Raw genomic sequence first — 115,343 nt, forward strand, 5'->3', positions numbered from 1 at the left:
TCGGATCCACAACCAATGATTTGGCTCAATAAAAATGAAGTTAATATGATTTTAGTTTTATTCATCAACATCTCCCTCCACCACAACTTGCACACTCATGCCTGGCAATAACTCAGCACTGGGTTGCTGTTTAAATTCTAAATACATACGGTGATAGGAACTATTACTCCAATTTTCTCTTTTTTCAGACTGACTAGCGACAGACACAACTTGCCCTTCGAGCTTTTGATTTGGATAGGCATCTAAACGAAGCGAGGCAACATTTCCCGCCTGTACCTTATTTACATCAATTTCGTGCACCCAAGCCTGAACTTGATACCCACCTTTACCTTGAACCAGCATGGCTTTCATTGATTGCTGTAACATGGTTCCTGCAGTAATTTTTTCACCATGCCAAGGGTGCATTGCATGCGTAACCTGACCAGTTATTTCAGCTTTTACTGACGTTCTATCTAACGTCTGGTACTGATACGCAAGTCTCTCTTCTATTTTTGTTATTGAAATATTCTGTTTTGATATTTCAACATCTTGCTCTTTTTTTCTTACCAGCAGTAACTGTTGTGCTTTAATCTTATTTAACAAAGCTCGTTCAAGCGCTATTTGATAACGGCCCTTGTCATACTTACTTACATCTGTCGACGTTATGCCAGCTTCAATTCTTGCCTTTTCCACCTCTAACTCAGCAACAACTAATGCACTTTGAGCATCTGTGACGGCTTGCTCTAAATCTAACTTTTTCTTCTTTAACAGGAGTTTTTCTGATGAAAGTTGTTCTTCACTTTGTTTAATCTGAGACTTTAAAGAACCAGAATCAAACACGGCAATTAAGTCACCTTTATTCGCTATTTTGCCCTCTTCAAACATCCACTGAATTTGTACCTGCCAACGGTCAGTTCTTGGCGCAGATACGATTTGTTTATCCAACGAAGCTATTTCCCCAGTAATCAATACTGATTCTGCATTTGCAAATGGAAAAAATAAGAAGGCACTAGATATTAAGGTGATACGAACAGATTGATGAAGTTGCGTAACTTTTCGTTTATTAAACATTATTACTCTCCATGCTAATAACTTGACCATCTTTCATTCTCACAACTCGTTCTGCAAATTCAGCAATGTCATCTTCGTGAGTAACCATAACTATGGTTTGCCCTTGTTTGTGCAAGTCCGTTAATAACGCCATGATTTCTTCTGACGTTCTACTGTCGAGGTTACCGGTTGGCTCATCTGCTAGTACAACAGCCGGGTTATTAATTAACGCTCGTGCAATAGCGACACGTTGACGTTGTCCGCCTGACATTTCAAAAGGTTTATGATGCATACGGTGTTCAAGGCCTACTTTTTTTAAAAGGTGAACCGCTCGCTCTGTTGCTTCTTCATCTGATATGTTGGAATACCTAAGCGGTAATTTTACATTACCGATGGCGTCTAATTTAGGCAGTAAGTGGAAGGTTTGGAAAATGAAACCAATATGTTCATTTCTTACTTTGGACAAAGCTTCGTCTGACATTGACGCAACATTTGCACCGTTTAAAAAATACTCTCCATGTGTAGGTGTATCTAAACAACCTAAAATATTCATTAACGTTGATTTACCTGAACCTGAGCTACCCATAAAGGCAACAAACTCGTTTTCTGATATTTCTAAAGACACACCATTTAATGCCTTTACAACTTCATCCCCATTTCTGAATGACTTTTCTATTTCTTTTATTTTAAGCATGACTTCCCGCTGTCAAATAAGCTCTACTATTTAACCACGTACCTTAATATTATCACCTGGTAAAGTCTATGCTGATGGTCCTGCATTTCCGTCGATTAATTGTAACAGTGCGTCAATATCATCACGGAGTGAGTCTGCTAAGCGACTGTTTATTAATTTAGGTGATATAGAACCTGAGAAGTCTGTGTGCATATAAATATTCAACTGCGTTTTATTGTCCGAACTTGCAGTGAGTTCATAAACAATATTTGAGGTTGCTCTAACGAGCTTTGATTTTTCTTTGTTATATTGCTCTGGGTTCGGATGCGGCGCTAAACTAATAACAACCTTTTTAGTTAGACCTTGAGCAGAAGCCGTACTATGTTCGGAAACTTTAGCCTCAAAAACAAAGTCTCTATCAGTAATAGGCCACGGCATATTAACAACGGTATAAACCACTTGATGATGCTCATTTATCTTTTTTAGGATCACCGACGACTTACATTTCAACTGCCACTGCCAACACCCATTCTCACCATGAAAATAAGGCAAAACAGAATTTAGTGGTGCATTTATCTTAACCTCTGATTTTACTTCTAAAAAACCTGAAGTTTTTGGTATTTTATTAGACGTGGTATTATCTATTGCGCTGATTGTTAACTGCGCCCTGTCAACAATATATGGCCTAGTATAAATAACCGTTTGAGGATTTTTGTATTCTAGCGTCCAATCACTTTGCTTATCTGTTGCAGCATTTGCATCAATAACACAGCTGAAGCTTACCAGTGCCATTATGAACTTTGTTAATAGCGCTTTGGTTATTCTTTTCTTGGTTAAGAGTGTCTTGGTTAAGAGTGCTTTCGTTAAAACAGTTTTAGTGCTCATTGCTAAACCGCCCTTTGTCGTAATTAGATACTAAAAAGCCAGTCACGTTAGGTAAACTGGCTTTTGACTTTGACTTAACATAAATAACCAAGCTGATAATTGAAGATGAACGTCTACTTAACCTTCACGTTTATCTTCAATTTAAACAAGCTATTTAACGGTGATGCGACTATTAGCTTTTATTCATTTCAGCTATTTTGCCTTTCCACATCGCAGGGCCAGTTTCATGTACATTATTACCCGTGCTGTCTACTGCAACAGATACCGGCATGTCTTCAACTTCAAACTCATAGATAGCTTCCATACCTAAATCTTCAAAAGCGACAACTCTAGATTTCTTAATCGCTTTAGATACTAAGTATGCAGCGCCGCCTACAGCCATTAGATAAACTGAGCCATATTTAGCAATTGATTCTACCGTTGCTGGTCCACGTTCTGCCTTACCAATCATACCCATAAGGCCAGTTTCACCTAACATCAAGTCAGTAAACTTATCCATACGAGTTGCCGTTGTTGGTCCTGCAGGGCCAACGACTTCATCACCAACAGCGTCTACTGGACCAACGTAATAAATAAAGCGTCCGTTAAAGTCTACGCCTTCAGGAAGACCTTCACCTTTATCTAACATGTCTTTAATGCGTTTATGAGCAGCATCACGACCTGTTAGAATTTTACCGCTTAGTAATACTGTATCACCGGCTTTCCAAGTCGCTACTTCTTCTTTGGTGATAGTATCAATGTTAACTCGACGAACATTGTCACCCATTTCCCACGTCACTTCTGGCCAATCTTCTAATTTAGGTGGCGTTAATTGCGCCGGACCTGACCCGTCTAAATGAAAGTGAACATGACGAGTTGCTGCACAATTTGGGATCATCACTACAGGTTTTGACGCTGCGTGTGTTGGACAAGACTTAACTTTAATATCAACAACTGTTGTTAAACCACCAAGGCCTTGTGCACCAATACCTAAGTCATTCACTGCTTTAAGTAAGTCTAAACGTAGTTGTTCATCCGACGTTTCTGCACCTTTATCCATAAGATCTTGAATATCAACGGGATCCATCAATGACTCTTTTGCCATAACCGCTGCTTTTTCTGCCGTACCGCCAATACCTATGCCTAGCATGCCTGGTGGACACCAACCCGCGCCCATTGTCGGTAATGTTTTTGTTACCCATTCAACAATGTCGTCTGACGGGTTTAACATCGCCATTTTAGATTTATTCTCAGAACCACCGCCTTTAGCAGCAATCATGACTTCGATGCCTGTTCCAGGCACCATTTCAACATGAACAACCGACGGTGTATTGTCTTTGGTGTTTTTTCTCGCACCGTTTGGATCTGCAACAATTGAAGCTCTTAATGGGTTGTCTGGGTTTAAGTAGGCTCTGCGCGTACCTTCATCCACCATTTGTTGAACTGTCATGTCCGTTTTGTCCCACTGAACACCCATGCCTATTTTCACAAAACAGGTCACAATTCCAGTATCTTGGCAAATTGGACGACGCCCCTCAGCAGACATTCTAGAGTTAATAAGAATTTGTGCCATAGCGTCTTTAGCCGCTGGGTTTTGCTCTTTATGGTAAGCCTTTTCAACAGCTTGAACATAATCTAATGGGTGGTAGTAAGACATGTATTGTAGCGAGTCTGCAATACTTTCAATTAAGTCTTGTTGGCGAATAACCGTCATAGCGACCTCTGTATTTTTGATATTATTTTGAAAACAAAACGTATGTTTATTGTCGTCGAGTTTTGTAAAGTTTCAATAAATGATCATGATTACTGAAAATTAATATTGATAATGATACTCTTCTGCTCAATTGAAACCAACATATAAACCTGCAAAATTTAAGTTAACCTTATAATTTTGTTGAATTGTTAAACAAGTTAATCAATCAAAATGTCCCAATCTGTATTTCGTAAAGCCTTATCTTTATCAAACGCTGAATTTCAGCGCGTTTTAATGTGTTTGCAAGAAAATCCTTCTTTTGTTTTCCTAGACAGTGCAAATAGTTCTTCAGAGAACAAAGGGTTTTCACTGTGTGTTTGGAGTCCTGCTGTATTACTTAAAACCTTTGGTGATGTTACTCAAATAACCAAACCTGACGGCAATGTAACAACATCTAATGAAGATCCACTGACTCTTATTGAGCAATCGTTACAAGCCCATAATTTAAAATTTGATAGTAGTTTGCCCTTTAGTGGTGGTGCGGTAGGCTTTTGGGGTTATGAATTAGGTGGTCATTTTGAGCCATTGCCAAAACCAAAACCTCATGACATTACTATCCCAGACATGGCCGTTGGCATTTACCTTTCAGGCCTAGTAATTAATCACGAAAACGGAAAAATTAACTACTTTAGTCAGTCCCTACAACCAGAAGATGATTATCAAACGCTGCTAACGATTATAGACAACAGACAGTTCGAACAAATACCTTCGCAGTCACCAAATAAAGTTTTTGCGCTTACCAATGCATGGCAATCAAACATGACGTTTTTAGATTACCAAACCAAATTTAATGCGATTCAAGCTTATTTGCAGTCTGGCGATTGTTATCAAGTAAACTTAGCACAACGCTTTTGTGCTGATTATACTGGTTCAGAGTGGCAGGCTTATTTGAAGCTAAGAGAGCAGAATAAAGCCCCCTTCTCTAGCTTTATGCGATTGGAAGAAGGCGCTATTTTAAGTGTATCGCCAGAGCGCTTTTTACAAGTAACGAACAAGCTTGTTGAAACAAAGCCAATTAAAGGTACGCGGCCTCGTGGCAAATCTATCAGTGAAGATAAGTCACTCGCCAATGAGTTATTTAATGCGACAAAAGATCGTGCTGAAAATTTAATGATTGTCGATCTTTTGAGAAACGATATTGCTAAAGTGTCTAAAGCTGGCTCTGTAAAAGTGCCTAAGTTATTTGATATAGAGAGTTATCCAGCCGTTCATCACTTAGTAAGTACGGTTACTTCGGAGCTTAAGCATAATGCCAGTTCTATTGACTTACTTCGTGGCGCGTTTCCTGGCGGTTCTATTACAGGCGCGCCAAAAATTAGGGCTATGGAAGTCATTCATGAATTGGAGCCACACCCGAGAAGTGCATATTGCGGTTCAATAGGTTATATAAAACCCAATGGCGACATGGATACAAACATCACAATTAGAACGTTAGTATGTAGTAATAATAGAATTTACTGTTGGGCTGGCGGCGGATTAGTGGCCGACTCAAAATGTGAAGACGAATATCAAGAAACCTTAGACAAGGTGAACAAAATTTTACCTACTTTAACTGAAATGACTGGATAGTAGATTTATAATGACGCCTACTGAATTTGCCTCAAGACTGTGTTTACGGCCATTTTCTGATGAAAATGAATCTGACTATGGTCGATTCGGTCCAGCGACACCGTTAAAAAGAGCTGCAGTGTTGATCCCTGTTATCAATAGGGAGAGTGGTCTACACATATTGTTAACTCAACGGGCCAATCATTTAAGAAATCACCCAGGTCAAATTAGCTTTCCAGGCGGCAAACATGACGAGGTTGACGATACACTCACTGATACGGCAATAAGAGAAAGTGAAGAAGAAATAGGCCTAAATACAAGAAAAATACAGCCACTTGGTTGGTTACCTGAACTGCATACTGTCAGTCATTTTACCATGTCACCACTTGTTGCACTTGTAGATGGCAACCAAACCTTTGTTGCTAATGAAGATGAAGTTAGCGATATCTTTGAAGTACCATTAGCTTATTTAATGGCTAGAAAGCATCAATTTTATTTAACCCCTGAATGGCAAGGTAAACCTTCTAAAATCCACTTCATCCGCTTTGAAAACAAACTCATCTGGGGTGCTACAGCGGCTATCTTACAAAAGCTCATCCGACATATCGAATAAGATTTTCTCATGCGTAGTATGATGTGAATATTTACAAACTACGTTACAATCTATCTATCGTTTTCTAAAGATAGAAAAATTAAATGTTAAGTGTTTTTGATATGTTCAGTATCGGCATTGGGCCGAGTAGTTCTCATACTGTTGGGCCAATGCGCGCAGCAAAACAGTTTGGTGACTTGTTAGAGTCTAAAGGATTGTTGTCTCAAGTAACGTCTGTACAGACGGAACTGTTTGGCTCATTAGGGCAAACAGGTATTGGTCATGGCTCAGGCAAAGCCGTCATTTTAGGTTTATTAGGTGATGAGCCAGAAACAATAGACCCTGACTCCGTTGCAAAAAAACTTGCTGATATTGACTCTACAGAAAAGCTAAATTTGTTAGGTCTTCAGCTAATAGACTTCCCAAGTAAAAACGCCATTGTTTTTCATCGCCGTAAAACGCTGCCATTACATTCAAATGGTATGACACTAACCGCTAAATCGGGTGACGAAATACTTTTAAGCCAAACCTATTACTCAATCGGTGGCGGTTTTATTGTTAAGCATGAAGATTTTGAAATTCAAAAAGAAACGGCGGTTCAGCAAGTTGAAGAAACGCCTGTTCCATATCCATTCTCAACAGGCGCAGATTTGTTAGCTATGTGCCAACAAGACGGTCTGAGCATTCCTGGCCTGATGATGGCAAATGAGAAAGTTTGGCTAGATGAAAAAGTAGTGAGGAAACAACTCGTAGAGCTTTGGCATGTGATGGAAGCCTGCATCGACCGTGGAATTAGAACGGAAGGTATTTTACCTGGTGGCCTGAAAGTTAAACGTCGTGCACCTGCGTTGCATCGCAAACTGTCCAGTGAGCAATCTAGCGACCCGTTAACGGTTATGGATTGGGTTAACCTATTCGCCTTATCTGTAAATGAAGAGAATGCCGATGGTGGTCGTGTTGTTACAGCACCTACCAATGGTGCGGCCGGTATTATCCCTGCAGTATTGATGTACTACCATAAATTTGTAAAACCACTAAATGACGACCTTATCGTTCGTTACCTGTTAACAGCAGGTGCCATTGGTATCTTATACAAAAAGAACGCGTCTATTTCAGGTGCTGAAGTTGGTTGCCAAGGTGAAGTTGGTGTAGCTTGCTCAATGGCTGCTGGCGCACTAGCAGAAATTCAAGGTGCTAGCGTTGAGCAAGTAGAAAACGCAGCAGAAATAGGCATGGAGCACAACCTAGGTTTGACCTGCGATCCTGTTGGTGGTTTGGTTCAAGTTCCTTGTATTGAACGAAATGCAATGGGCTCAATAAAAGCAATTAACGCTGCTAGACTCGCACTTCGCGGTAGTGGCGGACAAAAAGTATCGTTAGACAAGGTTATAAAAACCATGTGGGATACTGGTAACGACATGAAGTCTAAATACAAAGAAACAGCTCGTGGTGGTTTAGCAGTAAATATTATTGAATGTTAATTTTTACCCCCACAATGAAATCGGGTAAACTAGCGCCACGTTAGTTTGCCCTTTTTTATGCGTAATTATGAGCCTCAAACAATTATTCCCATTTTTTAGTAATAACCCTGACCTTGTCTATCTTGATAGCGCGGCAACTACTCAAAAGCCTAAACAGGTAATTGATGCCATTAGGCAGTTTTATCAAGCTAACAATGTAAACGTGCACAGAGGCTCATATCAAGCAGCCCAGCATGTCACCGCTCAATATGAACAAAGCCGCACTTGCGTCGCTAAATTTATTGGTGCAGGCAGTTCTAGCAACATTGTTTGGACAAAAGGCACTACTGACTCAATAAACTTAGTCGCTCAAAGCTGGGCAAACCACAATCTTAAAGCAGGTGATGAAGTTGTAGTGTTAGCCTCTGAACACCACGCCAACTTTGTTCCTTGGCAGCAACTCGCCATTAACAAGCAGTTAAAGCTGACAATTATTGAATTATTAAAGAATGGCCAAGTAGATTTAGAACAATACGCCCACGTTATAGCAAACAAACCTAAATTAATTGCGATTCAACATGTATCGAATGCTTTAGGGACTATATACCCTATAGCAGACATGACGCGCATGGCAAAAGAGTCAGGAGCGACCGTTTTAATTGATGGCGCACAGGCTGTTGCTCACCTTCCAGTAAATGTAGAAGCGCTAAATTGTGATTTTTACGTTTTTTCTGGTCACAAACTATATGGCCCAACGGGCATAGGTGTTCTGTATATTCACAACAGGGCCAAAAGTGGGATGCAAGCAGTAAACTTTGGCGGTGAGATGATCACTAAGGTGACGAGAACAAACACCCAATTTAGAGAAATTCCAGCCTTATTAGAAACAGGTACTCCTAACATTGCTGGTGTTATTGGGCTAAAGGCGGCTATTGAATTTATTAGTAGTCCAAATTATCAAACACAGCATAATCAAATTACCCTAATACATTCACAACTTGTTAGTGAGCTAAAAAAGAACCGCAACATTCAGCTTTATGGTGATATGGACAATAATGTAGGCGTAGTATCTTTTACTATTACCGGTGAATCGGTGGCTGATATAGGTATGTTATTGGATCAACAAGGGATTGCCGTTCGTTGTGGACACCACTGCGCAATGCCGCTCATGGCCGCATTAGGTGTTGATGGCACCGTTCGTGTGTCTCTTGGTGTTTATAATGACAGCAACGATGTTACAGCCTTTATTAAAGCACTTAACAACACCATCAGTTTATTAGATATATAAGTAGGCGAAAATGCAGAAAGATATTATTGAGTTCTCCAATCAGTTTCATTTTACGTCTTCTGACGTAGTGGAAATACTGCTAAAAGAAAAAGGTTGGCAAAATCAATATCGACGTATCATGTTATTAGGTAAAGAACTGCCCGAACTGTCTGCTTCATTAAAGCTAGATGACAAGTTAGTTGCGGGTTGTGAAAGCAGTGTGTGGTTAAACTATCAATGGGTAAATGGCCAATTAAAGCTTGCGGCGTCGTCTGACTCAAAAGTGGTAAAAGGCTTAATAACTATTATTCTTGCTGCTTATAACAACAAAGAGCAAAACCAAATATTAGACTTTAAGATAGAAAGTTATCTTGATGAACTTGGCTTATTACAACAGCTAAGTCCATCAAGAGGCAATGGTATTAAAGCCATCGTCAATAAAATATTATTGGTTGCCGAACAAGGTTCCAATCGATCTTGAAACAGCTGCCGTACGATTTGGATCTCGCAATAGGCCAAGCAAACTAGCACGTGTTGCAGGAACGGCTACTAAGTCTGCAAAAATCCCGGCAAATAACTGTTGGTTACTATGCTGCGCTACTTTATCAAAATAAAGATTTAATAACTCAGGGTCGTTTAAATAATCCCAAAAGCGACCTGCAATTATTAAATATAAACTCTCTTCATTTAAATCTGGTTGCGCCAACAAATGACTAAGCTGTTCCTTTACCAAACCTTTTGCTTCACTGCCCGCCATACATCTTAATAAATGAAATACTTCTTCATGATCTGAAGAGTCTAATGCGATGTTCTGTTGCTCTATTAGTTTAGTGGTTAGCAATGTTGAAATTGTTGAATGCTCCAACGTGCCACCTAATACACTTAATATCTGTACCGTTAGTTCATCTAACTTTGCTATTAGGTTACTTTCGTTGTTCGTATCTTCAATTCTAGCGGCAAAATCAGCTATACCCTGAACCGTAAGCTCCTGCCACTTATCCGTACTAATTTCATTGTTAAAGTACGACTGAACATGTTCATAATACATAGACGCAGGTTGTTTTAACGCGACTTTTACCTTTGCATTAAAAGACGCCTGCTTATTTTGATCTGGCGTAAATGAATATGGATGATTGTCTAATTTTTCAGATGAACTATCGTTATTGCCAACAATAGCTGACCCTAACTCTTTAATAACAATTGATATAAAGTGATCACGTTGCTGCAAATTTAATAAGCCAAGCTCGTCAACATCAAATTGTAAAAACCAAATAAATGGGTTGTTTACTTTCGCTTGTTTACTTTCTTTTTGATCCCAAAATAAAACCGCAAATCTAGCTTTTTGTTGCAATGGATAAGGGTAAGGCTTTTCACCTCGTTCCATGACGGCAAAGTCATTTTTATTAATCGATTGAATCCTTCTGCCCATATCAAAAACGCGCCAATTAGCGTCAGCTTTCGCCATTAAGTCTGCAATAGTTGGAACTGGGTTATTTGGAGTTGCCGTCGTCATTATTTATCCTTTGAATTATTTTGCCTGGCAATTATAGGGGCTCTCGCCTTTAAGTGGTATCCTTTCTGCTAAATATTCATTGAATAAACGAACAATGCGAAACATAATTTTTGATCAAGCGCCTGAATTATCAATTTTATATCAAGATGAGTTTTTAGTGGCAATAAACAAACCATCGGGTTTGTTAGTTCACCGAAGTGAAATTGATAAGCGTGAAACGCTATTTGCGCTTCAATTAACCAGAGATCTTGTTGGCCAACATGTATTTCCGGTGCATCGTCTAGACCGACCAACTTCTGGTGTTCTTCTATTTGCATTAAGCAGTGAAGTTGCCCATGAAATAAACCAGGCGTTTATAGAAGGCTCCATTGAAAAAACTTACTTAGCCGTGGTGCGAGGACATACACCAGACTCTTTAAAAATTGATTACGCATTGAGTTACATTCACGATAAATTTGCCGACAAAGACCGCGATAAAGACTTGCCACCACAAGAAGCACAAACTCTACTTAAAACACTAGCAAAGGTTGAGCTTCCATTTCCATCGGGTCGTTATGAGTCAAGCCGTTACTCTTTAGTTGAGTTAACGCCTAAAACAGGTCGAAAGCATCAACTTAGGCGCCATATGGCACACATCAGGCATCCAATTATTGGCGATACAAATCATGGTGACGGCAAACAGAATAAATCAGCCCGAGCAAACCTTGATTTAACAAGACTGGCATTGCATGCTAAATCACTGAGTTTTAATCATCCTATTTCGAAACAAAACATAACCATTACGGCCCCCTTAGATGACGCTTTAAATCATTTAATAAATACGTGTGGTTGGGAAACAGATTTACAAGGAAAATAAATATGGCAACTGTAGCAATTATAATGGGTAGCGTTTTTGGCGCGGCTCAAACCCTGTCAGCCACGGTTCAAAATGAATTGCATGCTGCTGGTCATACAACAATATATAATAACTCTGCATTAGTTGGCGACATTCACGACGTTGATGCGTGTTTAGTTATCACTTCTACAACAGGTCAAGGTGATCTGCCTAATAATATTGAAGGTTTTTACTTTGGCGCAAGGGATACAATGCCAATGCAAAATCAAAAACCTTTTGGGGTAATTGCTCTGGGCGACTCAAGTTACCAGACATTTTGTGGCGCTGGTGAAAAAATGGAAGAGTTATTTTATGAGCTTCAAGGCATAGCTCCAATTCCTATGCTAAAAATTGATGCATGTGAAACATTAGAAACCAGAAACAAAAGCGCTACCTTGGCTTAAAGAATGGATGACACACATCCCTGCCTAAGGCACCAACAAAAAAGCCGAAAGATTAACGTCTTTCGGCTTTTACTTATGTTTTAGTGAATCAAAAACTCACACTAATTAACAGACGTTTCCAATATTAAGCGTTATTTTTTCGCTTTTGCTTTAGGCTTCGCCTTTGCTTTAGCTTTTGGTTTTTTGCGTTTGTCTTCCGCTGTCCATTCACCTTCAGTAAACCAAGCAGACCAACCTGTTGCCTTACCATTATCATCTTCAGTCATAACGTATTGCTGTTTGGTTTTACGACTAAATCTAACTTTGGTTTTATTACCATCTGGATCTTGCGCTGGCGCGTCAGCTAGGTAATAGAACTTAGGACTAATCCTATCTCTAAACCTTTGAAGCTCTTCTACAAATGGAGCTCTCGTTTCTCTAGATTTAGGGAAAGTTGAAGCAGCCATAAATAAACCAGCGGCACCATCACGTAACACAAAGTAACCATCAGATTTTTCACATGGCAACTCAGGCAAGTGAGTTGGATCTTCTTTTGGAGGCGCAGCTTCACCGTTTTTAAGTAATTTACGCGTGTTCTTACATTCAGAGTTAGTACAACCAAAGTATTTACCAAAGCGACCAGATTTTAATTCCATATCTGATTGGCACTTATCACACTCGATAAGTGGGCCGTCATAACCCTTTAACTTGAACTCACCATTCTCAATAACAAACCCTTCACAAACGGGGTTGTTACCACAGATATGAATTTTGCGTTTTTCGTCAATTAAATAACTATCCATTGCCGTTGAGCAAACTGGACAACGTTTCATATGACGCAATGCTTCCGCTTCTTGCTCCTCATTGGTCACGCTTTCTGCTTCGTCACCTGAGGTTAAGTTCATGGTATTTGTGCAACGCTCTTTTGGAGGCAGTGCATAACCTGAACAACCTAAGAATACACCTGTACTTGCTGTACGGATATTCATGTTACGACCACATTTACCGCACTCAATATCCGTTTCAATTGGCGTATTTTGGCGCATGCCGCCTTCATCAGACTCTTGCGACGCCACTTCTAGGTTCTCTTTGAACTCTTTATAGAATTCGTCAAGAAGCGCTTTCCATTTCAAATCACCATGCGCAACTTCATCTAATCGACCTTCCATTCTTGCTGTAAAGTCGTAGTTTAGTAAGTCTGTAAAGTTTTCAACTAGGCGATCTGTAACAATCTCGCCCATTTTTTCCGCATAAAAGCGTCGGCTTTCTAATCTTACATAACCTCTATCTTGTATTGTGCCGATAATTGACGCATACGTTGAAGGTCGGCCAATGCCTCTTTTTTCTAACTCTTTAACTAAACTGGCTTCTGAAAAACGAGCAACAGGTTTAGTAAAGTGTTGTTTCGGCATCAACTCTTTTAATGCTAACTCTTCACCCACTTTAACATCAGGTAATTCAAGGTTTTCGTCGTTTGCTTTTTTAACAGCAGGTTGAACACGAGTCCAACCATCAAACTTAAGCACACGGCCTTTCGCTCGTAATTCAAAGTCTCCAGCGGTAACCGTTACGTTTGTAACATCATATTCTGCTGGCACCATCTGACAGGCAACAAATTGGTTCCAGATAAGCTCATACAAACGTACAGCATCTCGTTCCATGCCGTCTAACTTATCTGACGTTAAACCAACATTTGACGGTCTAATCGCTTCGTGGGCCTCTTGAGCGCCATCTTTGCTGCCGTACATCATTGGTGATTTAGGTAAATACTTTTCACCAAATTCACTTTGAATAAACATACGACAAGCACCAACCGCCTCAGAACTAAGGTTCGTTGAGTCAGTACGCATATAAGTAATATGACCAGCTTCATAAAGTCGCTGCGCCATCATCATAGTTTTCTTAACACCAAAACTTAAACGCGTACTCGCTGCTTGTTGCAAAGTTGATGTGATAAATGGTGCTGACGGTTTGCTCTTCGAAGGTTTGTCTTCACGGTTGCTAACGGTAAATGCTTGAGACTTAATGTCTTCTAAAACGGCATCCATTTGGCCTTTATTCACCGGCTTAAATGTTTTACCTTGCTGTTTAGCAACTTCTAATAAAATCGCCTGTTTGGCAACCGTCGTGGTATCCGCATGCAAACGCCAAAACTCTTCTGGAATAAACGCTTTAATTTCACGCTCTCGTTCAACAACAAGACGTACTGCTACCGATTGAACTCGACCAGCTGATAACCCTCGAGCAATCTTTTTCCAAAGCAGTGGCGACACCATAAAGCCAACAACTCTGTCTAAAAAACGACGCGCTTGTTGAGCATTTACACGGTCAATGTTTAATTCACCCGGCTTTGAGAACGCCTGTTGTATTGCACTTTTAGTAATCTCATTAAATACAACACGTTTAAATTTATCGTCACTTCCGCCAATAATTTCCCGCAGGTGCCATGCAATAGCTTCCCCTTCGCGGTCCAAATCCGTTGCGAGATAAACTTGGTCAGCATCTTTGGCGAGCTTTTTAAGTTCGGTTACTACCTTTTCTTTGCCTGGTAGTATTTGGTATTTAGCCGCCCAACCTTTATCAGGGTTGATGCCCATGCGTCCAACTAATGCTTCTTTGTCTTTTTTTGCTTTTAAGGCTGCCTTTTCTTCGACAGACATGCCTTTAGTTGATGTTCTTTCCGCGGCCTTCTTAGGTCCACCGGACGTGGGTAAATCACGAATATGACCAACACTAGACTTAACAACAAAATCCTTTCCGAGGTACTTGTTGATAGTTTTGGCTTTTGCTGGTGATTCTACTATTACCAGAGATTTTCCCATAATTCCTCAATCACTTATAAAACTGTTTCGCCGCTTAACTTTTAAGCCACGTGAGTGTTTTTGGTTTATTTGCGTAGTTATACTAACTTATAAGATATATATGCGATTCTATTCGACTTCAAGCATAAATCGCTATCAATTTCTTTCTTTAACTTAGATTTTTCTGCTTAACTGCGTATAATATAAACGTTTTACAGCCTCTGACAGGCAATGTTTACAAGTGTTACAGGGATTTTTGTTAGTTGCAAAATTATTTAGTTTTAATTTTGAATTTTATTTTCAATCATTCTGGAACACTGAAAAGTTGAAAAATCAGCTTTCACTATAAAAATAATAATTTTTTTTCTGAATAAAAATCTATTTGGAAATGAATATAGAGGAGTTATCAATAAATGAAGTATTTTGAAGCCAATTTCGATGGTTTAGTTGGGCCGACTCATAATTATGCTGGTCTTTCTGTTGGTAATGTAGCCTCCTTATCAAACGCAAAAGACGTATCTAATCCTAAATCTGCGGCCAAACAAGGTCTGCAAAAAATGAAAGCATTGCACGACATGGGATTAAAACAAGGCGTACTTGCTCCTCAAGAGCGCCCTGACATGAATGCATTGCGTCGCTTAGGTTTTACTGGCTCTGATGCAAATATCTTACAGCAAGCTAAACAGCATGCGCCTCAAATATTACGAGCAGTGTATTCAGCGTCGAGTATGTGGACCGCTAATGCAGCGACTGTTTCACCGAGTTCAGATACTGCCGACAAAAAAGTTCATTTTACACCTGCAAACCTGACCAATAAGTTTCACCGCTCTTTAGAGCCAGAAACAAGTGGCCGAATTTTACAAGCCATGTTTGCAAACGATGAACATTTTGCTCATCACCGCCACTTGCCTGACAATGATCATTTTGGTGATGAAGGCGCTGCAAACCATACAAGATTTTGTGATGACTACGGACAAGGTGGTATCGAAATGTTTGTGTACGGACGTTATGCGTTTGATCACAACAAGCCTGCACCGGTTAAGTATCCTGCTCGTCACACATTTGAAGCCTGTACCGCAGTATCTAGGTTACATCAGTTAAACGATTCAGGCGTTGTTTACGTTCAGCAAAATCCAGATGTTATTGACCAAGGTGTATTCCATAACGATGTAATTGCCGTAGGTAATCAAAATGTGCTGTTTTACCATGAGCAAGCGTTTTTAAATACTGAGGAAAAACTAACTGAGCTTAACCGCAAATATGCAGCGCAAAACAATAAAGAGATGCACTTTGTTAAAGTAGCTTCGAATCAAGTTAGCGTTGAAGAAGCGGTTAAAACTTACCTTTTCAATACTCAGTTAGTTGATATCGGTAATAATGAAATGGCTATCATTGCACCAATGGAGTGTAAAGAAAGTGCGTCTGTATCGGCATACCTAGATCAACTTGTTAGCCAGAATACACCAATTAAGAAAGTACACTTTTTTGACGTTAAGCAAAGCATGAGAAACGGTGGCGGCCCAGCCTGCTTGCGTTTACGCGTTGCGTTAAGCGAGCAAGAGCTAGCAGCTACTAATCAGCACGTGCTAATGTCAGATCAGTTATTTGGCACATTAAACAATTGGGTAGACAAACATTATCGCGATGAGTTGTCTGAAAACGACCTAATTGACCCTAGCCTAGTAATGGAATCTCGTACGGCCTTAGATGAGCTAACTCAAATATTAAACCTTGGTTCTGTTTACGACTTCCAACGTTAATTTTTTACGAGCCTTAAAGAAAAAGCGACTTCTACGTCGCTTTTTTATATAAAAAAAGGAGCCAACTGGCTCCTTTTCACTTTATCTAGTATTCATTAAAAGCTTTAAGGTAATAAAAAGTAAAAGCTCTAATGGCAATACAAAGGTTAGTCTGTAGTCAAACAGCTATTGTCGGTTCCATAATCATGTCGAGTTGGAGCAAACTTCTCATCGGTTACGTCATCCTGTAAAACTGGCAAGGTAATCTTCAATGTACGAGAATGCTCTGTACCGGCCATCTTTGCCGAAACAACAAAATCTAAATCAACCCAAGCCGCATATGATTGCGGGTAAACAATCGAAATCATTGTTGAGCCGTTCTCATCTGTAACAAAGTTACCTTCTGTTCTAACAATATTGCCCGGGTCTAAAACACCATTACCGTTAATGTCTTCATCAAAACCATCGCCGTTAACAGTAGCGTCTAATACACCATCACGGTCTATGTCTTCATTTGTACATGTAACTGAGCGTTGAGAAATCCATTTTATAAATGAATCATCTTCAGCATCAATTTGCTGAACCCAAATGCCCTTAGCGTAATGAGTAGGTACTGCTGATATGCTAAGTTCAACACCTGATATAGGATTACTATTTACGTCGGTAACGTAAACTGGAATATCGTATTGGTATTCTTGTGGTGTCGGTTCTGCTAGAGCATTACCAAGCCCCGCTGTAATGAACAACTCTCGTTCTGCTACAGTGATCCCAACACTATCCGATACACACTGTTTACCATTAACGGTGCAACTATATGTATCGTCTAAACTATTGTTATTGGTATTTGATCCTGTATCTCTAGAAATTGAACAATTACTTTCATCTCCGCTAACATCTGTACAGGCTGCTATAGCTACACCACTTAAAGACGACACAGTATTTGACGTATAAACCGTAGTGGCTAATCCATTGCTATCGGTAATATTTGTTGCTGGAAAAATTTCCCCACCACTTACGTCAAACAATTGGAAATTAACCGGTCTATTTTTGACTAGGTTCCCGTCTTGATCTCTTACAACCGCACTTACAGTCGACTGTTGGCCATTAGGGCCAATGGAGAATGGTGACGCTTGTAATGTAATTTGATGTGCTTCTTCTGCTACAAATTCAAACTCAAACGTTGCAGACAACCCAGGTGCCTTTGCTGTCAAAATTGCTGGACCTGCATTAGAAGAAACTAACATTACCTCTACAGAACCATCGGTTGTTTCAACTTCAGTGGTTAAAGGCATATCAGTGTCTGGATCTGATCCATTCGCAAATATCTGACCTCGAGTTGTCGAAAATAAGACGTCACCTTCAAACGGTGCATCATCTTTTTGCCATGTTAGCTTAAAAGTACCACCTTGCTTCATAGGCACTTCACTAGTAGTCACAACTTCATCATCAACAGTAAGTTCATCAATTATGAAAGTGTCTGGTGAAACTGAAATCACAAAACTAGTGGTTTCCCCAAGTGCCGTAGCAACAATCGTATCAGAGCCACTAGCCGTAGCGTCATATTTAAACTGTGCGCTTCCAGAGGTTCCTGTTTCGACATAAGAAAGGCCATTAGCACCATCGACAGCTAAAGCTCCACCATTTTTACTTAGTAGTGCATTATTGTTTTCACTAGAAAGGTAGACTCGTTTTTGAGTAATACCAGAACCATCTGAGTCTAATACCTCAACAGTAAAGTCTGCAGCATTTCCTGTAACAATAGAATCATTGCCGTTAATCTTTATAGTTGTACCCGTTACGATAACCTTCACTGTATCAAGCTTGTCTCCAACAAAAGCATCAACTTCAATATCTCTGCTTTCAGGTGCGTTGATGGTATTTAATGTCGCCGTTGCTTTACCGTCTGCTCCAGTAGTTGCTTGAGTTACTGCAACACCTCCAGAAGTAGAACGAAACGAGACAGTAACCCCTTCCATTAGGTTATTGTTGTCGTCTTTAATAAGACTAACTAAGTTAACTAGTTGAGCACCTGAAGAGGCCATTTGAAAGGAGTCAGATAACAGTTCAATACTACCTATAGATTTTGCGGCTTCAACGTCTCCGTCACCCGCAGATTCAAATATTACTTTTTGTATTATTTCTTCGTTATAAATTACATTAATAATCCCGGCACCACTTTGGTTAGATGCCTCTAACGTTAAGCTAGCAAAACCATTTTTATCTGTCGCTATTCCACCGTTATCCACACTTAAATTAACTAAACCTGTCGCTCTTTCGTCTAACTCAACGTAAACGATATCGCTTGAAATTGGCTCGCGGTTGTCATCGTTAAGCTGAACCACAATAAGACCAGGTTCAGAAGAAGAAATAGTTGTCAGTGTTGAACCTGTGAGAGAGTCGAAAGTTTCCGGTAAAGTGCTAGTCGGTACTAAAAAGGCTTTATGATTATTATTTGCTACTTGGTCTCCAACTGAGGTGTAGTCAATGACAACAGTACTTACAGAACCAACACTGGTGCTCACTGTTATCGAACCTGCCCCCGCTTGCGACGCTCCTGTTGCGGTAACTTGAGCTTGTCCACTTGAGTCTGTTACGGCTTGCGTACTACCAAGGTTAACAAATGCACTGTTTGAGTTCGCAAAATTGATTGTTGCATCTTCGACAACTTCGCCATCTAAGCTTAGAGTAGCGGTTAACGTCCATACTTCACCAAAATCAATACTAGATATAGTTGAGCCATCTGAAGATACATAATTTACCGACAATTCATATACATTCGAATCCCCCGAACCTGAATCATCTGTGGAACTGCCATCTGACAGACTACCGTCGCCACTACAAGCAACGATTAAAAATGTAAATAAACCAACTATAAAGCTTTTCATTGAGCTTTTAAGAAGCGCTGGTGACATGTAACTTCTCCCTATTAAAATATGCATCTGCAGCAATCTCTGATGCTAAGTTAATAAATATCAATTTATTACACAATGCTTTTCTATTATTTTTTGTATTTTGAACAATGATTAATCGCCCAAAGGTGAAATTAATTCAATTTTATGATTATATTGCGCCTATAAATTAATTCATAAAATAAGAATAAATAAACATGACGCCTCAACAGGAAAATAAAAAGATGGGTTTAACCGCTCGAATTTTAGTAGGGATGATAGCCGGCATCAGCATCGGTATATTTTTTCAAGCGCTATTTGGAAGCAACGGAGACTTCGTAATACCTTTAGGGTTTGCTGAACTCTCTATAAAAGACTTTTTTGTCGACGGGTTATTTAATGTCGGTGGCGCCATATTTGTAGCTAGTTTAAAAATGATTGTAGTGCCACTTGTGTTTGTATCTTTGGTGGTGGGCACATGTAGCCTTAATGACACATCAAAACTTGCTCGACTTGGTGGTAAATCTATCGCCTTATATTTGTTAACCACTGCAATCGCCATTACTTTAGCAATTGTTGCTGCATTAATTATTGCACCAGGCGAAGGCGTTAACATGGCAACCGAAGCCAATTATGCAGCTAAAGAAGCGCCCGGTTTTGCACAAGTATTAATTAACATGTTCCCTACTAACCCTATAGCTTCTATGGCAAACGGCAATATGTTACAGGTTATTGTCTTTGCATTGCTATTTGGTATTGCAATGGCATTAGCAGGCAAGCCAGGTGAAAGACTTGCTGCTATTTTTGTTGATATCAATGCCGTGATTATGCGTTTAGTTGTAATTTTGATGAACCTAGCACCTTACGGCGTCTTTTGTTTACTTGCTAAGTTAATGACAACAATGGACTTTGCAATCATTGCCAACCTAGGTAAATACTTCCTACTAGTAGTTGCAGTTTTACTGTTCCATGGTTTGGTTGTTTATGCCCTGCTATTAAAGTCATTTACAGGATTAAATCCTATTACATTCTACAAAAAAATGCGTGACGCTGCCCTTTTTGCATTTAGTACATCAAGCTCAGGCGCTACATTGCCCGTTACAATGGAAACAGCGACTAAAAAACTAGGTGTAAACAACTCTATTGCGTCGTTTACTTTGCCAATGGGTGCAACTTTAAACATGGATGGCACTGCGATTATGCAGGGTGTAGCTACAGTATTTATCGCACAGATATTTGCCGTTGATTTAACAATAGGCGACTACCTTATGGTTGTGCTTACAGCAACATTAGCTTCTATCGGGACTGCGGCCGTGCCGGGTGTAGGACTCGTTATGCTAGCAATGGTATTGCAGCAGGTAGGCTTGCCAGTTGAAGGCATAGCATTAATCTTAGGTGTTGATAGATTATTAGATATGACACGCACAGCTGTGAACGTAACTGGTGACTGTATGGTGAGTTGTGTTGTTGCGGCATCTGAAAAAGAATTCGACTACGAACGTTTTAACAATCCTGATGCAGGTCTATCTAGTGAAAAAGTAGACTTCCACAAATTAGGCGAAGAAAATAAAGTTTAACTTCTTCTATTTAAAGCAAAAAGGCCTGTATTTACAGGCCTTTTTTATGACTGGTTTTAACCCGTATCGAATATTTAAGTTAGTCGAATCTGGTTTTTATCATTTGCCAGATTAAAGTCGGGAGTAAGCCTTATCGCCAAAACCAACTAATTCCCCACCGTTAAAAATCAAAGCCGTGCATTCATCTTTTGTCGTTTCACCATCTGAATGTTTGTGCATAGTACGATAAAAAATAACTTGAACCGCCTTACCTTCTTTTTCAAACGCTTCATTAAACCTAGGCGTTCCCATTAGGCTTCTTACTTTCTCAAAACTGTCGCCTAGTTGTAAATCGGCAATTTTTTGGTTATTGACTCTTTGCTCTTCCTTCCAAGCAGAATCAGAGTTTGAGCTCATCCAATTGGCATCTGGACCGTCATCGGTTCCGACAATGATACAGCCAGTAAGCGAGGCTGCTAAAGGTAATGCAATTAGTAACTTATACAAGTTTGAGTTTTTCACTTTATAGTCCTTTCTAAAAATAAGAAGTTATTGTTATACTTTAAAAACTATTATACAAAAACAATTCCAACTTTTAAGTAGCTGATATAAAAGAAAATTATTAAACCAGCGCAAAGCACTTTTGTTAAAAACATAACTTTATGGTCAAAAACACTAAATAATGAATACAAATGAAGTACTAGCTATATGCAAACAACTTGCCTTAGAAGGCAAACAACCCTCCGTCGCTTTGGTTAAAACAAGAATGACGGGACCTAAAGTGTTACCGCTAATAATTGAAGGAATTAAACAGTACTCTGCAAACCCAAACATAGCGCTAGAGAAACACGAGACCCATGTTGAATCTGAACTAACTGATAAACTGCGTATTATGCAGCTAGAGCGAGATGCAATGGAGTTAAAGAAGCAAGTTGAAGAACTTAAAGTGATTATAAAAAAGCTCACTAGTTAAGTGAGCTTTCAAAATGAAGCGAATTAATTGCGAACTTTGCTTTAGAACACTAACTCACTTTTTTCTAAAAACTCAGTTAGATTGTTAGCTATTGTTTCATGCGGCTCTTTTCCAACATACTCTAAACAAACTTCACCCGAAGTATTGTCAACAACCAAATTTAGATCATCTTGCTCTGTTAAAGCAAAAAACAAGGTTGGTTTTTGCTTTAATTTCTGTTTCATCAAAAGGTGTCCAACTAAGTTTTGTTGAAACCTTTCAAAATCATCGTCTGACCAAACCTGCAGCAGTTGAAAATCCCCTTTTTCATGCTTCATGTTTAAATTATCTGAAAAATAAAGCGTGAACAAGTCACTGTATTGCTGATTTATCTCTAATTCAAAAGCCTCGCCGACATTATCAAAGCTCTTCTTTGAGTTAGTGTTACCCGACTGCAATACAGGTTGCCAAAACGCTCCATCAGAGTTTGACTGCGCGCATGGCGATGGCCAATCATCATCTAACTCTAATGCAGGATAACCTCGCTCCTTTGCCATTTCGTGCCAGTTGATAATTATTTCCGTTAAAACCGGCGTTAAATTCGAATTTTTAGACATTAAACCTTCACTTTTAATGGTTGGCATTTACAATATACAGCACACTAATATATAGATTTTTAACTATGACAGCAAAATATAATGACGATGCAGCGCTTGCTAATCTATCCCTTGGCAAGGCAACTGAATATGCTACCGAATACCAGCCTGAGTTACTTCAAGGAGTACCGCGAAGCCTAAATCGCAACGATCTAAACTTAGGAGCTGAATTACCTTTCAAAGGTATCGATCTTTGGACTGGATACGAAGTAAGTTGGTTAAATGCTAAAGGTAAACCTATTGTTGCCATTGCTGAGTTTTATGTACCCATTACCAGCCCAAACTTAATTGAAAGTAAGTCATTTAAACTATACTTAAACAGCTTTAATCAAACAAAGTTCGCTGATTGGTCCTTAGTCCATACATCAATGACTACTGATTTAGCAAATTGTGCTGGCCAACCTGTTAGTGTACGTTTACACGACATTAGTGAAGTTAACCATTTTCAGGTTAAGGCGTTACCTGGTGAAAACATTGACGGCTTGGATGTCGAGATAGATAACTATCAGTTTGATACTTCATTGCTTAAAACCAGTAAAGCCGGCGTGCCAGTGCATGAAACCCTAAATAGTCACCTATTAAAATCCAACTGTCTAATTACCAACCAACCAGACTGGGCTAGTGTAATTATTGAATACAAAGGAACTCAAATTGATCGAGAGGCACTATTACGGTATTTAATATCTTTTAGGATGCACAACGAGTTCCATGAACAGTGTGTAGAACGAATTTATACCGACTTAATGGAACACTGTAATCCTACAGAATTAAGTGTCTATGCTCGTTACACAAGGCGTGGTGGATTAGATATAAACCCGTTTCGTTCTAACATACATGATACTATTCCGTTTAATATTAGAATCAACAGACAGTAAGAAGAGTTAAAATGAACTTCCCAAAAGACGAAACTGGCCAAATTTTACAAGAAATGGCCGATGCTGGTTTTGATTTCGAACCCGACTACGTTATCGACTTTTTTGCACTATTTCATAAAGAGGAAGATGCAGACAAAGTTGCAAAAATATTTATGCGCCGCATAGAAGAAGACGAGCCAATTGTAAAAGTAGAAACTCGTAACTATGACCATGGCGGTGAAGCAAGTGATGCCATAGAGTTGCAAGTATCAAAAGTACTGAAACCGACTTATGAGCTGATCAGTGAGTTTGAGAAAGACTACAAGCGCATAGCAGAAAAGCACAGTGGCTACTCAGATGGCTGGGGTGTATTCATGGGTGATGATGACTACGACGATGAAGAAGATTCATATACTGAATAATTCGTTGGGTTTAAATAAAAAAAGCCGCTTTTCATAAGCGGCTTTTTTATATCTTAAATTTCGTTTTTATTCGTTATTTTTAATAGCAACATTTTGATTTAGTTGCTTTTAAAAACTCGAATTAAATTTAAACACTAAATAAATTTAAAACACTAGGTTGAGACCAAAGAACTTTCTCGCAACTGTATCAATGAATATAAGCGTCAACAAAATTGGAATAATAGTTGATAGCGCAAAGTCACTGTATTTAAGCAAAAACTTATGTTTACCTGGCGCAGCCCCTTCCATTAATTCATTATTGAAGTTGGCTTTTTTCCAACGAATTGAAACAAATAAACAAATTAACAAGCCGTTTAGTGGCAAAATAGTATCGTAGAACACATCATAAATTACGTCGAATAAAGACTTATCTGCACCCGCATAATTGACGAAACTAGTAAAGAAGTCAGACATACCAAATGACATAGTCGCTGCAACTGATAACAATACAACCATTACGGCCAATGTCGATAAAGACTTCTTACGAGATAAGTTTTTCTCACCCATGATTGCAGAGTTAGGAACTTCTATAATAGAAACTAAAGAAGTAATCGCGGCAAAAAATACTAATAAGAAGAAAATCGAAGCTACTGCACTTGCGCCAACGTAACCAATGTCTGTTTGCAATGATAAGAAAATCTTAGGTAGCAATACAAAAATAAGAGATATAGAGGACTCAGAAAGCTCAGACGTATTTACATTTGGGTCAAAACTGAAAATTGCAGGAAGAATTAATAGTCCTGCAAAAAACGCAACACCCGTATCAGTTAATGCAACCAATTTTGAAGAGTCTGCAATGTCTTGTTTTTTGCTCATATACGAGCCATACGTTACTAAGATACCCATACCTAACGATAATGAGAAAAACGCTTGAGACAAAGCACCACTTACCACACTGCCAGTAATTTTACTGAAGTCAGGTAATACGTAAAATGAGACACCAGCCAGTGCGTTATCAAGTGTTAAAACATAAATAACAAGTAATACTAGCAACAAAAATAATGCTGGCATTAAGATTTTTGCAGCCTTTTCGATGCCCTCTTTTACGCCACTCATTAAAATAAAGCCCGTAATCGCCGATACAATTGCCATATATATAAATAACTTAGAGCTAGTAACAAACTGGCCAAATGTATTTGGATCCGCTAGCAATGCTAAGTCGCCAGTCACGGCAGAGAACAAATAACCGAAAATCCAAACGGTAATGACTAGATAAAATACCCCAATCATAAATGGCGTAATAACACCTAACCATCCGGCTAGTTTCCACTTACTGTCGTTTTCAGAAATTTTTGAATAGGCCCCAAGAGGGTCTTTATTGGTGTGTCTTCCAACGGCCATTTCGGCCATCATGACTGGTAAACAAATGATAATGACAAACAGAGCATAAATGAATAAAAATGCTCCCCCGCCGTTTTTAGCTGCTGCTACTGGAAAGCCAACCAGATTGCCGATGCCAACTGCTGATCCTGCTGCTGCCAATATAAAACCAAGCTTTGATGAAAAATGCTCTCTTTCCGCACTCATACAAACTACCTTTATTATAATTATTTTTAATTGTGTACTGAGCCATGCTACCAAGTAATTTGAACACTGTCTTCCCATTCAACTTGATTTTTCCTGCAATTAAAGCAAGATCCGCTGAAAATATAATTTACAACCCAATTTAAGGAAACAAAATGTATTACATGATCTATTCTGAAGATGTGGCAAATTCATTATCAAACCGATTGGCAACTCGAGAAAAGCACTTAGCTAGATTAATTGAATTAAAAGAACAGGGCCGATTACTCGTTGCTGGTCCGTTACCAGCCATTGATAGTGAAAATCCTGGTGAAGCAGGTTTTACTGGCTCTTTAGTTGTTGCAGAGTTTAATTCTTTAGAACAAGCAAAAACTTGGGCAAACAGTGACCCGTACTTGGCCGCTGGTGTTTATGCGCAATCTATAGTTAAGCCTTATAAAGTTGTATTGCCTTAATAAAAAATGTTCCACAACCTTAAATAAAAGTACCCGAGGTGTAAGTTTGTTAATCCGTTTATTTATCTTTTGTTTCTCGCTTAGCCTTTCAATGCTGGTATCAGCAGAGGAAAGCTTCTTTTATAGCTCAAAAGAAATCACTGACTGTAAACAAAAACATAAAAGGCCCATGGACTATACGCTGTGTCTTGATGCAGCGTTTGTACAGGTTGAACGGGAACTGATGACCTGGGAAACCAATGTAGAGATTATCTTACGAGACCTAAACAAGGAAGAAACGGGAAACAACCCTCTCCTACTTTATAAATCTTCTATTCGCTACTTTAATAAATATAAAAAAGCCACCTGCAAGTGGCAATATATAGCTATGTTGCCAGACGTATCCTCATCGATATCAATGGCTAAAGAGTGTGAGATTTATATGACTAAAGACCGCATAAGCAAGTTAAAAGAACTTAGTAAACTCAATTTTTAGGTTGTTCATCACTATCTATAATAAGGTCAGCCTCAGACCTTAACTTAGACTTGTTACGAATATTAGAAAATGGGTCTTCATTATTACTTTTAGTGTGAGGACCTTTTTTTGATTTCAACTCTTCATTATCAAAAGTCGTTGACGTGTTATTAGAGGTTTTTGCAAACTTTTTCAAAAAGCTTAGATTTTGATGCCCTTGCTTTTTGGTTTTAGAAAAGCTCGAAAATATATAAATATAGAAACCCGTTAGCGCTAAATAGGCAATCCACTTTATAAAAAATGAACTGGCGATAAAACTTTGGCCTTCATTTGCAGTTGCAACATAATCTAAATAGTCTTTATGGACCAAAGACACCAATAAAAGTGCAAATAAATACGCTAAAGTTGAGAGCAGTTGGCCTTTGTACTTCTTCCAAACCGTAATTAAAAACGTCCATCTAGCAATATGTTGAAACATCACCTAACTCCAAAGTGACAAACCCAATAGAGAAGCCAGCACTAACAAGCCCTTCTCCTTTGCGCTGCCATAAATTTTATCTTCTTCTTCTTTTACAAGAATTTCCAATTGCGCTTCATTAAAATCGCTCGGAGTTTTACCCGCAAGCATGATTCGAGTTTCGGCTTTTTTAATCGCCTTCTCTCTAACTCGAATCTCTACTTTACGTTTTAGGTTTAATGACTCTTTAATTTTCATTTTTTACTCTAGGCCAAACTCATTAAGTAATACTGCTTTTAGAGACGCTGGTACACCCTTAATAGTTAGTTCGTCTGATTGAGGATTATAATTAACTCTATCACCTAACAAAATTCGGTCAAATGAAACGGACACACCTTGGCCACTACCTGACAATTTTACCAATTTACGAACTGTACTTTTATCAAGTGTTACATTGTCATCAAATGAATAGTCCTGCTGGCTAATAAAGTCTTTAAACTCATTGTCGGAAGAAATAGAAAGCGTATCATTAAGCTCACTTAACCTAGCATCTTCGCCACTGGCAATACGTTCATTACAATATTCATAAACTTTTTCACGTGTTTCGGACTTTTCATTTGGATCCATGGTTTCAACAGACATAAAGTCATCTATCGCCGTTAAAAGCTCTTTGCTTTGTGACTTCGCATTAATGGTTTCAGTGCAACCTAACAAGTCCATAAAAAAGTCATTTACTTGCCTACCAGCACGGCCTTTTATAAAAGAAATAGTTTTTAAATCATCACTACTGTGTAATAAACTACTCACGTCTATACGAGCGGCTAGTTGAATTTTATTTATATCTAAATGGCGTTCACGTTTAATACCAAATTCATTATCAACTGAAAAGTGGTCTGTTAAATTTACTACACCAACCATCACATAACGAGTTGCCACATATTCATAATCAATCAGCAGCAAATAACCTGTCTCTTCAAACTCGTACTTTTCTAGTTCAGCTTGAAATATCTTTAGCACTTCTTTAGAAAGATGATCAAAAGGGACCTCTTGACCTAAATAGCTATGCAGTCTGTGTGAAAACGCTGTATTTTTCTCTTCCGAAAATGCCGCGTAGCTTTTACTTGGTTTAGCGTTATAAATATTATGCAATTGCTCTACAAAAGTTAAAGACTTGGTCAAACTTTCGTCGGCCATTACTGCCCACTTTGTTGAAAATTCAGTTTCAGCCTGCTTTTCGTAAAAAGCGATAGAAAATTGATTTACTGCTAATGACATATGTTTTCCTAGCCCGCTATTGTGTTAAGATCCGCATCACGAACCATTAATAAGATTTCTTTATGCCAATCATATCAAAATACTCAAACGATGAGATTAATAATTTAGTAGAACAATTACTAGATGTTGTAGAAAACAACAAAGTTTCTGTCGATTTAGCGCTTATTGCTTTAGGTAATACCGTTAGTAATATTATTGACGATAATATTAAACCTGATATAAAAGAACAAATAGCAAAAAGTTTTGCAGATGCCCTGTTGAACTCTTTAAGTGCATCTAAGCGCTAACAGTACTTTTTAGGACTGACAAGTATAAATGGTAATTAAACTAAAAGATCAATGGGAAACAGAACAACCTTTTAACTTATTGTCTTGGGGACACTGGTTCACATTTGCCAATTTGCTTTTAGCGCTTTGCTTTTCATTTTTCTATATTAACGAGCATAGTTTACCCGTCTCTGTTTCGGGTTGGCTTTACTTTTTGACAACGTGGCTGGGTCACTTTGCTTTTTGTCAATGAGTTGCTTTATAATTACCATATTTCCCGTCATCATTTTATTTCCATATAAGCGTCATATACGTGGCGTTTCTGCCGTCATGGCGTCTTTTTTCCAGTTGTATTTATTCCTAGATGTATTAGCTTATCGAGGACTAGGTTACCACTTAAGTTCAAGTTCCATTGACCAACTTAGTGAAGTTGAAGATGTTTACCTTGGCCTAATGGGTGATAGCTACTTTGTCATGTTAATCGCCGTCTTCATTTTTATTTTAGCGTATCTGTTTTTAGCCAGTAATTACACTTGGAAAAGAATTCATAGGTTACAGCAGTTCTCCAAGCGTTATGTTGTTGCAGGAACTTTAGTGGCAAGTTTTTTCTTCAGCCACTTTATGCATATTTGGGCCGACGCAACGTTAAATACAGACATTGCTAAACAAGGCTCTATGTTCCCAGGACACTACCCACTGACTGCTAAAACGTTATTGGCTCGCTACGACCTATTAGATTTAGATAAATACAATGACTATAAGTCCAACAGAGCTTTGGTTAACAACAGTTTGTACTCTATTTCTAAAACTCAAGAAGTAAGTTGCGATATTGCTGATAAACCTAAACTCAATATAGTCATATTACCTAGTCAAAACCAGAAATCGGTAGAAGGTTGGTTAACTGAAAACAATATTAATTATCAACGAACCAACCAACTCAGTATTCCAAGCGATTTAAAAACACTACTATTTAACTTCACAAGTGGGCTACCAGGATTATATCAGTCAAGTACGGTTGATCTTGCGGTGAATACTCACTTGAAACAAAGCAAAGTTTCCGTAGAACTCACTAGCACTGATTTCAACTCTGATTCAACTTATTCAGACTTAACAAACAAGCGTATTTATGTTTTTCATGACGCTAGTAACACTAACGTTTTTTACCGAACGACAGCATTATTAATTGGTTTCGACAAATTACCAGACATGGCATTTAGTCCGCAAAACATAATTGCGAGTTATATTAGTAATACTCTATCTTGCCCCAAATACGTTGAAACAAACTTAATAGACGTACCATTGTCCAAGGTAGATATACAACACATCACCACCAACTTTTCTAATGATCACTTTTACTTTGTAAGTAAAGACAATGCACTGTTGTTTAAAAAAGGTCAGTTAATTAGCAATACAGCCTACTCCACTAACAAAAAAGTAAATGATTCTGTGGATATTTCATTGCTTAAAGAGGCGGCAAACAACCTCACAAAACGCAGAGTTAAATCGGAAATTAGTAAATAAAAACAGTAACAAAACAGTCGTTGTCTTTTTCATAATTTACGAGTTTCGCTATAGCCGCTTCCGTTAGTGTTGTATCTTTAGTCAACATTATTCCGCCAGTTTTGTTTTTGACGTCATCTGATACAATCATCCCAGGCTCTAGGCGATTAGTAGCGACACAATAGTCCGCATCAAGCTCTTCAATGTCAGGAATACGAGTCAGCAAGTCTAGATACTGATCTGCAATTTTGTAGTCATATAATTTGCCCCGCTGCTCTTTTATTTGAAAAGCAGCTCTGTCTGGCGAAAGCTTATTCCCATCTTTATGGCCTAGTAATAAGTAGTCATAGTCACTAACGACCTTCAATAGTCTTGACCCGAATGGGATTTCCTCTTTTTTAAGATTATCCGGATAACCTGAGCCATCATAATTTTCATATTGATGTCTAATATTTTCCGCTACTTCTCGTAAGTTTGGCAACTTACTCAAAATTTTGGCACCTTCCACTGCATGACTCTTAAAGGCAATATTCTCTTCTGTGGTACGTTCATACTCCACCGTTTGTAAAAGTATGTCACTAATTGCAACCTTACCAACCTCATGCATTAGGCCGGTTAAATAAATATTGATTGCTTCTGCTCTACTTAGCCCTAATTCCTCTGCCAATACTTTACTATGTGCGGCAACTCTTTTGCTGTGACCATTTTCATGACCAGCCCTGTCTTCAATAATTAGACCAACCATGTCTAAGATTTGTCTAAAGAACTTTCTTTGTTTTATCGTCGAACGTTTCAGCATGGCGGCTTTATGATTCAATTCTTTTGTTCTTGCTGCTACTTTCTCTTCTAGAAGGCGGTTTGCTTCTGTTAACTGCGTATTCGCCGCCACTAACTTTCCAGATAGCTCATTATTTTGGGATTTAAGCGAGTAGCGACTAATAGCATTTGCCATTAGCGCTTTTAGACTATCGTTATTCCAAGGCTTGCAGACATAGTTAAATATGTCGCCCTCATTAATCGCTTTAATCGTACTATCCATATCAGCATAGCCGCTCAGCAAGATCCTTACTGATTCAGGGGCAACTTCTTTTGCCTTTGCTAAAAACGTAGCACCATCCATACCAGGCATTTTCATGTCTGATATAACAATGGCATAGTCAGTTTCAGCTAACGCGGCCAGCGCATCTTCACCCTCACTAAACGTATCAACGGCATAATCTTTGCGAAAGACACGTTTTAAGGAGTTAAGAATTTCAACTTCATCGTCTAAAACTAATATTTTGTACTTTTCTGACATAAAAGGCCTATAGTTAATCAATAAACTCTTAAAAAACGTACTATCTTTAAACTATAGCTCAATTTTCAATGAACTACATTTAACAGACTATGACAGAAGAATTACAAAAGCGGGTTGATACACTTGAAAAGTCGTTAGATCGAGAGAAAGCTGCTAGAAAAATGGCTGAAACACTCTTAGAACAAAGATCTAGGGAAATTTACGAGTCAAATCAGAGTCTTATAAATCAAGCTAGTGAAGCGAAGCTGCAACAATTACAGCTTTCTTTTTTAACTGGCTTATCTGCTGACATCTGGAATGCAGATTCGGTAAATGCAACGGTGCAAGTTTATTTGCGTCGAGCAAGTGAGTTTTTGAATAATGCACAATGTATCTTTTTTCAACTCAAGCAAGCTAATTCGAATGCTGAATGGAAATTAGCATCGGTAATGGAGTTAGAACAGCAAAAAGCAGCCCAAAAGAGTCGAATTGATGTGCTAGAGCAAGATGATATTGATGCTTTAGTAATTAGAGACATAGTACAAGCATTTGACTTTAAGACTATTTTAGAGGCAGTTGAAGACTCCGCTGGTGAGAGTACTTTATTACCTATGAATTCAATTTCACCTGCTAAAACTAAATTTGAGTATGCCTATTTAGTACCGCTATTTAGCATAAACAACAATCGTGGTTTTGCTTGTTTTGTTTATTCAGATTCCACCAAAATAGATATTCTAAAACTACAGTCCGTCGAATCTTCACGATCAATGTTGGCCGTTGCAGTTCAACGACAAATGGCTACAGTTAACCTGGGTAACCGATTTAAAGAGCTAGAAAAAACGCATAAAAAACTCGATGATGCGCAACGTCAATTAATTCAATCCGAACGAATGGCTTCCGTTGGTCAACTTGCGGCTGGCGTAGCACATGAAATAAACAACCCAATTGGTTTTGTGATTAGTAACTATGAAACCCTAACTGAATACGTTGAGGTGTTAAATCGTTTATTAGACAAGGTTCCTAAGGTTGAAAAAGACAGTAGCGTAATGAAGGAAATTACCGACATTTGGCAAGAAGAAGATGTCGATTTTATCATGTCTGATGTAAATAGTTTGTTAACCGCCTCAAAAGGTGGACTAAAACGGGTCCAAGATATTGTGGCCGGACTTAAATCGTTCTCTCATAGTGATGCTTCAAGTTACACACCTATAAGCTTAAACGATTGTATAGAGGACTCCATACAATTAGTTTGGAATGAGCTTAAATATAATTGTGAGCTGGTAAAAAACTTAGCAGAAATAAGTACTATCAAGGCAAACTTTGGTCAAATAGAACAAGTTATCGTTAACATGCTTATCAATGCCAAGCACGCAATGGAGGAAGGCGGAACTATTACTATTAGTACCGTTAACGCTGAAAACAAAGTTACATTAACGATTAGCGATACAGGCTCAGGTATCAGCGAAAAAAACCAAGAGAAACTTTTTACTCCATTTTTTACGACTAAACCTGTGGGCGTAGGAACTGGCCTTGGACTATCCATTTCATATGGAATACTCCAAGACCATGGCGCTGAGATTTCAGTTGAAAGTCAGCTTGGTGTAGGTACGACTTTTAAGATAGTGTTCCCAGCATATTCCGAATAACGTAAGATAATATGCCTCCATTAGAAAAGTAATCAAACTCATTCGCCGTATCAATTCTGATATCAAAAGTAATTTCCTTTGTTTCTTTATCACTTTTAACACGAACTACTAACTCTTTTTGGGACGCTTCTACCGCGGGAATATCAAAACGTTCTTTACCCGTTAAACCGTGAACGTCGGCGCTTTCGCCTGGCTTAAACTGCAAAGGCAAAATACCCATGCCGATTAAGTTTGATCTATGAATTCTCTCATAGCTTTCTGCCATCACCACTTTTATACCTAAAAGAGATGGGCCTTTTGCTGCCCAATCTCGACTAGAGCCTGTACCGTATTCTTTGCCGGCAAGAACAACTGTGTCCACTTGTTCTTCCTGATAAAGCATCGCAGCGTCAAAAATAGACATTGGTTTGTTTGATGGGTAGTGGGTTGTTGCGCTCCCTGTTGTGCCTGGTGCCAATTGATTTTGTAATCGTACGTTGGCAAACGTTCCACGCATCATAACCTCATGGTTGCCTCTACGAGAGCCATATGAGTTAAAGTCTTTATTCGTGATCCCTTGCTCTTTTAAGTATTTAGCCGCCGGGCTATCATCAGCGATAGTACCAGCTGGGGATATATGATCTGTAGTGATACTGTCGCCTACTTTCACTAAACATGCAGCATCACTGATGGGTTCTACCGGTTTTGCAGATTTAGACATGTCAGTAAAAAAAGGTGGCTGTTTTATATAGGTTGAGTCTGGCCATTGATAAATGCTTTGGGACCCACCATCAAGCTCATTCCAACTGTCATCACCATTAAACACATCTGAGTATTTATCGGTAAATATTGAGCGGGATATAGACTTCTCTACTACTTCTTTGATCTCTTTGTCAGTTGGCCATAAGTCTTTCAGGTAGATATCATTACCGTCAGCGTCTTTGCAAATTGCATCTTTAGTAATATCAATATTCATATTACCTGCTATTGCATAAGCAACCACTAGTGGTGGTGAGGCTAAATAATTAGCCGCTATATCGGCGTGAATTCGCCCTTCAAAATTCCGGTTACCAGATAATACTGATGTCACTGACAAGTCATTTTTACGTATGGTGTCACCAATTTCCGTTGGTAAAGGCCCAGAATTACCGATACATGTTGTACAACCATAACCCACTAAATTAAAACCTAGTGCTTCTAAGTCATCCATTAAACCAGCGTTTTCTAAATATTCAGTTACTACCTGCGAGCCAGGAGCGAGTGAGGTTTTAACCCATGGTTTAGACTTAATTCCTAACTTAGCTGCGTTTCTAGCTAATAAGCCGGCTGCAACTAATACAGAAGGGTTTGAAGTATTAGTACAGCTCGTAATAGCGGCGATAACAACAGAGCCGTTTTTAAGATCGAATTCTTTACCGTCTTTAGTTACTTTGGCCTTTTTATCGATAGAATCGGCTCCGTTGAGCGCAGACCAGTCTTTATAAGCTGTGGCTGCTTCATCTAATGCAATTCTATCCTGCGGGCGTTTAGGGCCAGCAATACTCGGGACAACACTCGCTAAATCAAACTCAAGTTGCTCATGATATTCTGCTTCTGGTGTTGCATGGTCGTGCCAAATACCCAGTTGTTTAGCATATGCTTCTACTCGGTCTATATCAGCACTGTCTCTACCAGTCAGGTTTAAATAATTTAACGACTCTTTGTCTAAAGGGAATATACCACAGGTCGCACCATACTCAGGTGCCATATTCGCAATTGTGGCTCTATCAGCCAGCGATAATTGAGATAAACCTTTACCATAAAATTCTACAAACTTACCAACCACGCCATGGCTGCGAAGCTGTTCTGTAATTGTTAACACTAAATCTGTCGCCGTTACGCCAGGATTTAGTTTACCGCTAAGTTTAAAGCCGACAACTTTGGGTATGAGCATAGTGACTGGCTGGCCAAGCATGGCAGCTTCGGCTTCAATTCCACCTACGCCCCATCCTAAAACACCTAGGCCATTAATCATTGTGGTGTGTGAATCGGTGCCTACCAATGTATCTGGATAAGCCCACTTTTCACCGTCAAAGTCCCCTTCAAATACACATCTTGCCAAATATTCTAAATTCACTTGGTGAACAATACCGCGTCCTGGGGGCACTACTTTAAAGTTATCAAACGCAGACTGTCCCCACTTTAAAAACTGGTAACGCTCTTTGTTTCGTTCTACTTCAATATCTGTATTTTTTTTCAGAGCATCTTCCGTTGCAAAATGGTCCACCATGACAGAGTGGTCGATCACAAGTTCAACAGGATTAAATGGGTTAATTTTTTGTGCATCGCCACCTAAAGAGGAAATAGCGTCACGCATCGCCGCTAAATCTACAATCGCCGGCACACCGGTAAAGTCTTGTAAAACGACTCTAGCTGGAACAAATGATATTTCCTGATCTTGATCAGAAGAAGTATCCCATTTAGCTAAGGTAAGAATATCGTCTTCTTGCACAAAAGGTCGGTCTTCATGGCGCAGAAGGTTTTCAAGTAAAATTTTTGCGGCGTAAGGTAATCGAGATAGGTTAAATTGAGATTCGAGCTTGTCAAAGCTAATGCTGTTAAGTGTTTTATCTTTAAGTTGCAGTTTTGCAATGGACTTCCACTGTGTAGACATAGTTGCTCCTGTTTTATAAATATATGAATTTATACAGCTTGTTTTTCTAGCTACTTATACCTTACTAAGGGTAGAAGTGTTTCAGATCAACCACAACTTGAAAATATTTTTACTTTAATTTTTTGCAAATCCCTTCTTAAACGCTCTATATGTCCTTTAAAAATGGTGGTTCTTACATAGTGTAAGTCGGCTCAGGTAGATTCAGCATTGTGCCTAATAGCTTTTCAATTTTTACCTGAAGTCTATTTTCTGTGTTATTCAGTAGAACGCCAACGCCCGGAGGATTCACATTTTGAGCGCCTTGCGGGGTAACCCAAATAACTTCAGATTCAAACATTTCTGGTTCTAGCGCATCGGGCAGTGTCAATGTTATCGCTACTGTGTCACCTATTTTTGCTGGCAAGTTCGTTTTAATAAAAAGCCCACCACCTTTAACAAAAGGCATATAACATCTAAACAATTCCTTTGTATCTTCTAATTCTGAAGTAAGTCGATTCATTATTTTACCCAAGACTCCAAGTTTTGAATGAATGCCGATAAGGCAAGTTCCTTATTCTGCCCTTTTATATTTTTTTGAGCAAAATTAAATTTTGATAAAACCGACAATGCCGCTTCTGCATTGCTTAAATAATTATTTAATATCATTTGCTTACAGCGACGCTCAATTAAATAAACAAAAAATGGTGTTAATTCAGCATGTTTTTGCATGGTATTATTTAACTGATTATTACTAACTTGGTTTTTCAGCCAAGCTACAAAAAGCTCATAAAGCGCCTTGTAATGAGCTTGGTTTGCTTCATCTTGCCAAGCTTTAATCTGTGTTTCATTGCCATTTGCATAACCAACAAGATAGTCTGGCACGTTAGGGTACTCTTGCTTTAATTGCGCAGTTAATTTTATAGGCTGCTTTAATAATTGGCAGCGACTGCTAATTGTTGGTAAAAGCTTTTCACCGCCATTATTAACTAAAAATAGGAAGCTATTTGATGTTGGCTCTTCCAATGTTTTTAAGAGAGCATTAGCGGCATTTTCTGTCATGTTACCAACCGCTAAAATAGACACGACTTGATTTTTAGCTATCTGCGGTGTTTTATTTAACCAGTCACTCACGGCTCTTATGTCATCAACGCCCACAGACTGAGTGCGGCCATCTAACAACTTAAAGTCTGGATGAGATCCAGCTTGATATAGTAAACAGCTTTTACATTTTCCACAGGCTGTAAAGTTATCAGGCGTTGCTGTGTCACATAAAAAACTTTGATAAATTGGGGTTAATGACGCTTCAGTGGCTTCTCGATCGTTTGTTTCAATAACATAGGCATGTGCAAGTTTCAGCGATTTAGCTAATCGCTCTAATTGTTGCTGTAACGAATTAGTAACCAATGAGTCAGCCACTATTTGTTCTTCTCAAGCCAATTAGAAATTGTTGTGCTTAAGTCTTTTTGAACCTGCACCAACTCATTTTCTGCATTGATAGTGATCACTTTAGGGTTATTATTCGCAAGCTCCAAATAAACATTTCGAGTACGGTCAAAAAAGCCCATATCCATTCGTTCAATTCTGTCTAGCTCACCACGCGCAGCAGCTCTAGAAAGGCCAACCCTTGGATCGAGGTCCATTAATATTGTTAAGTCTGGTGCAAAATCTTTTAAAACCGCATTTCTTATGGGTAACAACAAAGAATCTGGTAACTGTCTACCACCTCCTTGGTAGGCTAACGAAGACATATCATGTCTGTCTCCAACAACCCATTTACCTTCAGCCAGCGCTGGTTTAATAACGTTATCAATCAGCTGAATACGACTTGCATACATAAGTAACAGCTCGGCTTCTGCCGTCAGATGTTCTTCGGTTTCTGCTTTTACAATCTCTCTCATTTTCTCAGCTAGCGGTGTGCCGCCGGGCTCACGAGTGGTTATAAAACTAATCCCTTGTTCAGAAAGTATTTGCTGTATTTGTGACATCGCTGTTGATTTACCTGCGCCTTCGAGGCCTTCAACAACGATAAATTTACCAGTTTTCATTTATTTCCTATGTTCTATCTATTTTGGCTAGGTGCATTGGTTTCTTGCTCGGCTTTTTGTTTTGCCTTTTGTTTTGCTAGGTATGCTCGAAGCGCTTTATTGTGCTCAGCTAGTGTTTTGCTAAAAACATGACCTCCATCACCTGATGCAACAAAATAAAAGTAATCAGTGCTCTCTGGGTGTGCCACGGCTAATAAAGATCCCAAGCTAGGGTTGGCTATGGGTGTTGGAGGCAAGCCGTTTATTCTATAGGTATTATAAGGTGTTTTTTGCTTTATATGAACGCGTTTTATATCACCTTTATATTCTTTCCAGATCCCATAAATTATTGTTGGATCCGTTTGTAACCTCATCTTTTCATCTAATCGATTAAAAAATACCGACGCTATCGTATTTCGCTCGCTTGCTAAGGCTGACTCTTTTTCCACTATTGACGCTAATTTTAGCAATTCATAAGGCGTTTTCAGCCTAGAAGGCTGTCTTTCCGACCATACTTTTTCTAAACGTATTTTTTGTTTTTCTACCGCACGAAGAAGAACCGCTGTCGCTGACGTTTCAGCTTCAACAAAATAAGTATCCGGCGCTAAATATCCTTCTGGTGTATCAGCTCTTAAATTCAACGCCTTAGATAATTCTATAAAACTCTTGTCATTTACATCGTCTATTAAATACGGTGATTTTGAAACTTTATCCAGTACTTGATAAATATTTTCACCATCAATAATAGTGAAAGGAAACTGGTGTGTTTTTCCGCTAACAAATAGAGCAATTGCAGACTTAAGCGTTTGCTCTGGTTGAAGCTGATAGGTTCCTGATTGAATTTGACTAGAAACAGCGTTTAATTTACTGCTGACTTTTAACGTTAAACACTCGCTTAACCAATCGTTCTTCATAAATTGACGGCACACAGCGTTAACGGAAGCGCCTTTTTCAACTTTAAACAACGTAGGTTCATTAATGCGCAGTGGTGTCTCAACGCCTTGCTTTAAATAAAGTCCCCCACCAATCGCGAACAATAAAACAATAAATAGTAATATTGATAAGCTCTTTTTCAGCGAGAGTTGTACGATTGATTTACTCATTAAATACCTTTAGATGTAATTCCTTTACATAAGCTATGTCTAAGCTTTTACCATTTAGTTTAGCAACTGGAATTATGCCCGTAATGGAATTGCATAGAAACATTGATTTTGCTTTTTCAGCAATTGTTTCATAATCAGTATCGCTGACTTTTAGCATTGGCAAGCTTTTTTCTATCACGCTTTTGCCAACTCCATCTATTCCGCTGTGAGATAAACTTGGGGTGTTCCAATGAGTGCCATCATGCCAAAAGACATTTGCTTTTGAGGACTCAATTACATGACTGTTGATGTTCGTTACGAGTCCATCGTTCAACTTGCGTTCTTTAAGTTCGCACGCAATCATCGCTTGTTCTAAACGGTTACAGTGTTTAATTCCGGCTAATTGTGGATTTAGCCCTAATTGGGTTGCCAATAATTGTAATTCAATAGGTTGCTTTAAGTCACGAACAGCAGGCATTTTCTGCGTCAATTCAAATATAAATACACTAGGTCGCATTTCTTCCGATATTTGATAGCCGCGGACACTCTTCCCTCTGCTTATTTGAACTTTTATTATGCCGTCGACAATCCCTCGTGCTTTTGACTCAACAACATCAAAAAGTGCGTTCCAATTTATAGGCGCAAACTTAAGCTTCTCATTGGCAAACTTTAGCCTGTTTATGTGCTCAGGTAACCAGACCACCTTGCCCTGCTCAACCTTGGCCGTTGTAAAGTGGCCGTCACCAAATAAAAAGCTTCTTTGTTGCTGCCACTCAGCTTCAAGGTCGATAGGTGACAAGTTATTGTCGTAGCTACTAAATATCATAAAAAAAGCCCAATAGAATCATTGAGCTTTTGTATCAAATTTTTGGTGTAAATTCACCTGCTACTAGTGCAAATCTATACTTTTTTGAATATTAGCGTTCCATTTGTGCCACCAAAACCAAATGAGTTACAAAGTGCATAATCCATCTCTACGGCTCTTTCACCATCAGCAACATAATCTAAATCACAACCTTCGTCTGGGTTATCTAAATTAATGGTCGGGTGAACTTTTTGGTCAATTAAACTCATAACAGTAATAATAGACTCTACTGCGCCAGCTGCGCCTAGTAAGTGGCCTATCATAGACTTAGATGAAGAAACGAGTACAGAGTGTGCAGATTCTCCAAAAACAGTTTTAACAGCTTGAGTTTCAGCTTTGTCACCGGCTGGAGTAGAAGTACCGTGCGCATTGATATAACCCACCTGGGCGGCTTTAATCCCTGCGTCATCTAATGCATTTTGCATTGCGCGTGCTGCACCGTTGCCGTCTTCTGGAGGTGATGTCATATGGTAAGCATCGCCACTCATTCCAAAACCAACAAGCTCTGAATAGATGGTTGCGCCTCGAGCTACTGCATGATCATAGTCTTCAAGAACCATCATGCCTGCACCATCACCTAGTAAAAATCCATCTCGCTCTTTATCCCAAGGTCTGCTTGCTTTAGTTGGGTCTTCATTTCGTGTTGATAACGCTCGTGCAGCACCAAAACCACCGATACCTAGCTCAGTGGAAGCCTTTTCAGCACCACCGGCCACCATAACGTCAGCATCACCATACGCAATCATTCGCGCTGCGTGGCCAATATTATGCACGCCTGATGTACATGCAGTGGTAATTGAGATGTTTGGACCTTTGAGGCCGTACATAATAGACAGCTGCCCAGCAATCATATTAATGATGGTAGAAGGTACGAAAAACGGTGATAACTTTCTTGGGCCATTGTGAACAAGTTTTGAGTGGTTTTCTTCTATAAGACCTAAGCCGCCAATACCTGAACCTATCGCAGCGCCAATACGATGAGCATTGTCGTCAGTTATTTCAATGCCAGAGTTTTTTATCGCTTGGATTGCCGCTACTACGCCGTATTGAATAAACAGGTCCATTTTTTTTGCGTCTTTGCGAGGGATATACTCTGAAAGGTCAATATCTTTGACCATAGCCGCAAACTTGGTACCAAACTGCTCAGTATCAAAATGAGTGATGAACTCCGCACCACTTTTGCCTGCTAACAAATTTTTCCACGTGCTATCAACATCATTTCCGACTGGCGATAACATTCCCATCCCTGTCACTACTACTCTGCGCTTTGTCACTTGTACTCTCCGAAAGCTTTTATTACGGTACTAAATTTTCATTTTTTTGATAAAAAAAAAGGCAGCTTAGGCTGCCCTTCTTTCTACAAACTATTCTTATTCAGCGTGAGCTTTGATGTAATCAATTGCTGATTGAACTGTTGTGATTTTTTCAGCTTCTTCGTCAGGAATTTCAGTATCAAATTCTTCTTCAAGTGCCATTACTAATTCAACAGTGTCAAGAGAATCTGCACCAAGATCATCTACGAAAGAAGATTCAGATTTTACTTCTTCTTCTTTAACGCCTAGTTGCTCTACTACGATCTTAGCTACGCGATCTTCTATGCTCATGTTATTTTCCTTTTTTCTTTTTAAGTAATTTTTTAATGTGTCGTAGTGTAAATACACTCTTCGACGTGTTCAAGTTATTATTTAATATCTGGCGGTGGTCGAACCTCATAGAGAAATTCGTGTAAGTTAACGTCAACTTGGCTACAAGATCGACGTTTATACCATATACATGCCGCCATTTACGTGAATCGTTTCGCCTGAAATATATCCTGCCTCATTACTGGCTAAAAAAGCAACTGTCGCTGCAATCTCTTTTGGGTCGCCTAAGCGCTCTGCTGGCACTTGATCTGAAATCGCTTTTCTTTGAGCGTCGTCTAACGCTTTAGTCATGTCAGTATCAATAAAACCTGGCGCTACGACATTTACTGTAATGCCACGAGAAGCAATTTCCTTCGCTAACGATTTAGAAAAACCAATAACACCAGCTTTAGCTGCGGCATAGTTTGCTTGTCCAGCGTTCCCCATAGTGCCCACAACCGAGCCGATATTGATAATACGGCCATGGCGCTTTTTCATCATAGGACGCATTACTGCCTTACTTAACCTAAATATTGACGTTAAGTTTGTATCGATAATGTCGGCCCACTCATCGTCTTTCATACGCATTAATAAATTATCACGAGTAATACCCGCATTATTAACTAGTACGTCAACGTCACCAAAGTCAGCCTTAATTGCTTCTAACGTTTCTTTAATTGAGTCAGGGTTTGTCACATTAAGCGCATAACCCTTGCCGTTTTCACCTAAATATTCAGAAATATTTGATGCACCACTTTCAGAAGTTGCCGTACCTGCCACTTTAGCACCTTGTGACACTAACGTTTCCGCTACTGCCTTACCAATACCGCGCGATGCGCCGGTTACAAGCACAACCTTGCCTTCTAAACTAAATAAAGACATTTCTTTTCCTTTTATTCTCCCGCAACTAGTGCGGCTACTGTTGCTGTATCATTCGCAACTTTATAATTAATTTCTTTTACAATTCTTTTGCCTAACCCAGTTAATACTTTGCCAGGTCCAAATTCATACACATCTGTAACGCCATTAGTATGAACTTGCTGAATTGTTTCAGTCCATCTAACTGGGCTGTATAACTGTTTTACCAAAGCTTGCTTAATTTCGTCAGCGCTTGTTGGCGCGGCTACATCAACATTATTTATAACCGGTATTACAGGCGTATTAAAATCAAGTTGCTGTAAATCTATTGCTAGCTTATCTGCAGCAGGCTTCATCAGCGCACAGTGCGAAGGTACAGAGACTGGCAAAGGTAATGCTCTTTTTGCACCTAACTCTTTTGCTAATACCATGGCACGTTCAACCGCCGCTTTTTCACCGGCTATAACAATTTGGCCTGGAGAATTAAAATTAACAGGCGCAACAACGTCACCATTAGCAGCATCAGTACAAGCTTTACTTACCAGTTCATCTTCCAAACCGATAATAGCAGCCATTGCTCCTGTACCCGCGGGCACTGCTTGTTGCATATATTGACCACGTTTTTGAACTAATATTACGGCTTCTGCTAGTGTTAATACTTCTGCACATACTAACGCTGAGTATTCACCAAGGCTATGACCCGCTAAGTAGGCAGGAAGTTCCCCACCTTTAGCAACATAATCACGCCATATAGCTACTGAGCTAGTTAATAACGCAGGTTGAGTAAATTCAGTTTGATTTAATTGCTCATTTTCATCTTTAGAAACTACAGCCCACATATCATAACCAAGTGCGCTTGATGCTTCGTTAAACGAATCCCTTACAACCTCAGATGTTTCATATAATTCGGCTAACATGCCTACGGCCTGAGAACCCTGGCCAGGAAATACTATTGCTTTTGTCATTGTGAATTTGTCTCTTATATGTGTTTTTTTAGTACTTAATTAACGCTGAGGCCCAAGTAAAACCAGCGCCAAATGCATTTAATAATAAAGTTTGACCTCGTTGAATTCTGCCATCTCTAATGGCTTCGTCAAGCGCAGTTGGAACGGTAGCTGCTGACGTATTGCCATACTTATCTAGGTTAATAACGACTTGATCCATACTCATATCTAATTTTTTAGCTACGGCAGAAATAATTCGCATGTTCGCCTGATGTGGAATTAACCAATCAATGTCAGACTTTTCAGCGTTATTCAGTTTTAATGTCGTTTCAACAACTTCTGATAACTTTGTGACTGCGACCTTAAATACTTGGTTACCTTCCATATGTCCCCAAGCGTCGTGTACTGACTCTTCGTTGCCACGAGTTGGCATTTCCGCTTTCAGCAACTCTGACGCATTGCCGTCGGCATGAATATGTGTTGATAAGATCCCTGGCGTTTCGGTAGCTTCTATAATTACCGCACCAGCACCATCACCAAATAAAACAATGGTTTTACGGTCAGTTGGATTCATTAAGTGACTTAAGCAGTCGGCACCGATAATAAGTGCCTTTTTAGCTGTGCCAGCTTTTATGAAGGTATCGCCAATGCTCAGAGCATAACAAAAACCTGAGCATGCTGCTGCGACATCAAAAGCGGGTACACCTGAAGGTATTCCTAAATCTCTTTGAACTTCACAGCCTGCTGAAGGGAATGCGCGCGCATGGCTAGTCGTTCCGACAATGACCAAGTCAATTTCTGAGGCATCAATACCCGCCATTTCCAATGCTTTTTTAGCAGCTTTAGTGGACATACTAGAAACAGTGTCATTTTCGTCCATGATACGGCGCTCTTTGATACCTGTACGTTCGGTAATCCAATCGTCCGTAGTCTCAACCATTTTTTCTAAATCTTTATTAGAACGAATTTGCGGCGGGAAATAACTACCAGTACCGATAATTTTTGAAAACATGCAACCTCTCTGTTTGCCTTTAAGACTAATTCATTTAGTCAACAGCGTTTAACATGACCTCAACTTTGTCCTTTATTTTTTCCGGAACCTGGCGCTGAGCTTCTGTTATCGCTTCTTTTATAGCACTGTAAAAGGCTTTTGAAGAAGCATTGCCGTGACTTTTGACAACAATTCCGCGCAATCCTACCAGACTCGCACCGTTATAGTGGTCGGGGTTCATCTTTGAAAAGAGTTTTCTTATACCTGGCATGAGTATGCCAATCATGATTTTGCTGAAAAATGAGGTTTCGCTCATTGCTCGCAACTTAGAGATAATAAGCTTCGCAACGCCTTCTATTGTTTTAAGCGCAACGTTTCCTACAAAACCGTCACACACAATAACATCGGCTTTTCCGGCAAATATATCGTTGCCTTCTGCAAATCCTATATAGTTGATATGCTCACACTGCATTAATTTATCTGCTGTGCGTTTTAGATGCTCCGCTCCCTTAATGTCTTCTTCACCTACATTAAGCAGTGCAATACGGGGGTTTTCTATACCTTCAACTTCTTTTGCCATCACAGCGCCCATTACGGCAAACTGAAACAAGGTATCGGAGCAGTGGTGAATATTGGCACCTAAGTCTAGTAATAAGACTTTGTCGTCTTCATAAGTTGGCAAAGCGCTAATTAGTGCAGGTCGTTTTATTGAAGGTAAGGTTTTTAATACATATCGAGCAATGGCTAATAGCGCTCCGGTATTACCGGCGGAAACACACGCATCAGCTTGCTTGTCTTTCACTAACTCGAGTGCTTTTCGCATAGACGAATGCGGTTTTCTACGTAGAGCAAGATCTGGACGCTCATCTTGGTTAACAACTTGTTCGGCATGAACAACGGTTAATCGAGGGTGACCTAATGCATTGTTTTTATTTAAAGCAGTATGAATACTTTGTGAGTGACCACAAAGGTAAAGGTGCAGATATGGGAAATCAGCTACAGCTTTGATCGCTGCAGGAATAGTAGATCGGGGGCCATAATCGCCCCCCATCATATCAAGCGCGATGTGGATATCACGCATATTAAGTCTAGGCTAGGCCTTACTTAATTTTACGACCTTTATAATAGCCGTCAGCTGTCATGTGGTGACGACGGTGAGTTTCACCAGTCGTTTGATCTACAGACAAGTTTTCGATTGTTAATGCATCATGTGAACGACGCATGCCACGTCTAGCTCGGGATTTCTTACTTTTTGAACCGCCATTGCCGTCTCCTAAGTTTTAAGTTTTTTTAATACTTCAAACGGATTAGGTTTTTCCTGCACCGTCGCTTCTGGCGCTAACTCACCAAAGCTCATATTCTTGTTACCAAGTTCACAATCTTTTGGTTCATGCATTGCTACAATAGGCAGCGCCAACATTAATTCGTCTTCAACCAAATGAACAAGGCTAATAGAGCCATATTCGTCTAGTTCAATTTCATCATATGCTTCCGGTATTGGATCTTCACTTTCCTTAGCCGCGTTACGTATAGGCGTATAAACGAAGTCAGCTGTTACCTCTGCCTTCAGTCCTTTGCCACAACGTTGACAAGTTAGTTCTAAACTAGCTGTCGCCGTGCCCTGAATCACAACCAAATCCTGTGGATCAACTCCACATTCAATAGATACGTTCACGTGATCTGTTAATACTTCAGCCACTTCATTTAGACGTGACAGATTTCCCTTGACGATAATACCGTCATAGGTCATACGTTTTAACGCAGCTTTCGCTGGCTCGATCGAGAGAGGAATTTTTACCGTTTGCATAGGGCGCGCATATTATAGTGAAGGAAACTGAGAGTCAAAAGAAAATGACCTTATTCCCTTAAAAAATAGAAATTAGCCATGTAAAATAGCGTATATTCCTTTTATCATCGTTAAATAGATTAAAAAAGAATCATTATGACTAATCGCGAAAATCGAACCATCATTTTAGGCTCAACTTCACCATTTAGAAAGGCCTTATTAGAAAAATTAAATATATCCTTTAAAACTGACAAGCCTGAAGTCGACGAAACCCCTCTTCAAAACGAAACGCCTGATAAACTAGTTGCAAGACTCGCTTTATTAAAAGCACAAGCCGTGTCTGAACGACATTCTAACTCTATAGTCATTGGCTCAGACCAGGTCGCCGTTTTTGATGGTGAAATACTTGGTAAGCCACATACTCACGAAAACGCCGTTAAGCAATTAAGTAAGTTTTCAGGTAATACTGTGACCTTTTTAACCGGCTTAACAGTGATTGATACTAATAGTGGCTTAACAAAGACACTTGTTGAACCCTTTGACGTGGTATTTAAAACACTAACGTTAGAAATGATTAATCAATATCTTTTTGCGGAAAAACCTTATAAATGCGCAGGAAGCTTCAAGAGCGAAGCATTAGGTATTTGTTTATTTGAAAAACTAGCTGGTGACGATCCTAATACTTTAATAGGGTTACCATTAATAAAGCTAGTTGGTATTTTAGGCGAAATGGATTATTCCGTTTTGGCACAACAAAAATAATTGAAGTTACCTTCATAAGACTTAATGCAAGGAAGTTTCGATGATAACTGATTTACATAGGCAAAGTTTTGAACGGGATGGGTTCCTACAGCTAGATTTGGAACTTCCTGTTGAGCTTATAGATTCTGCTAGAAATGACTTCTTAGCACTATATGAAGCCGGTGATAAAGATAACCGTTTGTTTAACGGTTGGAAGTCCAGCAAGAACATTGAGTCCCTAGCATTGAATAACACAATTATTCAGGTACTTAGTGAACTCTATGGCATGAAACCAAGGCCATTTCAAACACTAAACTTTTTGAAAGGGACAGAACAAAAAGCCCACTCAGATAGTATTCACTTTAATACTCAGCCATTTGGCCGTATGTGTGGAGTCTGGATAGCACTTGAAGATATAAATGAAAAACAAGGCCCTTTGATCTATTACCCTGGCAGTCATTTGTTAGCGGAATTTAATATGCCAGACATAGGCCTAAGAGGAAATAGAGATGATTACCCTAAATATGAAGATTATGTAGAATCATTAATTGAAAACAATCGTTATCCCAAAAAACTGGGGGTCTTAAAGAAAGGTGAAATAATCATTTGGGCGGCTAACTTAATTCATGGTGGTAGTCCGCATCAAAACAAAAGTCTGACTCGACTTTCTCAAGTAAATCATTACTTTTTCCCGAGCAAGTATTATTGGCAACCGTTGTCTAGTAAAAGGGCAAGATCAATCGTCGAACCACCTTGGTTAGATGGCAAGTATGGTAACCCTTTAGTTAGAGTCTTTAAGAAGGCATATTTACATTATAGAAATAAATATTTGGCTAGGTGAAACAGTTATTTGACGTGCGCTTTACTCACAAATAAAGCGCACAGTACCTCAATATTAAGTTAATTTTTATTCTTGAGACATAGCCTGCTCACCAAGCTTTTGTAACACAACTTCTAACTCAGGTTGAAGCGGCGCCTCAAAACGCATTGTAGTTTCAGATAACGGATGAAAAAATGAAATTTCCTTAGCGTGAAGGAATAATCTATTTAACCCAACTTTTTTAACAACTTTATCAAATTCACGATCACCATACTTATCATCACATGCAATTGGATGCCCTTGGCAAGCCGTGTGGACTCGAATTTGGTGCGTTCGACCAGTCTGGGGTCGAGCTTCAACTAAGCTACAATCTTTGAAATTACTCAATACCGAAAACAGCGTACAAGACTTTTTGCCTTCCTCTCTATCTGTAATAACTAGACGTTCGCCAGACTTAGTGGTGATTTTCTTAAGTGGTTCCTGTACTGACTTTTGTTTTTCCGACCATTGTCCTCTAACTAAAGCCCAATAAACCTTGTTCATAGTCTTAATTCTTAATTGCTCATGTAACGAAACTAAAACGGAACGTTTTTTGCAATTAGTAAAATACCTGAAGTATCTCGGTCAAGGCGGTGTACAAGTTCCATCATTTTTTCTTTTGGTCTTAACGCTCTTAAGCCTTCAATCACACCAAAACTTACGCCGCTACCACCATGAACCGCGATGCCCGAAGGCTTGTTCATTACAATTAGGGACTTGTCTTCAAAGATAATCGCTTTTTCCAACGCTTGCACTGAGCTTAAACCGGCAGAAATACCTTCGCTTTCTTCTTTTACGCGGACCGGCGGAACTCGAACAATATCGCCTAGTTGCAGCTTGTAAGTTTGCTTTATTCTTCCTTTATTAACCCTAACTTCACCTTTGCGGAGAATCTTATAAATTACGCTCTTTGGGCACCCTTTTAATAAGGTGATCAAAAAGTTATCTATGCGTTGACCCTCATGAACATCGTCTATTTCTATTTGTTGTACTTTTGGGAAATTTATCGCTTTTTCTGACATAGTTTTTGATTCACTCACAAATTTAAATAATTTTATTCAATTTTACGCTTAATTTCTGTTGCTATAATCCACTTTCACGTCGATAATAGCACGGCTTATAAAGCAACTGATTGAACTGCCTCACGTAATGAACGTAAGAGTCATGTAACGGAGCAGGGTTTGAGGCCGCGATGATATCAGAATTAACCGAGTATGTTTATCTTTCATTTTTAACAAACATACCGAATAAAGAACACCAGACCTCAAACCTCCACGCCACTTAAGTAAGGTAATGCGAGTAACATATTACCCTCTTCTTTAACCGTTCAGACCAGTCAAATCGAGGCGTCTATTTAACCAGTGCCACCATTCCCGTTTTGTTTACGATAATGGCACAGACAGAATTCTAAAAATTTGGAATTGATAAACCTTTAATTACAGTCGAGATGATTGAAATTTGACAGATAACTAGTTGAGAAACTACACAGTGTCGAGGTGTATTCAAGTGCATCGAACATTAATGGAATGTGGCCTACTACTAAAAGAAGAGCTACATACATGAAACGCATGTTAATTAATGCCACGCAACAAGAAGAAATGCGTGTTGCGTTGGTTGATGGTCAAAAACTGTACGACCTGGACATAGAAAGCCCAGGCCATGAACAGAAAAAGGCCAACATCTATAAAGGAACCATCACTCGAGTAGAGCCTAGCTTAGAAGCGGCTTTTGTTGATTATGGTGCCGACCGCCACGGCTTTTTGCCACTTAAAGAAATTGCACGTAATTACTTCCCATCAGATTATAAATTCAGTGGTCGCCCTAACATCAAAGAAGTGGTGAAAGAAGGCCAAGAAGTTATTATTCAAATTGATAAAGAAGAGCGTGGCCAAAAAGGTGCCGCACTTACTACTTTCATCAGTGTTGCTGGCAGTTACCTTGTATTAATGCCTAACAACCCAAGAGCCGGCGGTATTTCACGTCGAATCGAAGGTGACGAGCGCACTCAACTTAAATCTGCATTAAGCAAGCTTGAGTTACCAAAAGGTATGGGCTTAATCGTACGTACTGCTGGTGTTGGTAAATCTTACGAAGAATTGGAATACGATTTACGTGCCCTACTTCTTCACTGGGATGCCATTCAACAAGCAGCTGACAGCCGACCTGCGCCGTTCTTAATTCATCAAGAAAGTAACGTTGTATTTCGTGCTATTCGTGACTATTTAAAACGTGATGTTGGTGAAATTATTATCGACAGCCAGAACGTATTTAATGAAGCCAAAAGCCACATTGAATTATTCCGTCCTGACTTTTTAGACCGCGTTAAGCTTTACCAAGGTGAAGTTCCGTTATTTACTCATTACCAAATTGAGTCGCAAATCGAATCTGCGTTCCAACGTGAAGTTCGATTGCCATCTGGTGGTTCAATTGTTATTGATCCTACAGAAGCACTTGTTTCAATTGACATTAACTCGTCAAAGGCAACAAAAGGCAGCGACATTGAAGAAACGGCGCTTAATACTAACCTAGAAGCTGCTGAAGAAATTGCTCGTCAACTTCGTTTGCGTGATTTAGGTGGTTTATTAGTTATCGATTTCATCGATATGACACCGCCAAAGCATCAACGTGATGTAGAAAACAGATTAAAAGACAGCGTTAAACAAGACCGTGCACGTGTTCAAATTGGCAAAATCAGCCGCTTTGGACTACTTGAAATGTCACGCCAGCGTTTACGTCCATCATTAGGCGACGCGAGCCAACATACTTGTCCTCGTTGTGATGGCCAAGGTACAATTCGTTCTAACGAATCTTTAGCACTTTCTATTCTTCGTTTAATCGAAGAGGAAGCGATTAAAGAGAACACAGCTCAAATTCAAGCTCAAGTTCCAGTTGTTGTTTCATCTTACTTACTAAATGAAAAGCGTGATGCGGTTCGTCACATTGAGAAAAATAATAACGTCAGCGTTGTTATTATTCCTAATATTCATTTAGAAACTCCGCACTATGAAGTATTACGTGTTCGTGTTGATGAAGAATTAGCTGATACTAGTTTTAAAATGGTGAAGCAGCCAGAGCAGAATGATTTTGTTAAAGAAATTGTTGTGCCAATGAAAAAAGAAATTGAGCAGCCTGTACTAAAAGGTTTTGCAGCTCCAGTAGCTCCAGCTCCCTCTCAACCAGCACCAACTCCAGCGGCGACAACAAAACAAGCTGAAGTTAAAGGCCCTGGTTTATTTGAAAAAATTGGTAAGTTTATCTCAGACCTATTTTCATCTGATGACTCAGCAAAGAAAACAAGCAAGAGTAATTCAAGTGGTAAAGGTAAGAATGAACGTGGCGACAAAAACGATCGTAACTCAAATCGTCGCAACAACAATAAAAACAAAAACCGCAATAATAGAAACCGCCCTCAAGATAAAGACAAGAGTAAAGAAGCAGACTCTCGTAACGAGCGTGTAGAAAATACGGATGAAAAACGCAGCGAAAATAAGCGTAACAAGCCTAAAAACCCGCGTAATCAAAATAGAAGAAAACCTGAAACTACTGAGAAAGTAGGTTCTGAGCAAGTAAGTCAAGCGCCGGCGGCGAAAGAAGAAAAGGTTCAAGAGCGTCGTAAACGCAGAAATAATCGTAAAAAAGTACGCATTGAGAAAACTGAAAACAATGCGACGGATGCAGCGATTAATAACGTTAGCGAAGCTGAAGTACCTAAGGTAGAGGCTGTAAATACGCAACCTACTGTTAGCGCTAAAACTGAAGAGCAAATAGTTGAAACCACTACGAGTGAATCAAATAGTGCACCGACAGAAGCTGTAAAAGTTGAAGCAATTGAGGCAATAAGCACTCAAGAAACTGAAAGCAAAAAGGCTCCGGTAAAATCGCGTAATAAACCTTTGTCTAAGTCTAGTACTAAGAATGAAGAACGTAGAGGCTCTATTAAATCTAAAGTGCAAACTGAAGATAAAGCTGAGACTAATTCAGACTTGTCGAACGATGAGCCTGTAGCTGTAGACTCAACTTCAGAGGCTGTTGAAGCTAAGCCAGTTGTTGAAACTAAACCTGATGTTGAAGCTAAACCAACGACAGAAGCTCCAGTTGAACAAAAACGGCAGAAGTACAACCTACTTCAGAGCCAGCACCAAAAGCCGATGTAGAAACTCCAGCAGAAGTTAAAGTAGATGCTGAAGTAAAAGCAGATTCTGAGGTTGTAGAAAGTCGCTATCCAGAGAACGATGCTGAGTTCGAAAAGAACCACAAGCACCCGACTCCAGTTGCAGAAACTATTGAGAAGGTGTTACACGAACCTAGTGTTGCTAAACCAAGCTACAAAGGAACGTCTAGCGCGCCAATGACAAAGCCTGCTCCTGCTGAGAAAACTGAAGGCCCTATGCCAACAGTAATGGCTGCAGAAGACCGTACTAAGGTTGTTGTATCAGCAAGAACCGGCGGAGCGTCACAAGCTACAGGCTCTGCAACATCTGAAACAAAAAAAACGTTGTAAGGCTACCAAACTTTAAAACGTAAACAATAAGGTCTGTAAAACAGACCTTATTAAAAACAAAAAAAACGAGGCAATTGCCTCGTTTTTTTATGCTTACTCAAGTGCTATAGCTTACATTACACTTTAGTCCATTAGATTTAACTTAGTCATCCTTTTGGATACCGTCCACAGTTACACCTTGTAAGAATCCAGAGCCAGTCTGCTCATTGTTTCTTAGTTTAATCATTAACCTTAAATCATTTGGTGAATCCGCGTGATGCAGAGCATCTGCATAACTGATCCTAGACTCTTGGTAAAGGTCAAATAAAGCTTGGTCGAAGGTTTGCATACCAAACTCTTTAGATTTACCCATCACCTCTTTAATGCCTGAAATATCACCTTTTTTGATTAACTCTCCTACCATAGGAGAATTAAGTAATACTTCAATAGCTGCTACTCGACCAATACCATCGCTAGTTTGGATAAGCTGTTGGGCAACAATAGCTTTTAAATTTAGAGCCAAATCATACTTAAGCTTGTCGTGTTTTTCTTTTGGAACTAAGTGCATTATTCGGTCTATTGCTTGGTTAGCATTATTTGCGTGCAATGTAGCTACACACAAGTGGCCTGTTTCAGCAAACGACAATGCATATTCCATAATCTCTTGAGAGCGTATTTCACCAATTAAAATAACATCCGGGGCTTGTCTTAATGAGCTTTTTAACGCTGACTCAAAAGACGGCGTATCAATACCAACTTCCCTTTGCGTTACCATGCAACGTTTATGCTCGTGTACAAACTCGATTGGATCTTCAATTGTAAGAATATGACCTTTAGAATTACGGTTTCGGTAACCAAGCAAAGCCGCTAAACTTGTCGACTTACCCGTACCTGTGCCACCTACAAATAAAACTAGTCCACGCTTTGCCATAATAACGTCTTTAAGTGCAGCCGGCAGGCCTAACTCATCAACATCAGGAATATTGGTGACGATACGCCTAACCACCATACCAACGTTATCTCGCTGCCAAAAAGCAGACACACGGAATCTTCCAGAATCATTAGCAACGGCAAAGTTACACTCTTTTTCTGAGTCAAATTCATTTTGCTGTTTATCTGACATGCAGCTACGAACTAATCGTTCAGCCTCCATGTCAGAAAGAGGTTCATGATCTAGAGGTGTTAGCTCGCCATTAATTTTGGCGCTGATGGGTAACCCTGCAGTTATAAATAGGTCAGAGGCTTTTTCAGCCACCATTTTTAAAAATATTTGTTCCATTGAGTCCATTACATACTCCAATATTGACTCTTAGAATCCGCCGCCGAAACCCTGACTGAATAGGTTTTTATCATGGGCTTTGGCCTGTGCGTTTTCTTTACTAATTAAACCTTTATTCATCAAGTTTAATAAGCATTGATCCATCGTTTGCATTCCATGCGCCGCGCCGGTTTGAATTGACGAGTACATTTGCGCAACTTTATCTTCTCTAATTAAATTTCTGATTGCTGGTATGCCCATCATGATTTCATGGGCCGCAACTCGGCCACCGCCGGTTTTTTTACACAACGTTTGTGATATTACTGCGCGAAGTGATTCAGATAGCATGGAGCGAACCATGTCTTTTTCATCGCCAGGGAATACGTCAACAATACGGTCAATCGTTTTAGGCGCAGAGGTTGTATGTAAGGTACCAAAAACCAAATGTCCGGTTTCCGCAGCCGTCATCGCTAAACGAATGGTTTCTAAATCTCGTAGCTCACCAACTAATATAACGTCAGGATCTTCACGAAGAGCAGATCGCAATGCATTACTAAAGCTTAAAGTATCTCTATGCACTTCCCTTTGACTGATTAGGCTTTGTTTATTTTGATGTACAAATTCTATTGGATCTTCAATTGTTAAGATGTGGTCGTGACGTTGTGCGTTAATGTAATCAATCATTGCCGCTAATGTAGTGGATTTACCAGAACCCGTTGGCCCGGTAACCAAAACAAGGCCACGAGGGTTTTCAGCGATATCCTTAAAAATATCTGGCGCTCCAATATCTTCTAAACTTAACACTTCTGATGGGATGGTACGGAATACAGCCGCAGCTCCGCGATCAATATTAAAAGCATTCACACGGAAACGAGCTAAATCGGGTACTGAGAAAGAAAAATCCGTTTCTAAGTTTTCTTCGTATTCTTTACGTTGCTTATCATTCATAATATCGTAGATAAGTGCTTGAACTTCGCGTGCATCTAATGCCGGAATGTTGACTCGTCTCACATCACCATCAACGCGGATCATTGGTGGAGTTCCAGCAGAAAGGTGTAAATCTGATGCTTTATGTTGCACACTAAAAGCAAGTAATTCAGTAATATCCATATGGCTAACCTATTAAATAACTAAGACACTGTATATGTCAGAAAATAACGTTAACATTACCATAGCAAATCGACTGGCAACTGCCCACGACAAAATAAGCGATGCCTCAAAAAAAGCAGGCCGACTTCCCGAACATGTCAGCTTAATTGCCGTTAGCAAAACAAAACCGCCGTCTGATATCGAAGCTGCCTTCCGAGCTGGGCAGTTAGAGTTTGGCGAAAACTATGTACAAGAGCTTGCTGATAAAGCCCAGCAGCTTTCTAAATTAGAAAACCTTTGTTGGCACTTTATCGGTCCTATTCAGAGTAACAAAACAGCGTTAATCGCTGAACATGCCAATTGGGTCGACAGTTTAGATCGCATTAAAATTGCCCGACGACTAAACAAACATTGTGAAGAGTTAAACAAACAAATGAATGTTCTAATTCAAGTTAATATCTCTGACTCAAATACAAAATCAGGCATTGCCCTTCTCGATGTAGCAAATTTTGCTGAAGAGATTCAAGAATTTAAATATTTAACCCTTAGAGGCTTGATGGCTATTCCCGATGAATATTTAGATAAAAACAAACAAAAAGCAGAGTTTGAACAACTAAACACTTGTTTTTTGGCACTTAAGCATCAATATCAAACGGTAGATACCTTGTCATTAGGCATGACTAACGACATGGAAGCCGCTATATTAAGTGGTAGTACTATGATTAGGCTTGGTACCGCCATATTTGGCCCTCGTACTAATTAAATAAACAACATCACGGGATTTTAATGACACAAAATAACAACACTTCGTATGCATTTATTGGCGCGGGAAACATGTCTGGCGCTATTATTGGTGGAATGGTTAATAGTGGTGTAGAGCCATCTCGAATTATTGCAACCAATCGTACAAAGGAAAAACAACAAGCTTTAAAAGCTAAATTTGGCATTACTACTGATTTAGATAATCAGGAAGCTATTAAACAGGCTGACGTTGTAATCCTAGGTGTTAAGCCACAAATGATGGCTGATGTGTTAACTGACTTAGTTTCAAACGGTGCAGACTTTTCTGACAAACTTGTGGTAACTGTGGCTGCTGGTTTATTGGTGAAACGTTATACTGACATAATTGGCGATGTACGATTTGTTCGCTGTATGCCAAATACGCCATCATTAGTTGGTCATGGCGTGTCTGGGTTATATGTTGGCTCTAGCCAAGCTCGTTTCGACAAATCAGTAATCGAACAAGATATACAAATAACAACTGAATTATTTAGCCACGTTGGCGCTACTGTTTGGTTGAAATCGGAATCAGAGATTGATCAACTTGCCGCAGTTTCTGGTTCGGGTCCCGCATACTTCTTTGCCTTTATGGAAGCGATGGCTAATAAGGCTAAAGAATTTGGGTTTAGCGAAGGTGTTGCCAATGTAATGGTTCAAGAAACCGCAATTGGCGCTGCAAAAATGACATTTAACAAAGACAAAAGTTTTGCCGAGCTGCGTGAAAATGTAACCTCCCCTGGAGGCTCTACGGCCGCTGCTTTAAACGTATTTAATAATAACAACCTTCAAGCTACCGTAAATGAAGCACTCGATGCTGCGGTAACTAGAGCTCAAGAGATGAGTAAACTTTAATTATGCAAGCTACCCAATTTTTAGTTAATACTTTATTCGACCTCTATCTAATGGTCGCCATTTTGAGAGTCTGGTTACAATTGGCTCGTGCTGACTTTTATAACCCTGTTAGTCAGTTTGTTGTTAAAGCGACAAACCCTTTGCTCATTCCATTGCGCAAGGTCGTACCGGGACTAGGAGGAATAGACTGGGCCGGTGTGCTATTAGTTATCTTTGTTGCATTTGCAAAAGTCGCTACGTTGCAACTCATGTTTGGCGGTGCTTTTCCTTGGGTTAGTATTTTAGTAGCCAGTTTGATAACAGTTGTGCAAGAGGTGTTCACGTTGGTTTTTTGGGTGACCATAATTCGAGCTATTTTGAGCTGGATTAGTCAAGGTTACAATCCGATTGAGGCATTGTTGCATCAACTCACAGACCCCTTGCTTGCACCAGTTCGAAAGGTTATTCCACCTCTAGGCGGTCTAGATTTAAGCTTACTAGTATTTTTGATTGCCCTACAGTTTGTACAATTATTATTTAATGACTTTTTAAGTCGTTTACTATAAAAGCAATGAACGGAAAACTCATTATGAATAAATTAATATTAGCCATTACCTTGTTCGTTTCAATGTTGCTGTTATCTCCTAGTGCGAGTGCGGAACAAAAAATTACTAAAGGTGATTGGGACATCCATTACATTGCCTTTCCAAGTTCGTTTATTAAACCAGAAACTGCACGCGAGTATAACTTGGAGCGCAGTCGTTATATGGCTATTGTCAATATATCGGTTTTGGATAGCAGCACACAGAAAGCGCAAAATGTGAGTTTAACTGGCAATGCAAAAAATCTCTTAGGCCAAACTAAGCAGCTTAGCTTCAAAAAAGTAAAGGAAGGCGACGCAATTTATTATTTGGCGCAGCTCAAGCACAGAGACGAAGAAAACCTTAACTTTACGATTGAAGTTCAACGAGGAAATCGTACAGAAACAATTAAATTCAAGAAAAAGCTCTACGTTGATTAACATCAGACAGCTTAGTTAAAAACAATAGTTAGGGCGTACAACCGCCCTATTTATTATACGACTGAACCTATAAACCTATAAACCTATGAACGTCTTTGCCATCACTTAGCTTCATCATTCTAAGTTGTATTCTATGCGTTATTTTCGCAGCATCGCATCTAACTGATCTACTATTTCACTCCAATCACCATCTGATTCTAGAGAATCTCGTAAAAATGAAGATTGAGACGCACTCCAAAAAGACGCTTCATCTATTGTTACGTCATCCGGAATATTATGTTCTTTAACAAAGTGATATATACCAGAACGCGTGCCATCTAGACCTAATTGTTCAAATAGCCCAGATATTGAATGTATTGACGTATCCATAAAACCCCCTAAGTTTTTAAAACTCTCTTATATAAAATAGCTTGTTTATTTAGGTACTGAAAAAAATATTCTTGGATATTTTAATAGTTATTGCTAACTTGGTTAAAATAACAACAAAAATGCAGGTGTTCAAATATATGACTGTCACAACCCAACTAGCTGAAGATAATGGTATAAAAGCAATTCTTTTAACCGCAGAAGACGTTAATTTAGCGGCCTCACTATTATATGTTGCTTACCACGACGATCCCATTTTCAAAGAGATATTTGATGGCACCAAAGAAGGTTATGATACTCGCTTGCGCGGTGCAATAAGAGAGGAGTTATCAGCATTTTGGCAAACTCAACAGCCTATGATTGGGTTGTTTTCGGGTCCTCATTTACTAGGGGTGGCTTGTCTTATAGAACCACAGAAAGGCCTAGAGCCAGAACGGTTTTGGCATTGGCGATTAAAAATGATGCTTCATGCTGGCTTTCTAAGTACCCAAAACATGATTGAAAAAGAAAAAAAGGTAGCAGCTGCGATCCCACACGAGCACTACCACCTTCTTACTTTTATCGCCATTCATCCAGATCATCAGCACCATGGCTTAGGTCAATACTTAGTAAAGGCCGTAGACTCAATTGTTTCAGAAAATCAAATTAGCGAGGGTGTCGCTGTTTTTGTTACAAAAGAAAATAATAAGCCATTGTTTGACGGCGATAATTATGAAACATTAACGAATATAACGATAGGTGACGTTGCCGGCACTTTAATGTTCCGCAATAAATAGAGATATAACTGGATTATTATGGCTAAACCCAAAAAGCTAAACTCTTTTAAAGCATTTTATCCTTACTATTTGTCTGAGCATCTGCATCCTATTTGCAGAGGCTTGCATTATGCCGGAAGTACTTTTGTTATTTTAGTTGCACTTTATGCCATCACGTCTAATCAATATATGTACTTTTGGTTGCTTCCCTTCATTGGGTATGGCTTTGCTTGGGTTGGCCATTTTTTTATAGAAAAGAACCGCCCAGCAACCTTTACCTACCCGTTTTACAGCTTTTTAGGCGACTGGGTAATGTTTAAAGACTTTTTAACAGGTCAGTTAGACAAAAAATTAAAACTTCACAACCTCGATTAAACGCGTAATGGCTGTACTATAAAAGCGTAGAAAGGTAGAATGGTTGTCCAAAAATTTCTTCTGAGAGTAACAAACGTTTTGCAAAATAAACAAATATTAGATTTCGTACTAGACAAAATTGATGATCTTAAAGCAAAAGACGTGCTTACATTTGATGTAGCAGAGACGTCTTCAATTACAGACTACATGGTAGTTTGCTCGGGTACATCAAAAAAACACGTCCAATCAATTGCAGATCACGTTTTAATGGAAGCAAAACAAACTGAAGACCCAGCATTAGGCTATGAAGGCATGGAAGAAGGCGAATGGGTTTTAGTTGACATGGGTCCAGTGGTTTTACACGTAATGCAAGATGCAACAAGAGACTTCTATCAACTTGAAAAACTTTGGCAGGAATCTAGCAAGTAATCGCTTATGAAGATTCAATTAGTCGCCGTTGGTAACAAAATGCCAGGCTGGGTAACATCAGGATTTCAAGAATACCAACGCCGCTTCCCTAGAGATTGTGCGTTTGAGCTTATTGAGATCACCCCTGGCAAACGAGGTAAAAATGCTGATATAGCAAGGATCCTTGAGCAGGAAGGTGAACGGATGTTAGCGGCGGTGCCTAAGTCAAATAGAGTTGTAACGCTTGAAGTCACCGGAAAGCCTTGGACTACACACGACCTTTCAAAACAACTTTCAAGTTGGCAAATGGATGGCCGCGACGTTAGTCTACTGGTTGGTGGACCAGAAGGGTTGGCACCCGCTTGCATTGCACGCTCTGAGCAAAAGTGGTCGCTATCACCTTTAACGCTGCCTCACCCAATGGTTCGCGTTGTTGTAGCAGAGAGCTTATATCGAGCTTGGAGTCTCAATAACAATCACCCTTATCATCGCGAATAACGTATGCGTAGAAACTCCTATCAAATGCAAGATCACACCGCCGAAGCGCATCTATTTGCTAGGCGCGCCATAACGGCTTTGATAGCGGTGGCCGCTCTGATGGGAGTGCTAATAGCAAATCTGTATTATTTACAGATAGAAAAATATCAAACATATCAAACCCGTTCTAATGAAAACCGGATCAAAGTCCAGCCTGTCCCGCCAAACCGAGGGATAATACGTGACATTAATGGCAACATACTCGCTGCCAATGAGCCAAGCTTTTCTTTAGAGATCATCCCCGAAGCCGTCACTGATATGGAATGGACGCTGTCAGAGTTACAGTTAATTATTGATATCCCGGACGAGCAAGTAGAACAGTTTAAACGAATTATAAAATACCAGCGCCGTTTTAAGAGCATCCCCATAAAAACAAAGCTAACCGAAAACGAAGTCGCCGCATTTTCAGTCAAACAACACTTATTTCCTGGCGTCGCTATTGAAGCTCGACTTAATCGCCACTATCCATATACAGACACCATGACTCATGTAATAGGTTATGTGGGTAAAATTAACAAACGTGACTTAAATAGGTTAGAACGAGAAGAACGAATTAAGAACTACGCAGCCACTCGTAGTATCGGGAAGTTAGGGCTCGAACGATTTTATGAAGAGCAACTTCACGGCACTACGGGCAGTGAAGAAGTAGAAGTAAACCATCGAAGCCGAGTATTAAGACAGCTGAGCATTGAAGCGCCCAAACCAGGTACAGACCTTCACTTAGCAATTGCCGTGGAAATGCAAGAACAAGCCAAAAAGTCGCTAAGACAAAACCGGGGAGCTATTGTTGCAATGGACCCTCGTGATGGCGCCATTTTAGCTATGTATTCCAACCCCAGTTACGACCCAAACCTTTTTGTAACAGGCATATCTCAAAAAGATTATTCATTGATATTGAATTCCAAAGATAAACCAATGCTCAATCGTACTACGCAAGGCCAATACCCGCCTGCGTCAACTATCAAGCCACAATTAGCATTGTTGGGCTTACACAAAAAGCTAGTTACTCCTGAAACTACCGTTTGGGATCCAGGATATTGGCGATTCCCTAATGTTGAAACCCAACGGAATTTTAGAGACTGGAAAGTTGGCGGCCATGGTTGGGTAGACCTAGTTACCGCGATTAAACAGTCTTGCGACATTTATTTTTACGACCTAGCCTACCGCCTAGGTATTGACGAAATAAGTCCATTCATCTCTAAATTTGGATTTGGAGATTATACCGGCATAGATATTCATGAAGAATATAAAGCGACGATGCCGTCAAGAGAATGGAAAAAAGAAAAGAAGCGTCAACCTTGGTATCAAGGAGATACTATCTCAATTGGAATTGGCCAGGGATATTGGACAGCAACGCCAATGCAACTTGCGATGGCGACGTCTGTATTAGTTAATAAAGGCGATGTGATTGAACCCAAAGTAGTATCAGCAACCAGTGTAGATGAATCTATTTCATTAACACCTATCAAAAAGCGAAATCCAGTTGTGGTCAACAACCCAAAACATTGGGACACTATTTTAGATTCAATGTATCAAACGGTAAATGCAATTGACGGTACAGCTCGCGCAGCTTTTGTCGACGCTGTTTATACCGCTGCTGGTAAAACAGGGACCGCGCAACTGTTCAGCCTTGGCGAAGATGAAGAATACGACGCTTCCAAAATCAATGAACGCCGACGTGATAATGCAATGTTCGTTGGTTATGCCCCTTATGATAATCCTAGTATTGTTATTGTTGTAGCGGTAGAAAATGCCGGAGGCGGCAGTGCTAATGCGGCTCCAGTTGCGAGAGAAATGATGGATTTATATTTTTCGATGGGATTAGCTAACAAACGAAACATCTCGACTGAAATCATAAATGTTGAAGAGACAGAATTAGCCGAGGAGAATAACGGTGGCTAAAACCGAAAATGAACGCCGACGCAGTTCTCTATTTTTTAGATTCCATATTGATTTGCCTTTATTGGCCGGTATTTTAACTCTAATGCTTATAAGCCTATTTGTGGTTTATAGTGCTGGTAGTCAAAATATGGATATGGTTGTAAGACAAATGGTTAGGATGGGTCTTGGTTTGTTTGTCATGTTGCTGGTCGCCCAAATTTCACCTTTCACCTATCAAAAATGGGCCCCTCATATATTTGTCACTGGTATATTATTACTCGTTGCTGTTCTGTTGTTTGGCGATATGGGAAAAGGCGCTCAGCGCTGGTTGAACCTCGGTATAATAAAGTTTCAACCTTCTGAAATAATGAAACTGTCTTTACCTATGATGATGGCTTGGTTTTTAAGTAAATACACGTTACCGCCGTCCCTAAAGAATACCTTCTTAGGGTTTATCATTATTGCAACACCTACACTTCTGATAGCTAAACAGCCAGATTTAGGTACTTCATTACTAGTAGCAAGTAGCGGCTTTTTTGTTATGTTTTTAGCCGGTTTAAGCCTGAGAGTATTATTTGGTTTAGTTATTTCTGTTGGCGCATTTTTACCAATCCTTTGGTTTTATTTAATGCATGGTTACCAAAAACAACGCGTACTTACCTTCTTAAATCCAGAAAGTGATCCGCTTGGCTCCGGTTACCACATCATTCAATCAAAAATAGCCATTGGCTCTGGTGGCACCGAAGGTAAAGGCTGGCTGCAAGGCACACAATCACAATTAGAGTTTTTACCTGAACGCCATACTGACTTTATTTTTTCTGTTTTTAGTGAAGAGTTTGGTTTTGTAGGTGTTCTTTTGCTGTTATCTATATACGCCTTTATTATCGTTAGAGGCATGCAAATAGCGTCGCGAGCGCAAGAAGCTTTCACCAAGTTATTAGCTGGCAGTTTAACGCTAACCTTTTTTGTCTATCTTTTTGTTAATATTGGTATGGTTTCGGGATTATTGCCGGTTGTGGGTGTTCCTTTACCTTTAGTGAGTTACGGTGGAACATCAATAGTGACTTTAATGGCAAGCTTCGGTATTTTAATGGCTATTGGAACTAATAAACGACTATTGGCTAGTACTTAAAATGGACAAAAATAAATCATCAATTCTACTTACTGCGCTATGTATTGCTTTAATGCTTGTACAAGGCTGCGCACCTACAGGGCGTTATAAAGATAAGTATGATAGTGCGCCAGTTCGTCCGCCAACATTAACAGAACAACAAGACCCTCGAATAGTTCACGAGCCAGTAGGACGTGGCAACCTGCCATATAAAGTATTTGGTAAACATTACACACCAATGAAAGAACGTAGTCCTTTTTCACAAAAAGGCACTGCATCTTGGTATGGGAAAAAGTTTCATGGCCATCTAACATCAAACGGCGAAGTTTATAATATGTTTGGTATGTCCGCTGCTCACAAAACACTGCCACTACCTAGCTATGTACGAGTTACCAATTTAGCTAACAATAAATCAGCCATAGTGCGTGTAAACGACAGAGGCCCTTTCCATCAAGACAGAGTTATTGATCTCTCTTATGCGGCGGCGTTTAAAATTGGCGTATACGACACTGGCACTGCAAACGTTAACATTGAGTTAATTTTACCCGGAGAGGAACCTTTACCTACTGAGAGTAGTCTATATCAGGTTGCCCTAACCGGTTTCAAAAATAAATTGGAAGCTGACGAGTCGCTTAAAGGCTTAACGATAATGTTAAACCATGATGCAGCAGTACATGAAAAAGACGAACAACATAAAGTTGTGTTTGGTCCTTTTAAAAATAAAGTGCAAGCAACCGATTTAATTCTAAAAATAAAACAGTTTGGTTATCAATCTGTAAATCTAGAGAGTGTATTAGCGCCATAAACTGGACACGTAGCTTTGGTACATGGATAATACCGCTCTCAATTTTCTTTCTTTTAGCAAAAAACATGAATGGAACACAATGAATAAATTTTTACTCTCTCTGGTTAGTCTTTCGTCCCTAGCGTTTTCATATTTTGCAGAGGCAAAAGTACTAGTACCAAATCCACCTTCAGTAAATGCCAAAGCCTATATCTTAATGGACTTTGATACTGGAAAAGTATTAGCCGAAAAGAATGCGGATGAATTGCTGAACCCAGCTAGCTTAACAAAAATGATGACGAGCTACGTCATTGGTAAAGAAGTTCAAAAAGGTAACATCGCACTAACAGATATGGTGACGGTGAGCCGCAATGCTTGGGCAAAAAACTTTCCTGAATCTTCAAAAATGTTTATTGAGGTGGGTAAAGAAGTTTCTGTCGCTGATTTAAATAGAGGCATCATCATCCAGTCTGGTAATGACGCTTGTGTTGCAATGGCTGAACACATTGCAGGTAGTGAAGAACAGTTTGCTCAACTTATGAATTTGTATGGTGCAGACATTGGCTTATCTGACTCAAACTTTGTAAACAGCCACGGTTTAACCGCGGAAGGTCACCTTTCAACGGCTCGTGACATGGCAAAAATTGGTATCGCTTTGATTAGAGATGTACCAGAAGAATATGCTATCTATAAAGAAAAAGACTTCACTTACAACAATATTTCTCAAATAAACCGAAACAGCCTGTTATGGGACAAAAGCTTAAATGTTGATGGTATTAAAACCGGTCATACAGACGCTGCGGGTTATTCTTTAGTTGCTTCAGCAATGGAAGGTGAGATGCGCTTGATTTCAGTGGTAATGGGCGCTGAAAGCCAACGTGGTCGTAAAGTAGAAAGCAAAAAGCTGTTAAATTACGGTTTCCGTTTCTTCGAAACATTAACGGCATATGAAGCGGGTACTGAGTTTGCAAAACAAAGAATTTACATGGGCGATAAAGATCAAGTTCGTTTAGGTATAAATCAAAGTACACCTTTAACTATACCTCGTGGCTACCGTGAAAAACTAAAAGCGTCTTTCACCCTTGATAAACCATTAGAAGCCCCTATTAACAAGGGCGAAGTGGTTGGAACGTTAACAATCAAAATCGAAGACGATGTAGTTACTACTTACCCTCTTGTTGCACTTGACCAAGTCAATGAAGGTGGTTTGTTTAAGAAGGTAACTGATTACTTTAAAAAGAAATTTGAACTATAAAGTAAATTACGAGTAATGAGTCTAGGGAAGGCTTTTAAAAGGTATAAAAGATGACAGTTAAAGACACTAAATTTGATGAACTATTAGACTTCCCTTGCCACCAAACTTTTAAAGTTATGGGTGTGGCGCATGAAGAGCTGACAATTAAAATTGTAGAAGTATTACAAGACGTAGCGCCTGGCGACTTTTCTCCAAAAGAAAAGCCTAGCAGCAAAGGTAAATACAAGTCAGTTTCAATCAGTGTAAAAGTGACAAGTAAAGAACACATGGAACTGGTTTATAACCGATTAGGTGCCATCGACCTCGTTCGTGTTGTTCTGTAGATTACGGTTATTGAATGTCAGATATAAATAATAATATAGTCATCAGAAACATTGATACTGGAGACTACCAAGATATTTGGCAGTCAATGCAGTTGTTTACCGATACCCGTGACGATAACGTTACGGATGAGCTTTGGGTGGTTGAGCACAACCCAGTGTTTACTCAAGGTCAAGCAGGTAAAGAAGAGCACTTACTAGATACCGGTGACATTCCCGTAGTTAAAGTTGATAGAGGTGGGCAAGTTACCTATCACGGCCCTGGCCAGTTGGTGGTTTATTTGCTCATTAATCTACGAAGAAAAAAAATAGGCGTTCGAGACCTAGTGACATTAATCGAAAATGCGATTGTGGACATGCTAAAAAGTTTTGAAATTAGTGCCTATGCTAAAAAAGACGCACCTGGTGTGTATGTAGATGAGAAAAAAGTCGCATCACTTGGATTGAGAGTACGTAAAGGTTGTAGTTTTCATGGATTAGCGTTGAACGTTGACATGGACCTAGAACCTTTTTTGCGAATTAATCCGTGTGGTTATGCCGGCTTAGAAATGGTGCAAACCAGCCAAATAAATGGTCCAAAAACTATTCAAGAAGCAGCCAAACCGCTAACCGAATTGTTAGCTTCTGCCCTTGGCGCCTCTAACATTGACTATCAGCAAGGGTTACCAAACCTAGCGCTGACAGAAAAGAGAGCTGTATGACAACCGTTAAAACTTCTAAATTAGCCGCTGGCGTAAAACTACGTGACGCGGAAAAAATGGCCTTAATTCCCGTTAAAATCATGCCTTCTGAGCGTGATACTATGCTTAGAAAGCCAGATTGGTTAAAAATCCGCCTGCCAAAATCAAGTGAAAAAATCGACAACATCAAAAAGGCGATGCGCAGTCAAGGTTTAAGCTCAGTATGTGAAGAAGCATCCTGCCCTAACCTACCTGAATGTTTTAATCACGGCACAGCAACATTTATGATTTTAGGCGATATTTGTACACGCCGTTGTCCGTTTTGTGATGTTGCTCACGGTCGTCCTTTACCACCAAGTGCACAAGAACCTGAAAAACTAGCTCTAACCATTAAGGAAATGGGCTTAACCTACGTTGTTATTACCTCTGTTGACCGAGACGATCTTCGTGACGGTGGTGCTCAACACTTCGCTGATTGTGTTAAAGCAATTCGAGCGCATAACCCTGGAATTAAAGTAGAAATTTTGGTTCCTGACTTTCGTGGTCGTATGGATAAAGCACTTGAGATTTTATCTACTGCACCGCCTGATGTGTTCAACCACAATTTAGAAACTGCACCACGCCTTTATCGCTTAGCTCGACCTGGTGCTAACTACAAATGGTCACTAGACTTACTTAAACGTTTTAAAGAAATGCACCCTGAAGTTGATACCAAATCAGGCTTGATGGTTGGCTTAGGTGAAACAAACGAAGAGATTGTTGAAGTTCTTAGAGACTTAAGAGAACACAACGTAGATATGCTGACTATTGGTCAATACCTACAACCAAGCAAGCACCATTTGCCGGTTGAGCGATATGTACCGCCAGCTGAGTTTGACATCTTTAAACAAGAAGCTGATGACTTAGGCTTTAAGCACGCAGCATCAGGTCCATTTGTTCGTTCAAGCTATCACGCTGATAAACAAGCCGCTGGAGAGGAAGTTAAGTAACATGACTGAGCAAAGTTATTCAATTGGCACACCAGGAAAAAAATGGGGTGATGCAGAAAAGCATCAATGGCTGGCAAAACAGCTGGTGAAACGTTCTTATCAAGAACAAGTCGTCGCTAAACTGGCAAATTTGTCAGCGCAATTTGAAACGCAGGAATATGGCTATTTAAAATATGCTGACCTTCCTGTTGTTAAAGATGCCGATAACTACCCATTATTTATTATCAAAAGTGTAAATTGGAATGATGAGCTCCCTACTGTATTGATTACAGGCGGTGTTCACGGTTATGAAACTAGTGGTGTTCAAGGCGCGTTAAGATTTGCCTTAGAACATGCAGGTAGTTATGGAAATAAGTTTAACTTTGTTATTGCGCCGTGTGTAAGCCCTTGGGGTTACGAAACAATTAACCGCTGGAACCCGCTTGCAGTGGATCCAAACCGTAGTTTTTTTGAAGGCTCAAAAGCGCAAGAAGCTACGTTGTTGATGCAATATCTAAAGCACAATGAAATTAAGCCTATTTGCCACATCGACCTACACGAAACCACTGATACGGATAACTCAGAGTTTCGTCCGGCGCTGGCCTCTCGTGATGCAATTGAGCAAAAGAACTGGAATATTCCAGATGGTTTTTATCTTGTAGCTGATTCGCAAAACCCACAAGTAGAATTCCAGTCGGCCATAATTGAGTCTGTTAAAAAAGTAACTCATATAGCGCCTGCTGATGAAAATGATTGCTTAATTGGCGCACCACTTCAGCAGTTTGGCGTTATTGAATATGATGCTAGACCACTTGGGTTGTGCATGGGTATGACTGATGCAGAATACAAAACAACAACGGAAGTTTATCCAGACAGCCAACTTGTTGATGATGAAAACTGCATAATGGCGCAAGTTGCTGTTATAACGGGCGCTTTGAATCACTTATTGTCGCGTTAGCTTTGTAAACTTGTAACTTGATAAGTTGTTAGCTGTTAGTTTAGTTTAGTAATTTGCTAGCTTGGTAATTCAATCGAGTTAACCTTACAAATAAAAAAGGTCTGCATAAGCAGACCTTTTTGTTATCTAAAAACCAATTCTTTATGCGCTAACACGCTTATAAGGACGATATTCTGGAGTCCAGAAATTCTTTTCAATTCGGTTTTGTATCTCATCATCCGATATTAACAGTGCATGACCTTGTTCAATCGCTACTTTTGCTACGTTAAAGGCGATCTCTCTGCTCAACCTAGGTAAGTCCACTAGTTCAGGTAATAACGCTCCCTCACCTTTATTAACTAACGGTGAGTTTTGAGCCAATGTTTCGCTGGATGCCATGATCATTTCGTCAGATATAATCTTAGCACCTACCGCAAGTACACCAAGACCAATACCAGGGAAGATATAGGCATTATTACACTGAGCAATTTCAAAGGATTTGCCTTCAAACTCAATCACATCAAATGGACTACCAGTAGCTAGAATTGCATTACCATCTGTCCAACTAATTACATCTTTAGGATGCGCTTCAATTTGTTTAATTGGGTTACTAAGTGGGAAGATAATTGGTTGATTATCATTGCTGTACATAGTTTTTATGGCTTGCTCAGAAAACAGGCCCGGCACACCAGATACCCCTATTAGAATGCCTGGTTTTGCATTTTCCATTACTTCTACAAGTGATGGATATTGACCTTCAATTTCCCAGCTTTCATAGTCACGAGACTCTTGCGCTAACGCTTGTTGGAAGTCACGTAAATCATTCATGCCGTTTGTCACTAAGCCAAATCGGTCAATCATAAAGACTTTCTTACGTGCCTCTGCGTCTGTAAGCCCTTCTGCCACCATTTGCATAATAACTTGCTCAGCAATACCACAGCCTGCAGAACCAGCACCAACAAAGGTAACATTCTGTTCAGACAGCTTTTTGTCTTTTTTACGACAGGCCGCTAATAAAGTTCCAACAGTCACCGCCGCAGTGCCTTGAATATCATCGTTAAAGCAGCAAACCTGGTTTCTGTATCGTTTTAATAGTGGCATTGCATTAGGTTGAGCAAAGTCTTCAAACTGAATCATGACGCCCGGCCAACGTTTTTGAGCCGCGGTAATAAACTTATCTACAAAAGCATCATATTCATATTGGCTAACACGTTTATGGCGCTCACCCATATACATAGGATCGTTTAGTAACTTGGGGTTGTTAGTACCTACATCAAGCGTAATAGGCATAGTATACGCAGGGCTAATACCACCGCAGGCGGTATACAAAGAAAGCTTACCAATAGGAATGCCCATACCACCAATGCCTTGGTCACCTAAACCTAATATTCTTTCGCCATCGGTCACCACAATTACTTTTACTTTTTGCTTAGTCGCATTTCGTAAAATATCGTCCATTTGGTCACGTTCTGTGTAGGAAATAAACAAGCCACGGTTGCTGCGATAGATATCAGAAAACTTCTCACAAGCATCACCGACAGTAGGTGTGTAAATGATTGGCATCATTTCGGCGATATGTTGATTAACCAACTTAAAAAACAAGGTTTCGTTGCTGTCTTGAATTGCACGCAGATAAATATGTTTATTAATCGGCTCTTGGAAACTTGAGTACTGTAAATAAGCGCGTTCTACCTGCTCTTCTATAGATTCATATCGAGGTGGTAATAGCCCCATTAGGTTAAAGTTGGTACGTTCTAATTTAGAAAATGCAGTGCCTTTATTGAGAAGTGGCGTTTCAATTAATGCAGGGCCTGCATAATGAATGTATAACGGACTTTTTTCAGCTTTTGGTTCATATAGATCCCGAAAGAATGTGGGTCGGATGTTTTTGATTTACACCATAATTTACACGCAATTATAGTCAATTGTTAAAGCATAGTAGAGGATTTAATAAAAGTTAAGGCACTGGTAATACCTGTTAAATCAAGTTTTTAACTAAATATGGTTGTGTTTTAGGCTAAAGCGCGGAAAAACCGCACTTTGCCTATTATTAATAGTGTTAAATTATTTGCTTTTAAAATAACAAAACTTAGCGGAGCAAGTTCAAATTGATTTTCAGTGGCTGTCGCTTCACCTAACACAAATTCAACATCGCCTGCCTTGTTGTGTTTATAAACCTGGCTTGTTGTTGACGAGTTATACACGACAACATACTTAGGCTGGCCTGCAATTTCACGTGAAAGCGCTAAAACACCAGGTTCAGAATTGTGTTCAATAACTTGCTGCTTACCTTTTCTTAGCACTTCATGGTTATGGTAAACCGCAGCATACTCAGCTAAAGACTGGTAAATAGGATGCGTTACATCAAAGTTATCATCTGCTGTTGTTTTATCTGTGCCATATAAGTTGTTGTCATTATAGTCAGGTGTTAATGACGGCATCATGTCTTCACGAGCACCTCGATCGCCGCCATCTCCAGTAAACCCTTGCTCATCTCCGTAATATAAAACGGGAATGCCTCTAGCAAAATACATAAGAGAATTGGACAGTAAAAAGCGTTTAATTTTTTCTTCTTCCGACGCCTCTGGCAAAGACTGGTCAAGCGTATAAGCAAGACGGCCAACATCATGATTACTCACAAAATTCATTAAATAGTCAGCTGAACTGTTGTGGTCGTTGTACAGGTGATCGTTGCTAAATAGGTCTTGTAAATTATCAGTGCCTTTGTCATAAGCAAATACGTCTTTTGTACGATACTGGAACGCGAAGTCTAGTACCGATGGAATATCGCCTTCCGTTGTAAACTTACTCAGCTCTTTTGGATCGCCAGAATAAACTTCTCCAAAAACAAAAAACTTAGGAATGCCTAACGATTTTGCATGCTCGATAATGGCCGGAGTAAATTGTTGCCAAAATTCCATATTAACGTGTTTAACGGTATCGATACGGAAGCCGTCTGGTTTAAATTCAGTGATTAAGTTATTAAAGATATCCGTCATGCCTTTTACAACTTCTGGGTTATCAGTATCTACGTCATCTAGTCCCATGAAGTCACCATAAACTGAGTTCTCGCCCTGCCAGGTACTATCACCTTGATTATGATAAAACTTAGGATCGTTTAACCAAGCGGGGGTTTTTAGGTCCTCATGCCCTTTGGGAATAAACGGTGTGTAACCTTTTCCCGCAGCTTTATCGGCTAAGCTGACGTATTCACACAACTGCGAAGAGGTACTAAATTGAGGTTTGTTTTCGCCATGACATTCTTCATATTTAATAACGTCGGCCGTGTGGTTAGTAATGATGTCAAAAAACACTTTCATATTTTTAGCGTGCGCAGCGTCTATAAACTCTTTTAAATCGGCATTCGTCCCTAAGTGAGGGTCAATTTCTGTGAAATCTAGTGGCCAATAGCCGTGGTAACCAGACGAATCCCCTTGCACCGCTTGGTTTCTTAAAATAGGTGTTAACCAAATAGCAGATATGCCTAAACCTTTTAGATAATCTAAACGTTTTGTGAGGCCTTTAATGTCGCCGCCATGGTAATGACCATTACTTGTTTTATCAAAACCACCAGCACTTTCAGCGATGGTTTTAGAACCATTGTCATTGGACATATCGCCATTATCAAATCGGTCTGGCATAACAAAATAAAACACGTCATCACGAACATCACGAGTTAGGTAGTGTTCGCTAAATTCACCATTAAACTGAATATTTTCAGACAGCTGTGCGTTATCGCTATCTGAGTTTTTAATTTGTACCGAACTGACACTTTTAGCCGCTGTGTTTTTTGTACTTTCGTTAGCTGAGTCATTTGGATTATTACAACCAGTGATAACTAAACTTGCGAGAAGAGATAAGGAGATCATTGACGATTTACTGAAGCGCTGCTTTATTTTCATTATTATTGAGTTCCGAATTAAGTTCCGACAATCTAAATATTAGATATAACATAACGAATCGAAGGCCTTATGAAAATTAAAAACGTAACCACACTGCATGACTACGTATGTAATTCTTTGTTATTGGCGCCACGTAAGGTTAAATTGCGCTAATTGAACATAAATTCATTATGGATAGATCTACAATCGCCCCAACAATGTAGATATACTCTCACTCCAAAATTTTAAATAGCACCCACGAGTACTCAATATGTTAGCAAAACGCATTATTCCTTGTTTAGACGTAAAAGACGGAAAAGTTGTTAAAGGCGTTCAATTTAGAAACCATGAAACCATTGGTGATATTGTGCCATTAGCTGAGCGTTATGCGTTGGAAGGTGCTGATGAATTGGTATTTTATGATATCACCGCGTCAAGTGACGTGCGTGTTGTAGATAAAAGCTGGGTGAGTCGTATTGCTAAAGTGATTGATATACCTTTTTGTGTCGCCGGTGGAATTAAAACCGTTGAACAAGCCGGTGAAATACTGTCTATGGGCGCCGATAAAATTTCGATTAACAGCCCTGCATTATTAAATCCAGAATTGATCACAGAGCTACACGATACCTACGGACAACAGTGCGTTGTTGTTGGCATAGACTCGTATTTTAATGCTGAGTCTGGCGAATACGAAGTGTATCAATTTACTGGCGATGAAAGACGTACTCAAAATTCGGGCCGCAAAACGATTGATTGGGTAAAAGAAGTACAAGAACGTGGTGCCGGTGAGATAGTTTTAAACTGTATGAATCAAGATGGTGTGCGTCAGGGATACGATTTAAAACAACTTGAACTAGTTCGCGCCCACTGCAATGTGCCACTAATTGCGTCAGGCGGAGCGGGTGAAATGGTTCACTTTAAAGACGCTTATGAAATTGCAAACGTAGATGGAGCCTTAGCTGCCTCTGTGTTTCATAAAAAGATCATCGATATAAATGAACTTAAAGAATATCTACATGAAGAAGGTATTGCCGTTCGACGTTAATACCCTATTATTTTTAACGCTAAGTATGGGGCAAAAGCAAAAACAAAGATTAAAATTTTGTATTGTCCCAAAATCTTTAAGTACATCGGCTTTAGTTCTGCTTTCTCTAATCCAAATATGGCTTGATGAATTGAAAATACCAGGCCTTCAAATAATGTTATGAATAAAAAGGCGATCGTAATTGCCGCAAAATGAATAACGGACATCCAGCCAAATAACGTTGTGAGTTCTTGAATTGTCATCGCCACTTCCTTTTAAAATTAATCTTGCTACTATTAACTATTAACTATTAACTATTAACTATTAACTATTAACTATTAACTATTAACTATTAACTATTAACTATTAACTATTAACTATTAACTATTAACTATTAACTATTAACTATTAACTATTAACTATTAACTATTAACTATTAAAAATAATAGTCCTTATCGCATGATAGTTAAATATTAATCGCCTTTCGAAAGCCTAATTAACTTTCCAGAGTCAGTAAGCAACAATAATCGGCCTTGCTTATCTTCCGTTATGTCGCGTAAACGCTCGTCAAATGACTTCAAAAAAGTTTGTTCCGAATCCAACATCAAACCGCTGTGACTTTTAGAAACAAGTTCACCCGACTTACCAACGTTCTCTGCAATGCCTTTTGAGTTTTCAGAAGGTTTTAATGACACCACCCGCATTTCACGATATTTCAAAGCTGTATTGACCAGCTGACCTTTAAATTCAGGAAACTCTTCGCCGCTGTAAACCAACATAGAGCCTGGCGCTATTGAAGGTGTCCAGTTCACTAGTGGTGACTCCAACCCTTGCATTTGATGATGTGGAGTAATTTCAAACCCGGTGTAATCAATGCCGTAGGTAATTTTTGGCCAACCATAGTTTAACTTAGGTTTGATAATATTAATTTCATCGCCGCCTTTAGGACCATGCTCATTTGAAAACAACAACTTGCGTTGATTATCATAAAACAAACCTTGAGGGTTTCGGTGTCCGTATGAGTATATTTCTGGAAGCGCGCCTTTGGTATTTATAAAAGGATTATCTGCAGGAACAGAGCCGTCATCGTTTAGGCGGATAATTTTACCTAAGTGTGAGTCTAACTTCTGTGCATCATCCATGTAAGAGTATCCATCGCCAACCCCAAACACTAACGTTTGATCAGGTAAAAACGCCATACGCCCTGCAAAATGATACGTCGCTGCTTTTTGAGGTGAAGCTCTAAATAGGAATTTTATGTCGGTAAGTTCAAAACCAAATGGTTTACTGCTTTTGTTATTTGAAGGTTGAGACTGATTAAAAACGATCTTCGCCCTTACCAACGTTGTCCCGTTAGAAAACTTATGGCCTGATGCAAATGTGACATAAACCCAATGATTTTCTGCGAACTTAGGATGCGCGATGACGTCAAGCATACCGCCTTGACCGCTTTCATAAACACTTTCTTCTAACTGTTTGTTTGCGTTCGACATTGTCGATGTCTGGTTATCCCAAATACGAAGTGCGCCGTTGCGTTCCGTAATGATAAAACGCTCATTAGGCAAAGCCGCAATGCCCCAGGGCTTATGTAAACCATCAAACAAAATCGAGACTTTAGGAGCACTATTTTCCTTGTCACTTGTCTTGCTACTATCCTTGCCACTTGCCTCGTCATTTGTCTCGCCACTAGCTAAAGAAGACGTTAACAGTGGTGCGGATGAAATTTCAGCGGCTTGGAATTCAGCTGAACAGACAGCTGACGTCACTAATAACGCGAAGCTACTAACTAATTGAAAACTAAAACTGCCGCCAACTCGATGTGGCTTTTTAGCCTTTTTTATGGAATTTGTTAGTGCATTCAGCCTGTTATTTTTAGAAAAAAAGAACATTCGCATTCCCTATTTAGTTTTAGTTTTAGTTTTAGTTTTAGTTTTTTAGATTATTAACATTAACTGCTTTTAGGTCTAAAGTAATCGGTATTGTCGTAAAAGTCTGCCGCCTCATTTCCATCATACCAAGTTGGTACTCCTAGCAAAGGTAGCGGTGAAAGCTCAGAGTTATCTTTCAGTGCTCCAGACTTGATTTTAGCGGCCAAGCGCTCATCAAGCAGCCTATATTGAACATTCTTTGGTAAACCTAAAATTTCTGCACTGCTGTCAATTACTAACCATTTGCCAGTAAGGCCAATAAAGGGTTTTGTTAACATCTCATAATTTGCATGACCAAATTGATAAGCCGCGACTCCATCGCCCTCGGCTGATTGCCAGTGGGCCTTCATCTCTACAAAAGCCTTTTTCCAATCATGACTTTTTAACGCGTCTAACAAGGTTTGATTTTTTGTTACCAATACAACACCACACTCGTCAAATAACGTAAGAGCATTTCGTTGTTTAGAACGCTCTTGTGAATCAGAGGACTTGATATCGAGATAATGTAATTCATTAATTAACGCTTTGGTTCTTGGGTACAAACTCCAAACAATGGCACCAAAAACGTCGTGCCAGCTTTCCTTTCTGGTTGGAACTTGGCCCGTTTCGTAAATAAACGTTTCATACTCTACGGCGTTGTAATCTTTACTTGCTGCTTGCTCTACAAAACGAATAGTTTTGCCATTGTTGTTTTCTACTTCGTAGGGAAGCAACGAATCTAAAGCAGCGCAAGAAGGCCACTGCACCCAATCATCAAAGGCAGCGACGTGATTAATATCATTAAAACAGCCTTGGTCAGCAAACTCTGTGGTCCAATGGGTAAAACTGGAAAACTTCTTCATTTCGTCTCAAATCCCTACAAACAGATAATAAAAACGACTCGAATTACAAATCGTTCTGGAATATAGTCTTAATATAGCTGTAATGATAACGCAGCTAAGCGTATGTTTTAATTTAAAAGGGAAATAATAATGATAAAAAAACTAGCCGCCCTCTCCTTCTTGGCTATTCAACCCGCTATGGCGGCAGATAACGACTTCGATACAGCGTATCAATCTATTAGCGAAGCCGATTTAAAAGTGCACGTAAAAGAAATTGCTGCTGATAAATACATGGGCCGCTTACCAACTGGTCCAGGCGAAAAGCTTCTACTGGATTATCTAACCAAACAGTTTACTTCTTATGGTTTTGTTCCTGGTAATGGCGATAGCTTTTTACAACCGGTAGACCTAGTAGAAATAACTGCCGCTGATGATCAAGTGCTGACTATTGGTGGCAAAGATTATCAATATCGCAAAGACATGGTTATGGGCACGAGCCGCACCAGTGAGTTTGAAGAAATAAAAGACTCGGAACTGGTTTTTGTTGGTTACGGCATCAATGCGCCTGAATACGACTGGAATGACTATGCTGGTATAGACATGAAGGGCAAAACCGCCGTTATTTTAGTAAACGATCCTGGTTTTGAGTCTGGAGACGCTTCTAAATTCCAAGGCAAAACAATGACCTATTATGGTCGTTGGACTTATAAATATGAAGAAGCTAGCCGTCAAGGTGCTGCTGGCGCCATTATTATTCATGAAGACGCACCGGCTTCGTATCCTTGGAGCGTTGTAGAAAACTCTTGGACAGGCCCACAATATGGCTTATTTAAAGCCGATGGCAATAAAGCGCGCGTTAATGTAGAAGGCTGGGTTCAAGCTTCTGTGGCACGAGAACTATTTAGCAAGGCTGGTTTAAACTTTGCCAAACTAAAACAGCAAGCCATGAGCAAACCAACTAATGTTGACTTAGGTGACCTAACGGCAACAGTTAAAGTTAAATCAACGGTCAAACCGTCAAAAAGCTATAACTTTATTGCAACATTACCAGGAACTAAACGTCCTGATGAGCATGTGATCTATACCGCGCATTGGGATCATATTGGCGTAGATAAAAACAAAAAAGGCGACCAGATATATAACGGCGCCCATGACAACGCGACCGGTATTGGTGGCGTACTAGAAATTGCACAAGCTTTTTCAACGCTAAAAAACAAACCAGAACGTTCAGTCTCAATATTAGCGGTAACGGCGGAAGAGCAAGGTTTACTAGGCTCTAAGTATTACGCGCAAAACCCAATCATTCCGCTGACTAAAACCGTTGCTAACATTAATATGGATAGCTTAAACGTATTAGGTAAAGTGAAAGAGATCAGTGTTCAGGGTAAAGGTAAATCAGAAATGGACAACTACCTTGCAACAGCTGTCAAAAAACAAGACCGAACATTAATTGAAGGCGATAACCCATCTGCTGGATATTATTACCGTTCTGACCACTTTAACTTTGCCAAAGTAGGTATTCCTGCACTTTATGCCGGCGGTGGCGCTACACCGATTGATGCTAAAACTGCAGAATATCGCAAAAAAATGAGCTTGATTGTACGCGGCTGTTATCACCAACCATGTGACAAATACAGAGAGAGCTGGGACTTATCAGGTGCGCAACAAGACGTGCAATTGTTCTTTGATGTTGGCTATCAAATTGCAAATGACGATAAGTGGCCTGCGTGGTCAAAAGGCGCTGAGTTTAAACGTCCGAGCAAATAAGCTTTATCTTAACCACTTGCGTTAAGTAATCACGTTAACTGCTTGCGTTCATAGACATACGTAATCTTTCAAAATTTAATCAGGGCAGCAACCGCTGCCCTTTTTGTTACCCGTTCAACAGAATTTTTGTTATACAACTATCGGTTAATTTAAAACAAAATTGCTCAATAAAACAGCACCCAGCCTCCTGAACCATAAAATAACGAACTTCCCATTAATCTTTGCTTGTCTTCACATTTTACCCATGGCAGTCTGAATTCAGAGCAAAATTTAAAGTAGATGCTCTAAATATAAAACAAGTAACGAACGTTGTTTTGTCGCGCCGACTCACAAACTTCGTCCGTGTGAATTTCGATAACTAAGAATAAAATGGAGTGAACTCACTTATGTGTTCAATTTTCGGTATTTTAGACATCACTACTGATGTCGCTGAATTACGCCCAAAGGCGTTAGAATTATCTGGTCTGTTAAGACACCGTGGCCCTGATTGGTCTGGTATCTGGAGTAATAACAACGCGATTTTAGCCCACGAACGTTTGGCTATTGTCGATTTAGAGAATGGCGCGCAACCTCTAATAAATAACAATCGAAATCACATCTTGGCCGTTAACGGTGAAATATATAATCACAAGCAGTTAGAAGCTGCGTTGACAACTGACTATGCCTTTCAAACACAATCTGACTGTGAAGTTATTTTGGCGTTATACCAACAGCAAGGCATTTCATTTATTGACCAGCTTGAAGGCATGTTTGCCTTTATCCTTTTTGACGAAAGTGACGGCAGCTACTTAATAGCACGCGATCATTTAGGGATCATTCCACTTTATTATGGTTATGACGTACATGGACAACTTTACGTCGCGTCTGAAATGAAAGCCCTAGTACCGGCTTGTAAATCTGTATTTGAGTTTCCTCCTGGGCATTACCTTTCGTCAAATGAGCAAAACGGCGAGTCATCTCTTAAATTCACTCGTTATTACCAACGCGAATGGACGGATTTTGACAATGTTAAGTCAGCCGGTGGCGACGCTAAACTGGTTCACGATGCATTAACCGACGCAGTGCGTTCACACATGATGTCCGACGTACCTTATGGCGTATTACTTTCTGGTGGTCTTGATTCATCAGTGATCGCTGCTGTTGCACAAAAATTTGCACAAAAACGAATTGAAGATGAAGGTCAAAGTAAAGCGTGGTGGCCTCAACTTCATAGTTTTGCTGTAGGCCTAAAAGGGGCTCCCGATTTAATTGCCGCCCAAAAAGTGGCGGATCACATTGGCACAATTCATCACGAACTTAACTACACAGTTCAAGAAGGGATTGACGCCATACGTGATGTCATTTACTTCTTAGAAACCTATGACGTCACCACTATTCGTGCCTCTACACCAATGTATTTAATGTCTAGAAAAATCAAAGCCATGGGCATTAAAATGGTGTTATCTGGAGAAGGCGCAGATGAAGTATTTGGCGGTTACCTATATTTCCATAAAGCGCCAAACGCAAAAGAGTTTCATGAAGAAACCGTTCGCAAGCTAGACCGATTACATATGTTTGACTGTGCTCGAGCAAACAAATCCATGTCTGCTTGGGGCGTTGAAGCAAGAGTGCCATTCCTAGATAAAACCTTTTTAGACAAAGCCATGTCAATTAACCCTGAGTTAAAAATGTGTGGCGAGCATGCCCCTCGTTTAAATGAAGGCGAAGCCGGCTATGGTAAAAACGGCGTGAAAATGGAAAAGCATATCGTTCGTGAAGCATTTAAAGACTATTTACCTGCTGAGGTTTTATGGCGCCAAAAAGAACAGTTCTCCGATGGTGTCGGTTACAACTGGATAGATTCTTTGGTTGAACAGGCAGAAGCCCAAGTAACAGATCAAATGATGGCAAGTGCTGAGTTTAGGTTCCCTCACAATACGCCTCAAACTAAAGAAGCGTATTTTTATCGAACTATCTTTGAGCAACACTTCCCGTTAGATTCTGCGGCAGAATGTGTACCTGGCGGAAAGTCAGTGGCATGTTCCACTCCAGAGGCATTGGCGTGGGATAAAAAGTTTAGCGAAAATGCTGACCCTTCTGGTCGTGCTATGTTTGATATCCACCAGCAAGGCTACGACGACAAATCAGCCTAACGGATAGTGAATTTAACGCCCAATTATTTGGGCGTTTTTATTTTGAAGTTTTTGTTTGAGTTAGAAATTCAAACCTCCAGTATTTAACCTTTAATTTCAAACTTTTCCTGTTTGCCCATTAATATTTACCTATTACTTTACTCGTGTTAATTTTTGGCCGTTAAAGTTAACCAACATCTAGCCTACATTACATTAACTGTGTAAACGTTTATTCGCACCTGGCGTCATTAACTGATGCTGAACTAAAAAGTCATAACCCGCTTTTAAACCTTGTTTGTAATCGGAAATCAGTGCCGCTTTTGTGCTGCCAAGTACTTTGCTTTGAAGCGGTCTACTTGGAGTTACTTCTAATACATCAACTCCCGTAGGTGGGTTTTGAATAAACGACTGAGCTTCAGCGTATGAAGACTCATGAACGTCTAATATTTTATATACTTGAGGCGTCCTATTTCTTGAGCAAAATATCGGCTTTGCTCTTTTTAATACTTCACCAATCGCCGTTTCAGCAGTTTTTGACGTTCTAATTACAACCGCTTTATTCGCGCCTAAATTCACAGCTTCTTTAATAGGAATAGGCGCACTCACTCCGCCATCAACTAATGCTTCTTGATTAAGTGTTACCCCTCGGCGATATAAAAACGGAATCGCACTAGATGCTTTTAATGCCGGGATCCAACCTATTTTGTTAGGATCTAACAATGCTGTTTCCATGCTAGTTGCTTTGGTTGAAGAAAAATAAAGTTTTCTGTTTTTGGCCTTAAGCGTCGCAGCTTTTGTATCTAACTGATAAGCAGAGGCTTCAACTTGGCTGAAATACCAATCTAAGTCCATCATGTGTTTGCCTTTGAAGGCACTCCACACATTAAAAAACTCATCACTATTGGTTAGATCAGAAATCGCACTGTAAGCATAACCAAACTGCTCACTCATAAAACTAGCAATATTCTGCGCCCCTGCAGACGTGCCAACCAAAATTTCAAACGGGTTAAAATTAGATAATAACCAACTATCTAGTACGCCAGCCGTAAATACGCCGCGCTGCCCACCACCTTCAGCAACCAGTGCCAAACCTTGCTGTGGTTCTGTTAAATTAGTTTTAGAATAGTCGGTACTGCCAATCATTTTTCGCCCCTTAATGTAGAGTCTCTATACTAAGGCATGGGGATGATTCTTAAAATTTCAAACTTTTGATGTTTATGATTCAAAAAACTGAACATTAATAGTTATATTAAGTTAGCCAGTTTCGTCATTCTCAATTCGTATTTCACCGCAAAAATAAAATCTTTAGTCGATTTATTAAAACCCATTTGGTAAAACTAAATGACTAAAATCAACAACTAGGCTTTTTATGCGCTTATCTGCTTTAAAAAACAAACTAATTTCAGATAAAACTTTAGTTAGTATCGCCCTTGTTACAGCCCTTTCCGCCTGCTCTTCAACAGGCGATAAGCTAGTTGATAACGTAGCTAATAGTGACATGGCTTATGTTGACGCTAGCCAACAACTGACAAGTAGCGACTATTCTAAAAAAAGTGGCGGCGTTGCTCCGATTCGTCAGCATGGCTTGATAATGCAATATGCCGACCTGCACTTTACGGTACTGCCTGACACAAAATCTTTAGTGGTTAAATCAAAATTAAAGTTAACCAGCGCCAAGCCGACAACAGCTGTCTCTGTGGATTTAGACCGCGTATTTCAAATAGATAGAGTCATGGTCAACGGGTCAGTATTGCCTGCTTCAAATTATTCAAACCCAAATGGCGAACTTCAATTAAACCTATTGTCAGAAGTGAGTGGTGAATTTGAGGTTCAAATAGACTATCAAGGTAAACCAAGAGAAGCCATCAGAGCGCCATGGGATGGAGGTTTTGATTGGAAAAAGACCAAATCTGGAGAGTATTGGATTGCAACCGCTGTTCATGGTGAAGGGTGTGACTTATTCTGGCCTTGCATAGACCAGCCTTACGGTGAAGTGCAAAACATGGACATTAAGATCACTGTACCTGATAACTTAGTTGCGGCTTCAAACGGTGTGCTCATGAACGTTAGTAGTAATAACGGACAAAAAACCTTCCACTGGCAAACCTCGTCACTTCATAATACTTACGCAATTGCACTTAATATAGGTCCTTACGACGTTCTAGAGTCCACCTACAAAAGTGTTTTTGGTAATGATATTCCCGTTTCTTTTTATCATTTAAAAGAGAATACCGATAAATCGAAAGTGCTTTTTGAAGAAATTCCTCCTATGTTGGACTTTTTTGAAACCGTAATTGGCCCTTATCCATTTGGTACTGAAAAAATGGGCGTGGCTGAAACGCCTCACTTAGGCATGGAACACCAAACTATCAATGCCTATGGCAATAACTACCGTAAAGACGAGTTTGGTTACGACTGGTTGTTACACCACGAGTTTGCGCACGAATGGTTTGGTAACCAACTGACCAACAATAATTGGGATCACATGTGGCTTCACGAAGGATTTGGTTCTTACATGCAGCCTTTATACACCCAATATTTACATGGTGACATGGCTTATAAAGCCCACTTATTTAAGCAACGTATTGGGTTAATAAACAAGTTCCCAATTGTCTCCAATAAACCACTGGCCGTTGAAGAGGTTTATAACCGAAAGGTTGGCCCAGGAAATGACATTTATGCCAAAGGGTCTCTTATTTTACATTCGTTAAGAGAATTAATTGGCGACGAGGCGTTTTTTGATGCAACTCGTCAATTAGTGTACGGCACTACAAAACCAGTACCAGGAAATTTTGCACCAAGATTTAGCGATACCAATGAATTTATCAGCATTGTAAACAACATCACGGGTGAAAACTTACAATGGTTTTTTGATGTTTATATTTATCAGGCAATGCTTCCAGAGCTAATAATGGAGCGAACCGAACAAAGTTTAACCTTACGTTGGCAAATAGAGAACAATCGCCCATTTCCTATACCGCTTGATGTGAGTATTAATGGTAAGGTGCAGACACTCATTTTAGATGAGCCAAAAACCATTGAGGTTAGCCGCAAGGACGTTGTTATTGTTGACCCACTATCTAAAGTTTTACGTCATCAAGAAAACATTGAACGTTATAAAGCGTATTTAAAAGCGCAACGTGAAATGAAAATGGCTGAATTTAATAAAAAAATCAAAAAGGCGGAGAAGTAATGTTTTATCCTATGTTTGCCATGTTTATGTTAATTTTTGTAGTAGGTGTGGTGACAGCACGAGCCAGATTTAGCAACATTAAAAGCCGAGACGTGAGTCCTAAATACTTTTTGTTGATGCAAGGCGATAACGTGCCTGAGTCTGTTTTAAAAACAGGTCGTTGCTTCAGCAATCAATTTGAGTTCCCAATGCTCTTTTTTGTGGTTTGTTTGGCTTATATGGTTTTAGGTTTTGAGACCTTAACAGGTTGTATTGCGGCATGGACTTTTGTCGTATTTCGTTTTATCCATGCCTTCATATTCTTAACAAGTAATAACCTGATTAAACGTATGCTAACGTTTTGGGCGGGTGTATTAGCGGTTATCGTTATGTGGATTGATCTATTTATCCTTGTCAGCGCTAACGGCGGGCTCAATAACTAGGTTTTCATCGGCATTTAAGTCAGGGTCTATTAAAGGCTCTGACTCTCCTTTTACACTCTCTTTATCAACCTCAGCACTATTATCTTTTTCATCAAATATATGAACCTGCAATAAGGCTTCTAATAAGTCTTCAAGCGTCACAATGCCTCTTACTTCGCCATATTCATCAATGATCAAACTCATATGAATGTGTTTAGTTAACATATTAGTAAACAGGCTTGGCAGGCTCATGCTTTCAGACACCACATACAATGGCTTGGTCAGTTTACCTATTTTATAGTTTGGCTTAACACGTACATTGGCAAGAATCGCATCGCTTTTAAATACATACCCAATAATGTCGTCTGGGTCTTTATCAAATACTAAAATGCGAGAAAACTGGTTTGAACCATGCTGTTTACAAAAATCTTCAACGGACATTTCTTTTGAGATACGAAACAACTTGTTCCTTGGCGTTAAAATGTTGCGAATAGCCGTGTGCCTGAACTTCATTAAACCTTTAATAATTTCAGACTCTTGCTGATGCAAAGCACCCACTTGAGAACCAAACATCGCCATGGCTTCAATCTCAGCTCGCACGTGTTTCCCGTCATCTTCTTTTTTGCTAAACAAGGTAGTTATTTGATCTGAAAGCCAAACAAAAGGAGCCAATATTCGTACCATAAAGACTAAAATTAATGACACCGACGGTGCCAATGTTCGCCAGTGGTTTGCCCCTAGTGTTTTAGGGATAATTTCAGATAATACTAAAACTAATAAAGTCATTACCGCCGACGCAATACCAATCGCTGCATCACCATAAATAGCAGCGGCTTGTGCACCAACACCTGCAGCACCAGCTGTATGCGCTACGGTATTTAATGTAAGGATGGCAGCCAAAGGCTGGTCTACACGCGCTTTTAACTTATCAATTCGTTCTGCAACTGTGGCATTTTTTTCTGTTAATGCTTGAATATAGCTTGGCGTAATACTGAGTAATACGGCTTCCAAAACACTGCATATAAACGAAATCCCAATCGCTAAAACGCCATAAATTAACAATAAAGTCACTAACCTGTACTTCCCTTTTAAATAAAAAAAATTTAAACAATAAAAAAGGCTACCTAAGCAGCCTCTTTAGTAAAACCTTATGCCCTTCTCTATACGAGCATAGTTGAAACTTAGAGCATTTCTACTGTAATTGCAGTTGCTTCACCACCACCAATACATAGTGATGCTAAACCTTTTTTCAAGCCTTTGTTTTGTAAGGCGTGCAATAATGTAACAATAATTCGCGCACCAGACGCTCCCAACGGGTGACCTAAAGCACACGCACCGCCATGTACATTCACTTTTTCAGCTGGAAGAGACATCTCTCTCATCGCCGCCATTGTCACCATTGCGAAGGCTTCATTAATTTCAAATAAATCAACGTCAGATGTGCTCCAACCAGCCTTCTCTAGCGCACTTTCCATGGCACCAATTGGCGCAGTTGTGAACTTCTCAGGCTCAATAGAATTTGTTGCATGACTCACCATTTTTGCCAATGGTTTTAAACCACGACGTTCTGCCTCAGACAGCTTCATCATAACTAAAGCCGCAGCACCGTCACTGATAGACGATGAATTAGCAGCAGTGATAGTGCCATCTTTTGCAAACGCAGGACGAAGTGTAGGAATTTTGTCAATTCGAGCAGCGCCAGGCTGTTCATCAACAGAAACCGTAACGTCACCTTTGCGAGTTGAATAAGTCACTGGCGCAATTTCATTATCAAAACGACCGCTTGCAATCGCTTCTTGAGCTCTTGTTAGTGAACGGATTGCGTACTCATCTAAAGATTCACGAGTAAACTTAAATTCGTCGGCTGTATCTTGCGCAAAACAACCCATGGCTTTACCTTGATATGCATCTTCAAGGCCATCTAAAAACATATGGTCCATTGCTTTACCATGACCCATTCGCATGCCACCGCGTGCATTTGGTAACATATAAGGCGCATTTGTCATGCTTTCTAAACCACCCACTACCGCAATATTAATTGAGCCAGCTTGAATAAAGTCATTGGCCATCATGGCTGCTTTCATGCCAGAGCCACATACTTTGTTGATTGTGGTTGCACCTGCCGATAATTGTACGCCAGCTTTAATGGCTGCTTGACGCGCTGGTGCTTGACCTAAGCCCGCAGGTAACACACAACCCATAATGACTTCGTCAATATCAGTCCCTGTAATACCGGCACTTTCAATGGCTGATTTAATTGCTGTCGCGCCCAAGTCTGGAGCAGATACTGAAGACAAAGAACCTTGGAAACCACCTAACGGCGTACGTTTAGCGGATACGATTACTACTGGATCATGATTTGACATTTTAATACCTCTTAATATTTTTATGCGGGCATAGTACGACTTAACAAATCGTTTCACAAACTCCGCTTACGCGAATAAAAATTAGCAAATGGCAGAAAAAATTTACATTTTAGCGAAATACCATCATTTACGACGTTGGTAGGACACTTTATTAGGTTTACGTTAACGTAAACTTACCCTAAACTGATCGTAGAAAAAAAACTCTAGGTAACATAATGACGGCTAACTCAACTCAACAATCGAATAATACAAGTATCACCTACACCATTGGTGAGCTTGCAAAAGAGTTTGATATTACAACTCGAAGTATTCGTTTTTATGAAGATGCGCAGTTGTTATCGCCAACACGAAATGGCCAAACTCGGGTTTATAGCCCAAAAGACAGAACGCGTTTGAAGCTGGTATTAAGAGGCAAACGCCTTGGGTTTTCATTGCAGGAAACTAAAACCATTTTTGAGCTTTATGACAACGAAGATACCGAAGAGAAACAATTGCACATAATGTTGGAATTAATTGAAGACAAAAAGCAGAAATTAATCCAGCAACAACAAGACATTGCCGATGTTCTAAAAGATTTATCAGAATTAGAAAGCGGCTGTAAAGATTCATTAGCTAAACTGTAAGCGTTCATATAGCTAACTACTTTGGCAAAATAATAAAAATACTAATTTAAATATCAAATTCAACAGATAAAGAGACCTATTATGATCAGTTCATTTTCATCACTAAACTTCAACCTTGGCGAAACCGTAGACATGATCCGCGACACAGTAAACGCCTTTGCTCGCGACGAAATTGCGCCTCGTGCTGAACAAATAGATCACGACAACGAATTCCCAAGAGACTTATGGCGTAAATTTGGTGAGCTAGGCTTACTAGGCATGACGGTAGAAGAGCAATATGGCGGTTCGGACTTAGGTTACTTAGAACACGTTGTTGCAATGCAAGAAATTAGTCGTGCCTCTGCATCTGTTGGCCTTAGCTACGGCGCTATGTCTAACCTGTGCTTAAACCAATTAAGCAAAAACGGTTCACATGAACAAAAATTAAAATATCTTCCAAAACTTTGTTCTGGCGAGCACGTAGGTGCATTAGCAATGTCTGAGCCTAATGCTGGTTCTGACGTGGTAAGCATGAAACTTAAAGCTGAGAAAAAAGGCGATAAGTACATTCTTAACGGTAACAAAATGTGGATCACAAACGGTCCAGACGCTGATGTTTACGTTATTTACGCAAAAACAGACCTTAATGCCGGTTCTAAAGGTATTACCGCGTTTATTGTAGAGCGTGATTATCCTGGTTTCTCTCGTCACCAGAAACTAGATAAGTTGGGTATGCGTGGTTCTAATACTTGTGAATTAGTATTTGAAGACTGTGAAGTACCTGCAGAAAATATTTTAGGTCATGAAAACAAAGGCGTTCGCGTACTTATGTCTGGTTTAGATTATGAGCGCGTGGTTTTATCTGGTGGCCCACTAGGTATTATGGATGCGTGTATGGACATCGTAGTTCCTTACATTCACGACCGCAAACAGTTTGGTCAATCTATTGGTGAATTCCAGCTAGTACAAGGCAAAGTTGCTGACATGTATACCGGTATGCAAGCGGCTAAGTCTTATGTATACGCAGTGGCACAAGCCTGTGACCGCGGTGAAACAACTCGTAAAGATGCAGCAGCGGTTATTTTATACTCTGCTGAATTAGCCACCAAAATGGCGCTTGATGCGATTCAACTACTAGGTGGTAACGGTTACATCAACGAATTCCCAACAGGACGTTTATTGCGTGACGCTAAGTTGTATGAGATTGGTGCTGGCACGTCAGAAATTCGTCGTATGCTTATTGGTCGCGAATTATTCAACGAATCTAACTAAGTTTAATTTTTGAAAATGACAAAGACTAAGAGGTTATGTTTTTTAAACAGACCTCTTTGTTTTATTCCAGTTAACCTGAATACGAAGATAAAATTATGGCTAAGATCACAAGTAAGGTAAATCCTCGCTCGCAAGAATTTTTGGATAAGCAAAATGCCATGCAGGCTGTTGTTGATGATGTTCAACAAAACGTAAATAAAATTAAATTAGGTGGTGGTGAGAAGTCTAAAGCTCGCCATGAATCACGCGGAAAACTTTTTGTTCGTGACCGCATTGAAAAGCTAATCGACCCTGGCTCAGCCTTTTTAGAAGTTGGTCAATTTGCTGGTTTTGACGTATACGATGACTATACACCTTGTGCTGGCGTTGTTGCGGGTGTTGGCCGAGTATCTGGCGTTGAATGCATGATCATTGGTAACGACGCTACTGTTAAAGGCGGCACTTACTATCCGCTTACCGTTAAAAAACATTTACGCGCTCAAGAAATAGCTGAGCGTTGTCACCTACCCTGTATTTACTTAGTTGATTCAGGTGGCGCTAACCTTCCTCAGCAAGACGATGTATTCCCGGACAAAAATCACTTTGGTCGTATTTTCTTTAATCAAGCCAATATGTCAGCCAAAGGCATTCCACAAATAGCCGTGGTTATGGGCCTTTGTACCGCAGGTGGTGCCTATGTACCGGCTATGGCTGATGAAAGTATTATCGTAAAAGAACAAGGCACTATATTCTTAGCGGGTCCTCCACTTGTTAAAGCGGCAACGGGCGAAGAAGTGTCTGCTGAAGAGCTGGGCGGCGCAGACGTACATTGTAAAATTTCAGGTGTGGCAGATCATTACGCACAAAATGACGAGCACGCGTTGCAAATTGCTCGAAGCTGTATTGCCAGAACCAACCGCAATAAAAACCTTCAAGTCCTGGATACAAGACCTTCAGAAGAGCCACTTTACGATGCCAAAGAGCTTTATGGCATTGTAGGTACCGACTTGAAAAAACCATTTGATGTTAAAGAGGTTATCGCTCGTATCGTTGACGGCTCTGACTTTGATGAATTTAAACAGCATTACGGCGCGACGTTAGTATGTGGTTTTGCCCGTATTTTTGGTAACCCGGTTGGTATTGTTGCGAACAACGGCATCCTGTTTTCTGAATCTGCTGAAAAAGGCGCTCACTTTATTGAATTGTGTTCACAGCGCAAAATACCTTTATTGTTCTTACAAAACATTACTGGCTTTATGGTTGGTAAAAAATATGAACATCAAGGTATCGCAAAACACGGTGCAAAAATGGTTATGGCGGTGTCTTGTGCAAAAGTGCCTAAATTCACCGTATTGATTGGTGGCTCTTATGGCGCTGGTAACTACGGCATGTGTGGTCGCGCTTATGACCCAACGATGATGTGGATGTGGCCAAATTCTCGTATTTCAGTGATGGGTGGCGAACAAGCTGCGGGCGTAATGGCACAGGTAACCAAAGATGGTATGGCGCGTCGTGGTGAATCTTGGACTGACGAGCAGGAAGCGGAATTTAAAAAGCCAATTGCAGATCAGTACGAAAAACAAGGTCATCCTTATTATGCCTCTGGTCGATTATGGGACGATGGCATTATTGACCCTGCACAAACTCGTATGACCGTTGGTTTAGCTTTATCAGCGTCGTTAAATGCACCAATTGAGGACACCAAATTTGGTGTCTTCAGAATGTAATTGGAGCCTAATTATGAGTTCAAATAAAGTAGACAACGTAGCTTTAAATACAGAACAGTCTGGATCTGCAGTGCTTGTTCATATGGATGAGCGCGGCGTAGCAACCGTGACCTTAAATCGCCCGACAAAACATAATGCCTTTGACGATGCAATAATCAGTGATTTAACCGCTGCCTTTCAAGCCATTGAGCAAAACCCAGAAGCAAGAGTATTAGTGCTTGCTTCTAACGGTAAAAGCTTTAGTGCCGGCGCAGATTTATCATGGATGAAACGCATGGCGGGTTATTCATATGAAGAGAACCTGCAAGACGCAAAAGCCTTAGCTGAAATGTTACGTGTGCTTAATTTTATGTCCATTCCAACCATTGCAAAAGTGCAAGGTGCCGCCTTTGGTGGTGCAGTTGGTTTAGTGGCCTGTTGTGACATAGCCGTTGCGTCCGACCGAGCTAGCTTTTGTTTAAGTGAAGTCAAACTAGGATTAATTCCAGCAACAATTAGTCCGTATGTGGTTGATGCTATTGGTGCTCGCGCGTCACGTCGGTATTTTCAAACGGCGGAACGTTTTTCGGCAGAAGCAGCAAAACAACTTAATTTAGTAAGCGAAGTTACCTCATTAGAGCAATTAGACGACCAAGTAGAAGCTATGATTGGCGCCTTAATATCCAATGGTCCTGTAGCAATGAAAGCCGCAAAACAGTTAGTTTTTGATGTGCAAAACTTTGATGCATCTACCAAAGGACTAGAGCAAGGCTCAGCGTTGATTAACGATACCAGCGAGCGTATTGCCGCTATAAGAGTATCGGAAGAAGGCCAAGAAGGCTTAACCGCTTTCTTTGATAAACGCAGTGCCAACTGGACACAATCGACTCCGTCAGATAAGGGTTAATGGAATTTCTTATGTTTAATAAAATTTTAATAGCAAACCGAGGCGAAATCGCCTGTCGCGTTATCGAAACGGCCCATAAAATGGGTATTCGTTGTGTGGCTGTTTACTCTGAAGCTGACGCGGATTCTCGTCATGTCAGTATGGCAGACGAAGCGTTCTTAATTGGTCCAGCACCGAGCAAAGACTCATACTTAAAATACGAAACCATTATAGACGTTGCCAAAAAAGCGGGCGCGCAAGCTATTCATCCTGGTTATGGATTTTTGTCTGAAAACTCTTTATTTGCCCAAGCCTGTGCAGACAATGATATTGTTTTTATTGGACCTCCAATTGGTGCCATCGAAGCGATGGGATCAAAAAGTGCCGCTAAGATCATCATGGAAAAAGCCAATGTACCATTAGTACCTGGTTACCATGGCGACAATCAAGACCCAGCATTCCTAAAAGCTGAATCTGCAAAAATTGGCTACCCGCAACTATTAAAAGCAGCGTACGGCGGCGGTGGTAAAGGGATGCGTATTGTTGAAAATGAAAAAGAATTTGACGATGCCCTCGCCTCAGCTAAACGTGAAGCCATTAATGGTTTTGGCAACGATAAAATGCTTATTGAGCGTTATTTAACAAAACCTCGCCACGTTGAAATACAAGTATTCTGTGACCAACATGGCAATGGTGTTTATTTGGCAGAGCGCGACTGCTCTGTTCAGCGTCGTCACCAAAAAGTGATTGAAGAAGCGCCAGCACCTGGTTTACCAACAGAAATACGCATCGCCATGGGTGAAGCTGCTGTTAGAGCCGCGCAAGCAATTGATTACGAAGGGGCCGGTACCGTTGAATTTCTATATGACGTAGACGGGTCTTTCTACTTCATGGAAATGAATACACGTCTGCAAGTTGAACACCCTGTAACTGAAATGATCACAGGTCAAGATTTAGTGCAGTGGCAATTACAAATAGCATCAGGCGAATCACTGCCGATATCGCAACAAGACGTCGCGGTTAATGGACACGCTTTTGAAGTACGTATTTATGCTGAAGATCCAGACAACGACTTTTTACCGGCCACGGGTCATCTTCATTATTTACGTCAACCTGAGCAAAATCGTCACGTTCGAGTTGATACGGGCGTTCGTGAGAACGACGAAGTGTCGACTTTTTACGACCCAATGATCGCTAAGCTAATTGTGTGGGATGAAAATCGTGAACGTGCCTTACAACGAATGTTGCGCGCTTTAGATGACTATCGTATTGCCGGTGTTACCACCAACTTAGCGTTTTTAGCCAGCCTACTTGAGCATAAGTCATTTCAAGCTGCAGACTTAGACACCAACTTTATTACTAAACATAACGATGACTTGTTTGTTTCTAAAACAAAAAACCAAGAACAGTCCTTAGCGTTAGCAGCCTTGTATCAATTGTTAAAACAAGCCAACGATAATGCGACTCTTGCTGAGACATCGAGTGATCCATTCTCTCCTTGGCATGGATTTACCGGTTGGAAAGTCAACGAAGCCCAGCAATTTACCGTGAAGTTAACCGATGAATCTGGTGAAGCGCATGTGATATCAGCGGAACAAGTTGATAATGCTTATACGATGGCGGTAGCTGGTAATGATAGCGTTACCGATAGTAAATTGCTTGTCACTGGTACACTAAATAACGATGAATTATTGGCCTCTATTGATGGTCATCAAATTAACGTCACCGTTGCTGACTTTGACAATAAACTAACGGTATTTAACAACAACGATATAACAACATTCACTAAAGACATTCCTGTTGACTATGCCAATGCCGAGCTAGAACAAGGTGGCGGTTTAACGGCCCCAATGAACGGCACATTAGTTGACGTTATGGTGAGTGCGGGTGACAAGGTTACTGCAGAGCAAAATCTGATCATCATGGAAGCCATGAAAATGGAATACACAATTAAAGCGCCAAAAGACGGCGTGGTGAAAGAAGTATTTTTTGCTCCGGGTGATTTAGTAGCAGACGGCGCGGAGCTTATTGCAATTGAATACGAAGAGGAATAGTTATGACCATAGTGATGAGTAATAGTTTTCCTGAGTCAGTAAAAATTGTAGAAGTTGGCCCTCGAGATGGTTTGCAAAACGAAGTGCCAGTGAGTATCGAAGATAAAGTCGCATTAATTAATGACTTATCTGAGACTGGTCTAAGCGTTATTGAAGCAGGTTCATTTGTGTCACCTAAATGGGTGCCGCAAATGGCGGGCTCTGCAGAAATATATAGCATGATCAATCAAGTTGATGGAATCAACTACCCTGCTCTCACGCCTAACATGAAAGGTTATGAGGCTGCGGTAGCCGCAGGTGTTAAAGAAGTGGCTATTTTTGGTGCGGCAAGCGAAGCGTTTAGTCAAAAGAATATCAACTGTTCTATTGAAGAGAGCTTAGCCCGTTTTCAACCAATAATGGAACGCGCTGAACAAGATGGTATTCGCGTTCGTGGTTACGTTTCCTGTGTGCTTGGCTGTCCTTATGAAGGTGAAGTGGACGTAACAAAAGTGGTAGAGGTTGCTCGTACACTTTATGAAATGGGGTGTTATGAAATTTCACTAGGCGATACCATTGGTGTCGGTACCCCAGAGAAAGCAAAAGCAATGCTTGCGGCTGTAGCTCAAGCGGTTCCAATGGAATGCCTTGCTGTTCATTTTCATGATACTTTTGGACAAGCATTGGCAAACATATACGCGTGTTTAGAGTTAGGCGTTAGCGTCATAGACTCTGCCGTGGCAGGATTGGGCGGTTGTCCTTATGCTAAAGGTGCATCTGGCAACGTAGCGTCTGAAGACGTGGTATATATGCTTAATGGTCTCAACATAAAACACGGTGTAGACCTTCAGAAGCTTGCGGAAACTGGCGCTAAGATTTGCACAGCGCTCGGTAAAAGCGGCAACTCTAAGGTTGCAACAGCTCTGTTAACCAAGTAATAAGTGCTACGAGATTTAGTTTAGTTAATTGGTTGGTTCAATTAATTATTTGGTTTAGTTAGTTAGCAGGTTTAGTTAGTTAAGAAAAGCGGGCGCCAAGTCCGCTTTTTCATTTTCAGCTGTTTATTCACCTTTTATGATCTTACTTTCAACATAACCCGCTATTAATTCCCCATAAAAGCGTTATTATTTATCACCTAATAAATATAACTAAAGAAGCGTACAACAAATGATTTTCACCACTGAGCGGCTAGTAGTACGCGAATTAACTATTCAGGACGCCCCTTTTATATTCAATCTTTTAAATACCGAAGGTTTTAAGAAAAACATTGGTGATAGAGGTATTGATACCCTCGAAAAAGCTAAAATTGAGATTGAAACCCGATATACGACTAGTTACCCCAACTTTGGCTTTTTTGTTGTGGAAGATGCAGTTACTGGACAAGCCTATGGTGGTGTTACGTTAATAGATAGAGACTCTCTAGAATATCCAGATTTGGGATATGCCTTTCTACCGAAATTTAACGGTCAAGGTTTTGCATTTGAAGCCAGTCTGGGCCTAGCAAAATGGGCAAATAAAAAAGGGGTTACGACCTTGTGTGCAATCGTCCAGTCAGACAATTTGCCATCAATATCATTGCTTAAAAAGCTAGGCTTTACTTTTAGTGGTACTAAAAAAATGGAAAACCCAGAAGAGATCCTCGATTATTACCTTCGAATAACGGACTAAAAAAGAATGCAGTCAGATATTTCAATTCAGCGCCTAAAGCAGTTTCCGCCGTTAATGTGGATTCTCTTGTTTGGCTCATTCATTACACGCGGTAGTTTTTATATGGTGTGGCCATTTTTGGCTGTGATCCTATACGAGCGCTTTGGTTTATCCGCTACTGAAGTGGGATTAATATTATCTTCGGCTGCTTTTGTTTCCGTAGGCGTTAGTTTTATTGGCAGTGCCCTTTCAGATAAGTTTGGCCGACATTTAATGATGTATGGAACCGGGCTTTTATACATTGTCTCCTTTGCCTTACTCGCTGAAGCTGATTCCGTTATTAGTTTTATCGTGGTAATTACACTCTGCTCAGTGGCATCTTCACTTTGGCGTCCTCTTACCTCTGCGTTAACTGGAGACATAATTGAAAACAGCCAGACTAGAGAATTGGCTATGCAATCGCTCTATTTTATAGTGAACGTAGGTTGTGCCATTGGCCCTATTGCTGGCGTTTCGTTGGGTTTAACTGGCGAACAGTCGGGTTTTTACATCACCACCTACGCATTTGTAATCTTGCTCGTTTTACTATTTTGGGGTTTTGGAAACCAAAAAAAGAAAAAGCTATCTCGCGACGTGAATATAGAAGTGAATAGCGAGTTTACAACGCCACCATTAACTCCCCTTTCTCAAAATGTTGATGGGGGCTATGCACCGGAACCGAAACAGAAAAAAGAGCAAGAGCAAGAGCAAGAGCAAGAGCAAGAGCAAGAGCAAGAGCAAGAAAAGCTTCCTAGTTCGGGAGAAGATTCGGAAAAGCCAACATTTAAGCAAACGTTAAATGTACTTAAAAACGATAAATTATTTCAATGTCTTATATTTGCTAATGTCATTTGCATGTTCATCTACGGACAAATGGATAGTTCTTTAGTGCAGTATCTCACTCGTGCTGAAGTACCTAATTTGCTCGAGCTTATATCTTCCATTATTTTTACCAACGCTATCATTATTATTAGCTTTCAGTTCATCTTACTAAGGTTGATGCGTCGCCAAAGTTTAATCACAAGAGTTAAGATAGGGCTATTGTTACTCTCCGCTTCGCAGTTTTGGATCGCGGTCAATCCATTGACTTTATTTTGGGGCTTCATAGGCGCAACAATTGTCATGAGTTTGGCTGAAGCTATTCTGTTTCCAACAATGAACGTGCATATTGACCGAATTGCTCCTGCCCACCTGAGAGGTGCTTACTTTGGAGCCGCTTCCTTTTATGAGTTTGGATTTGCATTAGCGCCATTAGGCGGCGGTTTGATACTAGATTACCTTAACGGATTCTGGTTATTTACTTTTGCTGGAGCTCTAACATTTATCGTTATTTATCTTTATCATATCTTAGAAAAATTACCTCGCGGTTTCACCCCAAGAGCATAAGGGACCTAAAAACAAAGCGAGAACGCACTTGTTAACAATAACAACCAAGCGTATTTTTAAAGCATTGAATTAAAGAGATTTTCCAGACACCCAAAAATAAAACCGAGACTCTCATTCGCATGTATAACTTCCCTTAGGGTCGGTTTGAATTTTAAACAACTGGCTAGCTTCGATGCCAAAACTATTGTAGAGTCTTGATATTAGTAAATTTAAAAAAAGTACAGTGTTTACCGACCTCCCAATCCCCTCGGACTTATACGGAGTTACCGATAATACGCTGTTATAACGACGGTAGGAATGAAGCTCAACAGCCAATTGTTAAACTGGACTCAGTTCGGCAAAATACTGGACTTGAGGTACGTTGTTTTACGAAATATTTCATGGTATTTCTAAGCGCAGTGAATACTGATTAGAAGCTAGCTTCGATAAGGTATTCGCCTCGATTAGAAATAGTAGGTAAAAGGAGCACTCAGTGTCATTTTTATTCTGAGCTGACGAGTGTATTAAATGCCGGTATTCCTGACAGACCGAAGTGTACCGTCGAAATAACAAGCGCATAAAGCTGACTCACCTTGTGTGCCAGATTTTTGCATAAGAGAAACGGCGCAAAAATGCGTCCCACATTGCTCGCTGCTTATACGGGCGTTAACTTCACGTAGAATTCTGCAATATAATTAATCTGTCGCAATATAAGAGTTTCACGGATTTGAACGTCCCCTTTTCTCTTTATCCTGAATTTTTGAGCCTGCTTTAAAAAGCTATTGGCCAGTATCACGAAACGCCAAGCCTAGCTGCTTGGCTATTGAAAGTTCAAATCAATAAGAACGTTCAGCAAGGTTTAAATTAGTTTCAACTTCTGTTGCTTAATGTTGCTAAGAATTTTGGAGCTTTTTTTCTTTTAGTACTTACCATCGCCGCGCTCATGGCTTGGCTTCCGAACTATTTGAGTAGTAGGCCTTTGGTTTTCTGAATAATTAGCGAGTTGATTTAGAAAGGAATTTAGGTAAAGTGGTTTTCTGAATATTAAACGTTGGCTAGTGATAGTTAACAAGTGGTTCAAGAGGGTCTCGTCAAAGCTTGCACGAGCCTTCGGCAAACAGTCTAGCAAGCTAAAACTCGCCTCTTAACCAGGCGTTATATACCAAAACGGAGTTCGTAGCATAAATATGGAATTAACTACCCCTCTCCCACCTCAAGATAATGAATTTGAAGCCCTGAAAGCTGGCTTAACGAAATATAACGAATCTCACACAGGGGATGTATTTAGGGAAAAAGTATCTTCATTTGTAAAAGATGAGTCAGGTGTCATTGTTGGTGGGATTTTAGGTGAAATAAATTGGGACTGGTTGCATATTCAAGGTTTATGGATTGATGAAAGTATCCGAAACCATGGATGGGGAGCTAAGCTACTATCTAGTATGGAAGAATATGCTTTATCTAAAAACACCACTAATATTCGCCTGGAAACAACTACTTTCCAAGCATTGGGGTTCTATGTCAAGGCTGGTTACTCTGTGTTTGGTGAATTGGATGATATGCCTAAAGGGCACACTAGTTATTTTTTACAGAAACAATTGGGTATATAACAAGTGCCTCAATTCGCTCTCAGGCTCGCTCGGACAATTAACAATGGGCTATTGTCGCTGCGCTTAATTATTTTAGCCCATTAGTAATTGCCGCTTAGGCAAGCGTTAACTTCACGTAAAATTCTGCAATATAATTAATCTGTCGCAATATATTGATGTCATTAAATTAAAGTCCCCTTTTCTCTTTATTCTGAATTTTTGAATCTGCTTTAAAAGGCTATTGGCCAGTATCTCAAAACGCCAAGCCTAGCCGCTTGGCTATTGAAAGTTCAAATCAATAAGAACGTTCAGCAAGGCTTGAATTAGTTTCAACAAATTGTGTTTAAAATTGCTAACGGTTTTGGAGTTTTTATCTTTAAGTACTTACTATCGCCGCGCTCATGGCTTGGCTTCTCAACTATTTGAGTAATAGGCCTTCGGTTTTTCTGAGTAAATAGACGTTTGATTTAGAAAGGTATTTAGGTAAAGTAGTTTTCTGAATGTTCAGCGTTAGCTAGTGATAGTTAACAAGTGGTTCAAGAGGGTCTCGTAAAAGCTTGCACGAGCCTTCGGCAAACAGTTTAGCAAGCTAAAACTCGCCTCTTAACCAGGCGTTAGCTACCCACAAGGATGATCAGCATAAAATGAAATATTTGTTTCTCTTAACTCTAGCTTTCTTCTGCTTTGGTAATAATGCTTCGATTAAACGGCATGACATCCCTTCTGAAAATTATATTGTAAAAAACGTTCCGGGTTATTTAGTTGATATGCCGCATGAAGGTCATGGCGTTTTAATCAACTCAAGATGGGTTCTGACAGTGGCACACACTATTTTTTATGATTATGTTGGGGAGGAGTTGAGTATTAACTCAAAAAACTATCAGATTGAAAGTGTCCATATTCACCCTGGTTATCGAGAGCCAGATAAAGGGTTACTTCAAGGGGACTTAAAGCCTTTAATGTCATTTTTTAAATCTAGACACGACATTGCTTTAATTAAACTTAAAACTCATGTTATTAATGCTGAACCAATCGAAATTTACACAGGTCATTCAGAACAAAAGAAAACAATTACCGTATTTGGACGAGGTGCAACAGGAGACGGCATTAAAGGCGAAGACTTAAGCACTAAGCCACTTCGTGTGCTTAACAAGTTTCAAAACATTGTAGACAGTGCAGAAGGTAATTGGATAACGTACACATTTGATGAGCCTAAAAACGCATTACCACTTGAAGGAATGCATGCCTCTGGTGATAGTGGTGGACCATCCGTAATATTAGACGGTAAAAACTCTTATCTTGTAGGTTTATCTAGTTGGCAATTAGCATTTGGAGATATATCCAATTTCAAAGGTGGCTTATACGGAACAACTGCCTATCAGGTTAGGATATCAAGCTATCAGAATTGGATATTCAGTGTGGTTGGTAGCTAACAAGTCATTAAAGAAAGACTCGTCACGGCTTGCTCGAGTTCCTTCGTCACAAAAGTTTAGCAAGCCTAAACTCGCTTCTTAATGAAGCGTTAGCCTGTTTCGATAAATTGGCGTCATTTAAAGGGATTTTATATGTTAAACAGATGTTTAGTTATTTTCTCAATTTGTATGTTATTACTCTCAGCCACAGTGAAAGCTGATAATAAGGTAGTCCCTAAAAATAGTTTTAAAGCTTTATTAGAGTGCATGAAAACAGTCCCTATTGATGTTAATAAACTCAAAGGTGTGAACTCATCACAAGTTGTTTTATTAAGTGTTCTCGAAAAAGTCAATCAAAGTAAGGCTTCTGAAAAAGACTTGGGTATAGATTATTCTGAAGTTTATAAATTGGTTGAAAAAAACTGCCCTAAAGAATTAGAAGTAATTAAAAAGCTGAATGCGAGTAAACCAGGCTAACAAGTGGTTTAAGAAGGTCTCGTAAAAGCTTGCTCGAGCCTTCGGCAAACATTTTAGCAAGCTAAAACTCGCCTCTTAACCAGGCGTTAGGTGTACATGCAGATGCAACCCAGATTGGAGATCGAATTTTTACGCGATGACCCTGCGAAAATATGGGTAAAGGCATGCAATGAATCCTTCGCTGGTGAGACGGAGCAATATATAAATGCTCAAGTATTGGAAAAACTAGCTGAACAATTATCTTCCTTTCCTCAATCTAACTCAGATGAAGTTACCTTTAAAGTTGGTGACGTTGGCTCTCCAAATGGGCATTGTGAGTTTAAATTTCATTGCTTCGATTCTGCTGGTCATACGGCTGTATTAGTTTCTCTGTCAAATGACTGCGCAAGTATTGCAAAATTTACCGTTCAATTTGAAGCTTTATCATTGGATGTCTTTATATCGGCTATTAAACTAGCTTTAAAATCTGGATCAGGTGTTTCCGATTTAATTGGTATAAAACCATATACACAAAACGTGTAGGTACACCTAACAAGAGCCTCAATTCGCTCTCAAGTTCGCTCGGACAATTAACAATGGGCTATTGTCGCTGCGCTCAATATTTTAGCCCATTATTAATCGCCGCTTAGGCAGGCGTTATATTTTTCTCAGGAGGCGGTGAGCAATGGAAGCATTAATAAGATTCGGCTATGGTGAATTAGGCAGTCCCAAAATGGGAGCTCTAATAGTATTACTATTTGTGTTTTTGTTTAAAGTAATTAAGAGTCGAATAGATCGCGGTAGAGAAGAAAAAACTACTAGAATTTCGGAAATGATTGCGGAAATAGAAAAAAAAGGTTCGCCTAAATATCATTTTACCGTTGAACAAATTTTTCAAAATAGGTTTGGCGTACTAATTGATTATCCGGTAATTAATTTCTTTTTAAAATCCAAGACTCCAACATCTGATATTTTGTCTTATATACAGGGAAGACGTTATATCGAGTTTTGTGGTGACTATAAAGAAATACGTTATAAAAATAAGATAACCACCAGAAGGTTAACATTTAAAAAATGGTCATTATATTGTTCGTATTGTGTATCGTTTTTTATTGCTATTGGTCTTATTGTTATAATTCCTCAAGTTCCATTCGATGATACTTCAAGCTTCCCAATTTATCTTATTTTCGTATTATCAGCTTTCCTATGGGGCTACTTAAGTCTAGATGAGGCTCTCAAGCCCGAAAGTGCAGCATTGTTGTATAAAAAATATAACAAGTCATTACAGCAGGACAAATAACAGTTGGCTTTGCTCCAACGTCGCTATTTTAGCCAACAATTATTTGCCTCTGAATGAGGCGTTATACGTCAAAATGGAGTTTTTAATATGGAAGTAACCGCAAAATCAATAACTAAAAAGTCTCTTTTCAAACTGTATCTAAACACCTTTGGCTTTGGACTATTTATCTTTTCTTTTGCAATGGGTATTTTTGCTCTTTTTGGTGGTGAAACTGTTACATGGAATGATGAGCATTATACCGGTATCGCTGGATTGCTTATTTCTATCCCTCTTGGTATGTTTTTAGCAATTTGGTTTACTTTTTTTATGTGGTTACTCGGTATTCTAGGCATGTGGATAAACTCAAAAATATACGGTTTAAGTATTACTTTTAGAGACCCAGAACAGCCTGATAGTTCAGTGGAAGATGATAATTAAAACGTGCAGTAGCTCACGTATAACAAGCGCCTAAACTCCGTCAATGTTAAGTTGTCATGGTTTTGGCAAACATCGCAAAAAGCCATGCCAACACATTGCGTGTTAGGCGGGCGTTAGGCTTTTAAAAAGGAAGTATTCAGATGGCTATTAGTTTTTCGCAAATGTTAGATAATTTGCAAAAGAGGTTAGAAACAGAAGCTATTGATGAATTTAAAGTTCACCTTGAGTCATCATTAAATAAAAGTGAAAGAAAGCTTACGGAAGAATATGAGTCAATATCAGAGGAACAATTTGAAAGTCCTTATGATATGGAAAGCTATAAATCGATGCTCGAAGATCAGTTTTATATGCAGGGAGAAGTTCGAAAATTAGCTAATGAGTTAAGTATTTCTGCGCTATATAAACAAATTGAGCTTCACACTAAACGCGTTACTAAACGTCACTTGCCTTCAATACCTGATAGTAAATTTTTTAATGTTGGTTCACTTAATAATGCTCTTCCATTTAACTTATCGGATATTGATCAATATGATGCTTTTAATGAGCTTCGACTAATAAATAACTCAATTAAACATCAAGGCTGTGTTTATAAAGATCTCTCTAATGCATTCCCTAATTGGAAAGAAGGAGATGAATTTAAGGACTTAGATATTGTTTATGATCGCCTTTACCCTAAGATTAAAATATATATCACAGCATTGGTTTCTAATCTTGCGTTACACACCGAGTAGTAAAAGCCTAACAAGTCGTTTAAAAGGACAAAAAACAGTTGGCTGTTTTCGTTCCTCAACATTATAGCCAACAATTTTCGGCCTCTTAACGAGGCGTTATATTCCTCTAGACACCTGTTGCGCAACGCGCTACACTTCCGGTTATGATTAAATCATTTAAACATAAAGGACTGAAAAAGTTCTTTGAGTCCGGCAGTAAAGCTGGCATTCAAGCCAAGCATGAGCGTCGACTTAGAATGCAACTTGCCGCTATTGATACTGCGACTGTTTTAGACGACATCGACTTACCTGGGTTTAAGTTACATGCCTTAAAAGGGAAAAGAGATGGAATTTGGTCTATTACTGTAAATGGTAATTGGCGAGTCACATTCGAATTTAAAGATGGCAATGCTTTTATTTTAAATTATGAGGATTATCACTAATGAATATGCATAATCCACCGCATCCGGGTGAATTTATTTCCGATGTTTATATGGAACCATTTGGCTATAGTTGCCGATTTGTTGCAAAACAATTAGATGTTTCTCCTTCAACTTTAAGCCGTATCTTAAAAGCTAAAAGTGCTATTACTCCAGAAATGGCTTTACGACTATCGAAAGCGCTTGGCCGTAGCCCTGAAAGTTGGCTATCGATGCAAGACAATTATGATCTTTGGCAAGCAAAACATAATGTAAACTTAGCTAGAGTTCATCAAATTGATTTTGCAATGGCGTAAGGAATATAACAAGCGCCTCAACTCCGACAATGTTTCGTTGTCACGGTTTTGGCAAACAACGCAAAAAGCCGCGCCAACACATTGCGTGTTAGGCGGGCGTTAACTTCACATAAATTTCTGCAATATAATTAATCTGTCGCAATATATTGGTGTCATTAAATTAAAGTCCCCTTTTCTCTTTATTCTGAATTTTTGAGTCTGCTTTCAAAAACTATTGGCCAGTATCACAAAACGCCAAGCCTAGCCGCTTGGCTATTGAAAGTTCAAATCAATAAAAACGTTCAGCAAGGTTTAAATTAGTTTCAACTTCTGTCGCTTAAGGTTGCTAAAGATTTTGGAGTTTTTTTCTTTTAGTACTTACTATCGCCGCGCTCATGGCTTGGCTTTTCAACTATTCGAGTAGTAGGCCTTCGGTTTTCTGAGTAAATAGACGTTTGATTTAGAAAGGAATTTAGGTAAGGTGGTTTTCTGAATATTAAACGTTGGCTAGTGATAGTTAACAAGTGGTTCAAGAGGGTCTCGTAAAAGCTTGCACGAGCCTTCGGCAAATAGTTTAGCAAGCTAAAACTCGCCTCTTAACCAGGCGTTAACTTCACGTAAAATTCTGCAATATAATTAATCTGTCGCAATATATTGGTGTCATTAAATTAAAGTCCCCATTTCTCTCTATTCTGAATTTTTGAGTCTGCTTTAAAAAGTTATTTGCCAATATCACGAAACGCCAAGCCTAGCCGCTTGGCTATTGAAAGTTCAAATTAATAAGAACGTTCAGCAAGGTTTAAATTAGTTTCAACTTCTGTTGCTTAAAGTTGCTAACGGTTTTGGGACTTTTATCTTTTGGTACTTACTATCGCCGCGCTCATGGCTTGGCTTATCAACTATTCGAGTAGTAGGCCTTCGGTTTTCTGAACAATTAGCGAGTTGATTTAGAAAGGAAATTAGGTAAAGTGGTTTTCTATTAATTTCAACGTTGGCTAGTGATAGTTAACAAGTGGTTCAAGAGGGTCTCGTAAAAGCTTGCTCGAGCCTTCGGCAAACATTATAGCAAGCTAAAACTCGCCTCTTAACCAGGCGTTAACTTCACGTAAAATTCTGCAATATAATTAATCTGTCGCAATATATTGGTGTCATTAAATTAAAGTCCCCTTTTCTCTTTATTCTGAATTTTTGAGTCTGCTTTCAAAAACTATTGGCCAGTATCACGAAACGCCAAGCCTAGCCGCTTGGCTATTGAAAGTTCAAATCAATAAGAACGTTCAGCAAGGTTTAAATTAGTTTCAACTTCTGTTGCTTAAAGTTGCTAAAAGCTTTGGAGCTTTTTTCTTTTGGTTCTTACCATCGCCGCGCTCATGGCTTGGCTTCCGAACTATTCGAGTAGTAGGCCTTAGTTTTTCTGAGTAATTAGCGAGTTGATTTAGAAAGGAATTTAGGTAAAGTGGTTTTCTGAATATTCAACGTTGGCTAGTGATAGTTAACAAGTGGTTCAAGAGGGTCTCGTAAAAGCTTGCTCGAGCCTTCGGCAAACATTATAGCAAGCTAAAACTCGCCTCTTAACCAGGCGTTAGGCTTACAAGGAAAGTATGTGCATAAATTCAGGTTTGTAGCTTTATTTATATTAATGATCGTTGGGTGTGAGGATAAATTACCTGAGATTAGTACCTGTTATGGATCGATTACAGAAGGAACTATTTGGGTTTCAATATCAGCTGATAACAGGGTTAGTATTGGAGACTCTATATTCTCGGAACAACTTTTAAATAAAAAATATAATGCTGTTAAACAAACGTGTGAATCTGTTGTTGTAATCGTTCAAGCAGAGCAATTGGCTAAGCATAAAATAGTTTACGATACTGTAAAACTTATAGAATCGCTCAATTTTAAGGTGTCACATTAAGCCTAACAAGTGCCTTAAGGCTCGCAAGCTCGCTCGGACAATTAACAATGGGCTATTGTCGCTGCGCTCAATATTTTAGCCCATTGCTAATTCGCCGCTTAGGCGAGCGTTAGCTATACAAGGAGAATACAGTTCAAATGTCAGAATTTATTGGTGGAGGCTACTTTTTTGAAATGCTAAATGCTTTAGCAAGCCTTATGATTGCTTATGGTGTTTTCTTTTTTCTCTATTTCTCCAAAAGAAGAGAAAGACGAGAAAAAGTGGAATATGCAACGAGATTCATTCAAAAATGGAACGAGCCTGCCTTTTTTCATATAACAGCTAGAATTTTTAATAATCGAAATATTGAATTCCTGCATGGTTTAGAACCTCAGTTTTATGAAGAGTTTAGAGTAAAAAATAAGGAAGGCTTTGACGATATAGTTACCATTTTAAATTTCATTGAAGAAATGGCTCAAGCTATAGAGTCAAATTTAGCTGATGAATACACTTTAAGAAAATACTTTCAACAATCTCTAGTCGATACATTTAAAATTTTAGAACCCTTTGTACATGTTACTCGTGAAAAAAATACAACGTGACTGCATACCGTTCGTCGGAGAGAATGATTGGGCAATGGTCTTTTTCTAAACCTATAAGGGTAAGTTAAAATGAGTAGCTTATCTAATATCCCCAACCCAATAGGGAATGATCCTATACAAGTTGTAGAAAGGACTGTTCGTGAAGTTCCTTGTCCAAATCCAGAGTGCGATCATAAATTAGACATAACCAGTATAAATTATGGTACAAAAATTAAGTGTCAAAACTGCGACAATATTACTTGGACTCCAACCTACGAGGAACAATGGTGGCAAAAAACAAAAGGGTTTGTTTTGAGTATCATATTGAGTTTGCTAATAGGGGTTGCTGGTTCGATTGGTGGTTCTGCTGTCTGGGAATCCTACAATGCAGAAGCAGCACAAGAGCAGGCAGAGCAACCTGAAGAAGGTGGCTAAAGTAAAGCTAACAAGCACTTTAAACGGAACAAAAACAGTTGGCTACGTTCCGCTTCGCTTCACATTATAGCCAACAATTTTTGTCCGCTTAAGTGGGCGTTAGCCTGTTTCGATAAATTGGCGTCATTTAAAGGGTTTTATATGTTAAACAGATGTTTAGTTATTTCATCAATTTGTATGTTATTACTCTCAGCTACAGTGAAAGCTGATAATAAGGTAGTCCCTGAAAATGGTTTTAAAGCTTTATTAGGGTGTATGAAAAAAGTCCCTATTGATGTTAAAAAACTCAAAGGTATGGGCTCATCGCAAGTCGTTTTATTAAGTGTTCTTGAAGAAGTCAATCAAAGTAAGGCTTCTGAAAGAAACTTGGATATAAATTATTCTGAAATTTTTATTTTGGTTGAAAAAAACTGCCCTAAAGAATTAGAAGTAGTTAAACGGTTCAGTGCCACTAAACCAGGCTAACAAGTGGTTCAAGAGGGTCTCGTAATAGCTTGCTCGAACCTTCGGCAAATAGTCTAGCAAGCTAAAACTCGCCTCTTAACCAGGCGTTATAGCTACTTGAAAAATCGAACAAATCCCTCACTTATACTAAAACGATAATAGGGAAACACTCGATGGACATCTTTCTCAAAATTACGATTGACGATTTTATTTTCTACTTTTCACTAATAACACTAAGTTTTGCCGTGATAAAGACCTTAATAAACTTGGTCGTTTGGAGCAAAAAAATGTCAAAAGGTGCGCTTTTCTTTTTAGCTATATTTCCAATAATATCTATATTTCCGATACCTCAGCAAGAAATCAAAAAATTGAGAATATAAAAAAAGAATACATCAAAAAGGTTGATGAAAATGGTGAGCCTTTAGATGACAGCGAGAAGTAGTAGCAATAACAAGTCAATTAAGCAGGACTAAAATCAATTGGTTTACAACGCAAACACCGCTAGAGTATAACCAATTAATTTTTAGCCTCTTATTGAGGCGTTATACAACTTAGGTGTTGTCGTATGAAAATTCTCTAGCTGAACCATCACATATTAATGGACTGGAGGATATAGTAAAATCTACATTTCATCTTGCATGCCCTGAAGATTCTAATCGTGACTTACAGTCTGTTTATATTTCAAAGCACCTTTCCGCACATAATTTTAAGCAACTCCTTAGTTCAAAAAAACATAAAGTTTGGGTGGCTCTTGAAGAAAAAGAAATTATTGGCCTAGCTGTTGTTGAAATTATGACAGAAAACTTAGCAATGCTTTCCAAACTTTATGTTTACCAAGCTTTCAAGGTAAAGGCGTCGCATTAGAGTTATATAAAACTGTGATAAGTTATGTAATATCCTGTGGAATAAAAAAATTAAACTTATCCGTTTATTCTGGTAATTCAAAAGCTAAATCATTTTATGAAAAGCAGGGTTTTACATTGCAAAAAACTTGTGATTTCATAATGGAAACTGAAATACATGAAGATCATATTTATGAGTTATCAGTTGTATAACAAGTGCCTCAATTCGCTCACAAGCTCGCTCGGACAGTTAACAATGGGTTATTGTCGCTGCGCTCAATAATTTTAACCCATTGTTAATTTGCCGCTTAGGCAAGCGTTAGTTTGATTAAGGAAGATCGTATGAAACGTCTAATATTTTTGTTTTTACTCGTATCGATGAATATAAGCGCAACAGAAAGTAAGTATTATTATAAGGCTTACGATCAAAAAGGATTCAAAGCAACGATACAAGAAATAGAAAGAGGTGTTAATTATTCTATTTTAGAAGTTGATATTATTAATACTGATGCGCAAGGAGGGCCGTTCTCGATTATTGCTGCAGCTGTTGAAATTGGAACAGATTTAGGCAAGACCCATTTCACTTTATTAAAAGAATTTAGAAAAGAAAAACTATATTACTATAAGATATTTTTACGTCTGATATTAATGAAGACCCATCGAAAGCATTCCCAAATGAAATGAGCCAAGATAAATTAGATACACATCGTAAAATTGGCTACTTATCTATAGCAACGTATGATGCTTTTTCTAAAGGTGTAAAATCAAACTAACAAGTGGTTCAAGAAGGTCTCGTCAAAGCTTGCTCGAGCCTTCGGCAAACAGTTTAGCAAGCTAAAACTCGCCTCTTAACCAGGCGTTATATGACTTATTTGGAATCTATGTGAGCTTAAAAAGGCGATTACTTCTTGGAATTGCAGTTGGCCTATCTATTTACTTTGCTGCCTTATCGTTTGCACAAGTTGAGCTTGCTAATGAGGCAATTGAAGTATTGAGGTCTTGCGAATCTAATAAGCTAAATGATTGTAAGAATTTAACTGAACACCCTCGATTATTGTTACGATGGGATGACAATTTAAGGTTTTATTCGGTACTAAGTATTATTTTTGCTTTGCTTGTCGGCTACTTTACTCCTAAGCGAAACAATGTATAGGTATCGTCATATAACAAGTGGTTAAAGAAGGTCTCGTAAAAGCTTGCTCGAGCCTTCGGCACACAGTTTAGCAAGCTAAAACTCGCCTCTTAACCAGGCGTTAGCCTGTTTCGATAAATTGGCGTCATTTAAAGGATTTTATATGTTAAACAGATGTTTAGTTATTTTCTCAATTTGTATGTTATTACTCTCAGCCACAGTGAAAGCTGATAATAAGGTAGTCCTTGAAAATAGTTTTAAAGCTTTATTAGAGTGCATGAAAACAGTCCCTATTGATGTTAATAAACTCAAAGGTGTGAACTCATCACAAGTTGTTTTATTAAGTGTTCTCGAAAAAGTCAATCAAAGTAAGGCTTCTGAAAAAGACTTGGGTATAGATTATTCTGAAGTTTATAAATTGGTTGAAAAAAACTGCCCTAAAGAATTAGAAGTAATTAAAAAGCTGAATGCGAGTAAACCAGGCTAACAAGTGGTTTAAGAAGGTCTCGTAAAAGCTTACTCGAGCCTTCGGCAAACATTTTAGCAAGCTAAAACTCGCCTCTTAACCAGGCGTTATATGCCCGTAATCAGGAAATCGAGTGCAGCGATAATTTCATTTCGAAATGTGCTTAGGTCGTTTACTTCATCTTTTAGTATCTTCACTGGCACGCTCGTCATTTGTTGAGTCAAAATAACAAAATCACCTTGCTCTATATGAATAATTGGACACAAGTAACTCGGCGCTTTCGATTCGATTAGCTCTAATGGAGTTAATGGTATAACCATTCTGGAATCCAAACTGCTTAACAAATCTGACTGTACGTTAACAAAGTATGGGTACGCTTTTGATGAAGAGCTGTCTTGGTTCTTATATAGAAAAAATTGAGACATCAAAACTTCCTGTAAGCGTCAGAGAATAGGCCAAAACTTTCAGTTAACTTATTACATGCATTAACTGCATCGCTATTTTTCTCTAACCACTCTTCACTTAACCTTTCGCTTACCTCTTGTTTTAATGCCTTTTCCATCGTTGCTGATAGGTTGATATTTAATCGCTTAGCTTCAGCTAGTAAATCACTGCTTAAGCTCAGGTTAGTGGCTTTTTTGGATGGCTTATTAAAGCTTTCATTTCTCATGTTGCACCTCATGCGCATAATCGTTGCGCATTAATACTATTGCAACAACGGGCAAATAACAAGTCAATAAAGTAGGACAAAAACCAATTGGTTTACAACGCAAACACCGCTAAAGTATAACCAATTAATTTTTAGCCTCTTATTGAGGCGTTAGTTTGATTAAGGAAGATCGTATGAAACGTCTAATATTTTTGTTTTTACTCGTATCGATGAATATAAGCGCAACAGAAAGTAAGTATTATTATAAGGCTTACGATCAAAAAGGATTCAAAGCAACGATACAAGAAATAGAAAGAGGTGTTAATTATTCTATTTTAGAAGTTGATATTATTAATACTGATGCGCAAGGAGGGCCGTTCTCGATTATTGCTGCAGCTGTTGAAATTGGAACAGATTTAGGCAAGACCCATTTCACTTTATTAAAAGAATTTAGAAAAGAAAAACTATATTACTATAAGATATTTTTACGTCTGATATTAATGAAGACCCATCGAAAGCATTCCCAAATGAAATGAGCCAAGATAAATTAGATACACATCGTAAAATTGGCTACTTATCTATAGCAACGTATGATGCTTTTTCTAAAGGTGTAAAATCAAACTAACAAGTGGTTCAAGAAGGTCTCGTCAAAGCTTGCTCGAGCCTTCGGCAAACAGTTTAGCAAGCTAAAACTCGCCTCTTAACCAGGCGTTAACTTCACGTAAAATTCTGCAATATAATTAATCTGTCGCAATATAAGAGTTTCACGGATTTGAACGTCCCCTTTTCTCTTTATCCTGAATTTTTGAGCCTGCTTTAAAAAGCTATTGGCCAGTATCACGAAACGCCAAGCCTAGCTGCTTGGCTATTGAAAGTTCAAATCAATAAGAACGTTCAGCAAGGTTTAAATTAGTTTCAACTTCTGTTGCTTAATGTTGCTAAGAATTTTGGAGCTTTTTTTCTTTTAGTACTTACCATCGCCGCGCTCATGGCTTGGCTTCCGAACTATTTGAGTAGTAGGCCTTTGGTTTTCTGAATAATTAGCGAGTTGATTTAGAAAGGAATTTAGGTAAAGTGGTTTTCTAAATATTCAACGTTGGCTAGTGATAGTTAACAAGTGCCTCAATTCGCTCTCAAGCTCGCTCGGACAATTAACATGGGCTATTGTCGCTGCGCTCAATATTTTAGCCCATTAGTAATTGCCGCTTAGGCAGGCGTTATGTGTGCTACAAAATGGTTTTATTAATCAACTTTTAGTGTAATTTTCCATTGAGCAAGGCCGACTTTTTGTAAGGTATTGATATTTAAAAGGTATTAAACTGGTGTGTTTGTTGCTTTGTAGTTTTTAACTTTACAGTATGAATAATGTGGAATTGGTTATCAGTTATCTTTACTTTTAGCTAATAAATATTAATCAAAGCACTTAAACACATAATAGTAATTAAAACGGAGAGCATATGGAAATCTTTGACCAAATTGGAACCCTATTTGAAATGTTTAGAACAGGTGAATTACATCTACTTTACCTCATAGTTCCTTTACAGATAGTAATTTTTGCTTTTCCTTGCCTAATGCTGGCTCAGTATAAATCTAAAAATTTAAGATACGCTAGAGCATTAGGTTTAATTCCTATAATAAATGTGGGTGCACTTTTTTATTATTTATTTGCAGCTCCAGAAAAGTAATTGAGTAAAGCGTAAAAAGTACACATAACAAGTGGTTAAAGAAGGTCTCGTAAAAGCTTGCACGAGCCTTCAGCAAACAGTTTAGCAAGCTAAAACTCGCCTCTTAACCAGGCGTTAGCTTCCTTATCTTTCAATTTGCATTTTGAGTAATAAAGGTATACTTTTAACTCATGTATGATTTCGAATTTGACACACAAAAAAGCACTCTGAATTTTGAAAAACATGGAATCGACTTTGTTGATGCTCAGGAGTTATGGTCTGATCCTAATTTAATCGAAATTCCTGCGAATACCTCAGATGAACCTAGGTTTCTTGTCATTGGTATTATTGATAACAAACATTGGTCTGCCGTGATTACGTATCGGAAAAAAAATATCCGCATAATTTCGGTTCGACGATCAAGAAAGAAAGAGGTAGATTTTTATGAAAGCTAATAAATTTGATGAAGCATTTGACGATAACCAAGAAGACATTCTAGAGCATTTGGATTTGTCCAAAGCTAAACGTCCATTACAAAGTCAACGAAGAGTAAATGTTGATTTCCCCTCATGGATGATCGACTCACTTGATAGGGAAGCGAGTCGAATTGGTGTAACTAGGCAGTCTATTATTAAAGTTTGGCTGGCTGAACGACTTGAAAGTCAAGAAAGTAAACATCACCACGAAAGCTAACAAGAGGTTGAAGAAGGTCTCGTAAAAGCTTGCTCGAGCCTTCGGCAAACAGTTTAGCAAGCTAAAACTCGCCTCTTAACCAGGCGTTAGCCTGTTTCGATAAATTGGCGTCATTTAAAGGGATTTTATATGTTAAACAGATGTTTAGTTATTTTCTCAATTTGTATGTTATTACTCTCAGCCACAGTGAAAGCTGATAATAAGGTAGTCCCTAAAAATAGTTTTAAAGCTTTATTAGAGTGCATGAAAACAGTCCCTATTGATGTTAATAAACTCAAAGGTGTGAACTCATCACAAGTTGTTTTATTAAGTGTTCTCGAAAAAGTCAATCAAAGTAAGGCTTCTGAAAAAGACTTGGGTATAGATTATTCTGAAGTTTATAAATTGGTTGAAAAAAACTGCCCTAAAGAATTAGAAGTAATTAAAAAGCTGAATGCGAGTAAACCAGGCTAACAAGTGGTTTAAGAAGGTCTCGTAAAAGCTTGCTCGAGCCTTCGGCAAACATTTTAGCAAGCTAAAACTCGCCTCTTAACCAGGCGTTATATGGCCAATCAATGATCGAGTATATTCGAACTATAAATAGAGAAAGGAAATCACTTCCAAAGAAGTTAATATTCATTACTGATGGGTTAGCCGTTTTAAGCATCATTTGTGGTGCAACTCTATTTATCCAATTATTTCTAGCTCTTCTTGGCTCTCCTTATGCTGATGCGATTTTAAACTTCAAAGAGCACTTTGAATTTGGTTTCTGGTTTGCTTTTATTATAGCCATAGTTGTTTTTTATAGTTTTGGGCAATTTATCGTTTTAGGTCTAGTGACCTTTACATTGTGCCTAATAGGTAAGCTCTCTGTAGCTGAATCATTAAGGTATACATTTCTCTATCGGTTGCCTAAAAGTTGGTTGACGCAATAGCCATATAACAAGCGCATTAAGTCAGACGTCTCAATTTGTCCGATTTTTTGCAAATATAAACGACGCAAAAAAGCGTCCAATTAATTGAACCGCTTCTTATGCGGGCGTTAGTTGCCAAGGAGAGTTTAGTGCCAATCTGGGCATATTGTTATTGTGGCTTAATCGTTGCTGGAACCATTTTTAACCTTTTTGATAAGGGTAAAATAAAAACCGTTTATCAATTTTCTGGTGAAACCTTATCTGGTGTTTGTGGTGTTTCTATTTTCCTAATTGCCTACAATATTGTTCATTTTAAAAACTCAGAACTCTTAAGTACCTTATGCATATGCTACGGGTTCTTTTGGGCTTATCATGCTCATAGGCATTATCTAAATTACAATAAGTTTAAGTCCGATATTCATAAATCTGCTATCGAAGTGCATGAAAATATGCTCAAACAGATAGCAGAGATGAAAGAAGCCGCAATTGCAGAAGGTGCACAACCCAAAGAGGTCGAAGAACAGTTTGCTGAAATTGAACAGGATTATGACTTTGATGAAACAGAAAAAGAATCTTATTACCTTTATATTGGGGTGCTAGTTCTTCTAAGTGCTTTAGTAATTCCGTATCTATATGTTTACTTGATATCGCTAGGTGTCTTTGGCAACTAACAAGTTACTCAAAAGGACGCATAACGCTTGGCTTGCGCTCCTTCGTCGCTAATTTTAGCCAAGCATTTATGCGCCCATTAGTAAGGCGTTATGTTTCAAGGAAGCTTTAGTGAAAATTGATTTGCAAAACAAAACTAAAGTAGAGAATGGTGTCATTGAGTCATTTTGGTTTGAGAACTCACATATTGGATTACCGAAGACGCGTTTTCATAGACTAATTCTCCCCCTTACAGCATTTGACTCTGGATTAGATTACGATGAGCAACCAACTAAAACGGAAATTGTCTTAGATTGGTACAAGTTGGTTTTAATTGACCCTTCGGTGTTAGATGGGTTGAATTTGAATCATGCCACTTATCCAGAAGCTGAGGGGTCGGTATATATCGGTTGCAGCCACAACTGGTGTGATGTTAAAGAGTTGAAAATTTCTAAAAATCAGAACGGTAGTTACACAGTGGCTGGCGAAATTGACATTGAGTTTGAAAACGAAGGTGTGGGTAAAAATGAAACTTTTACTTTTCAGACTTATTGTGAGTATTTTGAAACATAACAAGAGCCTTAATTCGCTCGTATACTCGCTCGGACAATTAACAATGGGCTATTGTCGCTGCGCTCAATAATTTTAGCCCATTATTAATTGCCGCTTAGGCAGGCGTTAACTTCACAAAGATCTCACAACATAAATGATCTGTCGGAATATAAGAGTTTCACGGATTTGAACATCCCCTTCTCTCTTTATTCTGAGTTTTTGAGTCAGCTTTAAAAGGCTATTGGCCAGTATCTCGTAACGCCAAGCCTAGCCGCTTGGCTATTGAAAGTTCAAATCAATAAGAACGTTCAGCAGGGCTTGAATTAGTTTCAACTTCTGTTGCTTAAAGTTGCTAAAGGCTTTGGAGCTTTTTTCTTTTGGTTCTTACCATCGCCGCGCTCATGGCTTGGCTTCCGAACTATTCGAGTAGTAGGCCTTAGACTTTCTGAATAATTAGCGAGTTGATTTAGAAAGGAAATTAGGTAAAGTAGTTTTCTGAATGTTCAACGTTGGCTAGTGATAGTTAACAAGTGGTTCAAGAGGGTCTCGTAAAAGCTTGCTCGAGCCTTCGGCAAACATTATAGCAAGCTAAAACTCGCCTCTTAACCAGGCGTTAGGCATTTTAGGAAGAATTGATGCACTCTGAACTATTTAGAAATATCCCCGGCAACTTAAATTGGGAAGGTTCATTTTATGAGCGTCTTACTGAATATGGTGAGTGGGATTCAAAATCTTTTTGGGTACTTCATTTAGACTTGCTAAATATTGCAAAACAGCAGATCTCTAATAAGCCAGTAGAAAGAGAATTGGCTTACATGCTCCTACAGCTCCAGCAAAAAGTTCTTAACTTAATCTCTGCTAATTTTGCTAAAGATGATGTGTTCAATATTAGTAATATCACTACTGAACAGTTGTATGAGTTTCAAGAACGATTCGAAATGGCAATATTGGGTGCTATATCTGGTGAGGTGTTACCAGAAAGTTCATTTGACTTGGTTAACCCTTTAGTAAAAAATGCCTAACAAGCTAATTAATAAGGACAAAAAACAGTTGGCTGTTTTCGTTCCTCAACATTTTAGCCAACAATTTTTTGCCCATTATTAGGGCGTTATATTTTTATGAAAATTCATCTTATTTTTACAGGTTTAATTGTTCTAGCTTTACTGGTTTTTTCTGAGGGAATCATCAAGTGGAATAAGGTTCAATCGGATTCAAAAATTGCACAGATAGACGATCCTCTGCATTGTGCCGAACATGGTGGAACGATTGAACGAGTCTGTATGAGTGGAAACACAATGTGTGTGATTAAATTTCAAGATGCTGGAAAGTCCTGTTCTGATTCTACTGAATGTGAAGGGGCTTGTTTAAGTGTCCGATCGGATGCTCGCATAGGCGACGCTGTTGAAGGTGCATGTGCAATATCCTCAGATCCTTGTGGCCGATTCTTACCATTGAGAGATGGAAAGGTCTCAGCAGAAATGTGGGCGGACTAAAAATATAACAAGTCATTAAAGAAAGACTCGTCACGGCTTGCTCGAGTTCCTTCGTCACAAAAGTTTAGCAAGCCTAAACTCGCTTCTTAATGAAGCGTTAGTTGTACCAATCAATTTCACAGGAAGTCGTTTTGAAAAATATTAAAGAATTGTGGTTTTGGTTCCGTTTAGTGATTTGCCCTATTTTGATACTTCACGGAGTTTACGTCATTGGAAAGCTAGTAGGTAACTCGTTGGTTTCACAGTCTGGCTTGCCAAATTTAGATAGTTCGCACTTCGCTCCTTTGGCTGGCGCTTTCTGTGCTTTAAATGTCTTGTTTTATACTTGGAAAGAAGCCAAAGTTCGTTTTTCAGTTAAGCACCAATAACACTAATAAAACATTGCTCCATAACAGAGCGTTAGTTGCCACAAGGAAGTCTTATGAGTGAATTAGAAATAGGTGCGCTAATTGTATTACTTACAGCTATATTGCCTTGTTTGATTTGTGGGTATCTAATCGTATTTCATGGTCGCAGAAGTCTAATTTCTGGATGGGATGATAGTAAGTTTTCGAACCCAGAAAGTGCCAGTAAATTAATTGGTATAAGCCTAATAATTATGGCCCTTCTATTGGGTTTAACGATGTTATTGTGGTCTGCTCAGATCATCAATGAAATCATGCTTATTTATGGCATAATCCCAATTTCTTTAGTGCCAATTTTATCGTTGGTTTATGTGAAAATTAAGTTTAGTGTAAAGTAGCAACTAACAAGCGCCTAAACTCCGTCAATGTTAAGTTGTCATGGTTTTGGCAAACAACGCAAAAAGCCACGCCAACACATTGCGTGTTAGGCGGGCGTTATACACCAGGGATAGCATGGTTGAACACTCTAGAAACACGAGACTACTTGCATATTTTTGCGCTTTAATTTTAATACCAGGATTCTCTTTTTTTCCAGTTGCATTTATTTATATGTTAGTAACGGCAAGTGATGTCGAACTTAACATGAAGGTAGCTTTCATATTTTTAACGATTTTTACAGTCTCTTATGTCAGTGCTAAATACCTATTTTTGTTCGTTCGTTTTATTTCAACACTTAAGGTTAAGCTTACTTTCAATATTGACGGCATAAGTGTTAATGAAAATCACAAAATTGCATTTTATACTTGGGAGCAGCTTTCCAATTCTAAACACTACCCTAGTTGCCAAACCTTTTGTCTCATTGACGAGCAAAATCGACATATTGTTAGTTTATGGGAATATGCAACCGACTACCATCAATTTAGAGAACTAGCATATAATAGGCTTGGTGTATAACAAGAGGTTAAAGAAGGTCTCGTAAAAGCTTGCTCGAGCCTTCGGCAAACAGTTTAGCAAGCTAAAACTCGCCTCTTAACCAGGCGTTAGGTGCCAATGGAGTCTCCTATTAAATCTCTTAAAATAGTATTGATATCTCTTTTGTTTTTAACTGCCTTGGGAATTATTATTGGCGGTAATGTTGGAATGGAAATCAACAAGCAAAAAATTGACAATATTGATAATAATCCCATTTATGTTGAGTTATCAGAGAAAGTAAAATCTGGAGAATTAGAAGTAAACGAAGAGTTAGGTTTAATTCTAGTTGAAGGCATTCGAGAAGCGCATATTGATGCTGGTAATTATTTAGACAGCATTTTTGAAGTATTTATTTATGTAGGTTTGTTTTTAAGTTTTCTTATTGTAATGCTTGCTTTTGTCACATGGCATTTATACAAGAAACGCAGCGCAAAAAGCACCTAACAAGAGCCTCAATTCGCTCACAAGCTCGCTCGGACAATTAACAATGGGTTATTGTCGCTGCGCTCAATAATTTTAACCCATTGGTAATTCGCCGCTTAGGCAGACGTTATACATACAGTAAATCTTGGTGAAAATTTGAAATTAGACTTTAGTGGAAAAATACTAACAGGAATTGGAACTGCACCTCTTATTTTGATTGTTATGTTATCGGGGACAAATCACCCGACAATTCCAACTTTTATTTTTTTGTTGTTATCTTTTGTTGTTGTAACACTGGTTTATCAAAAATATGTCGGAGATGCACCACAGGCATTACAGAGAAAGAGATTTCTATTATTTTTAATCCTACCGGCACTAATAATTGGACTTTTGTCTGTATAACAAGTGGTTTAAGAAGGTCTCGTAAAAGCTTGCTCGAGCCTTCGGCAAACATTATAGCAAGCTAAAACTCGCCTCTTAACCAGGCGTTATATTAACCAATCATCATCGGAGTCTTGTTATCAAAAAAGTTATTTACTTAGTCGCTCTGATTTTAATTTTTGGTTGTTCCGATACAGAACAGTGGCAACCCAAAATAGAGAGGATGGTTGCCGATTCGCCTACCAAAGCACAAGTTATATCTTTCAGTCGCGGCACTTGTTACGGTACTTGTCCAGTTTATGATTT

Annotated in this window: 124 protein-coding genes and 3 pseudogenes (2 of these 127 running past the window's edge); 84 read left to right on the plus strand and 43 right to left on the minus strand. The window is 39.2% G+C overall.

Features of this window, described 5'->3' with window-relative positions:
- From GNP35_RS05095 to GNP35_RS05115, 5 genes are all read right to left on the minus strand, one after another.
- On the minus strand, positions 1 to 65 hold the 5' end (the start) of the coding sequence (locus tag GNP35_RS05095; RefSeq protein ID WP_196492436.1) for an HlyD family secretion protein. It extends 928 nt beyond the left edge of the window; only the first 65 of its 993 coding nucleotides appear in the window; the start codon lies at positions 63 to 65; its stop codon lies off the left edge, out of view.
- Positions 58 to 1,050 (minus strand): HlyD family secretion protein, encoded by a 993-nt coding sequence (locus GNP35_RS05100; protein WP_196492437.1) that lies wholly within the window; start codon positions 1,048 to 1,050, stop codon positions 58 to 60. Before GNP35_RS05100 ends, GNP35_RS05095 begins: the two co-directional genes overlap by 8 nt.
- A complete protein-coding gene (locus tag GNP35_RS05105) occupies positions 1,043 to 1,723 on the minus strand; it encodes an ABC transporter ATP-binding protein (protein WP_155695092.1) in 681 nt (226 codons plus the stop codon). The genes GNP35_RS05100 and GNP35_RS05105 overlap by 8 nt, the downstream gene beginning before the upstream one ends.
- Before the next feature lie 66 nt (positions 1,724 to 1,789).
- Positions 1,790 to 2,494: an START domain-containing protein gene (locus tag GNP35_RS05110; protein ID WP_196492438.1), complete on the minus strand. Its 705-nt coding sequence runs from the start codon at positions 2,492 to 2,494 to the stop codon at positions 1,790 to 1,792.
- A gap of 265 nt (positions 2,495 to 2,759) precedes the next feature.
- Positions 2,760 to 4,280, minus strand: a complete 1,521-nt coding sequence (locus GNP35_RS05115; protein ID WP_155695096.1) for a fumarate hydratase — start codon at positions 4,278 to 4,280, stop codon at positions 2,760 to 2,762.
- 210 nt (positions 4,281 to 4,490) lie between these two features.
- On the opposite strand from GNP35_RS05115, the gene pabB reads away from it, so the two are divergent.
- From pabB to GNP35_RS05140, 5 genes are all read left to right on the plus strand, one after another.
- Positions 4,491 to 5,888 (plus strand): aminodeoxychorismate synthase component I, encoded by a 1,398-nt coding sequence (gene pabB, locus GNP35_RS05120; RefSeq protein ID WP_155695098.1) that lies wholly within the window; start codon positions 4,491 to 4,493, stop codon positions 5,886 to 5,888.
- A gap of 10 nt (positions 5,889 to 5,898) precedes the next feature.
- Complete coding sequence (locus GNP35_RS05125) at positions 5,899 to 6,480, plus strand: CoA pyrophosphatase (protein WP_155695100.1); 582 nt, start codon at positions 5,899 to 5,901, stop codon at positions 6,478 to 6,480.
- Between the two features lie 83 nt (positions 6,481 to 6,563).
- Positions 6,564 to 7,940, plus strand: a complete 1,377-nt coding sequence (locus GNP35_RS05130) for an L-serine ammonia-lyase (RefSeq protein ID WP_155695102.1) — start codon at positions 6,564 to 6,566, stop codon at positions 7,938 to 7,940.
- Between the two features lie 67 nt (positions 7,941 to 8,007).
- Positions 8,008 to 9,207, plus strand: coding sequence for an aminotransferase class V-fold PLP-dependent enzyme (locus GNP35_RS05135; RefSeq protein WP_155695104.1), 1,200 nt, complete (start codon positions 8,008 to 8,010; stop codon positions 9,205 to 9,207).
- Between the two features lie 10 nt (positions 9,208 to 9,217).
- Positions 9,218 to 9,667 (plus strand): SufE family protein, encoded by a 450-nt coding sequence (locus GNP35_RS05140; RefSeq protein WP_155695106.1) that lies wholly within the window; start codon positions 9,218 to 9,220, stop codon positions 9,665 to 9,667.
- Here the strand turns inward: GNP35_RS05140 and GNP35_RS05145 are convergent.
- Entirely contained in the window at positions 9,632 to 10,699 is a 1,068-nt protein-coding gene (locus GNP35_RS05145) for a DUF3549 family protein (protein WP_155695108.1), read from the minus strand. The genes GNP35_RS05140 and GNP35_RS05145 overlap by 36 nt on opposite strands.
- 94 nt (positions 10,700 to 10,793) lie before the next feature.
- Between GNP35_RS05145 and truC the strand changes: the two genes are divergently transcribed.
- Positions 10,794 to 11,555, plus strand: a complete 762-nt coding sequence (gene truC / locus GNP35_RS05150; protein ID WP_155695110.1) for a tRNA pseudouridine(65) synthase TruC — start codon at positions 10,794 to 10,796, stop codon at positions 11,553 to 11,555.
- Positions 11,556 to 11,557: 2 nt separating this feature from the next.
- On the plus strand, positions 11,558 to 11,977 hold the full coding sequence (locus tag GNP35_RS05155; RefSeq protein ID WP_196492439.1) for a flavodoxin domain-containing protein: 420 nt from the start codon (positions 11,558 to 11,560) through the stop codon (positions 11,975 to 11,977).
- Between the two features lie 131 nt (positions 11,978 to 12,108).
- Here the strand turns inward: GNP35_RS05155 and topA are convergent, their stop codons facing one another.
- Positions 12,109 to 14,778, minus strand: a complete 2,670-nt coding sequence (topA, locus tag GNP35_RS05160; protein ID WP_155695112.1) for a type I DNA topoisomerase — start codon at positions 14,776 to 14,778, stop codon at positions 12,109 to 12,111.
- A 392-nt stretch (positions 14,779 to 15,170) separates the two neighbouring features.
- Here topA and astB point away from each other — a divergent pair, with 392 nt between their 5' ends.
- The gene (astB, locus tag GNP35_RS05165; RefSeq protein WP_155695113.1) at positions 15,171 to 16,517 is read left to right on the plus strand and encodes an N-succinylarginine dihydrolase; all 1,347 of its coding nucleotides are present in this window, start codon (positions 15,171 to 15,173) and stop codon (positions 16,515 to 16,517) included.
- Positions 16,518 to 16,663: 146 nt separating this feature from the next.
- Here the strand turns inward: astB and GNP35_RS05170 are convergent, their stop codons facing one another.
- A complete protein-coding gene (locus tag GNP35_RS05170) occupies positions 16,664 to 19,408 on the minus strand; it encodes an Ig-like domain-containing protein (protein WP_196492440.1) in 2,745 nt (914 codons plus the stop codon).
- 194 nt (positions 19,409 to 19,602) lie between these two features.
- On the opposite strand from GNP35_RS05170, the gene GNP35_RS05175 reads away from it, so the two are divergent.
- Positions 19,603 to 20,961, plus strand: coding sequence for a dicarboxylate/amino acid:cation symporter (locus GNP35_RS05175; RefSeq protein WP_155695118.1), 1,359 nt, complete (start codon positions 19,603 to 19,605; stop codon positions 20,959 to 20,961).
- Between the two features lie 111 nt (positions 20,962 to 21,072).
- Here the strand turns inward: GNP35_RS05175 and GNP35_RS05180 are convergent, their stop codons facing one another.
- The gene (locus GNP35_RS05180) at positions 21,073 to 21,462 is read right to left on the minus strand and encodes a DUF3192 domain-containing protein (protein WP_196492441.1); all 390 of its coding nucleotides are present in this window, start codon (positions 21,460 to 21,462) and stop codon (positions 21,073 to 21,075) included.
- Positions 21,463 to 21,622: 160 nt separating this feature from the next.
- Here GNP35_RS05180 and GNP35_RS05185 point away from each other — a divergent pair, with 160 nt between their 5' ends.
- A complete protein-coding gene (locus GNP35_RS05185) occupies positions 21,623 to 21,913 on the plus strand; it encodes a hypothetical protein (protein WP_155695120.1) in 291 nt (96 codons plus the stop codon).
- A 41-nt stretch (positions 21,914 to 21,954) separates the two neighbouring features.
- Here GNP35_RS05185 and syd read toward each other — a convergent pair whose 3' ends face one another.
- Positions 21,955 to 22,509, minus strand: a complete 555-nt coding sequence (syd, locus tag GNP35_RS05190; protein WP_196492442.1) for a SecY-interacting protein — start codon at positions 22,507 to 22,509, stop codon at positions 21,955 to 21,957.
- A 65-nt stretch (positions 22,510 to 22,574) separates the two neighbouring features.
- On the opposite strand from syd, the gene queF reads away from it, so the two are divergent.
- Positions 22,575 to 23,423 (plus strand): NADPH-dependent 7-cyano-7-deazaguanine reductase QueF, encoded by an 849-nt coding sequence (gene queF / locus GNP35_RS05195; RefSeq protein WP_155695124.1) that lies wholly within the window; start codon positions 22,575 to 22,577, stop codon positions 23,421 to 23,423.
- An 11-nt stretch (positions 23,424 to 23,434) separates the two neighbouring features.
- The gene (locus GNP35_RS05200; protein WP_155695126.1) at positions 23,435 to 23,824 is read left to right on the plus strand and encodes a ribonuclease E inhibitor RraB; all 390 of its coding nucleotides are present in this window, start codon (positions 23,435 to 23,437) and stop codon (positions 23,822 to 23,824) included.
- A gap of 144 nt (positions 23,825 to 23,968) precedes the next feature.
- Here the strand turns inward: GNP35_RS05200 and GNP35_RS05205 are convergent, their stop codons facing one another.
- The gene (locus tag GNP35_RS05205; RefSeq protein WP_155695133.1) at positions 23,969 to 25,390 is read right to left on the minus strand and encodes a sodium-dependent transporter; all 1,422 of its coding nucleotides are present in this window, start codon (positions 25,388 to 25,390) and stop codon (positions 23,969 to 23,971) included.
- Positions 25,391 to 25,542: 152 nt separating this feature from the next.
- On the opposite strand from GNP35_RS05205, the gene GNP35_RS05210 reads away from it, so the two are divergent.
- Together GNP35_RS05210 and GNP35_RS05215 are read left to right on the plus strand one after the other, a co-directional pair.
- The gene (locus GNP35_RS05210; RefSeq protein ID WP_155695142.1) at positions 25,543 to 25,842 is read left to right on the plus strand and encodes a YciI family protein; all 300 of its coding nucleotides are present in this window, start codon (positions 25,543 to 25,545) and stop codon (positions 25,840 to 25,842) included.
- Between the two features lie 46 nt (positions 25,843 to 25,888).
- Complete coding sequence (locus GNP35_RS05215; protein WP_155695144.1) at positions 25,889 to 26,317, plus strand: lysozyme inhibitor LprI family protein; 429 nt, start codon at positions 25,889 to 25,891, stop codon at positions 26,315 to 26,317.
- Here the strand turns inward: GNP35_RS05215 and GNP35_RS05220 are convergent.
- The 3 genes from GNP35_RS05220 to GNP35_RS05230 are packed head-to-tail and all read right to left on the minus strand — an operon-like array spanning position 26,307 to position 28,028.
- Positions 26,307 to 26,774: a hypothetical protein gene (locus tag GNP35_RS05220; RefSeq protein ID WP_155695146.1), complete on the minus strand. Its 468-nt coding sequence runs from the start codon at positions 26,772 to 26,774 to the stop codon at positions 26,307 to 26,309. The two genes, GNP35_RS05215 and GNP35_RS05220, sit on opposite strands and share 11 nt — an antisense overlap.
- 3 nt (positions 26,775 to 26,777) lie before the next feature.
- Positions 26,778 to 27,011 (minus strand): hypothetical protein, encoded by a 234-nt coding sequence (locus GNP35_RS05225; protein ID WP_155695147.1) that lies wholly within the window; start codon positions 27,009 to 27,011, stop codon positions 26,778 to 26,780.
- Between the two features lie 3 nt (positions 27,012 to 27,014).
- Positions 27,015 to 28,028 carry a nucleoid-associated protein gene (locus GNP35_RS05230; protein WP_155695148.1) on the minus strand — a complete coding sequence of 338 codons (1,014 nt, stop codon included), beginning with the start codon at positions 28,026 to 28,028 and terminating at the stop codon, positions 27,015 to 27,017.
- Between the two features lie 62 nt (positions 28,029 to 28,090).
- Here GNP35_RS05230 and GNP35_RS05235 point away from each other — a divergent pair, with 62 nt between their 5' ends.
- Positions 28,091 to 28,315: a YejL family protein gene (locus GNP35_RS05235; RefSeq protein ID WP_155695149.1), complete on the plus strand. Its 225-nt coding sequence runs from the start codon at positions 28,091 to 28,093 to the stop codon at positions 28,313 to 28,315.
- A 28-nt stretch (positions 28,316 to 28,343) separates the two neighbouring features.
- Positions 28,344 to 29,815 (plus strand): annotated as a pseudogene (locus GNP35_RS05245) (DUF3413 domain-containing protein).
- Here the strand turns inward: GNP35_RS05245 and nosR are convergent.
- Complete coding sequence (gene nosR / locus GNP35_RS05250) at positions 29,805 to 31,091, minus strand: response regulator c-di-GMP phosphodiesterase, NosR family (protein WP_155695152.1); 1,287 nt, start codon at positions 31,089 to 31,091, stop codon at positions 29,805 to 29,807. The pseudogene GNP35_RS05245 and the gene nosR overlap by 11 nt on opposite strands.
- An 89-nt stretch (positions 31,092 to 31,180) precedes the next feature.
- Between nosR and GNP35_RS15265 the strand changes: the two genes are divergently transcribed.
- Complete coding sequence (locus GNP35_RS15265) at positions 31,181 to 32,716, plus strand: sensor histidine kinase (protein ID WP_196492444.1); 1,536 nt, start codon at positions 31,181 to 31,183, stop codon at positions 32,714 to 32,716.
- Here GNP35_RS15265 and acnA read toward each other — a convergent pair.
- The 14 genes and pseudogenes from acnA to yceD form a co-directional block, all read right to left on the minus strand.
- Positions 32,685 to 35,348: an aconitate hydratase AcnA gene (gene acnA, locus GNP35_RS05260; protein WP_155695153.1), complete on the minus strand. Its 2,664-nt coding sequence runs from the start codon at positions 35,346 to 35,348 to the stop codon at positions 32,685 to 32,687. The two genes, GNP35_RS15265 and acnA, sit on opposite strands and share 32 nt — an antisense overlap.
- Before the next feature lie 172 nt (positions 35,349 to 35,520).
- Positions 35,521 to 35,847 carry a PilZ domain-containing protein gene (locus GNP35_RS05265; protein ID WP_155695154.1) on the minus strand — a complete coding sequence of 109 codons (327 nt, stop codon included), beginning with the start codon at positions 35,845 to 35,847 and terminating at the stop codon, positions 35,521 to 35,523.
- Positions 35,847 to 36,743, minus strand: coding sequence for a hypothetical protein (locus tag GNP35_RS05270; RefSeq protein ID WP_155695155.1), 897 nt, complete (start codon positions 36,741 to 36,743; stop codon positions 35,847 to 35,849). Before GNP35_RS05270 ends, GNP35_RS05265 begins: the two co-directional genes overlap by 1 nt.
- Complete coding sequence (gene tmk, locus GNP35_RS05275) at positions 36,743 to 37,372, minus strand: dTMP kinase (protein WP_155695156.1); 630 nt, start codon at positions 37,370 to 37,372, stop codon at positions 36,743 to 36,745. The genes GNP35_RS05270 and tmk overlap by 1 nt, the downstream gene beginning before the upstream one ends.
- 14 nt (positions 37,373 to 37,386) lie before the next feature.
- Positions 37,387 to 38,454 (minus strand): endolytic transglycosylase MltG, encoded by a 1,068-nt coding sequence (gene mltG, locus GNP35_RS05280; RefSeq protein WP_155695157.1) that lies wholly within the window; start codon positions 38,452 to 38,454, stop codon positions 37,387 to 37,389.
- A complete protein-coding gene (gene pabC, locus GNP35_RS05285) occupies positions 38,447 to 39,259 on the minus strand; it encodes an aminodeoxychorismate lyase (RefSeq protein WP_155695158.1) in 813 nt (270 codons plus the stop codon). The genes mltG and pabC overlap by 8 nt, the downstream gene beginning before the upstream one ends.
- Before the next feature lie 74 nt (positions 39,260 to 39,333).
- Complete coding sequence (gene fabF, locus GNP35_RS05290; RefSeq protein WP_330997721.1) at positions 39,334 to 40,572, minus strand: beta-ketoacyl-ACP synthase II; 1,239 nt, start codon at positions 40,570 to 40,572, stop codon at positions 39,334 to 39,336.
- A gap of 96 nt (positions 40,573 to 40,668) precedes the next feature.
- A complete protein-coding gene (gene acpP / locus GNP35_RS05295; protein ID WP_155695159.1) occupies positions 40,669 to 40,902 on the minus strand; it encodes an acyl carrier protein in 234 nt (77 codons plus the stop codon).
- A gap of 156 nt (positions 40,903 to 41,058) precedes the next feature.
- Entirely contained in the window at positions 41,059 to 41,802 is a 744-nt protein-coding gene (gene fabG, locus GNP35_RS05300; protein WP_155695160.1) for a 3-oxoacyl-ACP reductase FabG, read from the minus strand.
- An 11-nt stretch (positions 41,803 to 41,813) separates the two neighbouring features.
- Entirely contained in the window at positions 41,814 to 42,743 is a 930-nt protein-coding gene (fabD, locus tag GNP35_RS05305) for an ACP S-malonyltransferase (protein WP_155695161.1), read from the minus strand.
- A 28-nt stretch (positions 42,744 to 42,771) separates the two neighbouring features.
- A complete protein-coding gene (locus GNP35_RS05310; RefSeq protein ID WP_155695162.1) occupies positions 42,772 to 43,734 on the minus strand; it encodes a beta-ketoacyl-ACP synthase III in 963 nt (320 codons plus the stop codon).
- Between the two features lie 34 nt (positions 43,735 to 43,768).
- Positions 43,769 to 44,794 (minus strand): phosphate acyltransferase PlsX, encoded by a 1,026-nt coding sequence (plsX, locus tag GNP35_RS05315; RefSeq protein WP_155695163.1) that lies wholly within the window; start codon positions 44,792 to 44,794, stop codon positions 43,769 to 43,771.
- 19 nt (positions 44,795 to 44,813) lie between these two features.
- Positions 44,814 to 44,966: pseudogene (gene rpmF, locus GNP35_RS05320) on the minus strand (50S ribosomal protein L32); the annotation flags it as partial.
- 20 nt (positions 44,967 to 44,986) lie between these two features.
- On the minus strand, positions 44,987 to 45,520 hold the full coding sequence (yceD, locus tag GNP35_RS05325) for a 23S rRNA accumulation protein YceD (RefSeq protein WP_155695165.1): 534 nt from the start codon (positions 45,518 to 45,520) through the stop codon (positions 44,987 to 44,989).
- A 135-nt stretch (positions 45,521 to 45,655) separates the two neighbouring features.
- Between yceD and GNP35_RS05330 the strand changes: the two genes are divergently transcribed.
- Positions 45,656 to 46,261: a Maf family protein gene (locus tag GNP35_RS05330; protein ID WP_155695166.1), complete on the plus strand. Its 606-nt coding sequence runs from the start codon at positions 45,656 to 45,658 to the stop codon at positions 46,259 to 46,261.
- A gap of 40 nt (positions 46,262 to 46,301) precedes the next feature.
- Positions 46,302 to 47,081, plus strand: a complete 780-nt coding sequence (locus tag GNP35_RS05335; protein WP_155695167.1) for a phytanoyl-CoA dioxygenase family protein — start codon at positions 46,302 to 46,304, stop codon at positions 47,079 to 47,081.
- Positions 47,082 to 47,147: 66 nt separating this feature from the next.
- Here the strand turns inward: GNP35_RS05335 and rluC are convergent.
- Positions 47,148 to 48,121: pseudogene (rluC, locus tag GNP35_RS05340) on the minus strand (23S rRNA pseudouridine(955/2504/2580) synthase RluC).
- A gap of 537 nt (positions 48,122 to 48,658) precedes the next feature.
- Here rluC and rne point away from each other — a divergent pair.
- Positions 48,659 to 51,253 (plus strand): ribonuclease E, encoded by a 2,595-nt coding sequence (rne, locus tag GNP35_RS05345; protein ID WP_330997722.1) that lies wholly within the window; start codon positions 48,659 to 48,661, stop codon positions 51,251 to 51,253.
- Positions 51,254 to 51,447: 194 nt separating this feature from the next.
- Positions 51,448 to 51,600, plus strand: a complete 153-nt coding sequence (locus tag GNP35_RS16260) for a hypothetical protein (protein ID WP_330997723.1) — start codon at positions 51,448 to 51,450, stop codon at positions 51,598 to 51,600.
- A 142-nt stretch (positions 51,601 to 51,742) separates the two neighbouring features.
- On the opposite strand, the gene GNP35_RS05350 is transcribed toward GNP35_RS16260, so the two are convergent.
- Both GNP35_RS05350 and GNP35_RS05355 read right to left on the minus strand, forming a co-directional pair.
- The gene (locus tag GNP35_RS05350; RefSeq protein ID WP_155695168.1) at positions 51,743 to 52,867 is read right to left on the minus strand and encodes a PilT/PilU family type 4a pilus ATPase; all 1,125 of its coding nucleotides are present in this window, start codon (positions 52,865 to 52,867) and stop codon (positions 51,743 to 51,745) included.
- A 21-nt stretch (positions 52,868 to 52,888) separates the two neighbouring features.
- Positions 52,889 to 53,947: a type IV pilus twitching motility protein PilT gene (locus GNP35_RS05355; RefSeq protein WP_155695169.1), complete on the minus strand. Its 1,059-nt coding sequence runs from the start codon at positions 53,945 to 53,947 to the stop codon at positions 52,889 to 52,891.
- Between the two features lie 34 nt (positions 53,948 to 53,981).
- Between GNP35_RS05355 and GNP35_RS05360 the strand changes: the two genes are divergently transcribed.
- The 4 genes from GNP35_RS05360 to GNP35_RS05375 are packed head-to-tail and all read left to right on the plus strand — an operon-like array spanning position 53,982 to position 56,558.
- Positions 53,982 to 54,689 (plus strand): YggS family pyridoxal phosphate-dependent enzyme, encoded by a 708-nt coding sequence (locus GNP35_RS05360; RefSeq protein ID WP_155695170.1) that lies wholly within the window; start codon positions 53,982 to 53,984, stop codon positions 54,687 to 54,689.
- Positions 54,690 to 54,712: 23 nt separating this feature from the next.
- On the plus strand, positions 54,713 to 55,558 hold the full coding sequence (proC, locus tag GNP35_RS05365; protein WP_155695171.1) for a pyrroline-5-carboxylate reductase: 846 nt from the start codon (positions 54,713 to 54,715) through the stop codon (positions 55,556 to 55,558).
- A gap of 2 nt (positions 55,559 to 55,560) precedes the next feature.
- The gene (locus tag GNP35_RS05370) at positions 55,561 to 56,103 is read left to right on the plus strand and encodes a YggT family protein (RefSeq protein WP_155695172.1); all 543 of its coding nucleotides are present in this window, start codon (positions 55,561 to 55,563) and stop codon (positions 56,101 to 56,103) included.
- 23 nt (positions 56,104 to 56,126) lie between these two features.
- Positions 56,127 to 56,558, plus strand: a complete 432-nt coding sequence (locus tag GNP35_RS05375) for a DUF4426 domain-containing protein (RefSeq protein WP_155695173.1) — start codon at positions 56,127 to 56,129, stop codon at positions 56,556 to 56,558.
- Positions 56,559 to 56,696: 138 nt separating this feature from the next.
- Here GNP35_RS05375 and GNP35_RS05380 read toward each other — a convergent pair whose 3' ends face one another.
- Complete coding sequence (locus GNP35_RS05380) at positions 56,697 to 56,927, minus strand: DUF2789 domain-containing protein (RefSeq protein ID WP_155695174.1); 231 nt, start codon at positions 56,925 to 56,927, stop codon at positions 56,697 to 56,699.
- Between the two features lie 137 nt (positions 56,928 to 57,064).
- Here GNP35_RS05380 and GNP35_RS05385 point away from each other — a divergent pair, with 137 nt between their 5' ends.
- From GNP35_RS05385 to GNP35_RS05440, 12 genes are all read left to right on the plus strand, one after another.
- Positions 57,065 to 57,700: a GNAT family N-acetyltransferase gene (locus GNP35_RS05385; RefSeq protein WP_155695175.1), complete on the plus strand. Its 636-nt coding sequence runs from the start codon at positions 57,065 to 57,067 to the stop codon at positions 57,698 to 57,700.
- Between the two features lie 18 nt (positions 57,701 to 57,718).
- Positions 57,719 to 58,054, plus strand: a complete 336-nt coding sequence (locus GNP35_RS05390) for an Mpo1-like protein (protein WP_155695176.1) — start codon at positions 57,719 to 57,721, stop codon at positions 58,052 to 58,054.
- Positions 58,055 to 58,132: 78 nt separating this feature from the next.
- Positions 58,133 to 58,462, plus strand: a complete 330-nt coding sequence (rsfS, locus tag GNP35_RS05395) for a ribosome silencing factor (RefSeq protein ID WP_155695177.1) — start codon at positions 58,133 to 58,135, stop codon at positions 58,460 to 58,462.
- Positions 58,463 to 58,468: 6 nt separating this feature from the next.
- Positions 58,469 to 58,939, plus strand: a complete 471-nt coding sequence (gene rlmH / locus GNP35_RS05400) for a 23S rRNA (pseudouridine(1915)-N(3))-methyltransferase RlmH (protein ID WP_155695178.1) — start codon at positions 58,469 to 58,471, stop codon at positions 58,937 to 58,939.
- Positions 58,940 to 58,942: 3 nt separating this feature from the next.
- Positions 58,943 to 60,880 carry a penicillin-binding protein 2 gene (gene mrdA, locus GNP35_RS05405; protein ID WP_155695179.1) on the plus strand — a complete coding sequence of 646 codons (1,938 nt, stop codon included), beginning with the start codon at positions 58,943 to 58,945 and terminating at the stop codon, positions 60,878 to 60,880.
- Positions 60,873 to 61,991, plus strand: a complete 1,119-nt coding sequence (gene rodA / locus GNP35_RS05410; protein WP_330997724.1) for a rod shape-determining protein RodA — start codon at positions 60,873 to 60,875, stop codon at positions 61,989 to 61,991. The genes mrdA and rodA overlap by 8 nt, the downstream gene beginning before the upstream one ends.
- 1 nt (position 61,992) lies before the next feature.
- A complete protein-coding gene (locus GNP35_RS05415; RefSeq protein WP_155695180.1) occupies positions 61,993 to 62,775 on the plus strand; it encodes a septal ring lytic transglycosylase RlpA family protein in 783 nt (260 codons plus the stop codon).
- Positions 62,776 to 62,854: 79 nt separating this feature from the next.
- Positions 62,855 to 64,009, plus strand: a complete 1,155-nt coding sequence (locus GNP35_RS05420) for a serine hydrolase (protein ID WP_155695181.1) — start codon at positions 62,855 to 62,857, stop codon at positions 64,007 to 64,009.
- Between the two features lie 50 nt (positions 64,010 to 64,059).
- Positions 64,060 to 64,332 carry a DUF493 family protein YbeD gene (gene ybeD, locus GNP35_RS05425; protein WP_155695182.1) on the plus strand — a complete coding sequence of 91 codons (273 nt, stop codon included), beginning with the start codon at positions 64,060 to 64,062 and terminating at the stop codon, positions 64,330 to 64,332.
- Positions 64,333 to 64,346: 14 nt separating this feature from the next.
- Entirely contained in the window at positions 64,347 to 65,030 is a 684-nt protein-coding gene (lipB, locus tag GNP35_RS05430) for a lipoyl(octanoyl) transferase LipB (RefSeq protein ID WP_155695183.1), read from the plus strand.
- On the plus strand, positions 65,027 to 65,998 hold the full coding sequence (gene lipA, locus GNP35_RS05435; RefSeq protein ID WP_155695184.1) for a lipoyl synthase: 972 nt from the start codon (positions 65,027 to 65,029) through the stop codon (positions 65,996 to 65,998). Before lipB ends, lipA begins: the two co-directional genes overlap by 4 nt.
- 1 nt (position 65,999) lies before the next feature.
- Positions 66,000 to 66,935: a M14 family metallopeptidase gene (locus tag GNP35_RS05440; protein ID WP_155695185.1), complete on the plus strand. Its 936-nt coding sequence runs from the start codon at positions 66,000 to 66,002 to the stop codon at positions 66,933 to 66,935.
- A gap of 141 nt (positions 66,936 to 67,076) precedes the next feature.
- Here GNP35_RS05440 and GNP35_RS05445 read toward each other — a convergent pair whose 3' ends face one another.
- Positions 67,077 to 68,798 carry an NAD-dependent malic enzyme gene (locus GNP35_RS05445; protein WP_330997772.1) on the minus strand — a complete coding sequence of 574 codons (1,722 nt, stop codon included), beginning with the start codon at positions 68,796 to 68,798 and terminating at the stop codon, positions 67,077 to 67,079.
- 128 nt (positions 68,799 to 68,926) lie between these two features.
- Positions 68,927 to 70,816, minus strand: coding sequence for an alpha-amylase family glycosyl hydrolase (locus GNP35_RS05450; protein ID WP_155695186.1), 1,890 nt, complete (start codon positions 70,814 to 70,816; stop codon positions 68,927 to 68,929).
- Between the two features lie 250 nt (positions 70,817 to 71,066).
- On the opposite strand from GNP35_RS05450, the gene hisF reads away from it, so the two are divergent.
- On the plus strand, positions 71,067 to 71,840 hold the full coding sequence (gene hisF / locus GNP35_RS05455; protein WP_155695187.1) for an imidazole glycerol phosphate synthase subunit HisF: 774 nt from the start codon (positions 71,067 to 71,069) through the stop codon (positions 71,838 to 71,840).
- Here the strand turns inward: hisF and GNP35_RS05460 are convergent.
- The 3 genes from GNP35_RS05460 to GNP35_RS05470 all read right to left on the minus strand — a co-directional run bounded on the left by GNP35_RS05460 (position 71,837) and on the right by GNP35_RS05470 (position 74,589).
- Positions 71,837 to 72,082 (minus strand): DUF6868 family protein, encoded by a 246-nt coding sequence (locus tag GNP35_RS05460; protein ID WP_155695188.1) that lies wholly within the window; start codon positions 72,080 to 72,082, stop codon positions 71,837 to 71,839. The genes hisF and GNP35_RS05460 overlap by 4 nt on opposite strands.
- 210 nt (positions 72,083 to 72,292) lie before the next feature.
- A complete protein-coding gene (locus GNP35_RS05465; RefSeq protein ID WP_196492445.1) occupies positions 72,293 to 73,708 on the minus strand; it encodes a PQQ-dependent sugar dehydrogenase in 1,416 nt (471 codons plus the stop codon).
- Between the two features lie 59 nt (positions 73,709 to 73,767).
- Positions 73,768 to 74,589: a DUF3025 domain-containing protein gene (locus GNP35_RS05470; RefSeq protein WP_155695190.1), complete on the minus strand. Its 822-nt coding sequence runs from the start codon at positions 74,587 to 74,589 to the stop codon at positions 73,768 to 73,770.
- Between the two features lie 129 nt (positions 74,590 to 74,718).
- Between GNP35_RS05470 and GNP35_RS05475 the strand changes: the two genes are divergently transcribed.
- Together GNP35_RS05475 and asnB are read left to right on the plus strand one after the other, a co-directional pair.
- Positions 74,719 to 76,335, plus strand: coding sequence for a M28 family metallopeptidase (locus GNP35_RS05475; RefSeq protein ID WP_155695191.1), 1,617 nt, complete (start codon positions 74,719 to 74,721; stop codon positions 76,333 to 76,335).
- Positions 76,336 to 76,721: 386 nt separating this feature from the next.
- The gene (asnB, locus tag GNP35_RS05480) at positions 76,722 to 78,467 is read left to right on the plus strand and encodes an asparagine synthase B (protein WP_155695192.1); all 1,746 of its coding nucleotides are present in this window, start codon (positions 76,722 to 76,724) and stop codon (positions 78,465 to 78,467) included.
- Positions 78,468 to 78,659: 192 nt separating this feature from the next.
- Here the strand turns inward: asnB and GNP35_RS05485 are convergent, their stop codons facing one another.
- On the minus strand, positions 78,660 to 79,589 hold the full coding sequence (locus tag GNP35_RS05485; RefSeq protein ID WP_155695193.1) for a patatin-like phospholipase family protein: 930 nt from the start codon (positions 79,587 to 79,589) through the stop codon (positions 78,660 to 78,662).
- Positions 79,590 to 79,815: 226 nt separating this feature from the next.
- On the opposite strand from GNP35_RS05485, the gene GNP35_RS05490 reads away from it, so the two are divergent.
- Positions 79,816 to 81,639, plus strand: a complete 1,824-nt coding sequence (locus GNP35_RS05490; RefSeq protein ID WP_155695194.1) for a M1 family metallopeptidase — start codon at positions 79,816 to 79,818, stop codon at positions 81,637 to 81,639.
- The gene (locus GNP35_RS05495; protein WP_155695195.1) at positions 81,639 to 82,061 is read left to right on the plus strand and encodes an MAPEG family protein; all 423 of its coding nucleotides are present in this window, start codon (positions 81,639 to 81,641) and stop codon (positions 82,059 to 82,061) included. Before GNP35_RS05490 ends, GNP35_RS05495 begins: the two co-directional genes overlap by 1 nt.
- Here GNP35_RS05495 and GNP35_RS05500 read toward each other — a convergent pair.
- Together GNP35_RS05500 and GNP35_RS05505 are read right to left on the minus strand one after the other, a co-directional pair.
- Positions 82,020 to 83,111: a CNNM domain-containing protein gene (locus tag GNP35_RS05500; protein WP_330997725.1), complete on the minus strand. Its 1,092-nt coding sequence runs from the start codon at positions 83,109 to 83,111 to the stop codon at positions 82,020 to 82,022. The two genes, GNP35_RS05495 and GNP35_RS05500, sit on opposite strands and share 42 nt — an antisense overlap.
- 110 nt (positions 83,112 to 83,221) lie before the next feature.
- Positions 83,222 to 84,406 (minus strand): acetyl-CoA C-acyltransferase, encoded by a 1,185-nt coding sequence (locus GNP35_RS05505; RefSeq protein WP_155695196.1) that lies wholly within the window; start codon positions 84,404 to 84,406, stop codon positions 83,222 to 83,224.
- Positions 84,407 to 84,621: 215 nt separating this feature from the next.
- On the opposite strand from GNP35_RS05505, the gene GNP35_RS05510 reads away from it, so the two are divergent.
- The 26 genes from GNP35_RS05510 to GNP35_RS05635 all read left to right on the plus strand — a co-directional run bounded on the left by GNP35_RS05510 (position 84,622) and on the right by GNP35_RS05635 (position 106,346).
- The gene (locus GNP35_RS05510; protein ID WP_155695197.1) at positions 84,622 to 85,029 is read left to right on the plus strand and encodes a MerR family transcriptional regulator; all 408 of its coding nucleotides are present in this window, start codon (positions 84,622 to 84,624) and stop codon (positions 85,027 to 85,029) included.
- Between the two features lie 81 nt (positions 85,030 to 85,110).
- Positions 85,111 to 86,280, plus strand: a complete 1,170-nt coding sequence (locus GNP35_RS05515) for an isovaleryl-CoA dehydrogenase (protein ID WP_155695198.1) — start codon at positions 85,111 to 85,113, stop codon at positions 86,278 to 86,280.
- 95 nt (positions 86,281 to 86,375) lie between these two features.
- A complete protein-coding gene (locus tag GNP35_RS05520; protein ID WP_155695199.1) occupies positions 86,376 to 87,986 on the plus strand; it encodes a carboxyl transferase domain-containing protein in 1,611 nt (536 codons plus the stop codon).
- A gap of 13 nt (positions 87,987 to 87,999) precedes the next feature.
- On the plus strand, positions 88,000 to 88,872 hold the full coding sequence (locus GNP35_RS05525) for an enoyl-CoA hydratase/isomerase family protein (RefSeq protein WP_155695200.1): 873 nt from the start codon (positions 88,000 to 88,002) through the stop codon (positions 88,870 to 88,872).
- 11 nt (positions 88,873 to 88,883) lie between these two features.
- Positions 88,884 to 90,905 (plus strand): acetyl/propionyl/methylcrotonyl-CoA carboxylase subunit alpha, encoded by a 2,022-nt coding sequence (locus tag GNP35_RS05530; RefSeq protein ID WP_155695201.1) that lies wholly within the window; start codon positions 88,884 to 88,886, stop codon positions 90,903 to 90,905.
- 2 nt (positions 90,906 to 90,907) lie between these two features.
- Positions 90,908 to 91,822 carry a hydroxymethylglutaryl-CoA lyase gene (locus GNP35_RS05535; protein ID WP_230961313.1) on the plus strand — a complete coding sequence of 305 codons (915 nt, stop codon included), beginning with the start codon at positions 90,908 to 90,910 and terminating at the stop codon, positions 91,820 to 91,822.
- Positions 91,823 to 92,051: 229 nt separating this feature from the next.
- A complete protein-coding gene (locus tag GNP35_RS05540) occupies positions 92,052 to 92,552 on the plus strand; it encodes a GNAT family N-acetyltransferase (RefSeq protein ID WP_155695202.1) in 501 nt (166 codons plus the stop codon).
- Positions 92,553 to 92,558: 6 nt separating this feature from the next.
- Positions 92,559 to 93,956, plus strand: a complete 1,398-nt coding sequence (locus GNP35_RS05545; RefSeq protein ID WP_155695203.1) for an MFS transporter — start codon at positions 92,559 to 92,561, stop codon at positions 93,954 to 93,956.
- A gap of 1,166 nt (positions 93,957 to 95,122) precedes the next feature.
- Positions 95,123 to 95,542: a GNAT family N-acetyltransferase gene (locus GNP35_RS05550; RefSeq protein ID WP_155695204.1), complete on the plus strand. Its 420-nt coding sequence runs from the start codon at positions 95,123 to 95,125 to the stop codon at positions 95,540 to 95,542.
- Positions 95,543 to 96,165: 623 nt separating this feature from the next.
- Positions 96,166 to 96,954: a trypsin-like serine protease gene (locus GNP35_RS05555; protein ID WP_155695205.1), complete on the plus strand. Its 789-nt coding sequence runs from the start codon at positions 96,166 to 96,168 to the stop codon at positions 96,952 to 96,954.
- A 189-nt stretch (positions 96,955 to 97,143) separates the two neighbouring features.
- A complete protein-coding gene (locus tag GNP35_RS05560) occupies positions 97,144 to 97,410 on the plus strand; it encodes a hypothetical protein (protein ID WP_155695206.1) in 267 nt (88 codons plus the stop codon).
- Positions 97,411 to 97,512: 102 nt separating this feature from the next.
- Positions 97,513 to 97,932: a hypothetical protein gene (locus GNP35_RS05565; RefSeq protein ID WP_155695207.1), complete on the plus strand. Its 420-nt coding sequence runs from the start codon at positions 97,513 to 97,515 to the stop codon at positions 97,930 to 97,932.
- Positions 97,933 to 98,074: 142 nt separating this feature from the next.
- The gene (locus GNP35_RS05570; RefSeq protein WP_155695208.1) at positions 98,075 to 98,689 is read left to right on the plus strand and encodes a hypothetical protein; all 615 of its coding nucleotides are present in this window, start codon (positions 98,075 to 98,077) and stop codon (positions 98,687 to 98,689) included.
- 87 nt (positions 98,690 to 98,776) lie between these two features.
- Positions 98,777 to 99,106, plus strand: a complete 330-nt coding sequence (locus GNP35_RS05575; RefSeq protein WP_155695209.1) for a hypothetical protein — start codon at positions 98,777 to 98,779, stop codon at positions 99,104 to 99,106.
- 140 nt (positions 99,107 to 99,246) lie between these two features.
- Positions 99,247 to 99,837: a hypothetical protein gene (locus tag GNP35_RS05580; RefSeq protein WP_155695210.1), complete on the plus strand. Its 591-nt coding sequence runs from the start codon at positions 99,247 to 99,249 to the stop codon at positions 99,835 to 99,837.
- A 143-nt stretch (positions 99,838 to 99,980) separates the two neighbouring features.
- On the plus strand, positions 99,981 to 100,259 hold the full coding sequence (locus tag GNP35_RS05585; RefSeq protein WP_155695211.1) for a type II toxin-antitoxin system RelE/ParE family toxin: 279 nt from the start codon (positions 99,981 to 99,983) through the stop codon (positions 100,257 to 100,259).
- Positions 100,259 to 100,552, plus strand: coding sequence for a HigA family addiction module antitoxin (locus GNP35_RS05590; protein WP_085301836.1), 294 nt, complete (start codon positions 100,259 to 100,261; stop codon positions 100,550 to 100,552). Before GNP35_RS05585 ends, GNP35_RS05590 begins: the two co-directional genes overlap by 1 nt.
- A gap of 1,582 nt (positions 100,553 to 102,134) precedes the next feature.
- Positions 102,135 to 102,446 (plus strand): hypothetical protein, encoded by a 312-nt coding sequence (locus tag GNP35_RS05595; protein ID WP_155695212.1) that lies wholly within the window; start codon positions 102,135 to 102,137, stop codon positions 102,444 to 102,446.
- A gap of 137 nt (positions 102,447 to 102,583) precedes the next feature.
- Positions 102,584 to 103,027 carry a DUF4760 domain-containing protein gene (locus GNP35_RS05600; RefSeq protein ID WP_155695213.1) on the plus strand — a complete coding sequence of 148 codons (444 nt, stop codon included), beginning with the start codon at positions 102,584 to 102,586 and terminating at the stop codon, positions 103,025 to 103,027.
- A gap of 69 nt (positions 103,028 to 103,096) precedes the next feature.
- Positions 103,097 to 103,441: a hypothetical protein gene (locus tag GNP35_RS05605; protein WP_155695214.1), complete on the plus strand. Its 345-nt coding sequence runs from the start codon at positions 103,097 to 103,099 to the stop codon at positions 103,439 to 103,441.
- A 141-nt stretch (positions 103,442 to 103,582) separates the two neighbouring features.
- Positions 103,583 to 103,906: a hypothetical protein gene (locus tag GNP35_RS05610; RefSeq protein WP_155695215.1), complete on the plus strand. Its 324-nt coding sequence runs from the start codon at positions 103,583 to 103,585 to the stop codon at positions 103,904 to 103,906.
- A 537-nt stretch (positions 103,907 to 104,443) separates the two neighbouring features.
- The gene (locus GNP35_RS05615; RefSeq protein WP_230961314.1) at positions 104,444 to 104,749 is read left to right on the plus strand and encodes a GNAT family N-acetyltransferase; all 306 of its coding nucleotides are present in this window, start codon (positions 104,444 to 104,446) and stop codon (positions 104,747 to 104,749) included.
- A gap of 14 nt (positions 104,750 to 104,763) precedes the next feature.
- On the plus strand, positions 104,764 to 104,940 hold the full coding sequence (locus tag GNP35_RS16505; RefSeq protein ID WP_414153675.1) for an N-acetyltransferase: 177 nt from the start codon (positions 104,764 to 104,766) through the stop codon (positions 104,938 to 104,940).
- A 129-nt stretch (positions 104,941 to 105,069) separates the two neighbouring features.
- Positions 105,070 to 105,411 (plus strand): hypothetical protein, encoded by a 342-nt coding sequence (locus tag GNP35_RS05625; protein WP_155695217.1) that lies wholly within the window; start codon positions 105,070 to 105,072, stop codon positions 105,409 to 105,411.
- Between the two features lie 199 nt (positions 105,412 to 105,610).
- Positions 105,611 to 105,880 (plus strand): hypothetical protein, encoded by a 270-nt coding sequence (locus tag GNP35_RS05630; RefSeq protein ID WP_155695218.1) that lies wholly within the window; start codon positions 105,611 to 105,613, stop codon positions 105,878 to 105,880.
- Between the two features lie 142 nt (positions 105,881 to 106,022).
- Positions 106,023 to 106,346 (plus strand): hypothetical protein, encoded by a 324-nt coding sequence (locus GNP35_RS05635; RefSeq protein ID WP_155695219.1) that lies wholly within the window; start codon positions 106,023 to 106,025, stop codon positions 106,344 to 106,346.
- An 86-nt stretch (positions 106,347 to 106,432) separates the two neighbouring features.
- Here GNP35_RS05635 and GNP35_RS05640 read toward each other — a convergent pair whose 3' ends face one another.
- Both GNP35_RS05640 and GNP35_RS05645 read right to left on the minus strand, forming a co-directional pair.
- The gene (locus GNP35_RS05640; protein WP_155695220.1) at positions 106,433 to 106,750 is read right to left on the minus strand and encodes a CcdB family protein; all 318 of its coding nucleotides are present in this window, start codon (positions 106,748 to 106,750) and stop codon (positions 106,433 to 106,435) included.
- Complete coding sequence (locus tag GNP35_RS05645; RefSeq protein WP_155695221.1) at positions 106,750 to 106,995, minus strand: type II toxin-antitoxin system CcdA family antitoxin; 246 nt, start codon at positions 106,993 to 106,995, stop codon at positions 106,750 to 106,752. The genes GNP35_RS05640 and GNP35_RS05645 overlap by 1 nt, the downstream gene beginning before the upstream one ends.
- Before the next feature lie 173 nt (positions 106,996 to 107,168).
- On the opposite strand from GNP35_RS05645, the gene GNP35_RS05650 reads away from it, so the two are divergent.
- The 16 genes from GNP35_RS05650 to GNP35_RS05725 form a co-directional block, all read left to right on the plus strand.
- Positions 107,169 to 107,510: a hypothetical protein gene (locus GNP35_RS05650; protein WP_155695217.1), complete on the plus strand. Its 342-nt coding sequence runs from the start codon at positions 107,169 to 107,171 to the stop codon at positions 107,508 to 107,510.
- Positions 107,511 to 108,431: 921 nt separating this feature from the next.
- Positions 108,432 to 108,659, plus strand: coding sequence for a hypothetical protein (locus GNP35_RS05655; protein WP_155695222.1), 228 nt, complete (start codon positions 108,432 to 108,434; stop codon positions 108,657 to 108,659).
- Between the two features lie 170 nt (positions 108,660 to 108,829).
- Positions 108,830 to 109,093: a BrnT family toxin gene (locus GNP35_RS05660; RefSeq protein WP_155695223.1), complete on the plus strand. Its 264-nt coding sequence runs from the start codon at positions 108,830 to 108,832 to the stop codon at positions 109,091 to 109,093.
- On the plus strand, positions 109,083 to 109,331 hold the full coding sequence (gene brnA / locus GNP35_RS05665) for a type II toxin-antitoxin system BrnA family antitoxin (RefSeq protein WP_155695224.1): 249 nt from the start codon (positions 109,083 to 109,085) through the stop codon (positions 109,329 to 109,331). The genes GNP35_RS05660 and brnA overlap by 11 nt, the downstream gene beginning before the upstream one ends.
- Positions 109,332 to 109,517: 186 nt before the next feature.
- On the plus strand, positions 109,518 to 109,784 hold the full coding sequence (locus GNP35_RS05670; RefSeq protein WP_155695206.1) for a hypothetical protein: 267 nt from the start codon (positions 109,518 to 109,520) through the stop codon (positions 109,782 to 109,784).
- Positions 109,785 to 109,885: 101 nt separating this feature from the next.
- Positions 109,886 to 110,245, plus strand: coding sequence for a hypothetical protein (locus tag GNP35_RS05675; protein WP_155695225.1), 360 nt, complete (start codon positions 109,886 to 109,888; stop codon positions 110,243 to 110,245).
- Between the two features lie 128 nt (positions 110,246 to 110,373).
- Complete coding sequence (locus GNP35_RS05680) at positions 110,374 to 110,895, plus strand: hypothetical protein (protein WP_155695226.1); 522 nt, start codon at positions 110,374 to 110,376, stop codon at positions 110,893 to 110,895.
- Positions 110,896 to 111,004: 109 nt separating this feature from the next.
- Complete coding sequence (locus GNP35_RS05685) at positions 111,005 to 111,445, plus strand: hypothetical protein (protein WP_330997726.1); 441 nt, start codon at positions 111,005 to 111,007, stop codon at positions 111,443 to 111,445.
- Positions 111,446 to 112,059: 614 nt separating this feature from the next.
- The gene (locus GNP35_RS05690) at positions 112,060 to 112,446 is read left to right on the plus strand and encodes an Imm41 family immunity protein (RefSeq protein WP_155695227.1); all 387 of its coding nucleotides are present in this window, start codon (positions 112,060 to 112,062) and stop codon (positions 112,444 to 112,446) included.
- A gap of 273 nt (positions 112,447 to 112,719) precedes the next feature.
- A complete protein-coding gene (locus tag GNP35_RS05695) occupies positions 112,720 to 112,917 on the plus strand; it encodes a hypothetical protein (RefSeq protein WP_155695228.1) in 198 nt (65 codons plus the stop codon).
- 131 nt (positions 112,918 to 113,048) lie between these two features.
- Positions 113,049 to 113,285 carry a hypothetical protein gene (locus GNP35_RS05700; RefSeq protein ID WP_155695229.1) on the plus strand — a complete coding sequence of 79 codons (237 nt, stop codon included), beginning with the start codon at positions 113,049 to 113,051 and terminating at the stop codon, positions 113,283 to 113,285.
- A 53-nt stretch (positions 113,286 to 113,338) separates the two neighbouring features.
- Positions 113,339 to 113,659 carry a hypothetical protein gene (locus GNP35_RS05705; protein ID WP_155695230.1) on the plus strand — a complete coding sequence of 107 codons (321 nt, stop codon included), beginning with the start codon at positions 113,339 to 113,341 and terminating at the stop codon, positions 113,657 to 113,659.
- Between the two features lie 115 nt (positions 113,660 to 113,774).
- A complete protein-coding gene (locus GNP35_RS15545; protein WP_155695231.1) occupies positions 113,775 to 114,215 on the plus strand; it encodes a hypothetical protein in 441 nt (146 codons plus the stop codon).
- 96 nt (positions 114,216 to 114,311) lie between these two features.
- Positions 114,312 to 114,677 (plus strand): hypothetical protein, encoded by a 366-nt coding sequence (locus tag GNP35_RS05715; RefSeq protein ID WP_155695232.1) that lies wholly within the window; start codon positions 114,312 to 114,314, stop codon positions 114,675 to 114,677.
- A 135-nt stretch (positions 114,678 to 114,812) separates the two neighbouring features.
- Positions 114,813 to 115,058 carry a hypothetical protein gene (locus tag GNP35_RS05720; RefSeq protein ID WP_155695233.1) on the plus strand — a complete coding sequence of 82 codons (246 nt, stop codon included), beginning with the start codon at positions 114,813 to 114,815 and terminating at the stop codon, positions 115,056 to 115,058.
- A gap of 202 nt (positions 115,059 to 115,260) precedes the next feature.
- Positions 115,261 to 115,343 carry the beginning of a DUF6438 domain-containing protein gene (locus GNP35_RS05725; RefSeq protein WP_155695234.1) on the plus strand. 367 nt of this gene lie beyond the right edge of the window, so the window shows 83 of its 450 coding nt (coding positions 1-83); the start codon lies at positions 115,261 to 115,263; the stop codon falls past the right edge of the window.

Source organism: Psychrosphaera haliotis, assembly GCF_009728465.1.
Classification (GTDB): domain Bacteria; phylum Pseudomonadota; class Gammaproteobacteria; order Enterobacterales; family Alteromonadaceae; genus Psychrosphaera; species Psychrosphaera haliotis.

Coding starts and splice junctions, on each gene's coding strand:
- GNP35_RS05100 (WP_196492437.1), bottom strand. CDS start 1,050: ATGTTTAATAAACGAAAAGTTACGCAACTTCATCAATCTGTTCGTATC.
- GNP35_RS05105 (WP_155695092.1), bottom strand. CDS start 1,723: ATGCTTAAAATAAAAGAAATAGAAAAGTCATTCAGAAATGGGGATGAA.
- GNP35_RS05110 (WP_196492438.1), bottom strand. CDS start 2,494: ATGGCACTGGTAAGCTTCAGCTGTGTTATTGATGCAAATGCTGCAACA.
- GNP35_RS05115 (WP_155695096.1), bottom strand. CDS start 4,280: ATGACGGTTATTCGCCAACAAGACTTAATTGAAAGTATTGCAGACTCG.
- pabB (WP_155695098.1), top strand. CDS start 4,491: ATGTCCCAATCTGTATTTCGTAAAGCCTTATCTTTATCAAACGCTGAA.
- GNP35_RS05125 (WP_155695100.1), top strand. CDS start 5,899: ATGACGCCTACTGAATTTGCCTCAAGACTGTGTTTACGGCCATTTTCT.
- GNP35_RS05130 (WP_155695102.1), top strand. CDS start 6,564: ATGTTAAGTGTTTTTGATATGTTCAGTATCGGCATTGGGCCGAGTAGT.
- GNP35_RS05135 (WP_155695104.1), top strand. CDS start 8,008: ATGAGCCTCAAACAATTATTCCCATTTTTTAGTAATAACCCTGACCTT.
- GNP35_RS05140 (WP_155695106.1), top strand. CDS start 9,218: ATGCAGAAAGATATTATTGAGTTCTCCAATCAGTTTCATTTTACGTCT.
- GNP35_RS05145 (WP_155695108.1), bottom strand. CDS start 10,699: ATGACGACGGCAACTCCAAATAACCCAGTTCCAACTATTGCAGACTTA.
- truC (WP_155695110.1), top strand. CDS start 10,794: ATGCGAAACATAATTTTTGATCAAGCGCCTGAATTATCAATTTTATAT.
- GNP35_RS05155 (WP_196492439.1), top strand. CDS start 11,558: ATGGCAACTGTAGCAATTATAATGGGTAGCGTTTTTGGCGCGGCTCAA.
- topA (WP_155695112.1), bottom strand. CDS start 14,778: ATGGGAAAATCTCTGGTAATAGTAGAATCACCAGCAAAAGCCAAAACT.
- astB (WP_155695113.1), top strand. CDS start 15,171: ATGAAGTATTTTGAAGCCAATTTCGATGGTTTAGTTGGGCCGACTCAT.
- GNP35_RS05170 (WP_196492440.1), bottom strand. CDS start 19,408: ATGTCACCAGCGCTTCTTAAAAGCTCAATGAAAAGCTTTATAGTTGGT.
- GNP35_RS05175 (WP_155695118.1), top strand. CDS start 19,603: ATGACGCCTCAACAGGAAAATAAAAAGATGGGTTTAACCGCTCGAATT.
- GNP35_RS05185 (WP_155695120.1), top strand. CDS start 21,623: ATGAATACAAATGAAGTACTAGCTATATGCAAACAACTTGCCTTAGAA.
- syd (WP_196492442.1), bottom strand. CDS start 22,509: ATGTCTAAAAATTCGAATTTAACGCCGGTTTTAACGGAAATAATTATC.
- queF (WP_155695124.1), top strand. CDS start 22,575: ATGACAGCAAAATATAATGACGATGCAGCGCTTGCTAATCTATCCCTT.
- GNP35_RS05200 (WP_155695126.1), top strand. CDS start 23,435: ATGAACTTCCCAAAAGACGAAACTGGCCAAATTTTACAAGAAATGGCC.
- GNP35_RS05205 (WP_155695133.1), bottom strand. CDS start 25,390: ATGAGTGCGGAAAGAGAGCATTTTTCATCAAAGCTTGGTTTTATATTG.
- GNP35_RS05210 (WP_155695142.1), top strand. CDS start 25,543: ATGTATTACATGATCTATTCTGAAGATGTGGCAAATTCATTATCAAAC.
- GNP35_RS05220 (WP_155695146.1), bottom strand. CDS start 26,774: ATGTTTCAACATATTGCTAGATGGACGTTTTTAATTACGGTTTGGAAG.
- GNP35_RS05225 (WP_155695147.1), bottom strand. CDS start 27,011: ATGAAAATTAAAGAGTCATTAAACCTAAAACGTAAAGTAGAGATTCGA.
- GNP35_RS05230 (WP_155695148.1), bottom strand. CDS start 28,028: ATGTCATTAGCAGTAAATCAATTTTCTATCGCTTTTTACGAAAAGCAG.
- GNP35_RS05235 (WP_155695149.1), top strand. CDS start 28,091: ATGCCAATCATATCAAAATACTCAAACGATGAGATTAATAATTTAGTA.
- nosR (WP_155695152.1), bottom strand. CDS start 31,091: ATGTCAGAAAAGTACAAAATATTAGTTTTAGACGATGAAGTTGAAATT.
- GNP35_RS15265 (WP_196492444.1), top strand. CDS start 31,181: ATGACAGAAGAATTACAAAAGCGGGTTGATACACTTGAAAAGTCGTTA.
- acnA (WP_155695153.1), bottom strand. CDS start 35,348: ATGTCTACACAGTGGAAGTCCATTGCAAAACTGCAACTTAAAGATAAA.
- GNP35_RS05265 (WP_155695154.1), bottom strand. CDS start 35,847: ATGAATCGACTTACTTCAGAATTAGAAGATACAAAGGAATTGTTTAGA.
- tmk (WP_155695156.1), bottom strand. CDS start 37,372: ATGAAAACTGGTAAATTTATCGTTGTTGAAGGCCTCGAAGGCGCAGGT.
- mltG (WP_155695157.1), bottom strand. CDS start 38,454: ATGAGTAAATCAATCGTACAACTCTCGCTGAAAAAGAGCTTATCAATA.
- pabC (WP_155695158.1), bottom strand. CDS start 39,259: ATGATATTTAGTAGCTACGACAATAACTTGTCACCTATCGACCTTGAA.
- acpP (WP_155695159.1), bottom strand. CDS start 40,902: ATGAGCATAGAAGATCGCGTAGCTAAGATCGTAGTAGAGCAACTAGGC.
- fabG (WP_155695160.1), bottom strand. CDS start 41,802: ATGTCTTTATTTAGTTTAGAAGGCAAGGTTGTGCTTGTAACCGGCGCA.
- fabD (WP_155695161.1), bottom strand. CDS start 42,743: ATGACAAAAGCAATAGTATTTCCTGGCCAGGGTTCTCAGGCCGTAGGC.
- GNP35_RS05310 (WP_155695162.1), bottom strand. CDS start 43,734: ATGTTTTCAAAAATTATCGGTACTGGTAGTTATTTCCCGCCGCAAATT.
- plsX (WP_155695163.1), bottom strand. CDS start 44,794: ATGCGTGATATCCACATCGCGCTTGATATGATGGGGGGCGATTATGGC.
- yceD (WP_155695165.1), bottom strand. CDS start 45,520: ATGCAAACGGTAAAAATTCCTCTCTCGATCGAGCCAGCGAAAGCTGCG.
- GNP35_RS05330 (WP_155695166.1), top strand. CDS start 45,656: ATGACTAATCGCGAAAATCGAACCATCATTTTAGGCTCAACTTCACCA.
- GNP35_RS05335 (WP_155695167.1), top strand. CDS start 46,302: ATGATAACTGATTTACATAGGCAAAGTTTTGAACGGGATGGGTTCCTA.
- rne (WP_330997722.1), top strand. CDS start 48,659: ATGAAACGCATGTTAATTAATGCCACGCAACAAGAAGAAATGCGTGTT.
- GNP35_RS16260 (WP_330997723.1), top strand. CDS start 51,448: ATGACAAAGCCTGCTCCTGCTGAGAAAACTGAAGGCCCTATGCCAACA.
- GNP35_RS05350 (WP_155695168.1), bottom strand. CDS start 52,867: ATGGACTCAATGGAACAAATATTTTTAAAAATGGTGGCTGAAAAAGCC.
- GNP35_RS05355 (WP_155695169.1), bottom strand. CDS start 53,947: ATGGATATTACTGAATTACTTGCTTTTAGTGTGCAACATAAAGCATCA.
- GNP35_RS05360 (WP_155695170.1), top strand. CDS start 53,982: ATGTCAGAAAATAACGTTAACATTACCATAGCAAATCGACTGGCAACT.
- proC (WP_155695171.1), top strand. CDS start 54,713: ATGACACAAAATAACAACACTTCGTATGCATTTATTGGCGCGGGAAAC.
- GNP35_RS05370 (WP_155695172.1), top strand. CDS start 55,561: ATGCAAGCTACCCAATTTTTAGTTAATACTTTATTCGACCTCTATCTA.
- GNP35_RS05375 (WP_155695173.1), top strand. CDS start 56,127: ATGAATAAATTAATATTAGCCATTACCTTGTTCGTTTCAATGTTGCTG.
- GNP35_RS05380 (WP_155695174.1), bottom strand. CDS start 56,927: ATGGATACGTCAATACATTCAATATCTGGGCTATTTGAACAATTAGGT.
- GNP35_RS05385 (WP_155695175.1), top strand. CDS start 57,065: ATGACTGTCACAACCCAACTAGCTGAAGATAATGGTATAAAAGCAATT.
- GNP35_RS05390 (WP_155695176.1), top strand. CDS start 57,719: ATGGCTAAACCCAAAAAGCTAAACTCTTTTAAAGCATTTTATCCTTAC.
- rlmH (WP_155695178.1), top strand. CDS start 58,469: ATGAAGATTCAATTAGTCGCCGTTGGTAACAAAATGCCAGGCTGGGTA.
- mrdA (WP_155695179.1), top strand. CDS start 58,943: ATGCGTAGAAACTCCTATCAAATGCAAGATCACACCGCCGAAGCGCAT.
- GNP35_RS05415 (WP_155695180.1), top strand. CDS start 61,993: ATGGACAAAAATAAATCATCAATTCTACTTACTGCGCTATGTATTGCT.
- GNP35_RS05420 (WP_155695181.1), top strand. CDS start 62,855: ATGAATAAATTTTTACTCTCTCTGGTTAGTCTTTCGTCCCTAGCGTTT.
- ybeD (WP_155695182.1), top strand. CDS start 64,060: ATGACAGTTAAAGACACTAAATTTGATGAACTATTAGACTTCCCTTGC.
- lipB (WP_155695183.1), top strand. CDS start 64,347: ATGTCAGATATAAATAATAATATAGTCATCAGAAACATTGATACTGGA.
- lipA (WP_155695184.1), top strand. CDS start 65,027: ATGACAACCGTTAAAACTTCTAAATTAGCCGCTGGCGTAAAACTACGT.
- GNP35_RS05440 (WP_155695185.1), top strand. CDS start 66,000: ATGACTGAGCAAAGTTATTCAATTGGCACACCAGGAAAAAAATGGGGT.
- GNP35_RS05450 (WP_155695186.1), bottom strand. CDS start 70,816: ATGAAAATAAAGCAGCGCTTCAGTAAATCGTCAATGATCTCCTTATCT.
- hisF (WP_155695187.1), top strand. CDS start 71,067: ATGTTAGCAAAACGCATTATTCCTTGTTTAGACGTAAAAGACGGAAAA.
- GNP35_RS05460 (WP_155695188.1), bottom strand. CDS start 72,082: ATGACAATTCAAGAACTCACAACGTTATTTGGCTGGATGTCCGTTATT.
- GNP35_RS05465 (WP_196492445.1), bottom strand. CDS start 73,708: ATGTTCTTTTTTTCTAAAAATAACAGGCTGAATGCACTAACAAATTCC.
- GNP35_RS05470 (WP_155695190.1), bottom strand. CDS start 74,589: ATGAAGAAGTTTTCCAGTTTTACCCATTGGACCACAGAGTTTGCTGAC.
- GNP35_RS05475 (WP_155695191.1), top strand. CDS start 74,719: ATGATAAAAAAACTAGCCGCCCTCTCCTTCTTGGCTATTCAACCCGCT.
- asnB (WP_155695192.1), top strand. CDS start 76,722: ATGTGTTCAATTTTCGGTATTTTAGACATCACTACTGATGTCGCTGAA.
- GNP35_RS05485 (WP_155695193.1), bottom strand. CDS start 79,589: ATGATTGGCAGTACCGACTATTCTAAAACTAATTTAACAGAACCACAG.
- GNP35_RS05490 (WP_155695194.1), top strand. CDS start 79,816: ATGCGCTTATCTGCTTTAAAAAACAAACTAATTTCAGATAAAACTTTA.
- GNP35_RS05495 (WP_155695195.1), top strand. CDS start 81,639: ATGTTTTATCCTATGTTTGCCATGTTTATGTTAATTTTTGTAGTAGGT.
- GNP35_RS05505 (WP_155695196.1), bottom strand. CDS start 84,406: ATGTCAAATCATGATCCAGTAGTAATCGTATCCGCTAAACGTACGCCG.
- GNP35_RS05510 (WP_155695197.1), top strand. CDS start 84,622: ATGACGGCTAACTCAACTCAACAATCGAATAATACAAGTATCACCTAC.
- GNP35_RS05515 (WP_155695198.1), top strand. CDS start 85,111: ATGATCAGTTCATTTTCATCACTAAACTTCAACCTTGGCGAAACCGTA.
- GNP35_RS05520 (WP_155695199.1), top strand. CDS start 86,376: ATGGCTAAGATCACAAGTAAGGTAAATCCTCGCTCGCAAGAATTTTTG.
- GNP35_RS05525 (WP_155695200.1), top strand. CDS start 88,000: ATGAGTTCAAATAAAGTAGACAACGTAGCTTTAAATACAGAACAGTCT.
- GNP35_RS05530 (WP_155695201.1), top strand. CDS start 88,884: ATGTTTAATAAAATTTTAATAGCAAACCGAGGCGAAATCGCCTGTCGC.
- GNP35_RS05535 (WP_230961313.1), top strand. CDS start 90,908: ATGACCATAGTGATGAGTAATAGTTTTCCTGAGTCAGTAAAAATTGTA.
- GNP35_RS05540 (WP_155695202.1), top strand. CDS start 92,052: ATGATTTTCACCACTGAGCGGCTAGTAGTACGCGAATTAACTATTCAG.
- GNP35_RS05545 (WP_155695203.1), top strand. CDS start 92,559: ATGCAGTCAGATATTTCAATTCAGCGCCTAAAGCAGTTTCCGCCGTTA.
- GNP35_RS05550 (WP_155695204.1), top strand. CDS start 95,123: ATGGAATTAACTACCCCTCTCCCACCTCAAGATAATGAATTTGAAGCC.
- GNP35_RS05555 (WP_155695205.1), top strand. CDS start 96,166: ATGAAATATTTGTTTCTCTTAACTCTAGCTTTCTTCTGCTTTGGTAAT.
- GNP35_RS05565 (WP_155695207.1), top strand. CDS start 97,513: ATGCAACCCAGATTGGAGATCGAATTTTTACGCGATGACCCTGCGAAA.
- GNP35_RS05570 (WP_155695208.1), top strand. CDS start 98,075: ATGGAAGCATTAATAAGATTCGGCTATGGTGAATTAGGCAGTCCCAAA.
- GNP35_RS05575 (WP_155695209.1), top strand. CDS start 98,777: ATGGAAGTAACCGCAAAATCAATAACTAAAAAGTCTCTTTTCAAACTG.
- GNP35_RS05580 (WP_155695210.1), top strand. CDS start 99,247: ATGGCTATTAGTTTTTCGCAAATGTTAGATAATTTGCAAAAGAGGTTA.
- GNP35_RS05585 (WP_155695211.1), top strand. CDS start 99,981: ATGATTAAATCATTTAAACATAAAGGACTGAAAAAGTTCTTTGAGTCC.
- GNP35_RS05590 (WP_085301836.1), top strand. CDS start 100,259: ATGAATATGCATAATCCACCGCATCCGGGTGAATTTATTTCCGATGTT.
- GNP35_RS05600 (WP_155695213.1), top strand. CDS start 102,584: ATGTCAGAATTTATTGGTGGAGGCTACTTTTTTGAAATGCTAAATGCT.
- GNP35_RS05605 (WP_155695214.1), top strand. CDS start 103,097: ATGAGTAGCTTATCTAATATCCCCAACCCAATAGGGAATGATCCTATA.
- GNP35_RS05610 (WP_155695215.1), top strand. CDS start 103,583: ATGTTAAACAGATGTTTAGTTATTTCATCAATTTGTATGTTATTACTC.
- GNP35_RS05625 (WP_155695217.1), top strand. CDS start 105,070: ATGAAACGTCTAATATTTTTGTTTTTACTCGTATCGATGAATATAAGC.
- GNP35_RS05635 (WP_155695219.1), top strand. CDS start 106,023: ATGTTAAACAGATGTTTAGTTATTTTCTCAATTTGTATGTTATTACTC.
- GNP35_RS05640 (WP_155695220.1), bottom strand. CDS start 106,750: ATGTCTCAATTTTTTCTATATAAGAACCAAGACAGCTCTTCATCAAAA.
- GNP35_RS05645 (WP_155695221.1), bottom strand. CDS start 106,995: ATGAGAAATGAAAGCTTTAATAAGCCATCCAAAAAAGCCACTAACCTG.
- GNP35_RS05650 (WP_155695217.1), top strand. CDS start 107,169: ATGAAACGTCTAATATTTTTGTTTTTACTCGTATCGATGAATATAAGC.
- GNP35_RS05655 (WP_155695222.1), top strand. CDS start 108,432: ATGGAAATCTTTGACCAAATTGGAACCCTATTTGAAATGTTTAGAACA.
- GNP35_RS05660 (WP_155695223.1), top strand. CDS start 108,830: ATGTATGATTTCGAATTTGACACACAAAAAAGCACTCTGAATTTTGAA.
- brnA (WP_155695224.1), top strand. CDS start 109,083: ATGAAAGCTAATAAATTTGATGAAGCATTTGACGATAACCAAGAAGAC.
- GNP35_RS05675 (WP_155695225.1), top strand. CDS start 109,886: ATGATCGAGTATATTCGAACTATAAATAGAGAAAGGAAATCACTTCCA.
- GNP35_RS05690 (WP_155695227.1), top strand. CDS start 112,060: ATGCACTCTGAACTATTTAGAAATATCCCCGGCAACTTAAATTGGGAA.
- GNP35_RS05695 (WP_155695228.1), top strand. CDS start 112,720: ATGTGTGTGATTAAATTTCAAGATGCTGGAAAGTCCTGTTCTGATTCT.
- GNP35_RS05705 (WP_155695230.1), top strand. CDS start 113,339: ATGAGTGAATTAGAAATAGGTGCGCTAATTGTATTACTTACAGCTATA.
- GNP35_RS15545 (WP_155695231.1), top strand. CDS start 113,775: ATGGTTGAACACTCTAGAAACACGAGACTACTTGCATATTTTTGCGCT.
- GNP35_RS05715 (WP_155695232.1), top strand. CDS start 114,312: ATGGAGTCTCCTATTAAATCTCTTAAAATAGTATTGATATCTCTTTTG.